Origin of the sequence: Halomonas caseinilytica, assembly GCF_001662305.1 — a bacterium.
GTDB lineage: Bacteria > Pseudomonadota > Gammaproteobacteria > Pseudomonadales > Halomonadaceae > Halomonas > Halomonas caseinilytica.
In genome coordinates this window covers 1-87,940 of record NZ_BDEP01000030.1, presented here as the reverse complement: position 1 = coordinate 87,940, position 87,940 = coordinate 1, and the positions used below count along the sequence as shown (strand labels likewise).

General features: G+C 64.9%; 83 protein-coding genes, 4 tRNA genes and 2 riboswitches. Of the genes, 29 read left to right on the top strand and 58 right to left on the bottom strand.

Annotation, left to right across the window (positions count from 1 at the left end):
• The first annotated feature begins 444 nt into the window (after positions 1–444).
• The 5 genes from A9O65_RS16565 (at position 445) to A9O65_RS16545 (ending at position 3,595) form a co-directional block, all read left to right on the top strand.
• Positions 445–918 (top strand): hypothetical protein, encoded by a 474-nt coding sequence (locus A9O65_RS16565; RefSeq protein WP_064702737.1) that lies wholly within the window; start codon positions 445–447, stop codon positions 916–918.
• A 119-nt stretch (positions 919–1,037) separates the two neighbouring features.
• Positions 1,038–1,634, top strand: coding sequence for a hypothetical protein (locus A9O65_RS16560; RefSeq protein WP_064702736.1), 597 nt, complete (start codon positions 1,038–1,040; stop codon positions 1,632–1,634).
• Positions 1,635–1,636: 2 nt separating this feature from the next.
• Positions 1,637–1,843 (top strand): hypothetical protein, encoded by a 207-nt coding sequence (locus A9O65_RS16555; protein ID WP_064702735.1) that lies wholly within the window; start codon positions 1,637–1,639, stop codon positions 1,841–1,843.
• A gap of 327 nt (positions 1,844–2,170) precedes the next feature.
• The gene (locus tag A9O65_RS16550; protein ID WP_064702734.1) at positions 2,171–2,530 is read left to right on the top strand and encodes a hypothetical protein; all 360 of its coding nucleotides are present in this window, start codon (positions 2,171–2,173) and stop codon (positions 2,528–2,530) included.
• Positions 2,531–2,653: 123 nt separating this feature from the next.
• The gene (locus A9O65_RS16545) at positions 2,654–3,595 is read left to right on the top strand and encodes an ArdC family protein (RefSeq protein ID WP_064702733.1); all 942 of its coding nucleotides are present in this window, start codon (positions 2,654–2,656) and stop codon (positions 3,593–3,595) included.
• 123 nt (positions 3,596–3,718) lie between these two features.
• On the opposite strand, the gene A9O65_RS16540 is transcribed toward A9O65_RS16545, so the two are convergent.
• The 13 genes from A9O65_RS16540 to A9O65_RS16480 all read right to left on the bottom strand — a co-directional run bounded on the left by A9O65_RS16540 (position 3,719) and on the right by A9O65_RS16480 (position 16,983).
• Positions 3,719–5,791: a HelD family protein gene (locus tag A9O65_RS16540; protein WP_082920216.1), complete on the bottom strand. Its 2,073-nt coding sequence runs from the start codon at positions 5,789–5,791 to the stop codon at positions 3,719–3,721.
• A gap of 10 nt (positions 5,792–5,801) precedes the next feature.
• Positions 5,802–7,448, bottom strand: a complete 1,647-nt coding sequence (locus tag A9O65_RS16535; protein WP_064702732.1) for a peptide chain release factor 3 — start codon at positions 7,446–7,448, stop codon at positions 5,802–5,804.
• Positions 7,449–7,510: 62 nt separating this feature from the next.
• A complete protein-coding gene (locus A9O65_RS16530) occupies positions 7,511–7,813 on the bottom strand; it encodes a hypothetical protein (protein WP_064702731.1) in 303 nt (100 codons plus the stop codon).
• Positions 7,814–7,819: 6 nt separating this feature from the next.
• On the bottom strand, positions 7,820–8,044 hold the full coding sequence (locus A9O65_RS16525) for a hypothetical protein (RefSeq protein WP_064702730.1): 225 nt from the start codon (positions 8,042–8,044) through the stop codon (positions 7,820–7,822).
• Between the two features lie 271 nt (positions 8,045–8,315).
• Positions 8,316–8,771: a hypothetical protein gene (locus A9O65_RS16520; RefSeq protein WP_064702729.1), complete on the bottom strand. Its 456-nt coding sequence runs from the start codon at positions 8,769–8,771 to the stop codon at positions 8,316–8,318.
• Between the two features lie 64 nt (positions 8,772–8,835).
• Entirely contained in the window at positions 8,836–9,177 is a 342-nt protein-coding gene (locus tag A9O65_RS16515) for a TraR/DksA family transcriptional regulator (RefSeq protein WP_064702728.1), read from the bottom strand.
• Between the two features lie 165 nt (positions 9,178–9,342).
• Entirely contained in the window at positions 9,343–9,810 is a 468-nt protein-coding gene (locus A9O65_RS16510) for an S-ribosylhomocysteine lyase (RefSeq protein ID WP_064702727.1), read from the bottom strand.
• A 66-nt stretch (positions 9,811–9,876) separates the two neighbouring features.
• Complete coding sequence (locus A9O65_RS16505; protein WP_064702726.1) at positions 9,877–10,224, bottom strand: putative quinol monooxygenase; 348 nt, start codon at positions 10,222–10,224, stop codon at positions 9,877–9,879.
• Positions 10,225–10,245: 21 nt separating this feature from the next.
• On the bottom strand, positions 10,246–11,466 hold the full coding sequence (gene metK, locus A9O65_RS16500) for a methionine adenosyltransferase (RefSeq protein ID WP_064702725.1): 1,221 nt from the start codon (positions 11,464–11,466) through the stop codon (positions 10,246–10,248).
• A 33-nt stretch (positions 11,467–11,499) separates the two neighbouring features.
• Positions 11,500–12,657 carry a cyclopropane fatty acyl phospholipid synthase gene (gene cfa / locus A9O65_RS16495; protein WP_254783128.1) on the bottom strand — a complete coding sequence of 386 codons (1,158 nt, stop codon included), beginning with the start codon at positions 12,655–12,657 and terminating at the stop codon, positions 11,500–11,502.
• Between the two features lie 202 nt (positions 12,658–12,859).
• Positions 12,860–13,714, bottom strand: a complete 855-nt coding sequence (locus A9O65_RS16490; protein ID WP_064702723.1) for a universal stress protein — start codon at positions 13,712–13,714, stop codon at positions 12,860–12,862.
• Positions 13,715–13,790: 76 nt separating this feature from the next.
• On the bottom strand, positions 13,791–15,353 hold the full coding sequence (gene nhaB / locus A9O65_RS16485) for a sodium/proton antiporter NhaB (RefSeq protein ID WP_082920215.1): 1,563 nt from the start codon (positions 15,351–15,353) through the stop codon (positions 13,791–13,793).
• 139 nt (positions 15,354–15,492) lie between these two features.
• A complete protein-coding gene (locus A9O65_RS16480; protein WP_064702722.1) occupies positions 15,493–16,983 on the bottom strand; it encodes a SulP family inorganic anion transporter in 1,491 nt (496 codons plus the stop codon).
• A 565-nt stretch (positions 16,984–17,548) separates the two neighbouring features.
• Between A9O65_RS16480 and A9O65_RS17655 the strand changes: the two genes are divergently transcribed.
• The 3 genes from A9O65_RS17655 (at position 17,549) to A9O65_RS16465 (ending at position 20,804) form a co-directional block, all read left to right on the top strand.
• Entirely contained in the window at positions 17,549–17,752 is a 204-nt protein-coding gene (locus tag A9O65_RS17655) for a hypothetical protein (RefSeq protein ID WP_437438257.1), read from the top strand.
• A gap of 231 nt (positions 17,753–17,983) precedes the next feature.
• Positions 17,984–19,828 (top strand): MobH family relaxase, encoded by a 1,845-nt coding sequence (gene mobH / locus A9O65_RS16470; RefSeq protein WP_074749328.1) that lies wholly within the window; start codon positions 17,984–17,986, stop codon positions 19,826–19,828.
• Complete coding sequence (locus tag A9O65_RS16465; RefSeq protein ID WP_175473465.1) at positions 19,821–20,804, top strand: tyrosine-type recombinase/integrase; 984 nt, start codon at positions 19,821–19,823, stop codon at positions 20,802–20,804. Before mobH ends, A9O65_RS16465 begins: the two co-directional genes overlap by 8 nt.
• A 200-nt stretch (positions 20,805–21,004) precedes the next feature.
• On the opposite strand, the gene A9O65_RS16460 is transcribed toward A9O65_RS16465, so the two are convergent.
• From A9O65_RS16460 to A9O65_RS16445, 4 genes are all read right to left on the bottom strand, one after another.
• Positions 21,005–21,080: transfer RNA gene (locus A9O65_RS16460), tRNA-Asn, on the bottom strand.
• A gap of 59 nt (positions 21,081–21,139) precedes the next feature.
• Positions 21,140–21,215: transfer RNA gene (locus A9O65_RS16455), tRNA-Asn, on the bottom strand.
• Between the two features lie 134 nt (positions 21,216–21,349).
• A tRNA-Met gene (locus A9O65_RS16450) sits at positions 21,350–21,426 on the bottom strand.
• Between the two features lie 109 nt (positions 21,427–21,535).
• The gene (locus tag A9O65_RS16445) at positions 21,536–22,480 is read right to left on the bottom strand and encodes a choline ABC transporter substrate-binding protein (RefSeq protein ID WP_064700688.1); all 945 of its coding nucleotides are present in this window, start codon (positions 22,478–22,480) and stop codon (positions 21,536–21,538) included.
• A 180-nt stretch (positions 22,481–22,660) separates the two neighbouring features.
• Here A9O65_RS16445 and betI point away from each other — a divergent pair, with 180 nt between their 5' ends.
• From betI to A9O65_RS16425, 4 genes are all read left to right on the top strand, one after another.
• Positions 22,661–23,311, top strand: a complete 651-nt coding sequence (betI, locus tag A9O65_RS16440) for a transcriptional regulator BetI (RefSeq protein ID WP_425292860.1) — start codon at positions 22,661–22,663, stop codon at positions 23,309–23,311.
• An 11-nt stretch (positions 23,312–23,322) separates the two neighbouring features.
• Entirely contained in the window at positions 23,323–24,792 is a 1,470-nt protein-coding gene (betB, locus tag A9O65_RS16435; RefSeq protein WP_064700690.1) for a betaine-aldehyde dehydrogenase, read from the top strand.
• Positions 24,793–24,967: 175 nt separating this feature from the next.
• The gene (betA, locus tag A9O65_RS16430; RefSeq protein ID WP_064702721.1) at positions 24,968–26,659 is read left to right on the top strand and encodes a choline dehydrogenase; all 1,692 of its coding nucleotides are present in this window, start codon (positions 24,968–24,970) and stop codon (positions 26,657–26,659) included.
• Between the two features lie 251 nt (positions 26,660–26,910).
• A complete protein-coding gene (locus tag A9O65_RS16425) occupies positions 26,911–29,358 on the top strand; it encodes an acyl-CoA dehydrogenase (RefSeq protein ID WP_064700692.1) in 2,448 nt (815 codons plus the stop codon).
• Between the two features lie 63 nt (positions 29,359–29,421).
• Here the strand turns inward: A9O65_RS16425 and A9O65_RS16420 are convergent, their stop codons facing one another.
• The 3 genes from A9O65_RS16420 to A9O65_RS16410 all read right to left on the bottom strand — a co-directional run bounded on the left by A9O65_RS16420 (position 29,422) and on the right by A9O65_RS16410 (position 33,267).
• Positions 29,422–31,221, bottom strand: coding sequence for an SLC13 family permease (locus A9O65_RS16420; RefSeq protein ID WP_064702720.1), 1,800 nt, complete (start codon positions 31,219–31,221; stop codon positions 29,422–29,424).
• A 134-nt stretch (positions 31,222–31,355) separates the two neighbouring features.
• Complete coding sequence (locus A9O65_RS16415; RefSeq protein ID WP_064700694.1) at positions 31,356–31,925, bottom strand: carboxymuconolactone decarboxylase family protein; 570 nt, start codon at positions 31,923–31,925, stop codon at positions 31,356–31,358.
• Between the two features lie 13 nt (positions 31,926–31,938).
• The gene (locus A9O65_RS16410; protein WP_064702719.1) at positions 31,939–33,267 is read right to left on the bottom strand and encodes an aspartate aminotransferase family protein; all 1,329 of its coding nucleotides are present in this window, start codon (positions 33,265–33,267) and stop codon (positions 31,939–31,941) included.
• A gap of 155 nt (positions 33,268–33,422) precedes the next feature.
• Here A9O65_RS16410 and A9O65_RS16405 point away from each other — a divergent pair, with 155 nt between their 5' ends.
• Positions 33,423–34,328 (top strand): MurR/RpiR family transcriptional regulator, encoded by a 906-nt coding sequence (locus A9O65_RS16405; protein ID WP_064702743.1) that lies wholly within the window; start codon positions 33,423–33,425, stop codon positions 34,326–34,328.
• Between the two features lie 42 nt (positions 34,329–34,370).
• Here A9O65_RS16405 and A9O65_RS16400 read toward each other — a convergent pair whose 3' ends face one another.
• The gene (locus tag A9O65_RS16400) at positions 34,371–35,348 is read right to left on the bottom strand and encodes an NADPH:quinone reductase (RefSeq protein ID WP_064702718.1); all 978 of its coding nucleotides are present in this window, start codon (positions 35,346–35,348) and stop codon (positions 34,371–34,373) included.
• 186 nt (positions 35,349–35,534) lie between these two features.
• Here A9O65_RS16400 and azu point away from each other — a divergent pair, with 186 nt between their 5' ends.
• Positions 35,535–36,002, top strand: a complete 468-nt coding sequence (azu, locus tag A9O65_RS16395; protein ID WP_139180681.1) for an azurin — start codon at positions 35,535–35,537, stop codon at positions 36,000–36,002.
• Between the two features lie 71 nt (positions 36,003–36,073).
• On the opposite strand, the gene A9O65_RS16390 is transcribed toward azu, so the two are convergent.
• Positions 36,074–36,646 carry a hypothetical protein gene (locus A9O65_RS16390; RefSeq protein ID WP_064700779.1) on the bottom strand — a complete coding sequence of 191 codons (573 nt, stop codon included), beginning with the start codon at positions 36,644–36,646 and terminating at the stop codon, positions 36,074–36,076.
• A gap of 327 nt (positions 36,647–36,973) precedes the next feature.
• Here A9O65_RS16390 and ugpB point away from each other — a divergent pair, with 327 nt between their 5' ends.
• From ugpB to A9O65_RS16365, 5 genes are all read left to right on the top strand, one after another.
• Positions 36,974–38,290, top strand: coding sequence for a sn-glycerol-3-phosphate ABC transporter substrate-binding protein UgpB (ugpB, locus tag A9O65_RS16385; protein ID WP_064702717.1), 1,317 nt, complete (start codon positions 36,974–36,976; stop codon positions 38,288–38,290).
• Positions 38,291–38,361: 71 nt separating this feature from the next.
• Positions 38,362–39,237: a sn-glycerol-3-phosphate ABC transporter permease UgpA gene (gene ugpA, locus A9O65_RS16380; RefSeq protein ID WP_064702716.1), complete on the top strand. Its 876-nt coding sequence runs from the start codon at positions 38,362–38,364 to the stop codon at positions 39,235–39,237.
• A gap of 18 nt (positions 39,238–39,255) precedes the next feature.
• A complete protein-coding gene (gene ugpE, locus A9O65_RS16375) occupies positions 39,256–40,101 on the top strand; it encodes a sn-glycerol-3-phosphate ABC transporter permease UgpE (protein WP_064700699.1) in 846 nt (281 codons plus the stop codon).
• Between the two features lie 29 nt (positions 40,102–40,130).
• Complete coding sequence (locus A9O65_RS16370) at positions 40,131–41,252, top strand: sn-glycerol-3-phosphate import ATP-binding protein UgpC (protein WP_064702715.1); 1,122 nt, start codon at positions 40,131–40,133, stop codon at positions 41,250–41,252.
• Positions 41,219–41,956 carry a glycerophosphoryl diester phosphodiesterase gene (locus tag A9O65_RS16365; RefSeq protein ID WP_064702714.1) on the top strand — a complete coding sequence of 246 codons (738 nt, stop codon included), beginning with the start codon at positions 41,219–41,221 and terminating at the stop codon, positions 41,954–41,956. Before A9O65_RS16370 ends, A9O65_RS16365 begins: the two co-directional genes overlap by 34 nt.
• Here the strand turns inward: A9O65_RS16365 and A9O65_RS16360 are convergent.
• The 7 genes from A9O65_RS16360 to cbiE form a co-directional block, all read right to left on the bottom strand.
• Entirely contained in the window at positions 41,928–43,397 is a 1,470-nt protein-coding gene (locus A9O65_RS16360) for a cobyric acid synthase (protein WP_064702713.1), read from the bottom strand. The genes A9O65_RS16365 and A9O65_RS16360 overlap by 29 nt on opposite strands.
• Positions 43,394–44,104 carry a 5,6-dimethylbenzimidazole synthase gene (gene bluB, locus A9O65_RS16355; protein ID WP_064702712.1) on the bottom strand — a complete coding sequence of 237 codons (711 nt, stop codon included), beginning with the start codon at positions 44,102–44,104 and terminating at the stop codon, positions 43,394–43,396. The genes A9O65_RS16360 and bluB overlap by 4 nt, the downstream gene beginning before the upstream one ends.
• A complete protein-coding gene (gene cobO / locus A9O65_RS16350) occupies positions 44,101–44,706 on the bottom strand; it encodes a cob(I)yrinic acid a,c-diamide adenosyltransferase (RefSeq protein WP_064702711.1) in 606 nt (201 codons plus the stop codon). The genes bluB and cobO overlap by 4 nt, the downstream gene beginning before the upstream one ends.
• Before the next feature lie 229 nt (positions 44,707–44,935).
• A complete protein-coding gene (cobF, locus tag A9O65_RS16345; RefSeq protein WP_064702710.1) occupies positions 44,936–45,727 on the bottom strand; it encodes a precorrin-6A synthase (deacetylating) in 792 nt (263 codons plus the stop codon).
• Entirely contained in the window at positions 45,724–46,542 is an 819-nt protein-coding gene (cobM, locus tag A9O65_RS16340; protein WP_064702709.1) for a precorrin-4 C(11)-methyltransferase, read from the bottom strand. Before cobM ends, cobF begins: the two co-directional genes overlap by 4 nt.
• The gene (locus A9O65_RS16335) at positions 46,539–46,922 is read right to left on the bottom strand and encodes a cobalamin biosynthesis protein (RefSeq protein WP_064700707.1); all 384 of its coding nucleotides are present in this window, start codon (positions 46,920–46,922) and stop codon (positions 46,539–46,541) included. Before A9O65_RS16335 ends, cobM begins: the two co-directional genes overlap by 4 nt.
• A complete protein-coding gene (gene cbiE, locus A9O65_RS16330) occupies positions 46,919–48,145 on the bottom strand; it encodes a precorrin-6y C5,15-methyltransferase (decarboxylating) subunit CbiE (RefSeq protein ID WP_082920213.1) in 1,227 nt (408 codons plus the stop codon). The genes A9O65_RS16335 and cbiE overlap by 4 nt, the downstream gene beginning before the upstream one ends.
• 173 nt (positions 48,146–48,318) lie before the next feature.
• On the opposite strand from cbiE, the gene A9O65_RS16325 reads away from it, so the two are divergent.
• Positions 48,319–49,044 carry a cobalt-precorrin-6A reductase gene (locus A9O65_RS16325; RefSeq protein WP_064702708.1) on the top strand — a complete coding sequence of 242 codons (726 nt, stop codon included), beginning with the start codon at positions 48,319–48,321 and terminating at the stop codon, positions 49,042–49,044.
• A gap of 44 nt (positions 49,045–49,088) precedes the next feature.
• On the opposite strand, the gene cobJ is transcribed toward A9O65_RS16325, so the two are convergent.
• Genes cobJ through A9O65_RS16285 form a run of 8 tightly spaced genes read right to left on the bottom strand, consistent with a single transcriptional unit; the run spans position 49,089 to position 60,558 of the window.
• Entirely contained in the window at positions 49,089–49,871 is a 783-nt protein-coding gene (gene cobJ, locus A9O65_RS16320) for a precorrin-3B C(17)-methyltransferase (RefSeq protein WP_064702707.1), read from the bottom strand.
• Positions 49,868–50,608: a precorrin-2 C(20)-methyltransferase gene (cobI, locus tag A9O65_RS16315; protein WP_254783127.1), complete on the bottom strand. Its 741-nt coding sequence runs from the start codon at positions 50,606–50,608 to the stop codon at positions 49,868–49,870. The genes cobJ and cobI overlap by 4 nt, the downstream gene beginning before the upstream one ends.
• A complete protein-coding gene (locus A9O65_RS16310; RefSeq protein WP_064702706.1) occupies positions 50,605–51,234 on the bottom strand; it encodes a precorrin-8X methylmutase in 630 nt (209 codons plus the stop codon). Before A9O65_RS16310 ends, cobI begins: the two co-directional genes overlap by 4 nt.
• 2 nt (positions 51,235–51,236) lie before the next feature.
• A complete protein-coding gene (locus tag A9O65_RS16305; RefSeq protein WP_254783126.1) occupies positions 51,237–52,382 on the bottom strand; it encodes a ferredoxin-like domain-containing protein in 1,146 nt (381 codons plus the stop codon).
• Positions 52,383–52,431: 49 nt separating this feature from the next.
• Positions 52,432–56,319 carry a cobaltochelatase subunit CobN gene (gene cobN, locus A9O65_RS16300; RefSeq protein WP_064702704.1) on the bottom strand — a complete coding sequence of 1,296 codons (3,888 nt, stop codon included), beginning with the start codon at positions 56,317–56,319 and terminating at the stop codon, positions 52,432–52,434.
• Complete coding sequence (gene cobW, locus A9O65_RS16295) at positions 56,319–57,431, bottom strand: cobalamin biosynthesis protein CobW (protein WP_064702703.1); 1,113 nt, start codon at positions 57,429–57,431, stop codon at positions 56,319–56,321. Before cobW ends, cobN begins: the two co-directional genes overlap by 1 nt.
• Positions 57,428–58,813 (bottom strand): cobyrinic acid a,c-diamide synthase CobB, encoded by a 1,386-nt coding sequence (locus A9O65_RS16290; protein WP_064702702.1) that lies wholly within the window; start codon positions 58,811–58,813, stop codon positions 57,428–57,430. The genes cobW and A9O65_RS16290 overlap by 4 nt, the downstream gene beginning before the upstream one ends.
• Positions 58,810–60,558 (bottom strand): AAA family ATPase, encoded by a 1,749-nt coding sequence (locus A9O65_RS16285; protein ID WP_064702701.1) that lies wholly within the window; start codon positions 60,556–60,558, stop codon positions 58,810–58,812. The genes A9O65_RS16290 and A9O65_RS16285 overlap by 4 nt, the downstream gene beginning before the upstream one ends.
• 120 nt (positions 60,559–60,678) lie before the next feature.
• Positions 60,679–60,889, bottom strand: a riboswitch (cobalamin riboswitch).
• 220 nt (positions 60,890–61,109) lie between these two features.
• Here A9O65_RS16285 and A9O65_RS16280 point away from each other — a divergent pair.
• From A9O65_RS16280 to A9O65_RS16260, 5 genes are read left to right on the top strand one after another with little or no spacing between them, the layout of a single operon-like run.
• Positions 61,110–62,126: an ABC transporter substrate-binding protein gene (locus A9O65_RS16280; RefSeq protein ID WP_064702700.1), complete on the top strand. Its 1,017-nt coding sequence runs from the start codon at positions 61,110–61,112 to the stop codon at positions 62,124–62,126.
• Between the two features lie 17 nt (positions 62,127–62,143).
• Entirely contained in the window at positions 62,144–63,205 is a 1,062-nt protein-coding gene (locus A9O65_RS16275) for a FecCD family ABC transporter permease (RefSeq protein ID WP_064702699.1), read from the top strand.
• Positions 63,202–63,966 carry an ABC transporter ATP-binding protein gene (locus A9O65_RS16270; protein WP_064702698.1) on the top strand — a complete coding sequence of 255 codons (765 nt, stop codon included), beginning with the start codon at positions 63,202–63,204 and terminating at the stop codon, positions 63,964–63,966. The genes A9O65_RS16275 and A9O65_RS16270 overlap by 4 nt, the downstream gene beginning before the upstream one ends.
• A 30-nt stretch (positions 63,967–63,996) precedes the next feature.
• Positions 63,997–64,359 carry a hypothetical protein gene (locus A9O65_RS16265; RefSeq protein ID WP_064702697.1) on the top strand — a complete coding sequence of 121 codons (363 nt, stop codon included), beginning with the start codon at positions 63,997–63,999 and terminating at the stop codon, positions 64,357–64,359.
• Positions 64,360–64,536, top strand: a complete 177-nt coding sequence (locus tag A9O65_RS16260; RefSeq protein ID WP_064700721.1) for a DUF1289 domain-containing protein — start codon at positions 64,360–64,362, stop codon at positions 64,534–64,536.
• Between the two features lies 1 nt (position 64,537).
• On the opposite strand, the gene A9O65_RS16255 is transcribed toward A9O65_RS16260, so the two are convergent.
• The 12 genes from A9O65_RS16255 to A9O65_RS16200 form a co-directional block, all read right to left on the bottom strand.
• Positions 64,538–65,305 (bottom strand): ABC transporter ATP-binding protein, encoded by a 768-nt coding sequence (locus A9O65_RS16255; RefSeq protein WP_064702696.1) that lies wholly within the window; start codon positions 65,303–65,305, stop codon positions 64,538–64,540.
• Positions 65,305–66,303: a FecCD family ABC transporter permease gene (locus A9O65_RS16250; protein ID WP_175473464.1), complete on the bottom strand. Its 999-nt coding sequence runs from the start codon at positions 66,301–66,303 to the stop codon at positions 65,305–65,307. Before A9O65_RS16250 ends, A9O65_RS16255 begins: the two co-directional genes overlap by 1 nt.
• Positions 66,290–67,144, bottom strand: coding sequence for a cobalamin-binding protein (locus A9O65_RS16245; protein ID WP_064700782.1), 855 nt, complete (start codon positions 67,142–67,144; stop codon positions 66,290–66,292). The genes A9O65_RS16250 and A9O65_RS16245 overlap by 14 nt, the downstream gene beginning before the upstream one ends.
• A gap of 87 nt (positions 67,145–67,231) precedes the next feature.
• On the bottom strand, positions 67,232–69,061 hold the full coding sequence (locus A9O65_RS16240) for a TonB-dependent receptor domain-containing protein (protein WP_064702695.1): 1,830 nt from the start codon (positions 69,059–69,061) through the stop codon (positions 67,232–67,234).
• A 127-nt stretch (positions 69,062–69,188) separates the two neighbouring features.
• Positions 69,189–69,419, bottom strand: a riboswitch (cobalamin riboswitch).
• Positions 69,420–69,494: 75 nt separating this feature from the next.
• Positions 69,495–69,917, bottom strand: coding sequence for a bifunctional adenosylcobinamide kinase/adenosylcobinamide-phosphate guanylyltransferase (locus A9O65_RS16235; protein WP_064702694.1), 423 nt, complete (start codon positions 69,915–69,917; stop codon positions 69,495–69,497).
• A complete protein-coding gene (locus tag A9O65_RS16230; protein ID WP_064702693.1) occupies positions 69,869–70,507 on the bottom strand; it encodes a histidine phosphatase family protein in 639 nt (212 codons plus the stop codon). The genes A9O65_RS16235 and A9O65_RS16230 overlap by 49 nt, the downstream gene beginning before the upstream one ends.
• Before the next feature lie 46 nt (positions 70,508–70,553).
• Entirely contained in the window at positions 70,554–71,303 is a 750-nt protein-coding gene (cobS, locus tag A9O65_RS16225) for an adenosylcobinamide-GDP ribazoletransferase (RefSeq protein ID WP_064702692.1), read from the bottom strand.
• The gene (locus A9O65_RS16220) at positions 71,300–71,836 is read right to left on the bottom strand and encodes a bifunctional adenosylcobinamide kinase/adenosylcobinamide-phosphate guanylyltransferase (protein ID WP_064702691.1); all 537 of its coding nucleotides are present in this window, start codon (positions 71,834–71,836) and stop codon (positions 71,300–71,302) included. Before A9O65_RS16220 ends, cobS begins: the two co-directional genes overlap by 4 nt.
• Positions 71,833–72,915 (bottom strand): threonine-phosphate decarboxylase CobD, encoded by a 1,083-nt coding sequence (gene cobD, locus A9O65_RS16215; protein ID WP_064702690.1) that lies wholly within the window; start codon positions 72,913–72,915, stop codon positions 71,833–71,835. Before cobD ends, A9O65_RS16220 begins: the two co-directional genes overlap by 4 nt.
• The gene (cbiB, locus tag A9O65_RS16210) at positions 72,912–73,892 is read right to left on the bottom strand and encodes an adenosylcobinamide-phosphate synthase CbiB (protein WP_064702689.1); all 981 of its coding nucleotides are present in this window, start codon (positions 73,890–73,892) and stop codon (positions 72,912–72,914) included. Before cbiB ends, cobD begins: the two co-directional genes overlap by 4 nt.
• Positions 73,889–74,938 (bottom strand): nicotinate-nucleotide--dimethylbenzimidazole phosphoribosyltransferase, encoded by a 1,050-nt coding sequence (cobT, locus tag A9O65_RS16205; RefSeq protein WP_082920212.1) that lies wholly within the window; start codon positions 74,936–74,938, stop codon positions 73,889–73,891. Before cobT ends, cbiB begins: the two co-directional genes overlap by 4 nt.
• Before the next feature lie 85 nt (positions 74,939–75,023).
• Complete coding sequence (locus tag A9O65_RS16200; RefSeq protein WP_064702688.1) at positions 75,024–76,628, bottom strand: OpgD/OpgG family glucan biosynthesis protein; 1,605 nt, start codon at positions 76,626–76,628, stop codon at positions 75,024–75,026.
• 154 nt (positions 76,629–76,782) lie between these two features.
• Here A9O65_RS16200 and A9O65_RS16195 point away from each other — a divergent pair, with 154 nt between their 5' ends.
• Complete coding sequence (locus A9O65_RS16195; RefSeq protein WP_064702687.1) at positions 76,783–77,859, top strand: PA0069 family radical SAM protein; 1,077 nt, start codon at positions 76,783–76,785, stop codon at positions 77,857–77,859.
• Between the two features lie 24 nt (positions 77,860–77,883).
• Here the strand turns inward: A9O65_RS16195 and A9O65_RS16190 are convergent, their stop codons facing one another.
• From A9O65_RS16190 to A9O65_RS16150, 9 genes are all read right to left on the bottom strand, one after another.
• Positions 77,884–78,777 carry a hypothetical protein gene (locus A9O65_RS16190; protein WP_064702686.1) on the bottom strand — a complete coding sequence of 298 codons (894 nt, stop codon included), beginning with the start codon at positions 78,775–78,777 and terminating at the stop codon, positions 77,884–77,886.
• 32 nt (positions 78,778–78,809) lie between these two features.
• On the bottom strand, positions 78,810–79,496 hold the full coding sequence (locus tag A9O65_RS16185) for a glutathione S-transferase family protein (protein WP_064702685.1): 687 nt from the start codon (positions 79,494–79,496) through the stop codon (positions 78,810–78,812).
• A 68-nt stretch (positions 79,497–79,564) separates the two neighbouring features.
• The gene (locus A9O65_RS16180) at positions 79,565–80,410 is read right to left on the bottom strand and encodes a DUF2797 domain-containing protein (protein WP_064702684.1); all 846 of its coding nucleotides are present in this window, start codon (positions 80,408–80,410) and stop codon (positions 79,565–79,567) included.
• Positions 80,394–80,678: a YeaC family protein gene (locus A9O65_RS16175; protein WP_064700735.1), complete on the bottom strand. Its 285-nt coding sequence runs from the start codon at positions 80,676–80,678 to the stop codon at positions 80,394–80,396. The genes A9O65_RS16180 and A9O65_RS16175 overlap by 17 nt, the downstream gene beginning before the upstream one ends.
• A gap of 87 nt (positions 80,679–80,765) precedes the next feature.
• Positions 80,766–81,608 carry a rhomboid family intramembrane serine protease gene (locus tag A9O65_RS16170; protein ID WP_064702683.1) on the bottom strand — a complete coding sequence of 281 codons (843 nt, stop codon included), beginning with the start codon at positions 81,606–81,608 and terminating at the stop codon, positions 80,766–80,768.
• 177 nt (positions 81,609–81,785) lie between these two features.
• Positions 81,786–82,790: a metallophosphoesterase gene (locus A9O65_RS16165; RefSeq protein ID WP_064702682.1), complete on the bottom strand. Its 1,005-nt coding sequence runs from the start codon at positions 82,788–82,790 to the stop codon at positions 81,786–81,788.
• A 1-nt stretch (position 82,791) separates the two neighbouring features.
• Positions 82,792–83,673, bottom strand: coding sequence for an NAD(+) kinase (locus tag A9O65_RS16160; protein ID WP_122983346.1), 882 nt, complete (start codon positions 83,671–83,673; stop codon positions 82,792–82,794).
• Between the two features lie 63 nt (positions 83,674–83,736).
• On the bottom strand, positions 83,737–84,603 hold the full coding sequence (locus A9O65_RS16155; protein ID WP_064700739.1) for a carboxylate/amino acid/amine transporter: 867 nt from the start codon (positions 84,601–84,603) through the stop codon (positions 83,737–83,739).
• 126 nt (positions 84,604–84,729) lie between these two features.
• Entirely contained in the window at positions 84,730–85,287 is a 558-nt protein-coding gene (locus tag A9O65_RS16150) for a YqaE/Pmp3 family membrane protein (protein ID WP_064700740.1), read from the bottom strand.
• Between the two features lie 237 nt (positions 85,288–85,524).
• Between A9O65_RS16150 and A9O65_RS16145 the strand changes: the two genes are divergently transcribed.
• From A9O65_RS16145 to A9O65_RS16135, 3 genes are all read left to right on the top strand, one after another.
• Complete coding sequence (locus A9O65_RS16145) at positions 85,525–85,932, top strand: CBS domain-containing protein (protein WP_064700741.1); 408 nt, start codon at positions 85,525–85,527, stop codon at positions 85,930–85,932.
• 249 nt (positions 85,933–86,181) lie between these two features.
• Positions 86,182–86,255 (top strand) — tRNA-Gly (locus tag A9O65_RS16140).
• A gap of 165 nt (positions 86,256–86,420) precedes the next feature.
• Positions 86,421–87,692 carry a tyrosine-type recombinase/integrase gene (locus A9O65_RS16135; protein ID WP_064702680.1) on the top strand — a complete coding sequence of 424 codons (1,272 nt, stop codon included), beginning with the start codon at positions 86,421–86,423 and terminating at the stop codon, positions 87,690–87,692.
• The last annotated feature ends 248 nt before the right edge of the window (positions 87,693–87,940 follow it).

Here is an 87,940-nt window from a genome sequence, read left to right as displayed (position 1 = left end):
ACATTAGATGATGACCCCCATACATCCAGTAGGCGGGTCCCAAATGAGTGATGCCGCTAAGTTTGCCATTGTCATGGCCCCATACGTCATTGGTTCTGCGCTGGTTTTGGGTGGTGGATTTTATGCAATCCACCGTGAAGAGAAGGGTCGCAGGACGTTGCGAAAGCGTTAACTGTCGATCCGACACCGCCTTGACACTCTTCTCTGCCTCACTAGCATGAGAGGGGCAAGCTCGCTGTTTTCGGACAGCCCGGTGTGTCTCACCGGCCCCAACGAGACGCCCTTACCCAAACTCGCCACGCCTCTCGCAAGCGAGTGCCGCTCCAGCGGTCGGAGGCACCCTACCAGCCAGGCCTCAACGGCCTTATTAACCCGCCATGGGAGACATCCTCCCATGACGGGCGCGGTGTATTCCCATGGCCCGTTTCACGATGGAGTTGAACCATGGGATACACGCACTATTTCACGCAGAAGCGTGCAGCTAGCGATGCCGAGTGGGCGGCCATCACGGCCGATTTCCGAAAACTCTATGAGGGTGGCCATTTGCCCTCAATACGGTTTGAGGATAACCATGCGGCCCACCCTGAAATCAGTAGCGACCTGATTCGCTTCAATGGCCCGGGTCATGATGGCCACGAGACGATGCTCTTGGCTATCGACGGCGAAGGCTTCGAGTTCTGCAAGACCGCTCAGAAGCCATATGACCTGGCGGTGGTGGCTTTGTTGATCCTCGCTCATTACCACGCCCCCGAGGTGTGGGACATCACGAGTGACGGGTACAAGGCGGACTGGCAGCCAGGCCTGGATATCATCCAACGCCAGTTGTATACGGATGCTTGTCTGCCACCGGCGATCATCCAAGATGATCCCTATGCGGAATGGCAGCCGGCGCTGGCGGTTGTCCGCGGCCAACACTAACGACGCACGACCCGCCATTTGACCACTGAGGTCAGTGGCGTCTTCATTGACTCACCCCCAGGGGAAGCGACCTTCCCCTGGGGAAGGTGTTTCCCCTTTTTTCATTCAGGAGAAGCACCATGAACACGAACTGTCTACAGGGCGTGATGTGCCCCCAGTGCGGACACACGACCGACTTTCATATCGTCATCGAGGCGTCCGTCCTCATGACGGACGAGGGCCATGACAACAACCCACATGACACGGAATGGAACGAGAACAGCGGGATAACCTGCCCCCGTTGCCGCTTCCAGGACATTGTCGACGAGTTCCGGCATCCCGGCTTCTTCGTGACCATCGAGACGGTCACGGAGGCATCGGCCGAAACGGGCGAGCATGCACGTTCCGGCTGGTGGGAGCCTGGCGGTTGGCTGCTCGAGGGGGCTGATAATAAGCCTCCGGAGCCTGCCTTCCTGTTCGATCCTGACGATGTGGATGACGACGATCACGAGGACCTCGATGAGGCGATCGTCGAATGGGCCATTGCCTTGCTCAAGCGCGAGGGGGCCATGCATCCCAACTGTGAACCGAGCGACGACGCGACATGGTGGGGCACCGAGGGCAACGAGGTGCTCGACTTCGCTACTGGCGAGACCATTCGCAAGTCGTTTCACTTTCATGGCTTCAGTATTCAGCTACGCCGTCAAGTGAATGCCTGCATGGCCAAGGAGGACTGACCATGCCGACACTTCACCTGACGGACAAGCAGTTCGGCGCCCTCAAGGTCCTCGTGGACCGGGGTGTCGAGGAGCTGGCCAGTTATCTCCAGGAGGGCGACCCTCGCATGGACGGGTACAGTGACGAGGAAGTCGCTGATCTTCGCCGTCTTGATGCGCATGATGCCAACGAGGTCCAGGCGTTGCTGGATGCCGTAGGCATGACATGACCTCTCTGGGATCCTCTCCATTCGCCCCATCATGCTGCATGGTGGGGCTTTTTACGGCCTGCTGGCTTGCGCTTGACAGCCATCGCCACCTCACTAGCATGAGAGGGGCAAGCTCGCTGTTTTCGGACAGCCCGGACGGTCTCACCGGCCCAACGAGACGCCCTTACCCAAGCTCGCCACGCCTCCCGCAAGCGAGCGCCGCTCTAGCGGTCGGAGGCTGCCTACCAAACCGGCCTGAATGGCCTTGAACCCGCCATGGGAGACACTCTCCCATGACGGGCGTGGTGTTTCTCATGGATCCCTTTCCGCATCCAGAGGAGTACCACCATGCATTCAGTCGATGTGACGCTGACGTCCCGGAAGCAAGGCTTCGGCGACCATGAAGTTCGTCTGTCCTCCCGCCTGTATCGGGACTGTGTCGCGATCAGCCCGATGCTGGCCGATCAGTGGGGGATTTACGAGCTCGATCGAGTCGACCACCTGCTCCAGGAAGCCGCCAAGGCGCTGTCAGCCTATCCCGTCGGTACGCGATCGGCGTGTTTCTCCCACTTCCGGCTACCACCGGAGATGGATGAGCAACTGCCGCTGGCCATCACCGTCGAGGCGTTCGTCATTGAACGCCGTGATGGGGATCCGTACCTGCTACTCGCCCAACGTGGCGAAGCGCACGTCGCCTACGCGGCGTAACTTGCTCCACGCCCAACGCCGTCGTCTCGACCGCGTTGGGCATTACTTTTTCCACCCAGCCGGGGAAGTCGCCTTCCCCGCCGGAGCTGTGCGCTTCCCCTTTTTGTTTCGAGGAGAAGCGACATGGCCGATATCTATCAAGCCGTGACCGACCGTATCGTGGCACAGCTGGAACAGGGCACCATCCCCTGGGTGAAGCCCTGGAACAGTTCAGGCAAACCGGAACCGGCCCTGACGCCCCGCAATGCGGTTACCGGCCGCCCCTACAACGGCATCAACGTCGTGCTGTTGTGGTCGGCCGCGGCGGAAAACGGCTATACGCAGGACCGCTGGCTCACCTTCAAGCAAGCCAAGGAGGCCGGCGGCAGCGTCAAGAAAGGCGAGACGTCGACACTCGCCTGCTTCTACAAGCCGATGAAGAAGCCCAAGCTCGATGACGACGGCAACCAGGAGCTGGACGAGGAGGGCAATCCCAAGGAGGAGCGCTTCGCTATCCTTCGTGGCTTTAACCTCTTCAACATCGACCAGTGTGAAGGGTTGCCGGACGAGATCACTGAGCCGGGGTCTTCCTCTGAGGTGGCCTTCTCGCCTCATGACGAGGCGGAGCATGTGATGGCGTCCAGTGGCGTGGCGATCGAGCATGTCGAAGGCAACAAGGCCTTCTACACGCCGGCGCTGGACCGGATTCGGCTACCAGCACGCCACCAGTTCGACCTGGCCGAGCGCTACTACAGCACGGCCCTGCACGAACTGGTGCATTCCACCGGCCACCAAAAGCGACTGGCTCGAGAGGGCATTGTCGCCTTTGATGGCTTTGGATCGCCGTCCTACGCGCGAGAGGAGCTGGTCGCGGAGCTGGGCATGGCCTATCTCTGCGGGCAACTCGGCATCGCCGGCGAGCTGCAGGACGCCAGTTACATCGCGAACTGGATCGCCGCGCTGCGCGAGGACAAGCGAGCCATCTTCAACGCCTCGGGCCATGCCCGAGAGGCGGCCGAGTTCCTCCTGGAGCGGGCGGAAGCTACTCCCCGACAGGAGGCCTCACCCGGCCGACAATGTGCGTAACGACAAGGCCTGGGGGATTCCCCAGGCCTTTTCATTGCATCGCCAGAGATCGTAAGCAGGTTTCCCCAACCACAGGGTTAGATAAAGGTCATAGGAAGCTTGAGTAAAGGGTATCCAGCCTCCTCAGTCCCCAACCAAGAATGGTGTGGGTGAACCGGTATGTGTCAGGACCAGTCGGTGCATGGCGCGGGTGCAAGCCACGTAAAGCAGGTTGCGGTCCATCTCGGTGGCATAGTGTCGTACCGTAGCGTCCGGCACGATGACGCGGTCGAACTCCAACCCCTTGGCCATATGGGCGGTGCAGACGATGATCCCTCGCCCGAAGGCGTGGCTATGCTCACCGAGCAACTGCAGCCGATCGAATTGGCCATCCAGGGCCTCGAAGACTTTCTTGGCCTGCTTTTGTGTCTTGCAGAGGATCCCCAGGGTGTTGTGCTCTCCTCCCTGGAGAAAGTCTCGGGCCATAGCGTCAATGGCCGCCATCTCTTCCTTACGGGTACGGCAACGGATGACGTCAGGCTCTTGACCGTGCCGTTCGATAGGTTCGAGATCCGGGTTGGGCGATATCCGCTGGGCGAAGCGAGTAATCTGCAGACTGGATCGATAGCTCTTGTTGAGGGTGACGCAGCGGGACTGGCGCATTACCCGCCGAATTTCATCAGCCTTCGAGGCACTGTAAGGATTCACCGACTGGAAGGCATCGCCGAGGATGGTCTTCTTGCAACTGAACAGGCGGCCGATCACGGCATATTGCACCGGGGTATAGTCCTGCATTTCATCGATCAATAGATGCTTGACGTTTCGCCAGCTGGATCGAATGCCCTCAAGGCGCATCTTCAGGTAAATCAAGGGAAAGACATCAGCGTATTCGAGCCGGCCCCGGGAAGCCGGCTTGAACAGTTCGGGTAGTTCCAGCCAGTCGTAGAAGCCCTTGTACGTCTCGCGCAGAGTGGATTGGCGCAGCATATTCTTGATGGCTTCCTTGAGTTGCTTGCGCTCCTCGGGCTCCAGATCATAGTGGTACTGGTTGCCGATCTTTTTCTCGATCTCCCAACTGACCTGCTTCAGGCGCTCGTTGGTGGGCAGGTGGCGGTGCTTGCGAAACACCTCCTCCAGCAGCCAGGCGGGCACCAGGCGCCGGGCGATCCATAGATCCTCGGCCGAGAAACGGTTTGCCTCGATATGGCCGGCATACCGATCCAGGTCGTCGAGGAATTCCGGTGAGGCCTTGTAGCGCAGGCGCGCTTTCATCGTCTCGTCATTCTTCTCCAGCAGGGTCGTCGTCTGCTCGAAGAAGGTCTCGAAGCGGTATTGGCCATCCAGCAGCTCGTCGGCCAAGTCCTCCATGCCGATCTGGTTGACCGTCTCCTCGCCCAGTTCGGGCAGCACATTGCCGATGTAATCGGAGAAGACCCGGTTGGGCGAGATGATCAGGATATCCTCGGAGCTCAGGTTGTCCTTGAAGCGGTAGAGTAGATAGGCGATGCGATGCAGAGCGATGGAGGTCTTGCCGGAACCTGCCACCCCCTGGATGATCAACGCCTGCGCCTCATCGTTACGGATGATGGCATTTTGATCGCGTTGGATGGTGGCCACGATGTTCTTCATGCCTTCATCACTGGCACGGCTCAACTCCTCCTGGAGGACGTCATCGACCACATGCACGTCGCTGTCGATCATCAGCTCGATCTCGTCCCCCTTGATGCGAAATTGTCGCTTCAGGGTGATTTCGCCGGCAACGTGCCCTTCCGGGCTCTCGTAGGAGGCCGGACCGGTCTCGACCTCGTAGAACATCGAGGCGATAGGCGCCCGCCAGTCATGCACTCGGCTTTCGCCGGCCAGGTCGTCATGGAAATGGTGGATGCCGATGTAGATCGGTTTCACGCTGCCCTGTTGGACGAAGTCGAAACGTCCGAAATAGGGAGACTGCTGTAGTTTCTCGAGTTTTTTGCGACGTGAAAGGGCATTGTCGCCTGTCATCACCGCCTGCTGGATGGATTCTCTTGCCGAGATCTTCTCGATATGATCCATCTCGTCCCGGCTTGACCACAGATATTCCTTCTGTGCCTGAATATCCTCGGAATATGCCTCGAGCCGGCGGTCCAGTTCGGCTAGGTTGGTGTCGATACGAGTGTGAATGTCATCGAGGTGTCGACGCTCGGCCTGGCGCGCGTCCATATCGTTGCTGTTTTCCATGTCGCTACGTTCACAGAGGAATTCGGGAGGAAGCGGAACTATTCGGGGCGGCGCCGACTTCACGAGTGCTGTCGAAGTCGATGTCGGGCCACTTTTCAAGGGTCAAGTCGAGCACGGAACGGTTGGGAGCCATGAAGGCCAGGGCACCCGCGGCGTCCCGGGCGAGACGGTTGGCATTGGCTTGCATGAAGCGTTTCATGGTGACGAGGTCATCACAGTGTACCCAAAGCGCCGTATGGATCGGTGCGTTATCGAAGCCGACGTCGATATGGTATTCGGTCAGCAGTCGATGAGCCACGGTCTCGAATTGCAGTTGCCCGACGGCGCCGAGGATCATGCCGGTTTTCTCCAGGGGCTCGAACACCTGGATGGTGCCTTCCTCCCCGAGCTCCTTGAGGGCCTTGTTGAGCTGCTTGGCGCGTAACGGGTCATTCAGTCGGGTTGTCTTGAAGATTTCCGGCGAGAAATGGGGGATGCCAACCAGTTCAAGCATCTCGCCCTGGGTGATGACATCGCCGATCCGTAGCCGACCATGGTTGGGGATGCCGATGATGTCGCCCGCATAGGCCGTGGACAGCTGACCTCGCTCCTGGGCCATGAAATTGATGGCATGGTCGAGCTTGATCGGCTTGTCACTCCTGACGTGCTTGGCCTTGAGGCCCGCGCGGTATTCACCGGAACAGATCCTGAGGAAGGCGATACGATCCCGGTGCTGAGGATTCATGTTGGCCTGGATCTTGAAAACGATACCGGAAAACTGTGCTTCGTCCGGCATCACCTCGCGCTGTCGCGCCATGCGGGGGCGGGGCTCCGGGGCCCAGGAAACCAGTGCCTGGAGGATGTCCTGGACCCCGAAGTTGTTGATGGCCGAACCGAAGAAGACGGGGGAAAGTTCGCCTTTGAGAAAGGCGTCGTGATCGAAGGTTGCCGCCGCCTCACGGACGATCTCGACTTCTTCCTTGAAGGTCGCATGGGCGATGGGAAAGTTGTCTACAAGGTAAGGATGATCTTCCCCATCCAGCACTTCCTGATCACTCTCGGGCCTGTCTTCTCCCGGAGTGAACTTGAGCATCCGGTTATTGCCGAGGTCGAAGACGCCGGCGAATTCCTTGCCCATGCCGACGGGCCAGGTGATCGGGGCGCAGGGTAGCCCCAGGATGTCCTCGATCTCGTCGATCAACTCCAGCGAGTCCCTGACTTCTCGATCCATCTTGTTGATGAAGGTGATGACCGGCGTCTTGCGGAGTCGGCACACTTCCAGCAACTTGATGGTTTGGGCTTCGACCCCCTTGGCGGCATCGATCACCATCAGGGCAGCATCGACCGCCGTGAGTACCCGATAGGTATCCTCCGAGAAGTCCTGATGGCCGGGCGTATCGAGGAGATTGATCACGCAACCCTGATGTTCGAACTGCATGACGGAACTGGCAACCGAGATGCCTCGTTGTTTCTCGACCTCCATCCAGTCAGAGGTGGCGAATTGCTGACTCTTCTTGGCCTTGACAGTGCCCGCCGAGCGAATGGCACCACCATACATCAACAGCTTTTCCGTCAAGGTCGTCTTGCCGGCATCAGGATGCGAAATGATGGCGAACGTGCGCCGCTTCTTCACCTCCTGTTGCAGTGATTCGCTGGCGTGTGTTCTGGAGATTGACATGCTTTACTCTGTAGAGTGAGGGGTTTTGGTATTCCGAGTGGTGGTGGAAGCAGGTATCTCGCCTAATCCTCATCGCGCGCCGTGATGGCCCCACCTACACTCGATGGAGCGTGTGGCCGCCAGTAAATCGAGGTGATTGCCGGTCCCGAGCCAACTAGCAAGGCGGCATCAATGGGGTTCAGGGCTTCATCGACCTCCAGTTGCAAGCTATTCAACTGCTTGTGGCCGGCAATCTGCTGCCCCATGAAACAAAGGTCGTAATCGATATGCTCTGACTCACGGGGGCGCCGACGTCGAATACTGATAAACCCCTGAGCCAGTAGCCGCCGGATACGACGCAAGTCCTCTTCACGGTACTGGGCCATACGCTGTCAGCCTTCCTGATAACGCCAGGCCTTGACGCCCCTCACGAGAGCGCGATTGGTACTGTTCAGGAAACGTCCTCGCACACAGCAGGCGGAGGCAACCCCGGCACCATGGATATCTTGATAAACCACCAACAGGGTGGCGCAACAATCGAGTGGCAGATGATCATGAACGCTGATCCAGCCATCATCGCTGGAAAGCTCGCCCACGTTGGGCATGAAGGCGTGCATCGTGATCCCCTTCTACATGCTCTGTAACCCCGCCTAGCACAGGATTCAGGCATTGATAAAAGCCGACGTGACAACGCATGTCGGACACGAAGGTCGAGTCAGGGGATAGCCGCCCTAGGGTGGACTGGGAAAGGTGTCGGTGAGTAACTGAACCATCGGAGTGCATCTCCAGCAGTTACCAGCGACCTCGGGAAGGTATCTGGATAGGGAATTGAGGCTATACGGTAACAAGAGGGGTCACACGGCTGCAAGGTCAGGCCTGACCGTCGCCCTACCCCTTTGTCAACAAGCCGGTGTATAGGGCAGCTTCACGCTCGGTATGGGCCAGGAGTCGAATGTGGCGTACATGATTGAGCGCTTGGCACTGCGCCAGAATGGTGCGGTGCAAGTCTTCCACATGGTCTTCTTTCAGGGGAGCCAGTCCCGCTTGTTCGGGAAGAGGCAAGGATAGTGACGTGACTTCATGGCTATCCGCGACCCGGATGGCGAAGCGATAGCCTTGTAACACCGCCCGCCATTCGCTCCAGGTACTAGTGGCTTGCGGCAGCATGAATTTTATCGTCCGGGAAGATGTGTCACTGTCTGACCATGTCATCCAGGCCTGTCCGACAGCGGCATTGCCCAGGTCGCGGCGTTGCTTGTCCGTGGCGGGCATCACGAACGCATCGGGAGCCGCTTGCCGTGCGTCCTGCGGGTGCTGGATCGCGAAGGTTACATCGTGTGGCATAGAACTCGGTATCTCTCCTTGGGCAATGGGTCAGCTGCGTTTCAATGGGCGTCCAGGCAGGGGCTTACTCTGCACAATCGATGCATTTCAGTACGGTCGGATCCCATTCCAACCGTTGGGCCGAGATCCACTCGCCGCATTCTAGGCATTCACCGAATTCGTTTCGGTCGAGGCGGGCCAGGGCAGAGTCGATCCGGAGCATCGTTTGCCGTCTTCGTCCTTCCTCCGCCTTCGCCATGGCCTGGTTCTGAAGGGCGTCCATCCGCGACAATCGACCGACGGCCGTCTGATCGAGCTCGACCGTAGCGCGGGCGTCGGTACTTTCGATGCTTTGCTCAACCAGGGCGGCACGTTGATCCTCGAGTCGCTTGCGGATTCGCTTGGCATCAATATCGGGGTGGTTCATATCGGGTCACCTCCATTATGCAAGACCGTGCCTGTGACTAGCATTGTCCTGGCAACGCGGTCGATCAGCCTCGTGGAGGCCGGGAAACGGCGAACGGCAGGCCGGGCCACGATAACCGCTTTGCCAAGAGCTGTGTAGTCGTGCAAAAGACGCCTGCACTATCTCTCAGGCGAAAACGTGGCTCCATTCGTCACGCTTGGCGAGAAAGCCGCGGGCCAGTTCCTTGGCGCCCTCAAGACTGTGGCTGGCGGCCCAGCCGCACTGCATCTCGTTGCACGCTGGTACTTCGGTGGCCTCCAGCACGTCCTGCAAAGTGCCCTCGAGGAGGTCAAGAACACCTTCGTAATCATCGTGGTTGATCATGGCCACATAGAAACCGGTCTGACAGCCCATGGGGCTGATGTCGACCACTCTGTCGGAGTGGTTGCGCGACAGCTCGGCCATCAAGTGCTCGAGTGAATGCAGCGCGGGCATTGCCATGTGATCCCGGTTGGGCTGGCTGATGCGCATGTCATATTTATGGATGGTATCGCCATGCTCGCCGGTCTTGATATCGGCCAGCCGCACATAGGGCGCCTTCACCAACGTATGGTCCAGGTTGAAGCTCTCGACGTTCATCTTCTGTTCGGTCACCGGTATTTCTCCTCTGGAAAGTGCATGCAGGCCCCGAATCGGGACCCGATTTCATGCATCAAGGTATCAGCCTTGCGGGGCGTCGTAGTCGTGGGGCTCGTCGGTATAGACGCAGACGTTGGCGTGTTCCACGTCGCCGTCGTCGGCCTCGACATGAGTGGCAAAGAAGGCCTTGATCTCTTGACGGTTGCAGTGTGCCTCGAAGGCTTCGCGGCTGGACCAGATCTCGTGGAACACAATGGGGTAGCTTGTCCCTTGGGCGTTGGGATGGTCGATGTGGCGTGTCACCGTGTATTGGAGGCAGCCGTCCTCGCGGTGGGCATTGGGCTCGAGCGCCTGCAAGGCCTGAAAGACCTGCTCCTCGCAGCCGGGCTTGGGCTTGAAGTTGGCAATGCAGTAGATCTTCTGTGACATTTCGTTTCTCCGTATCGTGAATTACAGGCCAGCGGCATCCCGCAGGACATCCACCCGGTCGAGCTTCTCCCAGGGGAAGGCGGTGAAGGTCTCGACATGTTCCTCGCCCTGGGTGTCGGTCCAGGTATAACGATGCTCGAAGGGTTCGCGACCGAAGTGGCCATAGGCTGCCGTCAGCTGGTACATCGGGTGCTGCAGGTCGAGCATGCGGGTGATGGCGTTGGGGCGCAGGTCGAAGTGCTCGCGCACCAGCTCGACGATGCGCTCATCGCTGATCCGTCCGGTGCCGAAGGTGTTGATCGACACTGAGGTCGGCTCGGCCACGCCGATGGCATAGGAGATCTGGATCTCGCAGCGCTCGGCCAGGCCGGCGGCAACCAGGTTCTTGGCCACGTAACGACCGGCGTAGGCGGCGCTGCGGTCGACCTTGGAGGGATCCTTGCCGGAGAAGGCCCCGCCGCCATGGCGTGCCATGCCACCGTAGGTATCGACGATGATCTTGCGGCCGGTCAGCCCGCAATCGCCCACCGGGCCGCCGATGACGAACTTGCCGGTGGGGTTGATGTGATATTTGGTGGTCTCGGTCAGCCATTCGGCCGGAATCACCTGCTCGATGATCTCGCGACGCACCATCTCGCGCAGCTCGTCCGGCTCGATGTCCGGGTCGTGCTGGGTGGACAGCACCACGGCATCCACGGCGCAGGGCTTGCCGTGCTCGTCGTAGCGGAAGGTCACCTGGCTCTTGGCATCGGGGCGCAACCACGGCAGCAGGCCCTGGCGACGCAGCTCCGACTGGCGCTCCACCAGACGATGCGAGTAGTGGATCGGCGCCGGCATGTAGGAGTCGGTCTCCTCGGTGGCGTAACCGAACATCAGCCCCTGGTCGCCGGCGCCCTGGTCCTCGGGCTTGGCCCGGTCGACGCCCTGGGCGATATCCACGCTCTGCTTTCCGATCAGGTTGAGGACACCGCAGGTCTCGCCGTCGAAGCCCACGTCCGAGGAGGTATAGCCGATATCCAGGATCACCCGGCGCACCAGGTCTTCCAGATCGACCCAGGCGGAGGTGGTGATTTCACCGGCCACGATGGCCACGCCGGTCTTGACCATGGTCTCGCACGCCACCCGCGCGTTCTTGTCGCGAGCGATGATGGCATCGAGCACCGCATCGGAAATCTGGTCGGCGATCTTGTCCGGATGCCCTTCGGACACGGATTCGGAGGTGAACAGGGAGTATTCGCTCATTGAATCTTCCAGTCGATGAATGGAAAGGCGGCGTCAGCTGACCCGATGGTAGCCACCGAGAACGCCCTGCTTGCTAAGTACGAACTGCCACAGCTGGATGTCCCGGGCACGGAAGGCTCCGGCGCAGCTTTGCAGGTAGTAGCGCCACATGCGATAGAAACGCTCGCCGTAGGTGTCGGCGAAACGGTGCCAGTTGGCCTCGAAGTTGGCATGCCAGGCCATGAGGGTCTTGTCGTAGTCGGCGCCGAAGTTGTGCAGGTCTTCGACCACGAAAAGCTCCTCGGCAGCATCGGTGATGTGCCCCAGGGCCGGCAGTTCGCCGTTGGGAAAGATGTACTTGTCGATCCAGGGGTCCGGCGAAGTATCGCGCATGTTCTTGCCGATGGTGTGCAGCAGGAAGAGGCCGTCGTCCTTGAGGCAGCGCTCGGCGACTTCCATGTACTCGCGATAATTCTTGCGCCCCACGTGCTCGAACATGCCGATACTGACGATACGATCGAACTGCTCGGTCTCGTCGCGGTAGTCCTTGAGGCGGAACTCCACCGGCAGCCCCTGTTTCATCAGTTGCTTGCCGTATTCGGTCTGTTCCCGGGAAATCGTCAGACCAACACATTCCACACCATAGTGCTCGGCAGCATAGGCCATGAAACTGCCCCAGCCGCAGCCGATGTCGAGCACCCGCATGCCGGGTTCCAATTCGAGCTTGCGGCAGATGAGATCCAGCTTGGCTTCCTGGGCTTCATCCAGATTGGTGGCGTTCTTCCAGTAACCGCAGGTATAGGTCATGCGCTTGTCGAGCATGGCGGCGTAGAAGTCGTTGCCCAGGTCGTAGTGAGCCTCGCCGACCTCGAAGGCACGCTTGGCGGTCTGGAGGTTGAGCATCCGCGTACGCAGGTGATGGAAGACCAGCTTACGAGGATTGATTTGGTCGGGCAGGCGGGCGCGCAGCAGGTGATGGAAAAATTCGTCGAGACGCTTGGCGTCCCAGGCGCCGTTCATGTAGCTCTCGCCAAGGCCGAGATTGCCGCGTGCCAGCGCCTCGTCGATGACGCCATGGGCGTTAAAGCGGATATCCCAGGGGCGATCGCCGTTGATGCGGATATCCGCTTTCTCCAGTAGTTCGGCGACGAACCGATGCGAAGAAGACGATTCATCGAAGAAAGCGGAATGCGCGAAGGTCGTGCTTTTCAATGCGTGGTTCCTTGTCATGCCCTTGCGGAGAAGGAAGCGTTATCGGGACCTCTTGTGGTAGTGGATGAACATCGTGGTCGCTTAGGGTGGAGCAAAGATCATGAAATAAATTCCTCTTCGAGGCGTACCTTTTCGATGTAAAAAAAACCGGCACTCACCAAGTGAAAGTGTACCCCGAACGATGGGCCGGTTTCGGAAAACGTTAGCGCAGCAGCAGAACCGGAATATCGGCCTTGCGCAGCATTTCGGTGGTGGTGCTGCCCACCAGCAGCTGGCGGATCCGTGAGTGGCCGTAAGCGCCCATCACCAGCAGATCGATGTCCTGTTCCTCCTGGTAGGCATGCAGGGTCGGCTCGACATCGCCGGCTCGAATATCACCTTCCGCCTCATGGCCGGCGTCGCGCAGCGTCTTCAGGGCCCAGTCGAGCTGCGAGCGGTTGTCGCCGGTCTCGGCGCCGACAATCACCACATGCACCGGGATGCCCTGGAACAGCGGGCTCTTCGCCAACATTTCCACGCCCTTACGGGTCGTCTTGCTGCCGTCGAAGGCGATCATCACCCGTTCGGGGCGCTTGAAGGCATCCGGTACCATCAGGATCGGCCGATGAAGGCCGCGCACCACCCGCTCCAGGCTGGAGCCCAGGTGACCGCTGTCCTGCTGGTGACCTTCGCCGCGCTTGCCCATCACCAGCAGGCGGATCTCGTCCGCCAGTTCCTCCAGGGTCTCGACGAGGGTGCCATTTCGCTGGCGACTGGCGGGCTCCGCGACGCCATCCTCGACGGCGCGTTCCTTGGCAGCTTGGAGCATCAACCGCCCCTGTTCCTGGGCGACCTTGGCGCGCTGCTCGTCCAACTCCGAGAGCTCCTCGAGTAAATGTTCCCGAGCACCCAACCCGATGTTGCCGGAAAGATCCGCCTCGGCGGTCTGGGGGTGGTTGTCCACCACATGCAGGAAGGTCAGCGGCGCCCCCAGCGCCTGGCTGGACCAGGCAGCGTAGTCGCAGACGCTTTCGGAAAACTGCGAGCCGTCGATGGCGGCCAGTACGTGATCGGTCATAGGGTTTCCTTGTCTGACGAATGATGCCGCGTGCCGACAGTATTGAATTTGGCGGCACGGGGCTCGCATTTATGGCTTAGCCTGCCCAATGGGTAACGCCCCAGAAGCCGACCAGCGACAGTACCACCGCATAGGGAAAAGCCATCACCACCATCCGCCCATAGGAGAGGCGCAGCAGCGGCGCGATCGCCGAGGTGAGCAGGAACAGGAAGGCGGCCTGACCGTTGGGCGTGGCTACGCTGGGCAGGTTAGTGCCGGCATTGACGGCAATGGCCAGCAAACGGAACTGCTCAGCGCCGATATCGCCCCTGAGCAGCGCCGCCTTGATCTCGCCGATATAGACGGTGGCGACGAAGACGTTGTCGGAGATCGCCGAGAGCAGCCCATTGGCGATGAACAGCAATCCCGCCTGCCCCTCGGCCGGTCGGGCCAGCACCATCTCGATGAAGGGCTGGAAGAGGTGCTGGCTATGGATCACCGACACCACGGTAAAGAACACCACCAGCAGGGCGGTGAACGGCAGGGCCTCCTGGAAGGCCTTGCCGATCTGGTGCTCATCGCTGACGCCGTTGGTGCTGGTCAACAGCACGATCACCGCCAGCCCGATCAGCCCTACCTCGGCCAGGTGAAGCGCCAGGGCCGCGATCAGGAAGACGGCAACCAGAGCCTGGCCGATCAGGGCGGCGCGTTCGCGATTCGTCCGCTTCACGGCCTTGTGATGATCATAGTCCTTGAGGATCTTGCGGATCGTCTTCGGCATGGCGGTGCCATAGCCGAACCATTGCAGCTTCTCGAGCAGCACGCAGGTCGCCAGGCCCGCCACCAGAACGGGCAGGCTGACCGGCAGCATGTTGAGGTAGAACTCGATAAAGCCCCAGTCCGCCTCCTTGGCGATCAGCAGGTTCTGGGGTTCGCCGACCATGGTAGCGACCCCGCCCAGGGCGGTGCCGACGACACCATGCATCAACAGCGAGCGCAGGAAAGCGCGGAAGTCTTCCAGCTCCACGCGCAACTCGGCGCGCACCGGGGCATCGTCGTGATGGTCATGGTGATGGTCGTAGCTCTTGCCCGAGGCGACCTTGTGGTAGACGGAATAGAAGCCCACGGCAATGGCGATGATCACCGCGGTGACCGTCAGGGCATCCAGGAAAGCACTGAGCACCGCCGCCATGGCGGAGAACAGCAGCGATAGCAGGTACTTCGAACGCACATGGATCAGCAACTTGGTGAAGGTGAAGAGCAGCAGGTTCTTCATGAAGTAGATGCCCGCAACCATGAACATCAGCAGCAGGATCACCTCAAGGTTGTGCTCCACCTCGCCCATGACCGCCTCGGCCGAGGTCAGCCCCAGTAGTACGGCCTGCAGGGCCAGCAGCCCCCCGGGCAGCAGCGGATAGCACTTTAGGGCCATGGCCAGAGTGAAGATGAACTCGCCCAGCAGCAGCCAGCCCAGTTGGGTGCCAGCATCCTCCAGGGTCCAGTAACAAAGCGCATTGAAGACGAGGAAAGCGAGGATAACGATCTTGTACCAGATCGGCGAGTTGCCCAGGAAGTTGCGGAAAGCCCCGCCCAGCAACAGACGGGGAGAACAAGGACGGGGAGTAACGGGGGGAGCGAAGGTCGCTTGGTCGTGGGGCATGGGGATCAACGTTGGCGTTAGAGGTGAGTCATACCCATCCAGCACTGACGATGCCGAACGGGGGTAAGGTCTCCTGTCTGGCGCCTCATGGCCCTCCGCCCCAGAGGGTTGCTCCGGGACGGGATGGGCTGCGAGGGCGTCAATGGCCGCCCATCAGTTTCTCGACCGCCTCTGGGTCATCGTGGATGGCATAGCGATCGACGATGGTGGCGCTGGCCTCGTTGAGACCGATCATCTCCACTTCGGTCCCTTCACGCCGGAACTTGATTACCGCCCGATCCAGCGCCTGGACAGCGGTGATATCCCAGAAATGGGCACGGGACAGGTCGATGGTGACTTTTTCCACGCTTTCCTTGAAATCGAAGGCCGCGGCAAAGCGCTCAGATGAGGCGAAGAACACCTGCCCGACAATCTTGTAGATTCGATGGCGGCCCGGTTCAGCTTCCTCGCTGCCGATATAGAGAATATTGCCGACCTTGTTGGCGAAGAACAGTGCGGCCAGCAGCACGCCCACAAAGACACCGATGGCCAGATTATGGGTACCCACAGTGACCGCCACGGTAACGACCATGACGATGTTGGAACTCATCGGGTGTTTCTTCAGGTCGCGGATGGAACTCCAGCTGAAGGTCCCAATGGCGACCATGATCATCACCGCCACCAGGGCAGCCATGGGAATCTGGGAGACCCAGTCGGCGAGGAAGACCACCATCATCAGCAACGCCACGCCAGCGATCAGCGTCGACATACGGCGACGGCCGCCGGATTTGATGTTGATGACCGACTGGCCGATCATCGCGCAACCCGCCATGCCGCCGAGCAAGCCAGCGCCAATGTTGGCGATCCCCTGCCCCTTGCACTCATGGTTCTTGTTGCTGCTAGTGTCGGTGAGGTCATCGATGATGGTGGCGGTCATCATCGACTCTAGCAGGCCCACCACCGTCAGCATCAGGGAGTAAGGCAGGATGATCATCAGGGTCTCGAGGTTGAGCGGCACCTCGGGCCACAGAAATACCGGCAGACTATCGGGCAGCTCCCCCATATCACCTACGCTACGAATTTCCATGCCGGTGGCCATGTAGACAATGGTCAGCACCACGATGCAGACCAATGGCGAGGGGAGCGACTTTCCAATGACCGGTATATACGGAAACCCATAAATGATGATCAGGCCCGCTGCCGTCATGGCGTAGACATGCCAGGTAACGTCCGTCAGTTCGGGAAGCTGGGCCATGAAGATCAGGATCGCCAGGGCATTGACGAATCCGGTGACCACCGAGCGCGACACGAAGCGCATCAGATCGGCCAGGCGCAGGTAGCCGGCGATGATCTGCAGCACACCGGTCAACAGAGTCGCGGCCAGCAGGTATTCAAGCCCATGCTCCTTGACCAGCGTTACCATCAGCAGTGCCATGGCACCAGTGGCGGCCGAAACCATCCCGGAGCGACCGCCGGCGAAGGCGATGATCACGCAGATAGCGAAGGAGGCGTAGAGACCGACCTTGGGATCGACCCCGGCGATGATGGAAAAGGCGATAGCCTCGGGGATCAATGCCAGTGCGACGACAATGCCTGCGAGGGCATCGCCCTTGAGGTTGGAGAACCAACTCAGTTTCATTTTTTCGTACATGCAGCTGCCTAGCCAGGTGGGAGCGGAATTGATGCCTTCTTCGCTTGATAATACGCACGCACGTAAGCTGGCCTTTCCTTCACCCAAAAATGAGGAAAAGTCGAACAATACCTGGCGTATCTGTACGCACAGGAGGCGGCTTTATAGCGACAAGGCTAAGCAGGGAGGTAACCCTTCGAAAATAGGGTTATTCCCTAAAGATAGGGGGGAGGAGAACGCTAGGGTGGAGTCATCAGCCCAGTTGGCTTGATCGTCATATCGTACTGTTCCCTTGTAGCTTGATGATTGGCAACAGTTTTCAGACTTTCGTCTGAATATCTCTGCATCGTCCGGCGCGCAGTCTATCAAATCTGATAGCCCCTTGCACCCTACCGATAGCACCCTCGCCCTCCTTGCACACTAGCTACGCTCTTTTCTACTGCTCGCCTCAACCACCTTGCTGGGCGTGGTGCTCAATGTGCTTCTGGCGTGGCTTGATTGCTGTTCTCGGCCTGAGACGGTCAAACATCCCCGCACACGGGAGTTGATCAACTTCACCAAGTCGATCTTTGATGACGAGTCGACGATGCCCAAGGAGGACGAGCTGGTCGCGATGTCTCGGTCGGAGAAGGCTAAGGGCCGCAAGATCCTGGTCTACTCCACCTATACCGGCAAGCGTGACACGACGAGCCGACTGAAGCGCATCCTTGAGCAGGCAGGATTGAAAGTGGCCGTGCTGCGCTCGAGCGTCGACACCAGCCGTCGCGAGGACTGGATTGCGGACAGGTAGAGAAAGGTATCGATGTCCTGATCACCAATCCCGAGTTGGTGAAGACGGGACTGGACCTTCTCGACACCCGCCAGGCTCTATGGAATGCCCCGGGGCAGCAGTTCTTGGGGAAAGGTCTCGCTCCCGCCCTATCGATATAGAAAACCCCCGCGCTGGACTTAACATTCTCCCTGTACCACACATCCGATATCCGCTCAGATACCGCGAGTCATCCCTATCAAGGTACTGAGAATGCTCGGCTTGTTTCGGACAGCCAGGAAAACACGGCAGCGCAGCGAGGAGGCGGACTGGCTCAGCCCTCAACCGGGTGGGCAACTGCTGCAGTCCCCCTACCGACAACAACTGATCGGGGCGCTCTGGGACATGTGCTCCATGTCCCGCCAGGTCTTTGTCGACTACGTCCAGGCACCAATCGAACGGTATGCCGAGTTGGTCCAGGAATTGCCGGCCTCCGAGTCCCACCACCATGCCTATCGTGGCGGGATGCTGGATCATGGCCTGGAGGTGGTGTGCTACGCCATGCGACTACGCCGACAGCACTTGCTGCCGCCCGGTGCGTCACCGGAAGAACAGACCGCCGTCGGCGAACTGTGGACGGTGGCCATCCTCTATGCCGCCCTGCTGCACGATGTCGCCAAGATTATCGTCGACATCGAGATCCACCTGATCAGTGGCCGGCGGTGGCACCTCTGGCATGGTCCCATCCCTGAATCCTATCGGGTCCGCTACCGAGAGGATCGTGACTACCACCTGCATGAGACCACCAACCTTCTGCTGGCCCAGCAGATCCTGTCACCGAAGACTTTGGACTGGCTCTACAGCGAGCCCCGTTTGTTCGGGACGATGATGTACGCCGTCAGTGGCGTGCCAGAACGTGGCGGCATCATCAGTGAAATAGTCGGCCAGGCCGATCGCACCAGTGTCTCGAAAGCGCTGGGCGGGGATCCGAACAAGGCCTTCGAGGCCCCGACCCAATCGCTGCAGCGCAAGTTGGCCGATGGCCTGCGGTATCTCGTCAAGGAGAAGCTGGGCATCAATCAGCCTGGCGCCCCGCTTTACCTGACCGACGACGCCCTGTGGCTGGTCTCACCTCGCGTGCCGCGAGAGTTGAAGGGCTATCTGCTGGAAAATGGGGTAGGTGGCATCCCGGGCGATGACACTCGGCTCTATGACGAGATGCAGGCGCATGGGCTGATCGAAGCCAATCCCCAGGGCCAATCAGTTTGGCCGGTAACCATCGTGAAGGAAGACTGGTCCGTCGACCTGTCGTGCCTGCGTGTCCCTCCGGCCCTGATCTGGCCATCGGCAGAGCAACGGCCCGAGTCCTGGTCGGGCACCCTGACGGTCCGAGAGAAAGCCTCGAAGAAGGGCAAGAAAGACCAGGCCGAGGCGGATGCGACTCAAGCGCCGGTCGAGACAGCTCCAACCGCTGCCGGCACGACATCGCCCTCTCCGCCTTCATCGGCCGAGTCGTCGGCAACGCCCGCGACTGACGCTTCCGAGCAGGACACGAGCACATCCGCGACGGAAGTGCCCGGGCTGGACACGGACTCCCTGATCGACCTGGTCACCGGTGGCGAGACTGCCAACGCTACGACGCCGGCGGACAATGCCCAGGCAGAAAGACCGTCTCCGGTAGCCGCCACGGCTGAGGTCGACACCACGTCACAGTCCGCACCGATAACGAAAGGCAAGACACTGGGTGAAACGTTTCTGCAATGGTTACAGGATGGGGCGAAGAGCCACCGCCTGCTAGTGAATGCCCCCAAGGCGCAAGTCCACGGTGTCGATGACACCTGGTTGATCGTCAGTCCCGGCATTTTCCGTCGCTTCTGCCACGCGCATGACGGCGCTAGTTGGACGGAGGTTCAACAACAATTCCAAAAGCTCGGCCTGCACAAAGTTAGGGACGACGGCACCAACATCCATAGCGCTCGCGTCGATGGGCAGAACAAGAAGGGACGCCTCGTCAAGGGCTACATCCTGAAACGCGCTGATGTTCTTCCGATTGAACAGCGCAACAACCCCTTTTTGTCACTCATCGCACATCACGAAAAGGATCTTCCCGATGCCTAAGCTCGATACCACGTCGCTGCCAGACCTCGACAACATCACCTTCCCTGACCTATTGACGGAATATTTCTTCGAGAAGTGGCTGAGCCCCTATACACGACGCTCATACGAAGTGCCTGTTCGACGCTTTCGGCATTTCCTGGGTGATGCAGCCCATCCCGGCGATGTATCAAGGAGGATCGTGCTCCGCTGGCGATCCGCCATACTATGTTCACCCCACAGCCCGGATGGTCTATCAACGACCAGTTGGAACAACTATGTCCGACATTTGCGAGCGCTGTACAATTTCGGTATGGAGCGCGCCTTCATCCCGCTTGACGAAAACCCCTTTCAAGGCGTTGCCGTTCGGGAAACGCATCAGCGTCCGAAGGTCCTGAAAGATGGGGATCTGCCTCGCGCACATGCAGCCCTTGATGAGTGCCGACGCATCGAAGTCGAACAACACCGCCCCAGCCACCTCCATCCCGCATGGTTCTGGCGGATCGTGGTCGAAACCTTTTACTACACGGGGATACGGCTGAACCAGCTACTCCACATTAAAAGAGGCGATATTGACTTGCACAACCGGCGGTTCATCGCATCGGCTGACGGGGCGAAAAACGGTCGGGAAAATATTCTGCCGATCATTGAGCCACTTTACCCACACTTGTACACCCTGGTGAAGGCAGCCAGCGCCATAGGGGTCCGGAATGGGGACCAGCTGTTCAATGTCAACCGCTTCTCCGAGCGCCACCGACGCCACGAGATGAACACGGATCAAGTGGAGAGATTCTTCAAGCGACTGTCCCACTACAGTGGAAGTCGCATCACGCCCCACCGCTTCCGGCATACGCTGGCAACGTCGTTGATGCGCAGCCCTGGGCGAAACCTGCACCTGACCCAGGCAGTCTGTGGCCACAGCAATATCCGCTCGACGCTGACCTATGTACATCACGATGTCGAAACGTTGCGGCAATACCTCGAGCAACGGGGGGAGTAACGCGCCGGAGGGGCAGATGCGGTATCATGGCAGCCCTTGACAGCAGGGCGTGCGTCGTCTGAAATGAACCACGTCATATATGGAGGTTGCATTGGTATTGCATCTGGTCCATAGGACTGTCGCTGCTGAGAGCGGTACTGAACCATCGGAACGTGGAATGATGCTGCACATGCCCGAAGAGGGACAAGAGGTAGGAAAGGTGGCTCCCCGAGCAGGACTCGAACCTGCGACCCAGTGATTAACAGTCACTTGCTCTACCAACTGAGCTATCGGGGAATGACCTTCAAATTGTGCTCACATTCTACACGGTGTTCGCCCTTGATAAAACAAGGTGTTGGCTCCCCGAGCAGGACTCGAACCTGCGACCCAATGATTAACAGTCATTTGCTCTACCAACTGAGCTATCGGGGAACGACCTCGAACACGGGGCGTAGTATACGGATCGGCTCGGCAACGTCAAGTCGCTCCGACGATATCCGCCCCAGCGTGGCCCCAATGCAAGACGCCCGCTCGGCATGACCGAACGGGCGTCTTCTCGATATCCCTGGTGGCTACGCCCTGACTCGAACAGGGGACCCCATCATTATGAGTGATGTGCTCTAACCAACTGAGCTACGTAGCCATTTTCACGCCGCGGGCACATGCCTCGACGACGGGGGAGGATTATGCACGGCGGCTTGCGCCAAGGCAAGTCCGACTCCCCCCCCGAACAGGGACTATTCGAGCGCGGCTTACTCCTCGATGGACAGCGCCGCTTTCACCGCCGGCAGCGCCGGTTCGCCGGCCTGGGTCGTCACGCCCTCGAGCCAGCCATCAAGCACCTGAGGATGAGCCCTGAGATACTCCGCCGCTGCCTGACGAGGATCGGCACCCTCCTCCATGATGGCCCCCATCAGCTGGTTCTCCATCTCCAGGGTGAAGCTCAGGTTGTCCAGCAGATTGCCGACATTGGGGCATTCCTCGGCATAGCCGGCCCGGGTGTTGGTATACACCGTGGCGCCGCCCAGGTTCGGGCCGAAATAGTCATCGGCGCCCTCGAGGTAGGCCATGTCGAAATTGGTGTTCATCGGGTGCGGCTCCCACCCCAGAAAGACCATCCATTTCTCGTCGGGAACCCGCGCCTTCAACTCGGCCAGCATGCCGGCCTCGCTGGAATCGACCAGTTGCCAGTCACCCAGGCCGAAGGCATCGTCGTCGATCATCTGCTGGATCATCTCGTTGCCGTCGTTCCCGGCTTCGATGCCATGCAGCTGATGAGAGAAACGCTCGGCATGCTCGTCCAGGTCGGCCACCGAGGTCACGCCGGCGTCATGAACATACTGCGGCACCGCCAGCGTGTACTTGGCTCCCTCCAGATTGGCCCCCAGGCGTTCCACTTCGCCGCGCTCCACGTACGGATCGCTGATCGAGGCCATGGACGGCATCCAGTTGCCGAGGAAGACATCGAAATCGCCGTTTTTCATGCCCGAATAGGCGATGGGCACCGAGACAGTGTCGATGCGGGTCTCATAGCCCATGGCCTCGAGCACTTCGGTGGTCAGCGCTGTGGTGGCGGTGATGTCCGTCCAGCCCACTTCGGCGAAACGCACCGGCTGGCAACTGTCGTCGGCGGCCATCACCGGCGAGGCGGAAACCGCGAGCGCGGCGGTTGCCAATCCCATGGTCATCTTGTTCATTGATCGCTCTCCCTTGAATTGGAAGGTGGATAGTCGGCGTGAATCTTCCGACAATGGGCACCACGCCCACTGGGGCGTGAGACTGCCCGTCGCCATTTTTATTAATTGAACATTCAATAAAAAAATGGCAGACTGGCTTTATCTTAATCATGCTAGACCGCATGGTTGCAAGATGGACACATGAGAGGAGTCAGCAAGGTGCCCAAGGTCGGAATGGAACCTATCCGTCGCCAACAGCTGATCAAGGCCACCATGGCCGCTATCGACGAGGTTGGCCTGGCCGATGCCACGGTGATGCGCATCGCGCGGCATGCCGGTGTTTCCGCCGGCATCATCAGTCACTATTTTGGCGGCAAGGATGGCCTGATGGAGGCGACGATGCGCCAGATCCTCAACGACCTGGGGGAAGCCGTCTCGGCGCGACGCAACGCCTTGTCGACGACCTCGCCCAGAGCGCACCTCGAAGCGATCATCGATGGCAACTTCGACCGCAGCCAGGTCACCGGCCCCGTGGCCAAGACCTGGCTGGCGTTTTGGGCCAGCAGCATGCACCAACCACAACTGCAGCGCCTGCAGAACGTCAATGACCGCCGCCTGTATGCCAATCTCTGTCACCAGTTTCGTTTCCTGATGCCACGCGAGCAGGCTCGTGATGCCGCCCGTGCCCTGGCCGCGATGATCGATGGTCTCTGGCTGCGCGGCGCCCTGACGCCCGAGGGCCTGGATACCGACCGTGCGCGACGCCTGGCCCGAGAGTATCTCGATCAATTGCTGCAGTCCCACGACGCACGGTCTTCTCGACCTTCACACGAACCTCAACCCGAGTCCTGACGGGAGCCAACATGACACAGCTCGATACTCAGACCCTCTACATCGACGGCCGCCGTGTGGACGCCACCTCCGGCGAGACTTTCCCGGTCGTGAATCCCTTCGACGGCAGCCGCCTGGCCGATATCCAGCAGGCCAGCGAAGCGGACGTCGACGCCGCCGTCGATGCCGCCCGCCGTGGCCAGCGGACCTGGGCCGCCATGACCGGCGTGGAGCGCGGCCGTATCCTGAATCGTGCCGTGGCGCTCTTGAGGGAGCGCAATGACGAGATCGCCGAACTGGAAACGCGCAACACCGGCAAGCCGATCAGCGAGACCGCCGAGGTGGACATCGTCACCGGCGCCGACGTCCTCGAGTACTACGCCGGTCTGGCCGGCGCCATCGAGGGCAGCCAGATTCCGCTTCGCGACTCCTCCTTCGTCTATACTCGTCGCGAGCCGCTGGGTGTGATCGGTGCCATCGGCGCCTGGAACTACCCCATCCAGATCGCCTGCTGGAAGTCCGCCCCGGCACTGGCAGCCGGCAACGCCGTGGTCTTCAAGCCCAGCGAGGTCACCCCGCTGACCGCCATGGTGCTCGCCGAGATCTTCACCGAGGCCGGCATGCCCGATGGCGTCTTCAACGTCATTCATGGCGATGCTCGGGTCGGTCAGTTGATCACCGGCCATGCTGGTATCGATAAGGTCTCCTTCACCGGCGAGGTCGGCACCGGCAAAAAGGTAATGTCGGCCTCAGCCGCCTCCACCCTCAAGGACGTGACCATGGAACTGGGCGGCAAGTCGCCGTTGATCGTCTTCGACGACGCCGACCTGGACCGCGCCGCCGACGCTGCCATGATGGCCAACTTCTATTCCAGCGGGCAGATCTGCACCAACGGCACCCGAGTCTTCGTCGACCGCCGCGTCAAGGAGGCCTTCGAAGCGAAGATCGCCGAGCGTGTAGCACGCATCAAGCCCGGCGATCCGCTGGATCCGTCGGTCAACTTCGGCCCGCTGGTCAGCTTCGAACACCAGGAAAAGGTGCTCTCCTACATCGCGCTGGGCAAGCAAGAAGGTGCCCGCGTGCTGGCCGGTGGCGAAGCCTGGGACCAGGGTGATTACAGCACCGGCGCCTGGGCCGCGCCCACGGTGTTCACCGACTGCGACGACAGCATGCGTATCGTCCGCGAGGAGATCTTCGGCCCGGTGATGTCGATCCTGGCCTTCGACGACGAAGAGGAAGTGATCCGTCGCGCCAACGACACCACCTACGGCCTGGCCGCCGGTGTCTTCACCGAGGGGCTCAATCGCGCCCACCGCGTGATTCATCGCCTCGAGGCCGGTATCTGCTGGGTCAACACCTGGGGCGAGTCCCCCGCCGAAATGCCGGTGGGCGGCTACAAGCAGTCCGGCGTGGGCCGTGAGAACGGCCTCGAGACCCTGGCCCACTACACGCAGACCAAGTCGGTTCAGGTCGAGATGGGGCCCTTCGAGTCGGTGTTCTGATCGCTACTTGGCGCTATTCGCGAGATGAGCGCCGGAGATAAGGCGACGCGAGGGTCATCCGCCATGCATGGCGGATGACCCCCCAGGAATGGGGTGACAGCACCCTCGCGCAGGCTTTTCGCCGGTAAAGCCCATCTTTCACCGAGCTCTTTTTGTCATTGCCCAGGGAGGCTCCATGTCCCAGATCCGTGAATTCGACTACGTCATCATCGGTGCCGGCTCCGCCGGCAATGTCCTGGCCACTCGACTGACCGAGGACCCGGACGTCAAGGTCCTGCTGCTCGAGGCCGGCGGCCCCGACTATCGCTTCGACTTCCGTACCCAGATGCCGGCGGCGCTGGCCTACCCGCTGCAGGGCAAGCGTTACAATTGGGCCTTCGAGACCGATCCCGAGCCGTACATGAACGGTCGACGCATGGAGTGCGGTCGCGGCAAGGGTCTCGGCGGCTCCTCGCTGATCAACGGCATGTGCTACATCCGCGGCAACGCCCTGGACTACGACAACTGGGCCAAGCGCGGCGGCCTGGAGGACTGGACCTACGCCGACTGCCTGCCCTACTTCCGCAAGGCCGAGACGCGCGACATCGGCCCCAACGACTATCACGGCGGCGATGGCCCGGTCAGCGTCACCACGCCGAAGGAAGGGAACAACCCGCTCTATCACGCCTTCATCGAGGCTGGCCAGCAGGCCGGCTATCCGGCGACGGAAGACGTCAACGGCTACCAGCAGGAAGGCTTCGGCCCGATGGATCGGTTCGTCACGCCGAACGGTCGCCGTGCCTCCACGGCACGCGGCTATCTCGACCAGGCCAAGTCGCGCTCGAACCTGACCATCGAGACCCACGCCACCACCGACGTCATCACCTTCGAGGGCAAGCGCGCCACGGGAGTTCGTTACGCGCGCAAGGGGCAGCCCCAGGAAGTGCGTGCACGCCGCGAAGTGCTGCTGTGCGCCGGCGCCATCGCCTCGCCGCAGATCCTTCAACGCTCCGGCGTGGGACCGCAGGACGTGCTCGATGAATTCGGCATCGAGCCGGTCCAGGTCAACGAGAACGTCGGTGCCCACCTGCAGGATCACCTGGAGATGTACATCCAGTACGAATGCACTCAGCCGATCTCGCTGTACCCGGCCCTGAAATGGTGGAACCAGCCAAAGATCGGTGCCGAGTGGCTCTTCATGGGTAGCGGCGTGGGTGCCAGCAACCAGTTCGAGGCGGCCGGCTTCATCCGTACCCGCGACGAGGAAGAATGGCCCAACCTGCAGTACCACTTCCTGCCCATCGCCATCAGCTATAACGGCAAGAGCGCGGTCCAGGCCCATGGCTTCCAGGCCCACGTCGGTTCGATGCGCTCCGAGAGCGAAGGACGGGTACGCCTGACGTCCCGCGATCCCGCGGCGGCGCCCAGCATCCTGTTCAACTACATGTCCACCGACAAGGACTGGCAGGAGTTCCGTGACGCCATTCGCCTGACCCGAGAGATCATCGCGCAACCAGCCTTCGATGCCTATCGTGGCCGCGAGATCTCCCCTGGCCCGAACGTGCAGTCCGACGACGAGCTCGACGCCTTCGTCCGCGAGCACGCCGAGACTGCCTACCACCCCTGTGGCAGTTGCCGCATGGGCGAAGGCGATGACGCTGTGGTCGACGGCGCCGGACGTGTCCACGGGCTCGAGGGCCTGAGGGTGGTCGATGCGTCGCTGTTCCCGGTGATTCCCACCGGCAACCTCAACGCCCCGACGATCATGCTGGCCGAGAAGATGGCCGACAAGATCCGGGGACACGAACCGCTGCCGAGGAGCGAGGCCCCCTATTATGTCGCCAATGGCGCCCCGGCTCGTCAGACGCCCATGCGCCGACTCGACTGAGTCCGTCCCGCTCCGTGCCATGACGCCCCGCCTGCCCCGCAGCGCGGGGCGCTTCTTTGTGGCGTCGACGCACGCCAGCAAGGAGTATCGGATCGCCTCGCAGAACGTCGCGAACGTATCGGTGGATCAGCCCTCACGAGAATGCTGGGACAACATTCAATCCGCTGGCCGCTTGCAGCGAACTGAGCTATTCTGCAAGAATTCAAACAGATGTTCGAATCCTTGCCAATGATAACGAACCGGAGACTCTCATGCTGACCCTGATCCTGCTCGTGCTGGCCATAATCGGCCTGCTCATCGTGATGCGCCGCGAGGCCGGGGCCTTGCCGGCACTGGCGGTCACCGGCGTCACCGGCCTGATCGGTGTACTGGCCGGCGCACCGGTGATCGGCGTATTGCTGCTGATCGCCACCGCCGGTATCGCCGCCTGCGGCCTGCCGGGGCTGCGACGCGCCTGGCTGACGCCGCGGCTGTTCGCGATGTTCAAGAAGGTCGCCCCCAAGGTCTCGGATACTGAACGCACCGCTCTGGAAGCCGGCAGCGTGGCCTGGGACGGCCAGCTTTTCTCCGGTCGCCCTGACTGGCAACGCTTGCTGGCCTTCCGCGACGATGGCCTGACCGATGAGGAACGCGCCTTCGTCGATCACCAGTGCAGCGTCGCCGCCGGCATGTGCAATGCCTGGGACATCGCCCGCGAGCGTGCCGACCTGCCCCAGGAGCTCTGGGACTACCTCAAGCGCGAGCGCTTCTTCGGCATGATCATCCCCAAGGAGTACGGCGGCCTGGGCTTCTCCGCCAAGGCGCAGTCGACAGTCCTGCAGAAGCTGGCGATCAACGAGACCCTGATGGTCACCGTGGGCGTGCCCAACTCCCTCGGCCCGGGCGAGCTGCTGCTCAAGTACGGCACTCAGGAGCAGAAGGATCACTACCTGCCGCGCCTGGCCGACGGCCGCGAGATCCCCTGCTTCGGGCTGACCGGGCCGCGCGCGGGCAGCGATGCCACCTCGCTGCCGGACACCGGCATCGTGGTCAAGCGCAGCATCGACGGCGAGGAAGTGCTCGGCCTGGAGCTGACCTTCGAGAAACGCTGGATCACCCTGGCCCCCATCGCCAGTGTGGTCGGCCTGGCCTTCCGCCTGTTCGACCCCGATCACCTGCTCGGCGATGACGAGGATCGCGGCATCACCCTGGCGTTGATTCCCCGCGACACCGAAGGCATGCAGATCGGCCGTCGCCACCACCCCATCGGCAGCCCCTTCCTCAATGGCCCGATCAAGGGCGACAAGGTCTTCGTGCCGCTCTCGACCATCATCGGCGGTGAGGAAATGATCGGCCAGGGCTGGCGCATGCTGGTCGAGTGCCTGTCCGTCGGCCGCTGCATCACCCTGCCCTCCGGCGCCACCGGCACCGCCCGTTACGCCATCGGCTGGAGCGGCGGCTTTGCCCGCATTCGCCGCCAGTTCAACGTGCCGGTGGCCGAGATGGAAGGCGTCCAGGAACCCCTGGCTCGCATGAGCGCACTGGCCTACATCGCCCAGGCGGCCGTCTATCAGACCGCCAATACCATCGACCACGGCGAGAAGCCGGCCGTGCCCTCGGCGATTCTCAAGAGCCAGTTGACCGAGTTCCAGCGCGTCATCCTCGCCGATGCCATGGATATCCATGGCGGCAAGGCCGTGACGCTCGGGCCGCGCAACTATCTCGGCATCGGCTACAGCGCCAACCCGGTGGCCATCACCGTCGAGGGCGCCAACATCATGACGCGCAACCTGATGATCTTCGGCCAGGGCGCAATCCGCTGCCATCCCTACGTCCTCGAGGAACTGGCCGCCAAGGATGCCGACGATCCCAAGGCCTTCGACCAGGCCTTCTTCAACCACGCCGGCCTGATCCTCGGCAACGCCGCCCGCGCCCTGACCCAGGGGCTGGGCATCGGCAAGCCCAGCGTTCCCTTCGACGATGTCGCCGCGCCCTACGCCCGCGACATCGCACGCCTGTCCGCCGGCTTCGGCCTCGCCGCCGACGCCGCCATGGCCAGCCTCGGCTCGAAGCTCAAGCAGCGCGAGATGCTTTCCGCCCGGCTCGGCGACGTGCTCTCCAACCTCTATCTGGCCAGCATGCTGCTCAAGCAATGGCACGAAGGCGACCGCGTCGAGGGCGAGGACACCCTGCTGCACTATGCCGCCCGTCTGCTGCTGGGACGCGCCGAGCAGGCCTTCGTCGAGCTGTTCGAGAACCTGCCCAACCGCGCCCTCGGCCGCACACTGCGCCTGATCATCATGCCGCTCGGCCGGCGCTGGTCACGCCCGCAGGATGACCTGTCGCGAGCCATCGCCCAGTCCGTCTCCCGCGACAGCGCCCTGCGCCACAAGCTCATCAGCAATACCTGGGACACCGACGACGGCCCTCAGGACAATCCCCTGGCACGCTACAATGCCCTGCTGGCCACGCAGGAACGTGCCGAGGCCCTGTATCGCACGGTCGGCAAGGCACACGCCAAGGGCGAGATCCCGGCCGAGGCCCTGCATCCCGAACAGCAGGTGGAAGCCGCTCTCGCCGCCGGGCTGATCAGCGACGAGGACGCTACCTTCATGCGCCAGCGCGAGGCCGAGGTGCTGGACATGCTGACCGTGGATGACTTCGACTACGACGCCTTCGTCATCGACAAGTCCAAGGTGCTGCGTCACCACCCCGCCTGATCCACGCTTCTCACCGTCACTCGATGCCCCGGCCCTGCGCCGGGGCTTTTGCGATATTGGGCGCTACACGGGCCAGACCAGTAATACCATCGGCACGGTCACGACCATCACGACCAGCGACAGCGGCAGCCCCAGCCACCAGTAATCGCCGAAACGATAGCCGCCGGGTCCCATCACCAAGGTGTTGGATTGATGTCCGATAGGGGTCAGGAAAGCACAGGAGGCACTGACCGCCACCACCATCAGAAAGGGATCCAGGGAGGCATCGAATCCCTTGGCCAGGCTCGCCGCGATGGGCGCCATCAGCAAGGCCGCGGCGGCGTTGTTGACCACATTGGACAACAGGGTGCTCAACAGGAAGAGTCCCGCCAGGGTCACCACGACCGGCCACTCGCTGCCCAGCGCCAGCATCCCCTCGGCGATCAAGGCAGCACCGCCACTGGTTTCCAGCGTCTGGCCCACCGGAATCATCGCCCCCAGCAAGACGATCACCGGCCCGTCGATGGCCTGATATCCGTCGCGCAGCGGCAGCACGCCCACCAGCAGTGACACCAGCGCCGCCCCGGCCAGCGCCACCGAGGCTGGCAGCAGGTCCAGCACCATGGCCAGGATGGCGGCAGCGAAGATGGCCACCGACACTAGCAGCAGGCGCGGCTGACCAAGGCTCAAATCGCGCTTGGCCAGCGGCAGGCAGCCCAGGGTCGTCAGGCTGTCGGTAAGTTCATTCTCGCCTCCTTGCAGCAACAGCACGTCACCGGCCCGGAAGCGGATGTCCCGCAGCCGCTGATTGAGCCGGCCACCGTCACGGGCCACCGCCACCAGATGCAGGCCATACTGGTTGTGCAGGCGCAACTGGGCCACGGTACGGTTGATCATCATGGAGTCGTTTCTGACCACCGCCTCCACCAGATGCAGTCCCTCGGGATCGAAGGCCTCGCCTTCCTCGCGCTCTTCTTCCGACGCCGGCTCGTCGCCGGGTTCCGGCCCCATCTCCAGGCCCGCCTTGTCCTCGAGCAGCTTCATTTCCTCGGGGCCGGCCTCCACCAGCAGGATATCGCCCTCGCGCAACACGCCGTGAAACCTGTGCCCGGCGTGACGACGTTCGTCGCGAACCACCGCCAGTACCGGGATGTCCTCGTCGACGGCCTGGCGCAGATCAAGCAGGGTCCAGCCTTCCGCCTTGGCCTTTTCCGGCACGCGCAGCTCCACCAGGTAATGGGCGGTATCGAACATCGCCTCGGTGGACGCACTACCGGCACGCTTGGGCACCAGGCGCCAGCCCAGCAGCACGATGAAGGCGAGCCCGACCAGGGCGACCGTCGCCCCGACAGGAAAAAACGAGAACATGCCGAAGTTGTCGGCCCCAAGGGAGCCGCGATAACTGGAAATGATGATGTTGGGCGGCGTGCCGATCAGGGTGGTCAGGCCACCCAGCAGTGAACCGAAGGCCAGCGGCATCAGCAACAGTGACGGCGGCGTGCCGTGCTCCCGGGCCATGCGAATCGCGACCGGCAGCATCAACGCCAGGGCCCCGACATTGTTCATCACCCCGGAAAGCACCAGCACTGCACCAACCAGCACCAGTAGCTGCAGCAACAGGCGGTCACCGACCTTGAGCGCCTGCTCGGCGATCAGGTCGACCAGGCCGGAGCGTTCGAATCCACGACTGAGGACCAGCACCGCCGCCACCGTGATCACCGCCGGATGACCAAAGCCGAGAAATGCCTCCTCCGCCGGCACCAGACCCAGCAGTACCGCCGCCAGCAATGCGGCCAGGGCAACCAGGTCATAGCGAAATCGCCCCCAGATGAAGGCGGTCAGCGTCAAACCAAGAAGCGCAAAGACCAGGGTGCTATCATCCATGGCGTTCAGTCATCCATGACAAAGGAGATACCGCCAGCATAGCCGCATCGAACGCTTGAGGGACACTGTCGATGCAACCCGGCCGCCCGCCAACCGCTCAGTGCCTCAATGAAGGAACGGCATGCCACGGGGCGTCACGAGCCAGGCGGCTCGGCAAACGGCAGCGGGCCATCGCCGCGGCGCACCTCGAAGACGTTGAGCGTCATGGCCACCAGGGCGTAGTAGCCGAACACGCCCACCAGCTCGACCATCGCCGGCTCGCCGAAGACCGCCACGGCCTCGGCGTAGAGCGCCTCGTCGACGCGGCGGCTGGTATAGAGCGACTCACCCAGGCGCACCACCAACGCCTCGTCGTCGCGTTCGAAGGTCGGCTCGCGACCTTCGCGCAGGGCCTCGATCACCGCCTCGGCGACGCCGGCCTCACGGGCAATGGGTTCATGGATCTGCCACTCCGCCTGGGACTGCCACCAGGCAGCGGTGAACAGGATCGCCAGCTCGGTCAGCCGCAACTCCAGGCGCGTGCCGTAGCGGCAGAAGGCCCCCAGGCGCTGGGCGTGATCGGCCAGTTCCGGGCTGTGGATCCAGGCCAGAAAGGGGCCGTCCAGATTGCCGCGTGGGCCGCTGAGAATGGTGTCCAGAACACGGCGCTGCTCGGGGGCCATGTGCGCCTCGTTCAGCGGCGAGAGACGGGATTCGATCGACATCGGTCATGCTCCTTCAATGAGGGTCGATAACGCGCTTCAGGGTCGCATCGAGCTTGTCGACGATTTCATCCAGATGGGATTCCTCGAGAATGAACGGCGGTGCCAGCAGGATATGGTCACCTCGTTGGCCATCGAGGGTGCCGCCCATCGGATAGCACATCAGCCCCTCGTCCATGGCCGTGCGCTTGATGGCGGCATGCAGCTTGCAGGCCGGATCGAACGGCGTCTTGTCGCCGCGATCGGCCACCAGCTCGAGGCCGCGGAACAGCCCGCGCCCGCGAATATCGCCGACATGGGGATGATCGCCGAAACGCGCCTCGAGTCGCTGCTGCAGCCCGTCACCCAACCAGCGCACGCGGGCCATCAAATCGCGCGATTCGATGGCGCGTTGCACCGCCAACGCCGCGGCACAGGCAGTGGCGTGGCCAATGTAGGTATGGCCATGCTGAAAGAAGCCCGAGCCCTCGGCGATGGCCTCGCGGATGCGTTCGCTCACCAGGGTCGCGCCGATCGGCTGGTAACCGGCTCCCAATCCCTTGGCAATGGTTGTCAGGTCCGGTGCCACGCCCTCCTGTTCGGCGGCGAAGAGGCTGCCGGTACGCCCCATGCCGCACATCACCTCGTCGAGGATCAGCAGGATGCCGTGGCGATCGCAGATCTCGCGTACCCGCTTGAAGTAGCCCGGTACTGCCGGCACCGCGCCAAGCGTCGCGCCCACCACGGGCTCGGCCACGAAGGCCATCACCGTCTCCGGCCCCAGGCGCTGGATCTCGTCTCCGAGCTCCGCGGCCAGGCGCTCGCCATAGGCCTCCGGCGTCTCACCCGCGGCCTGGCCACGATAGGCATAACACGGGCTGACATGGCCGACCTCCACCAGCAGCGGCTCGAACGGACGCCGCCGCCAGGCGTTGCCGCCGGTGGCCAGCGCGCCCAGGGTGTTGCCGTGATAACTCTGCCGCCGCGCGATCAGGTGCCTGCGCTCGGGCTCGCCACGCTCTAGGAAATACTGGCGCGCCATTTTCAGCGCCGCCTCCACCGCCTCGGAGCCCCCCGAAACGAAATAGACCGATGACAACCCTTCCGGTGCCCGCTCGACCAGGAAATCGGCCAGCGCCTCCATCGGCTCGCTGGTGAAAAAGGAGGTATGCGCATAGGCGAGTCGACCGACCTGCTCGCGAACCGCCTCGATCACCTCGCCATCGCTGTGGCCCAGGCATGAGACGGCGGCGCCACCGCAGGCATCCAGGTAACGACGCCCCTCGGCGTCGATCAGATAAGGGCCCTCGCCACCCACGGCGGTGGGATAGCGCTGTTTCAGATGACGATGAAAGACGTGACTCATGCTGCCCTCCCGGGCTCTATAAGCAATAATATTTCTTATACTGTCAATAAGGAAATATATTTGCAAATATGAGCCCTGCCTCACTGACGCCACCTTCCCCGGACGCTACAATGCTCGTCCGTTCGCCAACCGCTCAGGATACCCCGGAATTCACCATGACGCCATCCGCCTCACCCCGCCCCGAAACGCTCGGAGACCTCGAGCGCCTGCTCGCCGATATCGAGGGCGGCGAGGGTTCGGTACGCCTGGGCAAGCGCTCGCGCCATGTGCTGACCGCGCTGGTCACCGCTCCCCAGCAAGCCGCGGTGTCCTCGATCAGCGAGCTGGCCGAACGCCTGAGCGTCAGCCCCTCCACGCTATCTCGCCTGGCCCAGCGCCTGGGGTTCGATGGCTTCGCCGGCCTGCAGGGCGTCTTTCGTCGCAACGTCACCGAAGGCAAGAGCTTCTACAGCGATCAGGTCTCCCGCCTGCTGGACGGTGATGGCAACGACGGCAGTCATGCCCGGTTGTCCCGCCTGGGACGCCAGGAGAGCGCCAATATCGGCGATATGGTGGCGGAAATCGATGAAGTGAGCTTCGTGGAGGCCGCCGGGCTGCTGGCCGAGGCGCGTCGCGTGAGGGTGCACGGCATGCGCCAGTTCGCCTCGCTGGCATCGTTCATGGCCTATGGCCTGGGCATGCTGCGTCCGGACGTGGCACCGCTCGATGCCGCGCGACATGGCGTCGCGGATGCCTTGGCCCAGCTCGGTGAGGGCGATGTGCTGGTGGTGGCAAGCTGCTTTCCCTATACCCCCAGTGTGCTGACGACCGCCGAGGTGGCGGCCCGCCAGGGTATCCGGGTCATTGCCCTGACGGACTCCACGGCCTCTCCGCTCGCCAAGGTTGCGCGATACAGCTTCCCGGTGCCCAACCACAGTCTGTTCTTCAGCAATAGCATGTGCGCCTTCATGCTGCTGGTGGAAGGACTGTTGAGCGAGGCGGCGAACCAGCTCGGCGAGACCGGCCTCACCGCACTGAAGCGGCGCGAGCGCTTGATCGGCGAACTCGACGCCTCGCTGTGACATTCCCCGTGCCCAGGCGGCTCGGAGCAGGGCAACAGGGCATCAGGGCACCAGGATAGTGGAGCCGGTCGTCAGGCGTCCGGCCAGCGCCTCCTGGGCCTTGCCCGCCTCGGCGAGCGGAAAGCGCTGGGCGATGTCGATCTTCACCTGGCCGCTCTCCAGCATCGCGAACAGATCAGCGCACATGCTCTCCAGGCGCTCACGCGTATCGGCATAGCCATTGAGGCTCGGCCGCGTTACGTAGAGCGCTCCCTTCTGGTTGAGAATACCGATGTTGACGCCCTCGACCGGCCCTGAGGCGTTGCCGAAGCTGACCATCAGGCCGCGCTTTTTCAGGCAATCCAGCGAGGTCTCCCAGGTATCCTTGCCGACCGAGTCGTAGACCACGTCGCACATCGCCCCGTCGGTCAGTTCGCGCACCCGCTCGACGACATCCTCGCGGGTATAGTCGATGGTCGCCCAGGCCCCATTTTCCCGGGCCAGCGCTGCCTTCTCGGGAGAGCTGACCGTGCCGATCAGCTTCACGCCGAGTGCCCGAGCCCACTGACAGGCAATCGAGCCCACCCCACCGGCAGCCGCATGAAAGAGAATGGTCTCGCTGCCCTCGAGCCGATAGGTCTGACGCAGCAGATACTGTACGGTCAGCCCCTTGAGCATCGACGCAGCCGCCGTCTCGCCATCGACCCCGTCAGGCAGTGCCACGACCTTATCGGCCGGTACGACGTGCTGCTCGGCATAGGCGCCCAGGGGGCCCTGGGCATAGGCGACCCGGTCTCCCACTGCCAGGTGCTCGACGCCATCGCCCACCGCCTCGACGACACCTGCTCCCTCGGTGCCCAGTCCGGAGGGCAAGGAAGGCACGGGATAGAGACCGGTTCTAAAATAGATATCGATGAAGTTCAGACCGACGGCCTGATGTCGAATCCGCACCTCACCGGCTTGCGGCTCGACCAGCGGAGCATCGACGAACTCGAGCACTTCCGGGCCACCAGTGCGGGAAAACTCGATACGCTTGACCATGGGGGCATTCCTTAATTCGCTAATGAACTGGAGAACCAGTCAAGCGTTATGCTGGCAGCGGGTCAAGTCGAGCATTGGGGCATCACCGCCGAAGTCGCTTGACAGATCCAAATGGCTACAAAAGAATGAGTATTGTGTATACAGAAATACAATCTCATTGACGACACACTCAACAGGAGCGTCATCATGAAAATCACCTGGATGTTGACCGCCGTCGGCCTCGCGGCCGCCCTGACCAGCGCCCCGACCTTTGCCGCCGACGACGAGGCCTGCAAGCTGACCGTCGAAAGCAACGATCAGATGCAGTTCGACACCGACTCGCTGAGCGTACCCGCCAGCTGCGAGACCGTCACGCTGACGCTGGAACACACCGGCTCGATGGATGCCAACGTGATGGGCCACAACTGGGTACTCTCCGCCACCGAGGATGCCCAGGCCTTGTCCCAGGAAGGCATGAAGGCCGGTCTGGAAAGCGACTACCTGCCGGCCGACGATGACCGCGTCATCGCCGCTACCGAGATCATCGGCGGTGGCGAAAGCACCAGCATCGAGTTCTCCACCGAGGACCTGGCAGGCCGAGACCTGACCTTCTTCTGCTCCTTCCCCGGCCACTTCGCTTCCATGCAGGGGACCTTCACGGTCACCGAGGAGTAAATCACTCCCCTTGCAACGACGCCTGGCACGCCGGGCGTCGTCTTCGGCGCGGCCATCACAGAGCACGGCCATCACAGAGATAGCGGAAACGACTCCAACCCGCGAATAAAGCGGCGCTTGTAGTCCTCGAAGGCCTCACGGTCGCGCTTGAAGGATTGCGCCACGGCGTTTTCATCCACTGTCAGCGTGCGCGGCAGGTCATCGAGTCCCGAAGCGGGATGCTTGGGCCCAAGCCCGATACGCACGCCGCTCTTGCCGTCGAACCAGCGCTTGATACCGGCAGCCTCGAAGCGTTGCTGTTGTGCCTCGTTCATGGCATCCACCCGCAAGGGCGCGCGCAAGGCCAGTTCGGCCACCAGGCGTCCAGCCGGATCGGCCACCTTGCTGTCGGTCAGCGAGGCCAGTTGCATGACATTCATGCCCTCACCCGCCTCGTCCAGCGCCAGCAGCGCCAATGCGACCGGCTGCGCATCGTCATCGACCAGTGCCAGCACGCGGGCCGCTTCCTGCTTGACCAGCACCCCCAGCACACCGGCGAAGGTTGCCAGCGGCGCGATACCGGCCTGGTGACCGTAGACCTCGGCACACAACCGTGCCAGGCACGCCTCGCGCTGGTCCTCGTTCTTGACATGCACCACTCTCATCGATTCTTCCTCGTCCATCACACGCCTCGATATGAGCCGCGCAGCCTATCATATTCCCCCACCGGGCTCTCTCTCCGCACAACATCGATAGTGATATCTGCCCGAGGCTGATCCGTCGACAGATGCAACCGAGATAACCCGGCATAGCGGTTCTTCCTTCTTATCTCTTCCTCCTTCGCCCCCGCAGCATGGCGGTCCCCGAGGGCATGATCTAGCTTTCATGGAGTTGTCATCGTCATGACCTAATGTGCCGGGGCCTGACTGCCCAGGCCGTCGCATGGCTCGGGCTTTCCGATGCAAGACCCGACAAGAGACAAGGAGACACCGATGTCGCGTATCCACGCTGGAGCACTGACCCTGGGGCTGGCCGCCGCCGGCCTGTCGCTTTCCGCCCAAGGCGCTACCGAGATCGCCTGGTGGCATGCCATGGGAGGCGAACTGGGCAACAAGGTCGATGAGATCGCCGCGAACTTCAACGACACCCAGGACGACTATGTCGTCAAGCCATCGTTTCGCGGCAACTACTCCGAAACCATGACCAGCGCCATCGCAGCCTTCCGTGCCAATGAAGCACCGGCCATCGTGCAGATCTACGAGGTCGGCACCGCCACCATGATGAATGCCGAGGGGGCCATCGTGCCGGTGCACGAACTGATGGCCGACTCGGGCCTCGACTTCGACCCGGATGCCTTCCTGCCTGCCGTGACCGGCTACTACACCAACGGCGACGGCCAGATGCTATCCATGCCCTTCAACTCCTCGACGCCGGTGGTCTACGTCAATCGCGACATCCTCGCCGAAGCCGGCGTGGATGAGGTCCCGGCCACCTGGGAAGGGCTCGGCGAGGCTCTCGGCCAGATCGTCGACTCCGGCGCCGCCGAATGCGGCATGACCACCACTTGGCCTTCCTGGATCCAGCTCGAGAACTTCTCCGCCCGCCACGACCTGCCCTTCGCCACCGAAGAGAACGGTTTCGGTGGCCTGGATGCACGCCTGACCATCAACGACACCGCCGTCGTCGACCACATCCAGCGCCTGACCGACTGGCAGCAGGACGGCCGCTTCGACTACGGCGGGCGCTTCGACGAGGCTGCACCGGCCTTCTACACCGGTCGATGCGCCATGCTGATGGCCTCCTCCGCTTCGCTGGCAGGCGTGCGCGCCAACGCCGAGGACTTCGAGTTCTCCGTGGCACCGTTGCCCTATTCGAGCGAGCTGATCGACACGCCGCAGAACAGCATCATCGGCGGCGCCTCGCTGTGGGTTCTGGCAGGGCAGAGCGATGAGGTCTACCAGGGTGTCGCCGAATTCTTCGACTACCTCTCCTCCGCCGAGGTCCAGGCCGACTGGCACCAGTTCTCCGGCTACCTGCCGATCACCGAGGCCGCCTACGAACTCGGCCAGGAACAAGGCTTCTACGAAGACAATCCCGGCAGTGCCGTGGCCATCGAGCAGATGACCGGCGTCACGCCAACGGCCAACTCCAAGGGGCTGCGTCTGGGCAACATGCCGCAGATCCGTGACGTGATCGAGGAACAACTGGAGAAGATCTTCAATGGTGACATCGGCGTCCAGGAAGGCATGGACGAGGCCGTGAGCCGCAGCAACGAGCTGCTGGAACGCTTCCAGCAAGCCAACGACTGAGCCATCGGCACGCCTGCACCGGAACGCCTCGTGGCGTTCCGGCCTCTCCTGAACAGCTATGACGGATCACCATGGCGACTTTTCAACGTCACCGCCTCACGCCCTGGCTGCTGCTGGCCCCTCAGTTGGTCATCGTCGCGGTCTTTTTCTTCTGGCCGGCCGCCCAAGCCGTCCTCCAGGCCTTCTATGTCGAGGACCCCTTCGGTCTCGGCCGCACCTTCGTCGCCTTCGAGAACTTCGCCCGCGTGCTGGCCTCGGCAGAGTATTATCGGGCGCTCGGTATCACCGTTGCCTTCAGCATCGGCGTGGCGCTCGGCGCCATGGCGTTGGCACTGCTGCTGGCGGTGCTCGCCGACCGTGTGATCAAGGGCGCCCACGGCTACAAGACGCTGTTGATCTGGCCCTATGCCGTGGCACCGGCAGTGGCCGGCGTGTTGTGGATGTTCATGCTCGACCCCGAGCTCGGCCTGATCAGTGCCTGGCTCGGTGCACTCGGCATCGACTGGAACCATCAGCTCAATGGCGGCCAGGCCATGGCGCTGGTGGTGATGGCCTCGATCTGGAAGCAGATGAGCTACAACTTCGTGTTCTTCCTGGCCGGGTTGCAGGCCATTCCGAGGAGCTTGCTGGAGGCCGCGGCCATCGATAACGCGGGTCCCTGGCGACGCTTCTGGACCATCACCTTTCCCCTGCTGTCGCCGACCAGCTTCTTTCTGCTGGTGATGAACAGCGTCTACGCCTTCTTCGAGATCTTCGGCACCATCGACGCCACGACCGCCGGCGGCCCTGGCGGCGCCACGCGAACGCTGGTCTACAAGGTCTACGAGGATGGCTTCATCGGCTACGACCTGGGCTCCAGCGCGGCGCAGTCGGTGCTGCTGATGCTGCTGGTGGGGCTGCTGACCCTGCTGCAGTTCCGCTATCTCGAACGCAAGGTACAGTACTGACCCCGGAGAACGACCACGATGCGCTACCGCCGCCCCGGCCTCGACATCGCCAGTCACGCCCTGCTGATCCTGGCCCTGCTCGCCTTCTGCCTGCCGGTCTGGCTGGCCATCACCGCCGCCACCCACGACCAGGCCTCGCTGTACACCGGCACCGCACCGCTGTGGTTCGGCGAGCAGGGACTCGGCAACTTCCACGCCGTGCTCAGCGAACCGGTGGCCCGCCTCGGCACCGACGTGGCCAGGCTGCTGTTCAACTCCACGGTCATGGCGCTGGGCATCGCCTGCGGCAAGATCTTCATCGCCATCCTCGCCGCCTATGCCATCGTCTTCTTCCGCTTTCCGCTGCGTCGGCTGTGCTTCTGGCTGATCTTCATCACCCTGATGCTGCCGGTGGAGGTGCGCATCATGCCCACCTACAAGATTGCGGCCGACCTCAACCTGCTGAACTCCTATGCCGGGCTGATCCTGCCGCTGATCGCCAGCGCCACCGCCACCTTCCTCTTCCGCCAGTTCTACCTCACCGTGCCGCCGGAGCTGCTCGAGGCGGCTCGGGTCGACGGTGCCGGCCCCTGGCGCTTTCTCAAGGACATCCTGCTGCCACTGTCGAAGACCAATATCGCCGCCCTGTTCGTGATCATGTTCCTCTATGGCTGGAACCAGTATCTCTGGCCGCTGCTGATCACCACCGAGTCGGATTACATGACGATCGTGGTCAGCCTCAAGCGCCTGCTTTCCTCGGCCGACAACCTGGTGCCCTGGCAAGCCGTCATGGCCACCGCCCTGCTGGCCATGCTGCCGCCGGTCGCGGTGATCGTGCTGATGCAGCGCTACTTCGTGAAGGGACTGGTCGACGCCGAGAAATGACCGAATCACTGCATGGACAAGATACCGCTATGGCAACCCTGAGTTTGAACGCCCTGCGCAAGACCTACCCCAATGGTTTCACCGCCCTGCACGGCATCGATCTGTCGATCGACGACGGTGAGCTTATCGTGGTGGTCGGTCCCTCGGGCTGCGGCAAGTCCACCCTGCTGCGCATGCTCGCCGGCCTGGAATCGATCAGCGACGGGGAACTCGCCATCGATGGCCGGCGCGTCAACGATCTGGAGCCGGCCGAACGCGACATCGCCATGGTGTTCCAGAACTATGCCCTCTACCCCCACATGAGCGTGGCCGACAACATGGGCTATGCCCTGAAGAACCGCGGCGTGCCCAAGGCCGAACGCCGCCGCAAGGTCGAGGAGACCGCACGGCTGATCGGCCTCGAGGACCTGCTCGAACGCCGTCCTCGCCAGCTCTCCGGCGGCCAGCGCCAGCGCGTGGCCATGGGGCGGGCCATCGTGCGCGAACCCAAGGTCTTTCTGTTCGACGAGCCGCTCTCCAACCTCGATGCCAAGCTGCGCGTGCAGATGCGCATCGAGATCCGTCGCCTGCAGAAACGCCTCGGCGTCACCGCCGTCTACGTCACTCACGACCAGGTCGAAGCCATGACACTGGCCGACCGCCTGGTGGTGATGAACGGCGGACACATCGAGCAGGTCGGCACGCCGATGCATCTCTACGAGTGTCCCGCCAGCCGCTTCGTGGCGGGTTTCATCGGCTCTCCCGCGATGAACTTCCTGGATGCCCGCCAGACGCATGGCACCCTCACGCTACCCTGTGACACCCGCATCGCCGCCCCATCGGCGCGCGATGCCATCGACACGCCGGTGTGCCTGGGCATTCGCCCGGAGCACCTGTTGCCGGTTGACGAGCCCGATGACACCACCCTGACCACCCGGGTCGAGCTGGTCGAGCCGCTTGGCGCCGACACCCTCGCGCACGTCCGCCTCGAGGGGCAGGACGAGCCCCTGGTGGCTCGACTCGATGGTGTCCACGCCGTGGCCGAAGGCGATACGCTGTATCTGCGCCCCGACGCCGACCGCCTGCACCTCTTCGATCACGAGACCGGCCGACGCCTCGACGACAAGGACATCCACTCATGCCCCAGCAGCCCCTCGTCCCACCTCGCCTGATCGCTCATCGCGGCCTTTCCGCCCGGGCGCCGGAAAACACCCTGGCCGCCGTTCGAGCCGCCCACGAAGCCGGCTGCCGCTGGGTCGAGCTGGACGTGCAACTGCTCGGCGACGGCACCCCGGTGATCTGGCATGACCGGGATATCAATCGCTGCAGCAACGGACGCGGCCGACTGGCCGACCTGGACATCGACCAGGCCAGACGACTCGATGCCGGTAGCTGGTTCGATGCCGCCTTCGCTGGCGAATCCATGGCCACCCTGGAACAGATGTTGACCTTGATCGACGAACTGGCGCTGGGCCTCAACCTGGAACTCAAGGTCAACCGCGGTCGTGACCCCAAGGCCCTGGTCGAGCGCGTCCTGCCGACCCTGCTCGACGCCCTGCCCGCCGAGCGCTTGATCGTCTCCTCCTTCGACGCCACTGCCCTGACGCAGGCGCGACGCCAGGCACCGGCCGAGCGTCTCCCCCTGGGCGCGCTGTTCGAACGGATCCCCCGCGACTGGGCCACCCGCTGCGAGGCTATCGACGCCTACAGCGTGCACGCCGACTGGCGTCGTCTGCGCGCCTCCCGTGCCCGTGACATCGTCCAGGCCGGCCATGCACTGCTGTGCTACACGGCCAACGACCCGGCGGCCTTCGCCACACGCTGGGAGTGGGGGGTCCACGGCGTGATCAGCGACGACCCCACGCACTTTCGCTGAGCAGCATCTCGATGGTCCCCGAAGCGAGATTCGCCTCCAGCGTGTCGGCCAACCGGTCGAGCTGGCGCTCGCGATGGGCGGCCAGGTCGACGGCGGCGCCCTCACCCGTCAGTCCCAGCATCGCCAGCAGCGCGGCGGCCGCCGGCGCCTCGTCGAACAGCCCGTGCACATAGGTGCCGAGCACCTGGCCGTCCGCGCTGACCGCGCCATCCGGCCGGCCCTCGAGGTCGAGCAACGGTCGATCCAGCGCCGGACCTTCGCTGACGCCATTGTGGATTTCGTAGCCGCTCACCATCACGTCGTCATCGGCGAGGGTTCCCCGAACGGTGCGCAACTGCTTGCCGGCCACCATACGGGTGCGCATCGGCAGCAGCCCCAGCCCCGGCGTCGTGCCGGCCTCACCCTCGACGCCCTGCGAATCCTCGATCTCTTCACCGAGCATCTGGAAGCCTCCGCAGATGCCCAGCACCCGGCCGCCATAGCGCAGATGGTGACGTATCTGCGCCTCCCAGCCCTCGCGGCGCAGCCAGGCCAGGTCGCTTGCGGTGCTCTTGCTGCCGGGCAGCAGGATGACGTCGGCCGGCGGAATGGCCCGCCCCGGCCCCACCAGCGTCAACTCGACTCGCGGATGCAGGCGCAGCGCGTCCAGGTCGGTATGATTGCTGATCCGCGGCAACGCCGGCACCACCACCCTGAGCCCCGGCGCCTCGGCGGCGCTCTCGGTGAGTCCCAGACCATCCTCGGCGTCCAGCAGCAACCCATTCAGATGAGGCAACACGCCGAATACCGGCTTGCCGGTGTGGCCGGTGAGCCAATCGAGCCCCGGCTCGAGCAGCGCGAGATCGCCGCGAAAACGATTGATGACAAAGCCCTGGGTCCGGGCCCGTTCGCTGTCGCTGAGCAACTCGAGCGTACCCACCAGTTGGGCAAAGACCCCGCCGCGGTCGATGTCGGCGACCAGCCACACCGGGCAGTCCACCGCCTCGGCAAACCCCATGTTGGCGATGTCGTTCTGGCGCAGGTTGATCTCGGCGGGGCTGCCGGCGCCCTCCGCAATCACCAGGTCGTGGCAGCTCGTCAGTCGCTCCCAGGCCGAGAGCACCGTCTCGCGGGCCTGTCGCTTGAAGGCGTGGTAATCCAGCGCGTCCATATGCCCGTGGACCCGGCCATCGAGAATAACCTGGGCACCGCGATCGGTTTCGGGCTTGAGCAGCACCGGATTCATGTCGGTATGAGGCGCCAGACCCGACGCCAGCGCCTGCAAGGCCGTGGAGCGACCGATCTCGCCGCCCTCCGGCGTCACGGCGCTGTTGAGTGCCATGTTCTGGGGCTTGAAGGGCGCCACCGACACGCCGCGCCGGGCCAGCAGCCGACACAGCCCTGCCACCACCGTGCTCTTGCCGGCATCCGAGGTGGTGCCCTGGATCATCAGCGTGCTCATCGCGAGCGCTCCCGCACCGCCAGTGCGTCGAACAGCGACGGTGCGCCCAGCGCCTCGCCCCAGCCGTTGCCGTGCACTCGCTCGACCAGAGGCAGACGCTGGCGCCAGCCGACCTGGGCCAGCTCAGGGCTGTCGAGGAAGTCGTCGACGTAGCCCAGGCACAGGTAGGCGAGCGGATAGACGTTCTCCGGCAGGCCCAGCACCTCGGCCAGTTCCTGCTGGTCGAGGATGCTGACCCAGCCCACGCCAATGCCCTCGGCGCGGGCCGCCAGCCACAGGTTCTGGACCGCCAGGCAGGTGCTGAACAGGTCCGTCTCGACGATGCTCTGGCGACCCAGCACGTGCTCGCCGCCGCGGCTGCGGTCGCAGGTGATGCACAGGTTGAGCGGACTCTCGAGGATGCCCTCCAGCTTGAGACGGCGATACAGCTCGCCGCGCTCGCCGGTGTGGGCCTCGGCCGCCCTGGCGTTCTCGCGCTCGAAGATGGCGTGCACGCGCTCGCGCACCGCACGGCTGTCGATCACCAGGAAGTCCCAGGGCTGCATGAAGCCCACCGAAGGCGCATGGTGAGCGGCCTGGAGCAAGCGTGCCAGCACCTCGGGCGGAATCGGGTCCGGGCGAAACTGGGCACGCACATCGCGGCGCTCGAAGATGGCGCGGTAGACGCCCTCACGCTGCGCCTCGGGAAAGGCATGATCGGACTTCATAGCTCGACGCCTTTCTGGGCCTTTATCCCTTGGTCTTTAAAAGCGTGCTTGACCACCTTCATCTCGGTCACGGTGTCGGCTAGCTCGACCAGCGCCTCGGGGGCGTGGCGACCGGTGACCACTGCATGCTGCATGGGCGGACGGGCCTGGAGGTCGTCGAGTACCCGATCGAGCTCCAGATAGCCGTGCCGAAGGGCAATGTTGAGCTCATCGAACAGCACCAGCGCGTAGTCCGGGTCGGCGAGCATGCGGCTGGCCTCGGCCCAGGCCGCCTCGGCGGCGCGCACGTCACGCTCGCGATCCTGAGTATCCCAAGTGTAGCCCTCGCCCATGACGTGGTAGTCCACACCCGGCAGGTTGCGAAAGAAGGCCTCTTCGCCGGTCTGGAACTTGCCCTTGATGAACTGCACCACGCCGACCCTCATGCCGTGGCCCAGGGCCCGGGCGAGCATGCCGAAGCCAGAACTGCTCTTGCCCTTGCCGGGGCCGGTCAGCACCAGCAGCACACCCTGTTCCTTGTCGGCGGCGGCAATGCGCTCGTTCATGATCTTCTGCTTGTGGGCCATGCGCGCCGCATGGCGCTCGGGGTCGACGTGCTTCATTGGGATCTCCAACAGTCGAAGGAATAACGTGATAATTCTGGTGCCATACCGGGGACAAGCCGCAGCGGAGCTCCTACGCCAGGGGTGAGGAGCATCGCTCCGAACGGGCTGGCCAAGGATGGCCAGCACCGGACCTGCAAGCGAAGCGGGACGCGAGAGCGCCGCAGGGCGTCGGGAGCTACAAGGAAGTATTCATCGCGTCTCCGCGCAGGCTTGTCCCCGGTGTTTGTCATTCGACCGGCCGTGACAACAGCGGCGTGCGTGCCAGCAGATAAACGTCCATGATCCAGCCGTGCCGCTCGCGCAACTCGACACGCCGCTCGACGATGGCCGGCCCCACCTCGGCCAGCGGGCCCTCGATCAGGCACTGCTTGTCCATGCCCAGATAAGCGCCCCACCAGATATGCAGTCCCTCCGGGGCCAGCGCCTGGAAGGCGCCACCGCTGTCGAGCATGACAGCGACACTGGCAGCATCATCGGGCCAGCCGCGCTCGCGCAGGCGTCGCCCGGTGGTGATCTGCACCGGCTCGGCCAGAACATTGAGGGGAATCCGGTGCTCGGCGGTCAGCACCTGCAGGCTGGTGATACCCGGCACGACGCTCACCGCCGGCGACGCCTCTCCGTCCTGTCCCAAGCCCTTCAGGCGACCGGCGATGCGCAGGCTGCTGTCGTAGAGCGAAGGGTCGCCCCAGATCATCATGGCGACCCGTCCGCCCCGCGGCAGGTGGCGCGTCATCTGCTCACGCCACACCTCGGCAATCGCCGCATGCCAGTCGTCCACTGCGCCCAGGTAATCGTCACGCCTCTCGCGGTGCGGCAGGTCGAACTCCACGACCCGCGATTGCGCGGCCTCGTCGAGCAGGTTGCGGCACAGCAAACGGCGCAGATCGACCAGATCCGACTTGGCTTTTCCCTTGCGCGGCAGCAGGATCAGATCGGCCTCCCGGAGCGCGCGCACGCCGGCCAGGGTCACGTGGTCGGGGTTGCCGGTGCCGACACCGATCAACGCGAGCTGGATCATGCCTCGCCCCGTCCTTCGCTCACCGGATCGTCCGCATCATTCTCGGCGAAGGGCGAATCCGCCGATTGCGGCCGGAAGCGGCGGTCATAGCCGATCGCGTAGAGACAACTGTCGTCGAAGTTCTCGCTTGCCAGCGCCGGGCCGACCAGGATCAGCGCGGTGCGGTTCATGGCCGGATCGAGCCGTGAGGTGACGGTCTCCAACTGCCCACGGACCACCTTCTGATCGGGCCAGCTGGCCCGCCAGACGATGGCCACCGGACAGTCCCCGCCGTAGAAAGGCGCCAGCTCCGCCACCACATGCTCGAGGTTATGGATGGACAGATGGATCGCCAGAGTCGCCCCGGTGCGCGCGAAGTTGGCCAGGGTCTCGCCGTCCGGCATGGCGCTGGCCCGACCCGGCGTGCGCGTCAGCACCACGGACTGCGACACGCCCGGCAGCGTCAGCTCCTGGCCGAGGGTGGCGGCCGCCGCGGCAAAGGCGGGCACTCCGGGCGTGATGGCGTAGGGGATGCCCCGTTCGCGCAGCCGACGCAACTGCTCGCCCATGGCCGACCATACCGAGAGATCCCCGGAGTGCAGCCGAGCCACGTCCTGCCCCGCAGCGTCGGCGCGGGCCATCTCGTCGATGATCTCGTCGAGCGACAATGGGGCGGTGTTGACGACCCGGGCACCTGCCGGGCAATGCGCAAGGATCGCCTCGGGCACCAGCGAGCCGGCGTAGAGACACACCGGGCAGGCCGCGATGAGATCCCTTCCCCGCAGCGTCAGCAGATCCGGCGCGCCGGGGCCGGCACCGATGAAATGAATGGTCATGTCGTATCTCCTGTCGTCGCCTCGCGCACCACCGCCACCGCAGCGGTCGCCCGTCGATCCGTCGAAATCAGTCGAGGGCCGAGCAATCTCGCCCCGGGCCCCGCCGCCAGCAGCGCTACGGCCTCGGCAACGCTGCCCGTACCGCGGGACTGACGGCTGTGTCGGGAATCGGTGAGGGTGGCGACCGAGGTCAAGTCGAGATCGGCCACGCTCCGCGTCACCAGGCCCCGCGCCTCCCCCAAGGCCTGCACCAGCGGGCGCATGGACGCGGCCACCGCCAGCCGGTCGACCGGGCCATGGCACGTCTCGAGCCGGTCCAGCGCCTCGGCCAGCGAGGCGAGCGTCGCCGAGCGGCGAAAACCGAACCCCGCCACCTTCATCGCACCACCCGCCACTGCACGATGGGATAGGCGGCCTTCCAGCCGCGTCGGGTGCCGAGAGCAGCCGCCGACGACAGCTCCAGCCGCACCAGCTCGCCGCCGACGTGACTTTGCCAGTGGCTCAGCAAGGCTTCCGACTCCAGGGTCACCGCATTGGCCACCAGCCGCGTGCCAGACCGCAAACGCAGCCACAGTGCGGTCAGCAGCGCCTCGGAGAGCCCGCCGCCGATAAAGACCGCATCGGGCAACGGCAAGTCCTCCGGCGTCTTCCCGTTCAGCATTTCCAGGGCATCGCCCTCCACCACCTCGAACCAGTCGACACCGAGTTCCCCAGCGTTGTGGCGCGCCCGAGCCGCCCTTTCCGCATTGCGCTCGAGACCCAGGGCACGGTTGTCCGGATGCGCCAGCAGCCACTCGATGGCGACCGACCCCGAGCCGGTGCCGATGTCCCACAACCGCTCGCCCGGGGTCGGCGCCAGGGCGGCCAGCGTGGCGGCGCGGACCACCTGCCGAGTGATCTGACCGTCGTGCTCGAACCAGTCATCCGAGCGTCCTGGCATCAGCGGCAGTGCCGGTCCATCGCCGTCGACCTCGAGCCCCACCGCCACCGGGTGGGAGATGTCGTCGGGCAACTCGGCATCGGCGCGCACGCTGCGCACGCGCTCCTCGATGCCGCCCAACGCTTCCATCACGTGAAGCCGGCTGGCGCCGAAGCCGACATGCGCAAGCCAGCCGGCGAGCTCATTCACCGCCGCACCGTCGCGCAGCAGCACCAGCAGCCGGCGTCCACGATGCAAATACGGGCGCAGGCGCGTCAGCGGCCGGGCGTGCAGGCCCAGGCAGGTCACGCCCTCCAGCGCCCAGCCGAGCCGGGAGGCCGCCAGGCTGAAGGTCGAGGGCGACGGCAGCGCGCGCCACTCGCCGGGCGCGAGGTGTCGTGCCAGGGTCGCGCCAGCGCCGAACCAGAAGGGATCGCCGGAGGCCAGCATCACCACCCGCCGGCCACGCTCGGCCAGCAACACGGGAATGCCGTCGGCAAAGGGCACCGGCCATTCGCGCACCTCGGCGGAAAGCGCCGGCAGCAGGCGCAGATGACGTCGCGCGCCGAACACCACCTCGGCGGTCTCCAGCGCCTCGCGGCTTGCCGGCGTCAGCCCTGCCGTGCCACTCTCGCCCCAGCCCAGCACCGTCAGCCAGGGAGCGTCGTCCGCGTCAGTCATCATCCGAGTCCCGCTAAAAGAGATGAGCTGTTCCAGTGCCAAGCCTCCGCGAGGGCGCTGTAAACCCTTTCCTGGGCGCTACTTTTGCCATCCATGGCAAAAGACCCTCGCTGCGCCTTGTCCCCGGCGCTCATCTTGCCAACTGCTTGAAAGGTAAAAGAGCTCAAGAAGCCTCTATGAAAGTCCTTATCCTGGGCGGTACCACTGAAGCCAGCGCGCTGGCCCGTGCACTCGCCGAGCGCGAGATCCCCGCGCTGTTCAGCTACGCCGGCCGCGTCAGCGCGCCCAAGCCGCAGCCGCTGCCCACCCGCATCGGCGGCTTCGGCGGCGTGGAAGGGCTGGCCGCCTTTCTCGAGGCAGAGCGCATTACCCACCTGGTCGACGCCACCCATCCCTTCGCCGAGCAAATGAGCCGCCACGCCGTGGTGGCAGCCGAACGCAGCGGCGTCGAGCTGCTGGCCCTGACCCGGCCGCCTTGGGTGCCGCAGGCCGGCGATCGCTGGCAGCGGGTCGCCGGCCTCGAGGACGCGTTGGCGGCGCTCACCGGGCCGATGCAACGGGTGCTGCTGGCGATCGGTCGCATGCATCTGGCCGACTTCGCGGCCCAGCCCCAGCATCATTACCTGCTGCGGCTGGTCGACCGGCCCGATAGTCCGCCGCCCCTGCCGTACCACACCGTCACCGTCGACCGCGGTCCCTTCACCCTGGAAGGCGACCTGGCACTGCTGCGCGAGCACGGCATCGAACGCCTGGTGTGCAAGAACGCCGGCGGTACGGGGGCGGCGACCAAGCTCGTCGCCGCCCGGAAGCTGGGCCTGCCGGTGGTGATGATCGACCGCCCGGCGCTGCCGCCGCGCCGCGAGGCACATACCATCCAGGAAACGCTCCACTGGCTGGTTTAAAGGGCATCCACAAATTACGGTGCTCGGCCATGTGGCGTTGAAAGTCATCGAGTCGCCTCTGATGACGGCGCTGATCGCGGCGTATAGACCCACTCGCCCTCGCCTTCCCTTCCGGCGGGAAACCGCCGCGTCAGGCTCGAGCCCACCATCACCAGGGTGCGCATGTCGGCCATCTCTGGCGTCGCCTCGCCCAGGCTGGTGATCCGCACGCTTTCCTGTGGCGTGGAGATGGCACGGGCGAACATGATCGGACGCGCCTCACCGCAGGCCTCGCGTAGCACCGCCAGGGCGCGGGCGAAGCCCTCGGGTCGCGAGCGGGAACGCGGATTGTAGAAGGCCATGGCGAAGTCCGCCTCGGCGGCCAGTCGCAGGCGCTTCTCGATCAAGGCCCAGGGCTTGAGGTTGTCCGAGAGGTTGAGACAGCAGAAGTCATGGCCCAGGGGCGCGCCCAGCCGCGCACTGGCGGCCAGCATGGCGGAGACGCCCGGCAGCACCTGGATATCCAGCGCCCGCCACTCGGGGCGCCCCGCCTCCAGCGCCTCGAACACCGCCGCGCCCATGGCGAACACCCCGGGATCGCCCGAGGAGACGACCACCACCCGGCGGCCCTCGGCGGCCATCGTGAGCGCCTGTTCGGCCCGGCGAATTTCCTCGCGGTTGTCCGAGCCGTGGCGGGTCAGGCCCGGCCGCGGCGCCAGGCGCTCGACGTAGGGCACATACCCCACCGCATCGGTGGCCTCGCCCAGTGCACTCGAGGCCTCCGGGGTGATCAACTCCTCGCTGCCGGGCCCTAACCCGATGATTTTCAACCACCCTTCCGCGCTCATGGGCGCCTCCCGTTACCGTGAATCACCAGGATCGAGAAATAGGGCACACGTTCACCGACCTCGGCGAGCGGCACCACCCGCTGCTGCGCCATGGAGGCATATTCGATCATCCAGGCATCCTCCTCGCGCCCGGCGCTCGCCAGTGCGCGGCGCAGCTTGTCGAGGTGGCGGCCGATCTTCATGACCACCAGGGCATCGGTGCGCGCGATGCGCTCGGCCAGCATCGCCTCCGGCTGGGTCGCGGTCAGCACGGTCAGGACATCGTCGCCCCAGGTGATGGGCTGCCCCGTTGCCGTCCAGGCGGCGGACATGCCAGTGATGCCCGGCACCACCTCGACCGGGACGCGGTCCATAAGCCGCGTATACAAATGCATGAAGGAGCCATAGAAGAAAGGGTCGCCCTCGCAGAGCACCACCACGTCGTGACCCGTCCCGGCGATCTCGTCGAGCTGAGCGACCTGGCGCTCATAGAAGGCCGCCAGCCATTCGTTGTAGCGCGGGTCGTCGAAGGGGATCTCGGTGGTGACCGGATATTCCATGGGCAGCTCGACGGCATCGGCGGCCAGCATGCCCTCGACGATGCGGCGGGCGTGGCCGGTACGCCCCTTCTTGCGGAAGTAGGCGACGTGAGAGGCGCCGCGAATCAGGCGATCCGCGCGCACGCTCATCAGATCCTGGCTGCCGGGACCGAGGCCGACGCCGAAGATGGTGCCGGAGCGGGGGTCGCGCCTCATCATTCGCGGCGATCCGCCATGGCGTTGACGGCGGCCACCGTTACCGCGCTGCCGCCGAGCCGACCCTCGACGATGGCGCAGGGCGCCGCGGCACTCTCCCACAACGCCTGCTTGGATTCCGCCGCACCGACGAAGCCCACCGGGCAGCCGATGATGGCGGCCGGCCGCGGACAGTCCGGCGACTCCAGCATGTTCAGCAGGTGAAAGAGCGCCGTCGGTGCATTGCCGATCGCCACCACCGCTCCGTCCAGATAGGGACGCCACAGCTCCAGCGCTGCCGCCGAGCGGGTGTTGGCCATCTCTCGGGCCAGACCGGGCACTCGCTCGTCATGCAGGGTGCAGAGAATGGCGTTGTTCGCCGGCAGGCGCTGTCGCGTGATGCCCTCGGCGACCATGCGTGCGTCGCAGAGGATCGGTGCACCGGCCTCCAGTGCCCGGCGAGTGCGATTCACCACATCGCCACGAAAGTGGACATGTTCAGCCAACGCGACCAGGCCGGCGGCATGGATCATGCGCACGGCCACCGGCTCTGCCTCCGGCGAGAAGCGTGAAAGCGCCGCCTCGCGCCGAATGGTGGCAAAGGATTCCCGGTAGATCGCCGGCCCATCGGTTTCATAGACGTAAGGCATCCCTATTTCTTCTCCTTCTTCAACGCCGCCAGTACCTCGGCTTCGCTCAGGCCAGTCGCGACCGGGGCGTCGTCGGCGCACCCGCCCAGAATCAGATCGAAGCGACCGTCGCGTCCCGTCAGGCAGATATCGGCCGGTCGACCGCGGGCGCAGCCCTTGGCACAGCCGGACACATGCACGCGCTCCGCGTCCCGAGCGCCCCGGCGCTCGGCGATCGCCTGCGCCAACTCTCGGGTCGCCACACTGGCCCGTTCGCAGTGAGGCGCGCCCGGACAGGCATCCATGGCCAGCCGCGGGTCGCGCTCGTCATGAATCAACCCCGGCACCGCCTCGGCGTCATCCAGGTTTCCGCCCTCGCCTTCTATCAACAGGCGGCGCCAAGGCGTCGCCCGCACCCCCGTGATGTTCTCGGACGCGAGCGCAGCACGCAGTGTCGAGGCCGACGCCCGGCCGAAGGGCAAGCCGACCACCCGACCTCGGGGATGCTCGCCCAGCGCCAGGCTTGCGGTGGATTCGGAAAGCCCGGCGGGCGCCATCGTGGCCGGTGCCCAGGCAGGCAAGGGCACGGTGAGGCGATGCATGCGCCCGGTGCCACCGTTCTCGACGAACCAGTGCGCCAGACGCCGCAATAGCTCGATGGCCGCCTCGACCGAGTCCACCGGGGTACCCAGGCTTCGGCCATCAGCGCGCACCAGCAGCCTGCCGTCGGCCGCGCGCTCGAGGCGAAGATCCGCGGAGGCCTCCGTCAGCACCGGCGCCGGACCGGCATCGATGGCCAGCCCCCACTTGGCCGGCAGCCTCGGCCATGCGTCACGAGGGACGCCATGACGCCCCTCGAACCATTCCTGCAACCGACGAGCCGCGTCATGGGTGACATCGCCAGGCTGCCAGTCCGGGGCCACCAGCAACGCCGGCTGACGCTCGACCTCAGCGTCCGCCGCGACCAGCTCCCACTCGACGAGACACGCCATCAGTGCGGGCCATTCGGCCTCACTCACGCCACGAAGTTGCAGATTGCCGCGACGCGTGAGTTCGACCAGCCCGCTGCCCCAGGTCTCGGCGGCATCGCACAGTGCCAGCATCTGCGCCCGGGTGAGACGTCCCAGGCGCGGGCGCACGCGCACCAGCAGGCCATCACCGGTGGCCATGGGCCGCCAGGCTCCGGGACACCAGCCCCTGACGCGGGGCACGATTGGCCTACCCGCCATGGGGCACTGCCTCCCGACGCTCGTCGAACTCGAGCAGCAGGTCCCGCAGGGCCTCGCCCCGCTCACCGGCGTCTTGCCACAGGCCGCGCTGGACCGCTTCCACCAGTCGCTCCGTCATTTCTTCCAGCGCCGCACCATTGTGCTCACGCAGGAAGCGCTGGTTGGTCTCGTCCAGCACCAGGGCATCGGTCACCTGGGCGTACTGATAGTCAGCCACCAGGTCGGTCGTGGCGTCGTAGGCAACCAGGTAATCCACCGTGGCGGCCATCTCGAAGGCCCCCTTGTAGCCATGCTCGCGCATGGCTTCGAGCCACTTGGGGTTGAGCACCCGGGAACGCATCACGCGCGCCAGTTCCTCCTTCAGAGTGCGGATTCTCGGCCGAGCCGGGTTGGCGTGGTCGCCATGATAGATGGCCGGCGCCTGGCCGCCGAGGGCACGGCTGGCATTGGCCATGCCGCCCTGGAAGGCGTAGTAGCCGTGGGAGTCGAGGATGTCGTGCTCGCGGTTGTCCTGGTTGTGCATCACCGCCTGCAGGCCTTCGAGCTGTCGTTCAAAGGCCTCCCGGGCAACGGTGCCGGATTCCGGGAACTGGCCGTAGGCGTAGGCGCCGGCAGCGAGATAGGCGTCAGCCAGCTCATCGGCATTCTCCCAGGTACGGGCATCGATCCGCCGATCCAGGCCGGTGCCGTACTCGCCGGGCCGACTGCCGAACACGCGATAACCGGCTTCACGCTCGGCGGCCTCGGATGCGATGCCGCGGGCCTCTAGCTCACGACGGCGCGCCTCGACCGCCGCACGGATGGTGTTGGCGTCACCCGGCTCCTCGTAGGCCGCCACGGCGCGCACAGCGGCATCGAACAGGCGGATGACGTGGGGAAAGGCGTCACGGAAGAAGCCGGACACCCGCAGGGTGACATCCACCCGAGGCCGTCCCAGCAGCATGCCGGGGATCACCTCCACGTCGACCACTCGCTGCGAACCCAGCGACCAGATCGGCCGCACCCCCATCAGGGCAAGGGCCTGAGCGATATCGTCGCCGCCGGTACGCATGGTGGCGGTGCCCCAGATGGACAGCCCCAGCCGACGCGGATAATCGCCGTGATCCTGCAGGTAACGCTCGACGAAGGCCTGGGCCGAGGCCTCGCCCAGCGACCAGGCAGCGGGCGATGGCACGGAACGGTTATCGACGCCGAAGAAGTTGCGCCCCGTGGGCAAGACATCGAGCCGGCCTCGGCTGGGGGCACCGCTCGGCCCGGGCGGCACACAGCGTCCGTCGAGCCCATCGAGCAGCGCACCGATCTCCCGTTCGGCGCCATGGCGCATGGCGGCCCAGAGTCCGTCGCGGGCGTAGCGACACAGCGCCGCCGTCGCCGGATACTCCCTGGCCAGCTCGTCCAGGCGACCCGGCTCGAGCACGTACTCGGCCACCAGCCGCTCGGCGAGCCATTCGAGGCGCTCGCGGGTGTCGGCGGCGCTGCGCCAGGGAGCCTCACTGCCATCGGCCAGCACCCGTGGCTTGGGTCCTTGCCAGGGCTCGGCGCCGGCCGCCAGGGGATCGAAGCGAGTACCGGCCTGATCCGGTTCGCGCAGCCCCAGATCGTCGGCCAAGGCATGCAGCAGTCCTCGCCGCTGAGGTTCCTCGCCCCGCGGCAGCCGCAGAATGGCGACCAGGGTCGCCGCCCGCTTGTCCGCCGGTGGCAAGGTTCCCAGCACGTGCAGGCCGTGGCGGATCTGCGACTCCTTGATATCGCACAGGTAGGTGTCGAGCTCGTTGAGCAGCCGCTCATCGTCACCCTCGCTTCCTTCACCGACGGCGCCTGCCGCCTGGCCCAGTTCCCGGTCGATGCCGGTGCGCCTGAGGTGCTCGAGGATCCGCTCGCGCAACAGCGCCTCGCGTTTCGGGTCCATGCCCAGCGCCTGGTAATACTCGTCGGTCAGCGTCTCCAGCTCGGCCATGTCACCGTAGAGCTCGGCCCTGGCCAGCGGGGGCATCAGGTGGTCGATGATCACTGCCTGGCTGCGGCGCTTGGCCTGAGCCCCCTCGCCGGGATCGTTGACGATGAACGGATAGAAGTGCGGCAGCGCCCCCAGGACAATGTCCGGCCAGCACTCGGCGGACAGCGCGGTGCTCTTGCCAGGCAGCCACTCCAGGTTGCCGTGCTTGCCGACGTGGACCACCGCGTCCACCCGGTAGTGGTCGCGCAGCCACAGATAGAACGCCAGGTAGCTGTGGGGCGGCACCAGCTCGGTGTCGTGGTAGCTCCTGGTCGGATCGGCGTCCGGGCCGTCATCGATATCCCGTGCCGGCTGGATGCCGACGAAGGTCTCGCCGAGACGGATGCCGGCAATCAACAGCCGGCCCTGGCGATGCTTCGGATCGTCCTCGGGTGCTCCCCAGCGCTGCCAGACTGCCTCCTGGAGGTGGGTCGGAAGGGTGCGAAACCAGGCCAGGTAGTCGTCGATGCCGAGGCTCTGCCAGCTCCCCCGCCAGGCCAGCGATTGCGGATCATTGGTCACGCTGTCCTGCAGCCGGCGGACCAATGCCCCACCGTCCTCGGGCAGCTCCGCCACCGGGTAGCCTGCGTCCGCCAACGCCCGCAGCAGCTTGACTGTGGAGGCCGGGGTATCCAGGCCGACACCGTTGCCGATGCGGCCGTCGCGGTTGGGATAGTTGGCCAGCACCAGCGCCAGGCGCTTCACGGCATTCGGGGTGGTGCGCAGACGACAGAAACGCCACGCCAGTTCGGCGACGAAGGCCGCGCGCTCGGGTTGCAACCGATGGCGGGTCACCGACAGCTGGCAGCGCTCGTCGTAGTGAGCCTCAGCCTTGAAGCCCACCGTGCGGGTGATGAGACGCCCATCCATCTCCGGCAGTGCGACCTGCATGGCCAGGTCGCGACTGTGCAGGCCGGCGGCCTTGTCGCGCCAGTCTTCCTCGGTACTGCTGGCGAGAATCGCCTGCAGGACCACCGGCCGGCCGACGAACGGCCCCTCGTCGAACTCACCGCCCGAGGCATCCGCGTCATCCGGCTCGCGGTTGACGGAAAAGCCGGTGGTGTTGACCACCAGGGCCGCACCGGTCCGCTCGATGAGATGATTGACGAAGGCCACGCAGGCGTCGTCCTTGAGCGAGGCCACCGCTACCGCCAGAGGCTCGAGCCCGCGGCCTCGCAGTATCTCGATCAGGCCATCGATCACCGCGGTATTGGCACCCTGCAGATGGCTGCGATAGAACAGCAGCAGGCACACCGGCCGCCCGGAGTCGCGCCGTGACTGCCACTCGCCGAGCGTCGCATCCTGCCGTCTCGTTGCACGGGGATCGTAGAGCAGCGCCGAGGGAATCGCCCTGGGCTCGCGCCAGGCCAGATCCCGGCCTAGGCACTCGGCAGCGACAAAGCGCAGCAGTTGCTCGGCGTTGTCGGCACCACCTTCGCGGAGATAGCGCCACACCCGATGAGCCGCGGCAACGGGCACGCTGGAGGCGTCCAGCAGGGCCTCATCGGGCTCGTCGCTGCCTGGCACCAGAATCAGTTGCCGATCGGCATCCGCCGCCGCCCAGGCCTGCAGGCGATCGACGCCATAGCGCCAGTAGGCGCTGCCGCCGAGCAGCGAGACGATCACCAGGCGGGTACGCTCCAGCACGCGGTCCTCGTAGAGATCGAAGGCAGCGGGCTTGACCAGATTCATCCAGTTGGCAAGCCGCACCGATGGCACCGTGTCGCCGCCTGTCGAGACCAGGCGTTCGACCGCCTGGGCCAGGGCCGACAGGCTGCTGTCGGCGGCCGAGAGGATCACGACCTCGGCGGGGCTCTGTTGCAGGTCGACGATCCCCTCGTCGTCGACAAAGCCCCCGGGCTTGGCGGCGAACAGGTGCATCAGGCGGGTGTCGCAGTCTCGGCAGTCGTCAGGGTCGCGTGCAGCGCCTCACGATCCAGCGAGCGGCCGATGATGACCAGTTCGGTATGGCGCGGCTCGTCCTGCGCCCAGAGCCGATCATAGTAACCGTCCAGGCGCTCACCGACGGCCTGGATCACCCGGCGCATGGGCTTGCCGGGAATCGCCGCGAATCCCTTGGCGCGATAGATCTCGTGGGCCTTCAAGAGCTCGGCGAGGCGTGCTTCCAGCGCCTCGGCATCGACCTCGTCCAGGCGGATCACGACACCATCGAAGTGGTCGTGGGCATGGTCATGGTGGGCCCCCTCGGCATGATGGCGGTCGTGATGGTTGTCGATGCGGTCGATGCCCTCTTCGCTGGCCGCGCCGATGCCCATCAGCGCCTCCAGGCGAGCGGGATCGTCGGCCAGGCTCGGATCGATGAAGAGCGTCTTCACGGACTCGGGGACCTTGTCGGCGACCAGTGCCTCGACCCGCTGCCTCTCGTCCGCCGAGAGCAGGTCACTCTTGCTGACCAGCACCAGATCGGCGGCGCTCAACTGGTCGTCGAGCAGCTCGCGCAGGCTGGGGTCGTGATCCAGGCTATCGTCGGCGCGGCGCTGAGCCTCCACCTGGTCGACGTCGCTGGCATAGCGGCCTGCCGCCACGGCAGGGCCGTCGACCACGGTGATGATGGCGTCGACGGTGCAGTGCTGACGCACCTCCGGCCAGTTGAAGGCCTGGACCAGCGGCTTGGGCAGCGCCAGGCCGCTGGTCTCGATCAGGATATGGTCGATATCGTCGCGACGGGCCACCAGCTTCTTCATCACCGGCAGGAATTCCTCCTCCACGGTGCAGCAGATGCAGCCGTTGGCCAGCTCGAAGATCCCGCCGTCCTCGTCGAAGGCGCTCGCGCGCGCTTCCTCACTGCCCTCGTCACACCCCAGGGCACAGCCGCGCAGCAGGCTGGAGTCGATATCCTGCTCGCCGAACTCGTTGACGATGACGGCGATGCGCTTGCCGGTGATCTGGCGCAGGATGCCGGCCATCAGGGTCGTCTTGCCGCTGCCCAGAAAGCCGGTCACCACCGTGGCGGGAATCTTGTCGAGTTTCATGCTTGGCATTCCTTTATCGAATCGGCCTCGACCGCGTCCGCGCCGAACAGGCGAGCCACGGCGACGGGATTGTCGGGGAAGAACAGGTGCAGATAGGTCGCCGTCAGGCGTCGCGCCCGGTAAATCGCCTCGCCCGGCGCAGGATGGCGCTGGCGCCGACCGAAGCCGATGGGCTCGGGCGTGCCACTGGCCTGGGAGCGGTGATGAGCGTGGCCGCGCACCGGGCCTTCGGGCAACTCGGCAGTCTGCATGCCCTGGCAGCCGCGTCGCCCGCGCATCGCACCCGCCCCGGGCAGCAGGCCCAGCATGGCGTGGATCTCGCCCTGCTGATCGGTCAGGGTGTCGAGGGCATAGAGCAGCCCTCCGCATTCGGCCAGGATCGGCAGGTCTGCGGCGAAGGCGCGACGAATGTCGTCATGCAGGTCGGCATTGGCCGCCAACCGCGCGCCATGCAACTCGGGATAGCCCCCCGGCAACCAGAGGGCATCGCAGGCCGGCAGAGCGGGATCCTCAAGCGGCGAGAAGAAGCGCAGGCTCGCGCCCATGCGCTCGAGCAGATCCAGATTGGCCTGGTAGAGAAAGCTGAAGGCCGCATCCCGCGCCACGCCGATGGTGCGACCAGCCAGCCACCGAGGGGGTGCCGCTGCCTCGGCTGGCGCCGCGGTGAAGGTCACCGGCGCCATGCCCAGCAGGGCCTCGGCCAGCCCTTCACCCGCGAGCGCCTCGGCGCCGGCCTCGAAGCGTGCTTCCAGGTCATCGCGGATCTCCTCGGCCTGAACCAGCCCCAGGTGGCGCTCGGGCAGGGCCAGGGAGGCATCGCGGGGCATCGCGGCCAGCAGCGGCACGCTTTCCGGCAACGCCGCCTCGATCAGTTCGCGATGGCGCGCCGAGCCACAGGCGTTGGCGATCAGGCCGGCAATGCAGATATCGTCGCGAAAGCCCACCAGGCCACTCACCAGCGCCGCCGCGGTCTGGGCCATGCCCTTGACGTCCATGACGATGACCATCGGCAGGCCGAACAGCGCCGCCAGGTCGGCACTGGAGGGCTCGCCATCGAACAGCCCCATGGCGCCCTCCACCAGGATGAGATCGGCCTCTTGCGCGGCCTCGAACAGGCGCCGGCGGCAATAGGTCTCGCCGGCCATCCACAGGTCGAGCGGGTCGACCGATCGGCCCGAGGCCTGGGCCAGCACCCGAGGATCCAGATAATCCGGGCCGGTCTTGAAGACCCTCACCACCTTGCTCCGACGACGCAGCATCCGCGCCAGGGCGGCGGTCACCGTGGTCTTGCCCTGGCCCGAGGCCGGCGCTGCGATGAAGACCGCGGGACAGCTGGCGCTCGTCTCGCGGTGACTTTCTCGACGATCCCGGAAGTCACTCATGGCGCCTCCAGGCCAGTCAGCGGTCGATAAGCCGCACCCAGCTGACGGGCGAGATCGCGGCCTCGACCGCGCTTCACGGCAGCGCTCTCGGTATCCACGACCACACAGTCGCCGAGCGACGGCAGACCGGCCAGCGGTTGGCGGGTACGGCCGTCAGTGATCAGGTAGGTGCACACCTGCAGCCCAGCATCCTGGCGTCGCCATTGGCGGATCAGCCGTGCCGCCCGCTGCACGGCCTCGCGAAGCGGCGTGCCGCCACCGCCGGGCGTGGCGTCGAGCCGTTCGAGCAGAGTCCGGGGCGCACGTCGTCGTGGCTGGATGGTGGCGACGCCATCATTGCCGAAGCCCAGCACCGCGATCTGCTCGCGGGCGGCATAGGCCTGACGCGACAGGCGGTCGACCAGTCCCTTGGCCTGTCCCAGCAGGCGCCGGCCGAGAGTGGATGCGGACGTATCCAGCAGGATGAGGTGAAGCATTGGCTGCCCGGTACGCGCCCGGCGATAGCGCAGGTGCCGCCAGGGCCATTGCCCGCGGTTCTCGACCAGGGTGGCGAACCAGTCCGGACGTGCCTCATCACGCACATCGCGACGGTCGTGGCGCGAGCGCCATTGGCCTACCTGGCGGCCGGAACGTCGACTCGACGACGCAAATGCGCGGCAGGCCGCCCCGGCCCTCGGGGACGCAACGGCGCTCTCCAGCAGCGCTGGCTGAGACGCCTCGACGCTCGGCTGCATCACCGGCGGCATGGCGCCCCACTGCCCCTGGGGAGCCGGATCGGACGCCTGATCACGGGATGAGGAACCGGCGCCCGGCGTATTTCCGCCCGAGCCATTGCCGGACGGCGGCGTACCGCCCTGCTCGGGCGGTGTCTCGGGTGCGGTAGTGCGGCGGTGGGCCAGCACCCAGGGTTCGACGGCGTCCAGATCCGCCTGGCGGACCGCCGCCGCGCCGTGCCAGGCGGCATGGGCCCGAGCGGCGCGATGCCAGGTGACATCGGCACGCAGTCCCTCGACGCCAGCGGCCTGGCTACGGGTGGCGATATGCTCGTAGACCCAAGGCTCGGCCACGATCCCGGCCAGCCGCTCGCGAGCCTCGGCCAACCGGCGGGTGAGTGCCTCCTGCGCGTGTCGGTGGGCATCGACGAAGGCCTGCGGATCGTGATCGAAGGCCTCTCGCTGGCGCATGATGGCGACCCGCTCGTCCACGTCGGGTGTGGCCACCTGCTCGACGCAGAGGCCGAAGCGGTCGAGCAACTGGGGGCGCAGCTCGCCCTCGTCGGGGTTCATGGTGCCGATCAGGCCGAAACGCGCGGGATGGGAATGGCTGATGCCATCGCGCTCGACGACGTTCACGCCACTGGCCGCCACATCGAGCAGCAGATCGACCAGCGAGTCAGGCAGCAGGTTGACCTCGTCGACGTACAACAGGCCACCGTGGGCCCGGGCCAGCAGCCCTTCCTGGAAGCTCGCCTCGCGTTCGGCCAGCACCCGCTGCAGGTCCAGGCTTCCGGTCAGGCGCTCCTCGCTGGCCCCCAGTGGCAGGGTGACCAGCGGTGGACGACGACCTTCGGCATCGTCCGGCAGGATCGCCGCCAGCGCCCGGGCCAGGGTCGACTTGGCGCTGCCCTTGGGGCCGCTGATCAGCACGCCGCCGATGCGGGGGTCGACGACGTTGAGCAGCAACGCGGTCTTCAAGGCCCGCTGGCCGACGACAGCAACGAAGGGAAACTCGGGCACGCCGCTCATGACGCCGCCGATCGAGAACGGACGGACGCAAGGTGCACAGCACGGCGGAGTCTCCGCCGGGAGGGGAAATCGAAAATCGCAGGCATGTTGATCCTCTCGGTGCCCACCGCACCGCTACGGGATGACACGACACGACAGGCCGGTCTCCGGGCTCGAAGGGACATGCGCCAGGGCGCCATGTCATGACCTGCACCTTCCCGGCGAACGCCAGTGGTCTTCGCAGATCGCGCTTCATTACCGTTGCGGGGGCAGCGATGGAATCGGCTCAGGCCTCACCATACTTCCCGATTATCCCCTGACCATCAGGGGCACCTGTCATCGAACGGGTATCCTAAAGGACCGGCAGCACACCGCGCAATCGGCGTGACACGCCGTGGCTCTCGCTTGCCAGCCGAAATAGTTATGTTATAACATAACTAAACAATACTGCTCCGACACCGCCATGTCCGCGCGGAGGAAATCGAGAATCGGGAGTGGAAAACGCATCGAAACTCATGGCAACCTCCAGGCGTCGTTTGGCCCTATCACCTATCCTACCTGGACACCACCGCATGGATATCGCTCGCACGGCTCTGGCAATACTCTCGTTGATTCCGGCCACATCGGCCCTGGCCAACGCTACCGAATATCCGCTGTCGATGATGAATTGCGGTCGGGAAATCCATGTTTCTTCGGCACCGGAACGCACGGTGACCATCGGTCAATCAGCTACCGAAATCCTCTACGCTCTCGGAGTGGAAGACCGGGTCGTCGGTACCTCAGTGTGGTTCAATCCTGTATTGCCGAAATTCCGCGATATCAACGCGAATATCGAGCGAATCGCCGACAATGATCCGAGCTTCGAGGCCGTGGTGAACAAGAAGCCAGAACTCGTCGCCGCCCAGTACGAATGGCACGTCGGTCCCACCGGTAGCGTGGCGACTCGCGACCAGTTTCATGACCTGGGTATCGCCACCTACATCATGCCGGCCGACTGCGATACCAAGAACAATGCCACCGGTGGCGATGGCACACGCACTGCGGCCTTTTCCACCGATTCGATCTACAAGGGTATCCATGAGCTAGCCACAATTTTCGATGTACAACAGGCCGGAAAGGCTCTGGTGGATGACCTGGAATCTCGCGAAAAGAAAGCCATTTCCACGGCCAGAAGCCTGAATCTTCCGGACGATGTTTCAGCAGTCTTCTGGTTTTCTTCCCCCGATGGATCCTCGGATCCCTATGTTGCCGGACGTCTTGGGGCACCAGGCTACATGATGGACAAGCTCGGCATTCGCAACGTGATTCAGTCCGATGAGGAATGGCCGACCGTCGGCTGGGAATCGATCGCCCAGGCCGATCCCGACATCATCGTGGTGGCGCGCATGGATCGTCGTCGCTACGCAGCGGACAGCCTCGAGGCCAAGCTCGACTTCCTGCACAACGACCCTGTGGCCAGTCAGATGTCGGCCGTGCAGCACGACCGCATCATCGAGATGGATGCCCATGCAATGAGTGCCACGATGCGCACTATCTTCGGCCTCGAGACGCTGGCCGATGCCCTGTCGTCCCTGTCCTTCGCGCAATGACGAGAGCACTGCTCGCCATGACGCTGGCCGTGGCTGCTCCGACTCGCTCGGCGTGGCACTGGACCTGGCTGACGCCGATCATGCTGCTTCTCGCCGTGATGGCAGGGACCATGATCGGTGAGACACCGATCCCGGCCGATACCATTCTCAAGGTACTGGCCAATCGACTGTGGGGAACGGAATTTCCAGTGGACCGGATCGATGCCGGCATCATCTGGAGCTACCGGCTCAGCCGGGCCATCCTGGCGGCCTGCTGCGGCGCCGGGCTGGCCCTGGCCGGGGTCGTGCTCCAGGCTTTGCTGCGCAACCCGCTGGCCGACCCCTTTCTGATGGGGATCTCCGCTGGCGCCTCGACGGGGGCCGTGACGGTCGCCATCATCGGCCTCGGCGCCGGCACCCTGAGCCTCTCGCTCGGTGCCTTCGCCGGGGCAGGCCTAGCCTTCACCCTGGTCGTGGCACTCGCCCATGCCGCCGGCAGCGGCACCGGAGGCGGCCGCGCGACCCAGGCCGCGGGGGCCATCATCCTTGCCGGTATTGCCGGCTCGCAGCTCTTCAATGCCCTGACCGCGCTCATCATCGCCAAGTCGGCGAGCGCCGAACAGGCGCGCGGCATCATGTTCTGGCTGATGGGCAACCTGTCCGGCGTGCGCTGGGACGACGTCGCCCTGGGGCTGCCTGCCGCCCTCGCCGGCCTGGCGATCTGCCTGTGGTACCGGCGCGCCCTGGATGCCTTCACCTTCGGCGCCGACAGCGCCGCCTCCCTGGGCATTCCGGTGCGTCGCGTACGGGGTGCGCTGATCACCGCCATGGCGCTGGTCACCGCCGTCATGGTCTCCATGGTCGGCACCATCGGTTTCGTGGGGCTGGTGATTCCCCACGCCATGCGCTTCATCGTCGGCAGCCGTCACACTCGCCTGGTGCCAGCCTCGGCACTGGCCGGCGCTATCTTCCTGATCGGCGCGGACATCCTGTCACGCACCCTGGTGCCGGGCCAGGTGCTGCCGATCGGGGTGGTCACCGCCTTGATCGGCGCGCCGGCCTTCGCTTTGATCCTGATACGCGGCGCGAGGTCACGATGAGACTGCGTGCCGAACACATCGAATGGCGGGTCCATGGGCACCGGCTACTCGATGACGTCAGCCTCACGGTGGAACCGGGCGAGACCTTCGGCCTGGTCGGCCCCAACGGTTCGGGCAAGACCACCCTGCTGCGCGTCCTGGCCGGACTGCGCCGACCGAAGGTCGGCCGCGTGTTGGCGAACGAACGGCCGATGCGCGCCATGCGGCGCCACGAGGTCGCCCGCACCATCGCCTTCGTCGAACAGCAAGCGGATACCCTCGACCGTCTCGAGGCCCGGCAGGCAGTGGCACTAGGACGCACGCCCTTCCTGTCTCCGCTGCGCCCCTGGTCCGCGCAGGATGATGCCATCGTCGACCGGGCCCTGGCGGACGTCGGCATGCAGGCGATGGCGGATCGCCTCTGGCACACGCTGTCCGGCGGCGAGCGACAGCGCGTGCACATTGCCCGGGCCCTGGCCCAGCAACCGAGCGCCCTGCTGCTCGACGAGCCGACCAATCACCTGGACATCCGCCACCAGCTGTCGATCCTGACGCTGGTCAAGCAACTGCCGGTGACGGTGATCATCGCCCTGCACGACCTCGACCAGGCCATGGACTGCGACCGCATCGGCGTGATGGACGGTGGACGCCTGGTCGCGACCGGCCCGCCCCGGGACGTACTGACCCTCGAGCGGCTGCGGCGCACCTTCGGCGTGCACGCCACCCTGCTCGACGACCCCGACGAGGATCGTCCCATCCTGCGCTTTCGCCATGCGCTGTAACGCTCAGCCACACGACCGGAGAGGTACGCCATGCTCGACAAGAAAGCCCGCGCCCGGATGGAGCGCCGACTGACCCGGGCCCTGACCGAAGCCTGCGAGACGGCCAAGCCGATGCTGCCCGGCTTCTGTTGGCTGACCCATCTGGTGGACTACCGCCACTTCCCCGAGAGCCTGAGGGTGGTCTGGGTATTCGAGACCCAGGACGACCTGGCCCGAGCCCTCAAGGGGGAGGGTCGCCAGCGCATGCGTGAACTCACCGAGGCCGCCTTCTTCGAAGTGGGGCTCAAGGTCGACAGCATCGACGCCCACCTGGACGCCGACAGCGAAGAAGAGTGTCGCCGCGTGCACGGTAGCGACTGGGAACGTCGTCTTTCGCTGCTGGAGCGGCATTGAATGGCCAAGCGTATCGACAGTCCCTGTGTCTCAATCTGCCGGCTGAAGGGTGGACTCTGCGTGGGCTGCGGCCGCACCACCGAGGAGATCACCCGCTGGCCGTCGATGAAACGCCCGGAGCGCATGAAGACTCACCAGCGCGCGGCGCAGCGGCTGAAGAAGCTGAAAAAGGACTGAGTCAGCGGGTCGGGATGAAGACCGGCGCCCCGTCGGCTTCGACACACATCAGTTTCTGGCCATAGAGCCGTTCAAGGGCCTCGACCTCCAGCATGTCGGGTGCCGGCCCCCAGCAGGCTTCGCCATCGGAATAGAGCAACAACAGGTGACTGCACCAGCGGGCCGCCAGGTTGAGGTCATGCAGACACATCACCACACCGCATCCCGCTCGGGCCTGCGCCTCGAGCAGCGTCATGGTGGCCATCTGGTGGTGAAGATCGAGATGGTTGGTCGGCTCGTCGACGAGCCACCAGAGCGGTGACTGGGCCAGCACCGTGGCCAGGCTGACCCGTTGCCGTTCGCCCCCGGAAAGCGTCGATACCAGGCGTGGCGCCAGATGCTCGAGATCGAGACGCCGAAGTGCCTCACGGGCATGCGCGATATCCGTTTCGCCTTCCCGCTGCCAGGGCGACAGATAGGGATGACGGCCGATCAGCGCGGTTTCCATCACGGTGGCGGGAAACTCGTCGTGGCGCTCCTGAAACACCACGCCCAGCCGCTGCGCCACCTCCCGGCGGCGCCAGCGTGGCAGGTCGCGCCCCTCGAGCCGTACCAGACCGGCGCGCGGGGCCCGCAGGCCGGCCAGGGTATGCAGCAAGGTGGTCTTGCCGGCGCCGTTGGGCCCCAGCACGCCCCAGCACTCTCCCGGCGCCATGCACAGGTCGAGCGCTCGGCCCGGCGGGCGCCCGGGTACGTCGACGATCAAGCCGCGCGTCTCGAGGCTCGCCATCAGCGACTCCGATAGAGCAGATAAAGAAAACTCGGCACACCCAGCAGCGCGGTGATCACCCCCACCGGCAATTGCTGCGGGGCGATCAAGGTGCGCGCCAGGGTATCGGCGAGTGTCAGCAGGGTTCCGCCGGCCAGCAGGCTGGCCGGCAGAATCAGACGCTGGTCGTTGCCCAGACGCAGGCGCAGCATGTGCGGCACCATCAACCCCACGAAACCGATGCTGCCGGCGGTAGTCACCGCCACGGCAGTGAGCAGGCTGGCCACCAGATACAGGGTCCACTCCACGGGACGCACCGCCACGCCGAGGGCGGCGGCCTGCATGCCGCCCCGGGCCAGCACGTTGAGGGTACGCCCCAGCGGCACCATCACCACCAGGGCGAGCGCGGCCAGGGCCAGCACCAGCCAGGGCGACCCCGCATAGGCCAGATCCCCCATCAGCCAGTAGAGCATGCCGGGAAGCCGTTCGGCCGGGCTCACCGCCAGCAAAAAACTGATCAGCGCACCCCAGCCGGCGGCCATCACCACCCCGGTGAGCAGCATGCGAGTCGGCGTCCAACTACCCGTGCCATGCGCCAGACCGAAGACGATCAGCATCGAGGCCAGGGCGCCGCCGAAGGCCGCCCCCGCGACCAATGACGCGCCCAGGCCGGCCAGCATGGCCAGCAACGCGCAGACCGAGGCGCCGCCGGAAAGCCCCAGCACATAAGGGTCGGCCAGCGGATTGCGCAACAGCACCTGCATCAAGGCGCCGGCCAGCGCCAGCAGGGCGCCGGTACCGAAGGCCGCCAGCGCACGAGGTAGGCGAAGATCGAGTACCAGGGTACGGTGCAACGGCTCGCCGCCGCCGCCAAGCACGGCGAGCAGCGCATCCGGCGACAGTGCAACGCTACCCAGCGCCAGCGCCAGCGCCTGGGACAGAAGTGCCGCCAAGGCCAGCCATGTCAGCGGTCCGGCAAGTGACGAGCCTCCTCGGCGACGTGCCTCAGCGTCGCTCACGCGCCACCTCCAGGTGATGGCAGATCTGGCGAGTTCCCTCCAGCAGCCGGGGAGTGGCGCGCTGCACCAGATCCGGGTCGACGAAGAAGAGGTTGTCGCGCTGCACGGCCGTCATGTCCGGATAGTCGTGCCAGGCGTCGAGCCAAGAGGCATCGGACTTGCCCATGCCGCCGGTGATGATCGCTTCCGGGTCCCGAGCCAGTACCGCCTCGACGGCGATGCGCGGCACCAGCGACGACTGCCGGGCGAAAAGATTGACGCCACCGCACAGGGCCAGCGCCTGGCTGATCCAGTGCTCGCCATTGATCGTCATCAACGGCGACGCCCAGACCTGATAGAAGACCTTCACCGGTTCGGCCTCGGCGTGACGCGCCCGCAGGTCGGCGACCTCCTCACGCAACCGTTCGGCGACTCGCCGGCCTTGGGCCTCGCTGCCGGCGAGGACGGCCAGACGCTCCAGATTCGACGCTATAGAGGCAAAATCGTCGGCATCGGAGAAGAACACCGGCATGTCAAGCGCCGACAGGCGCTCGAGCTGCTGCTCGGGGTTGCCGCCTGACCAGGCCACCACCAGATTCGGCGACAGGGCCAGCAGTGCCTCGAGATCGAGGCGATCATAGCTACCCACCCGAGGCAGGTCGGCGGCCTCGGGTGGATAGTCGCTGAAGCTGACCGCACCCACCACGCTCCCGCCGGCGCCGGCGGCGTAGAGCAGCTCGGTGACACCTGGCGAGAGCGCCACGATGCGCTCGGCCGGCGCATCCAGGCAGACCTCGCGCCCCCGGTCGTCGGTAACACAGGGAGCCGCCTGCGCGGAGCCGGCCAGCGCCAGCAGCCCCATGCCATACAGCAGGTATTTCAAGCGCACCACGTCTCCTCGAACATGCGGATCATGCCCGGCGGCAAGCCTCCGCTGAGCGTTGTATTCTTATTGCGCGCCGAAGCTCACGCTCAGGAAGGCAGCGCGGCCGGCGTCGATGTAATCGCGGCCCTGATAATCCCGGGCAGTGGCGTACTCGCGATCAAAGACGTTCTCCAGCGTCAGGCGCGCCGACCAATGCGGCGCGAAACGCCATCCGGCCCGCAGGTTGACGATGCCATAACCCGACAGCCGTTGGTCGTTGTCGGCGTCGCCGTAGCGATGGTTCTGAGCGATGATCGACCCACCGAAGGTCCAGTCGCCCAGTTCACGGTCGGCATCGAAACGCAGGCTCCGCGTGGCCCGATGCGCCAGCCGGTTACCGGTCTCCTGGTCTTCGGGGTCGGTATAGGTCAGGGCGGCACGCAGGCTCCAGTCCAGCACTTCCGCGCCGGTGGAGAGCTCCACGCCGCGAATGCGGGCTTCATCGACATTGTAGGGCGTGCTGACGCCATCGAAGGCGACATTGGCGATCATGTCCTCGACATCGGTCTGATAGAGCGCCAGGTCCCAGAAGCCGCGTTCGAACTGACCGCGCATCCCAAGCTCGACACTCGCGGAGCGTTCCGGATCGAGATCGGCATTGCCGTAACCGGGATAATAGAGTTCGTTGAAGGTCGGCGCGCGGAAGGCCGTGCCGTAACTGGCGCGCAGGGTGTGGTGGTCATCCAGCGCATAGCCAAGCGCCAGATTGCCGGTGACCTCCTCATCGAAGGCATCGTTGTCATCGTAGCGCAGCCCAGCCTGGACCGAGATCGGCGAGAAATCGAGCAGCGCCTGGGTGAAGACCGCAACGTTGTCGCGGCTATCTTCCTCGTAGTCGGTGGTGCCCGAGACCTCGTCGCGACTGGCTTCGGCACCGGCGATCCACTCATGCGGCCCCACAGCCACGGTGTTTTCCCAGCGAGCGGTGCGCGTGCGGGTATCGATCACCGAATCGCCGAAGTCATCGTGATTGTCGCTTTCGTCACGCGACTCGCTCAGCGTCAGTCGGCTGCGCCAGGCCTCGGTGACGGGCAGTTCACCGTAGACGCCGGCCACTTGCTGGACATAGTCGGTGTCGCCGCCGACAAACTCGGTATTGCCCCGAGCGCGCAGGGCCAGCAGGCCGACCTCGGCGCCGCTGTGGAAAGTGTGCGACAACCGGGCGAAACCGGTGGTGTTGTCGTAGCCCTTGTCGCCCTCGCCTTCGACGACCTCGGCGCCTTCGGTGCCGAAATGGCTGGCCGAGACGGCATAGCGAGTGCCGTCGTCACCACCGGTCACGCTCGCGGTGACACGACGACTGTCATGCGAGCCGCCTCCCAGGGTAACGCTGGGCTCGGGATCACCAAGCTCGCCCTGCGGCGTGAAAAGCTGCACGACGCCGCCCACGGCATCGGCGCCATAGAGGCTGCCGCGCGGGCCGCGCACGACCTCGACGCGCTCGAACATGCGTGGATCGAGGAACTGCCAGGCCGGGCTGCCCAGGGTGGCGGAACGCAGCCGGATGCCATCGATCAGCAGTGGCGTGGACTCGCTGCCGGTGCCGCGCAGGTAGACGCTGGTGGTCTTGCCGAAAGCGCCGTTGGAGGAAACGTCGACGCCGGGCTGGGCGCGCAACACATCGGTGATATCGGTGGGATCCTGGCGGCGCAGCGACGCCTCGTCGATCACCGAGACCGAGGACAGCGACTGACTGGCCGTACGTGGCGCCAGGGTAGCCGACACCACCAGCGGATCGAGCCGTTGCTCGACATCGGTCTCGGTATCGGCCGCGCTCGGGGCGGCATGAAGGAGTGGCGACGCCCCCAGGCAAAGGGAGGCCAGGCCCCAACGGAAAGAGAGAGAAGTTGTCATGATATTCGTCCCGGAGCCGCACACCCCCGTGCGGCAGTGAACCCTTGGAAGGCCGGACGCGGGGCGAGGAAGGGAAGATCGACATGATATCGGCGAGTCCGCCCTGCCCGAGGTTCGCCTTCCGCGTCCTGGCAAGCACTCACAGGCCGGTCTCCGGGCTGACGAGCGAGGCACACCGGCCTCGTCACCGCCGCCTTCCCGTGCGTGGCACAGTGGCGTGAGGCGGTGCTTGACTCGATCACCGTTGCGGGGGCAGCGTCGGATTGACCCGCTGAGCTGACAAGCGAGCATCACCGACTTCCCGTTTCAACCCGGCCCATCTGGGCAGGCCTGGGTCACCTGAGAGTGGGCGTAAGCTAGCAACCACCCACCGGGGCGTCAACGTGCTCGGGCCTTCATGGGCAACGAGGCTGGCCGCCGGCATCGCCCTTTCTCACAATCGGCGTGCCAGGCCATGGCGAACGTACCAGACCGCCGCGGCACGGGCGGCGGCATCCTGGGCCAGCCAGCCGGACAGATCGCGCAGGCGGCGATCCGCGGCATCCACGGGCACGATGCCACGCCCCATCTCGGGCAGAATCAGCACGACCTCTCCGTCGCTCCCCGCCTCCACCTCGACCAGCGTCTCGAGCATCGCGGCCAGCCGCGCGCGCAGCCGGTCGTCATCGGAGTCATCCTCCAACGCGCCTTCCAGCCAGCTCGCCCAGCCGGTCAGCACCAGAGGCGCGCCCGGAACGAGCGCATCCCGCCAGCTCTCAGGAGCGTCCGGGTCCAACCGATGCCAGACGGCATCCGGGAACCGTGCCGCTACGAGGTCGCGCTTGCCGGCGCAGGCACCGCCGATGAACAGCTGCATCGCCAGTTTCCTTCATCATGGATGAGAACAAAGCGCCGCCCCTGGGCCTGACCGACCACACCGTCCCAGAATTCGGCCCCCTCCAGGCGTCGCCGAAGTTCGCGGATGACCCCGCCGTGGCTCACCGCCAGTACCCGGCGCTGGCCCGTCGCCAGCGCTTGCGCCTGTACCTCCGCCAGCCAGTCTTCCAGGCGTGACCACAGGGCTGCGGCCGACTCGCCGTTCGGCGGCGCCACGGCCCCGGCGCTGTCGACCCAGGCACGATAGCCGGGATCGTCCTTGAGGTGCGCGTAGGTGCACCCTTCGTAGTCGCCGAAATCCAGCTCGCGCAGGCGGGCATCGAACCACGCCTCGGGGGTCGGCAGAGTCTCGCGTACCGCCGCCAGGGTCTGTCGGCAGCGTGTCAGGTCACTGCAGTGAACGGCGTCGAAGCGTTCCTCGGCCAGGTCATCGCGCAGTCGCTCGATATCGGCCATCGCCTCGGGCATCAGCAAGGGGACATCACGGTGCCCCTGGTAGCGACGCTCCAGGTTCCAGGCCGTCACACCATGTCGCACCACGGTCAGTTCCAGGCTTGGCGACTCGGTCATCGACCTCTCTCCTTTGCTCCCATCGTTTCCTTCTCTGCCCTGCCGGTCAGGCCGCGCACGACACCCACACCATCAGCAGCAGCCACAGCTCGCTTCCTTCGATGGCGGCACCGACGATATCGCCGTTGATGCCGCCGAAAGCCCGGCGCACCGCCAGGCCATAGAGCGCCACGAACACGACCAGCGCCGGGATCAACCCGACTGCCCCTGGCATCAGCGCCAGCAGCACCAACACCGGCGCCACGGCCCAGACTAGATCGCCCCGCCCCAGGCTCCGCTGCCAGGCATGAGCCAGCCCTTCGGCCCGGGCGGCGGGCACCGAGATCAACAGGCCGACCGCGGCCAGACGCCCCAGCGCGATCACCGGCACCAGCCACCAAGGGCTCGCCCCGGCGGCCAGCAGGGTCCACAGCAGTGCCGCCTTCCAGGCCAGGAGAAACACCAGCGCCAGCACTGCGAAGCTGCCTACCTGGGGGTCCTTCATGATCGCCCAGCGCTTCTCGGGTGGTGCGTTGCTGCCCAGAGCATCGGCCAGATCCATCAGGCCATCGAGGTGCAACCCGCCGGTCAGCGCCACCCACAGGCTGAGCAGGGCCAAGGTCAACAGCGGCAACGGTAGAGCCGCCTCGAGCAAGGTGCCAACGGCAGCCACGAGCGAGCCGATCAGCATGCCCACCAACGGGTAGACCCGTGCCGCCCAGCGCCGGGTGCCGGGCGTCCACGGGCAGGCCAGCGGCACCGGCAGCCGGGTCAGGAACTGGATGGCCAGCAGCACGCCGAATCCCGCTTCCTTCATGCGGACTCTCCTTTCCAGTCGATGCCCCGGCCGGCCACCACCTCGATGACCCTGTCCGCCTCGGCGGCCAGATCGCAGTGCAACGCCTGCAGGAAGGCCAGGTAATGCCACACCTGTGCATCACGCGGCGGCAGGTCTTCGTTGAGGTCGTTGGAGACCACCACCAGGGCCAGTTCTCGGCGACGCGCCTCGACGAGCCCATGCGCCAGCATCGCCCGGCCTTCGGAGGCCGCCAGTTCGGCTTCGAACATCACTCGGCTGGCCCACAGGGTCAGGCAGTCGAGCAGTACGGCACTGCCCTGGGGGATCGTCGACAAGGCCTCGGCCAGCGCCAGTGGTGGTTCCAGGGTCACCCAGTCGTCGCCGCGGCGGTGACGATGCCGGGCGATCCGCGCGGCCATCTCGTCGTCGCGGCCCTGCGCCGTGGCCAGGTAATAGCGCGCACCGCCGCACCGCGCCCGCTGCTCGCTCACCAGGGCTTCGGCCACGTCGCTCTTGCCCGAGCGCGCTCCGCCGGCAACGAAGGCGATCATGGCCGCCTCCAGGCCGTCAGTGCCTCGAGCAGTCGAGCGTTGTCCTCCGCTTCACGCAGTGCCAGCCGCAGCCAGGCTCCCTCGAGGCCGGGGAACCCATGAGTGTGACGGGCCAGCAACCCGCGCTCCAGCAGGAAGGCGAACAGTGCCCGGCTCTCGTCGGCATCGTGTCCACCACGCAGCAGGAAGAAGTTGGCCTGGGTATCCGGCACCGTGAAACCGAGCTCGCGCACCGCTCCGGGCAGGCCGCGCTCGGCCGACAGCCAGGCGCGGGTACGCGCGAGATATTCATGGTCGGCGAGCAACGGTGGCACCAGCCCTCGAGCCAGGGCGTTGACGCTCCACGGCATCTGCTGGGTGGCGAGGCGATTCACCGTCTCCGGGGCGCCGAGCAGGTAGCCGAGCCGCAGTCCCGGCACGTCGAAGCGCTTGGTCAAGGAACGCAACAGCAGCAGGTTCGGTGCCTGATCGAGCAGCGTCGTGAGCCGTTCGTCATTCTCGGTGAAGTCGACGAAGGCTTCGTCCACCACCAGAGTGGTACCGCTCCGATGCGCCCGAGCCAGCAAGCGTTCGACATCGGCACGCGGCATCAGCGTCCCAGTGGGGTTGTTGGGTCGACACAGGAAGACGACATCGATACCGGCCAGGGCCGCCTCGGCGGCGTCGAGGTCGAGCCGGAACGTCGGTGCCTCCAGCGCCAGCCGGTCGACCGTCAGGCCGTGCCGGCGACAGGCCAGGGCGTACTCGCTGAAGGTGGGTTCGATCACCAGGGCGCGGCCGCCGGCGTGCAGCGCCGCGGCCAGATAGATCGCCTCGATGCCGCCGTTGGTCACGAGCACTCGCTCCGGGGCCACATCGTCGTGTTCGGCAAGCGCCCGGCGAGCCCGGTCGTCGTCCGGGTCCGGGTAGCGGGCCAGCGCGTCGCCGGCACCGGACAGCCACGCCGGCAACCAGGATGGCGGCCCCAACGGGTTGAGATTGGCGCTGAAATCGATCACCGGATGATCAGCAGGCAAGCCGAAGCGCGCCAGCAGCGGAGCCACTCTTCCACCATGCGCCGGCCAGGCAGTAAGGGTCATGACAGCCACTCCCTGAGCAGTACCAGGGGCACCAGCAACAGCAACACACCCAGCCAGCCGCCGTGCATGTAGCGGATGGCACGCTCGATGTGGCCGACGACCAGCGGCTCCCGCGGCTGGCCAAGCGTGGCGCGATGAGAGGGGTGCCCGTCGTAGTGATTGAGTCCGCCCAGCCTCACGCCCAGCAAGTGGGCCACCATCGCCTCCGGCCAGCCGGCGTTGGGACTCGGATGGCGCGGCGCTTCGCGGCATGTGGCAGCCAGAGCGCCGGCCGTCCGGCTCTCGGCGATGAAACGCGCCGCAAGCCACATGGCCAGGGCCGTGAGCCGGGCCGGCAGCCAGTTGACGGCATCGTCGAGTCGCGCCGAGGCGCGGCCGAAGTCCGCATAGCGCGGGCTGCGATAGCCGACCATGGAATCCAGGGTATTCACCGCCTTGTAAGCCAGTGCCAGGGGAGCTCCCCCGAGCAGCGCCCAGCAGAGCGGCGCGGTGATGCCGTCCACGGTGTTTTCGGCGACGGTCTCGACCGCCCCGCGGGTCAGGCCGGCCTCGTCGAGCGCCTCGGTATCGCGCCCGACGATGCGCCCCAAAGCCAGCCGGGCCGCCGGCAGGTCGCCGCACCGCAGGGGCTCGGCCACCGCTCGGGCCGCATCGGCCAGCCCTCGAGTGGCGAACGCCATGGCCAGCAGCACGAGTTCAGCCACCAGCGCGAGCCCGGGCGACACCCAGGCCAGCACCGTCAGCGCACTCCAGGCTAGCGTCCAGGTGCCGACCACTACCACGCACGCCAACCAGACGCCACGCCGCTGGCGAGCCACCGCTGAGCCATGGTTCCAGGCGCGTTCGAGCCAGGCAATCACCCGACCGATCCCGACCACCGGATGAGGCAACCAAGGCGGATCGCCAAGCGCCAGGTCGATGACCAGCGCCACACCGACCAGCGCCAGCAACTCGAACGAAAGCGGCGCGACGCTCACGTTTTGCCCTCGGTAGCGACGCCGGCGGCATCGAATGTGGCCATCTCGGCGAGCATCGCGCTGGCCGCCTCGAGCAACGGAAACGCCAGGGCCGCACCACTGCCCTCCCCCAGCCGCAGCGACATATCCAGCAGCGGTTCGGCGTCCAGCGCCGCCAGGGCATGGTCATGGCCAGGCTCGTGGGAACGATGCCCGAAGATCAGATAGGGACGCAGCGCCGGCTCAAGCCGGCAGGCGGTGAGTGCGGCCACCGTGGCGATGAAGCCGTCGACCAGCACGGGCATGCGCCTTGCCGCCGCCTCCAGGTAGGCCCCGACCATGGCGGCGATCTCCAGCCCGCCCAGCTTGGCGAGTACGTCCAGGGGCTCGGCGGGGTCCGGCGCGCGCGCGACCAGGGCCGACTCGATGATCGCCTGCTTGCGCGCCAGGGCGGCACCGGCCACCCCCGTTCCCGGACCGACCAGCCCGGCCACGGGAGCGCCGGTCAGCACGGCCAGCATGGCACTGCTGGCCGTGGTATTGGCAATGCCCATCTCGCCGACGATCAGGCAGCGGCAGCCGGCCACTGCGGCTCGCTCGGCGGCACGCCGGCCGGCGGCGATGGCCGCCAGCGCCTCGTCACGCTGCATGGCCGCCTCGCGAGCCAGGTTGGCGGTGCCCGGGCGCACCCGGTCATGAACGACGCCCTCGGCGGGCAATGCATTGGCCACGCCCACATCGACCACTTCGAGATGCGCACAGATGCGTCGGGCAAAAACATTGATGGCCGCTCCACCGGTGACGAAGTTGGCCACCATCTGGGCGGTCACGGCCTGGGGAAAGGCCGAAACGCCCTCCGCCGCCACCCCGTGGTCGGCGGCAAACACCACCACAGCCGGCGGGGAGACCCTGGGAAAGGCCTCACCGGTGATGCCCGCCAGGCTTACCGCCAAGGCTTCCAGTCGGCCCAGGCTGCCCGGCGGCTTGGTCAGGGTATCGAGGTGACGACTCGCCCGTTCGGCACAGGCGGTGTCGACATCGGCTATGAACGGCAGGGCATCGTTCACGGGGCTTCTCCAGGCAGGCTCGGCGAGCCGACCATCCTACCAGAGGGCTGGCGATGACGGAGGTCATCTTGCCTGGCACTGCGATCTATAGATGGCCGGGATTGCGCAGCTCGCGCTCCTCCGCGGGCGGTGGCATCCACTCATAGAGCCAGGTTTCGGTGAGGGGCCGATCGCCGCTTTTCAGGTACAGCCGCAGGGTGATGGGGTCAGTGCCGTCATCGGGAGGCACCACGTCGAACATGGCGCGGTAGCCCTCGATGGCCTCCTGGGGGCGTGCCGAGGTGATCTCGACCCGGCCGGCAGAGGCTTCGATGACGGGTTCGACCTCGACATCCTCGCCCAGCGGCATGGGGCCACCAGCGAAGTCGACCACGAAGCGCCAGCTGAAATATTCCCGTCGTTGCCCGACCACGCCACCGAGCCCGGTGCGCGTCGCCACGCAGCGCGCCAGCGAGGGCTGCGCCGGGGAGGTATCGCACCAGTAGAGACGATAGCCGAACAGCATCTCTTCGCCGGGCCGGGTGGGCTCGGCGGGATTCCAGAAGGCGACGATATTGTCGAAGGTCTCGTCCAGGGTGGGCAGCTCGACCAGTTGCACCGAGCCTTCGCCCCAGTCGTTCTTCGGCTCGACCCAGACACCGGGGCGACGGTCGTAGAAGACGCCATCGTCCTGGTAATGATCGAAGTCGCGATCGCGCTGCAGCAGGCCAAAACCGCGCGGCGCACGCTCGCCGAAGGCATTGAAGCGCAAGTGCTTCGGATTGGTCAGCGGGCGCCAGATCCATTCACCGCTGTCGGCGTGGATCGACAGGCCGTCGGAGTCATGGATTTCCGGCCGCCAGTCCCAGTTCGCATCGCGGTCGTTCTCGCCGACCATGTACATGCTGGTCAGCGGTGCCACGCCGAGCCGCTCGATGGCACGGCGTGGATAGAGGGCCGCATCGACGTCCATGACGACACCTTCACGATCCCTGATGACGAAGCGGTACGCCCCGGTGACACTGGCGGACTCGAGCAAGGCATAGACGATGACGCTCTCCTCGTCACCTTCGGGTCGCTCCAGCCAGAAGCGGGTGAAGTCCGGAAACTCCTCTTCGCGCGACGCCGACGCGGTGTCGACCGCCAGCCCCCGGGCTGACATGCCGTACTGCATGGAATCGCTCACCGCGCGGAAGTAACTGGCGCCAAGAAAGGCCGCGACATCCCGCTTCCAGTCATCCCGGTGGTGGAGCCGGAAACCGGCGTATCCCAGGTCCTCGGGCAGGCGCTCCCCCTCGACGCCCGATTCGCCGAAGTCGAACCGGGAAGGATCATAGGCCAGTTCATGGGCACGCCCATCGACGACTTCATGGATGCGCACCGGCGTTTTGTAGTGCAGCCCCAGGTGGAACAACTGGGCACGGAATGCCGAACCGGGATCATCGGCCCACAAGGCACTGTCGGCTCGATACTGGATCGCCTGGTAGGCATCCCAGTCGAGGTTCCTGATCGGCGCGGGCAGCTCGATGGCGTGCCCGCGTGGCTCCTGGGTCGACAACTGCCGGGCCAGCCCCTTGAGCCAGGCATAGTCGAAGGGCTCGCCGGCGCCGCTGGGTTCGACCCTTGCCGTGGCGGCCAGCAGGGGAGAAATCGGCAGCAGGCCGCTGCCGCCAAGTGCCCCGGCCATCTTCAGGAAGTCGCGTCGCTTCATGTCGGGTTCCTTCTCGCATGGCATTCCCGTGAGGCGCCGGGCCATCCCGGTGCCGTATCGTTCCTGTGGAACGCCGGACGACCATTCGAGTTCCGCGGTTGCCCTCATGGCATGACGCTCTATACTGTATATAAATACAGAAAGAGGCTTGAGCATGGCCACTCGAGTGCCCACGACCCCAGGGGCGCGCCGGGGACGCGGCGCGACCTTCGATCCTCACAATCGCTTCGCGCCGACCCGCAGCGAGGCCATCGACGACGGCTGGTGGCAGGACGCCGTGCCAGAGCGCCTGGCCACCCGAGTCACGACCGAAGCCTCACGCAGCGCCCTGTCCTGGAACCGCTCGCCGGACCTGCCCTTCGATCGCTCCCTCAACCCGTATCGAGGCTGCGAGCACGGCTGCATCTACTGTTATGCCCGCCCCAGCCATGCCTACTGGGATCTCTCACCGGGCCTCGACTTCGAGACCCGGCTGATCGCCCGCAGCGGCCTGGTGGAGCGTCTCGAGGAGGAACTGGCCAAGCCGGGCTACGTCTGTCGGCCGATCAACCTTTCCGGCAATACCGACAGCTACCAACCCCTGGAAGCCGAACGAGGAACGACACGTCGCGTGCTGGAGACCCTGCTGAAGCATCGCCATCCGGTGACGCTGGTGACCAAGAGCGCGCTGATCCTGAGGGACCTCGACGTGCTGACAGCGCTGGCCGAGCACCGCCTGGTGCGAGTGATGATCAGCCTGACCAGCCTGGATCGTGAACTGAAGCGCACTCTGGAACCTCGGACGGCCTCGCCCGAGGCACGGCTCAAGGTCATCCGCACCCTGGCCGGGGCCGGTGTGCCGGTCGGGACGCTGATCTCGCCGGTGATTCCCGGCCTCACCGATCACGAACTGGAACGGCTGCTGGAAGCGGCCCGCGACGCCGGCGCCAGCAGTGCCTCCTGGATGCTGCTGCGCCTGCCCCGCGAAGTCGCCCCGCTGTTCGAAGACTGGCTGAGCACCCACTATCCGCAGCGTGCCGACAAGGTGATGAGCCTGATGCGTCAGTGCCGTGGCGGCGTCGACTACGACGCCCGCTTCGGCCACCGCATGCGCGGCGAGGGCGTGTTTGCCGAACTGCTCGCCCAGCGCTTTGACAGGTGCCACCGGCGCCTGGGCTTTCCAGGCAACGTTACCCTGGATACCTCGGCCTTTCAGCCACCCGGCGCGCAGGGCGACCTGTTCACGCCTTGAGTCCCGGTTCCGGCTGGCAGGGCCTCAGCGCGCTTCCACCACGAAGGCAACCGCGGTGGCATCGTCCTGCAGCTTGAGCCGGGGATGGGCACGCGCTTCCGGGTCGTCCGCCTCGGCGGCACGCAGGCGCGAGAGGATGTGGTCCAGTCCGCTGTCGAAGGCGGCCGCGAAGAGCTGCTCGTGGCTGAAGAGATGGTAGGTGTCGACGGCCCGATAGAAGCCATCGCTCATGGCGAGCAATCGGCGCCCCGGGCGCGCGGGCATCAGCACCCGCTCCAGCTCGATGGCAAGATCGCCGATGGGCTCGACGACATCGTAGCCGAAACGCCGGTTGCGCTGGGCCTGATTGTCGAGGATATGCGGGACGGTCGCACGAAGGGCCGCGTCGTGGCTCGCCCCGGTGCGCGCCTTGACCTCGAGCAACGTGGCCACTGCCTGCTGCTCGAGCGAGCTGACCGCACTGTGGCCGAAACAGGCCAGATCTCCGGCATCGGTTTCGTAGAGCAGCACGCAGTCCCCTGCCCCGGTGATCTCCAGGGTATCGTCGACCAAGCGTGCCGCCCCGAAACAGGCGAAGGGCAGATCCAACCGCCCGACAGCGTCGGTCGGCGCCAGGGCATCATACTCCGCCGCCAGGCGTGCCTGGATGTCGCTGACCAGTTCCCGCGTCTGCCGCGCCGGGTCGACACTGGCCAGGAAATGCGCCACGAAGCGTCGCACCAGCCAGGCCGCATCGCTGGGGTAGCCACTACGCGTCTGCCCGGCATTGACCGGTGCGGCGCCATCCATCCACAGCACGCACTCCTCGGCGACGCCGAGCCAATCGGCATTCGCGTCGCCTTCGGGGTCCGTCAGCCGATCGACGACCCGGAAACCGACCCGGCCCGTGTCTCGCTCCTTGAGATTCGATACCGTCATCCGAGCTTCTCCCTGTGCGTCTCGTGCCGTTGTCAGCCGTTCTCGCGACGATCCTCCAGCAGGGTCCCGCGAGCCAGCAAGTCATCCTCGTGGCCAGGCTCCCGCCAGGGTTCGGCCACGGCATCGGCGTCCCACTGCCGCATCGCCGGCAGTGCGAGGAGTGTGTCGACATAACGCCGCGAGGCCTCGCCGAGCTCGAGGTCGAAGCTGCGCACGCGAAATGCCACGGGAGCGAAGAAGGCATCCACCGCGCTGAAATCCGAACCGGCCAGGAAAGGCCCGCCAAAACGGGACAAGCCTTCCTGCCAGAGCTCGTCGAGTCGCGCCAGATCATTGCCCAATGCCGCCGAAGGCGACGACAGGCGCACCCGCGCGCCACAGTTCATCGGGCACTCGTCACGCAGGGCACCGAAGCCGGCATGCATCTCGGCACTGGCCGAACGTGCCCAGGCCCTCGCGGCCTCGTCACGCGGCCAGACACCCTCGTGCCGCTCGGCCAGGTACTCGATGATCGCCAGCGACTCCCAGACGGCACGCTCGCCATCCTCCAGGCAGGGCACCTTGCCGGTGGGCGAAAAGGCGCGAAAACTGCGCCAGCTCGAGCCGGTCTCGAAAGGCGTGAGCCTTTCCTCGAAGGGAATCTCCAGATGGTGCATGATCACCCAAGGGCGCAGCGACCAGGAAGAATAGTTCTTGTTGGCGATATGCAATCGGTACATCCGCTCACCCTCCTTGTGATGTGACATTCAGTCCTTACGGCATGAACCTGTAACGCTGACACAAGCCGTCACGAGACGCCATGGCTCACCACGATCTCGTAGCCGGTGAACTTGCGCAGGTTGATCACGCCGCTGTCCAGCATCAGGTACTGCCCCTTGATCCCCATCAGGCGCCCCGCCACCTCGGCACGCTTGTCGAAGTTGTGCGACACCACCTTGGTGGGGTATTCCAGCACCGGGTACGTGAACGTGCGCGGGGCGGCCTCCACAGGACGAATGGTCGACTCACCGAAGCGCTCGCGCAGCGCATCGAGCCCGCTCGCCAGTTGCGCAAATAATCGGTCGCGCTCGGCCGCCAGATCCAGCTCCGGTGTCTCGCCCTTGAGCATGGCGCGCCAGTTGGTGCGATCCGAGACCTCGCCCTTGAAGAGCATCTCGACGAAACCGGACTGCTGGCGGGAATCCACCTCGAGGATCGGCAGGGCCTGGACCGCGCCCTGGTCGAGCCAGCGGGTCGGCACCTGGGTGGCGCGGGTAATCCCGACCTTGAGGCCGGAGGCATTGGCCAGGTAGACGATGTGGGGCTGAAAGCAGTGGCTCTCGCCCCACTCCGGCTCACGGCAAGTGCCCTGAAAATAGTGGCACAGCTCCGGCTTCATGATGCAGGTATCGCAGCGCGCGAGTCGCTTGAAGCAAGGATAGCAATGGCCCTGTCCGAAGCTCTTGCGAGTCGCTCGACCGCAGTTCGTGCAGGCGATGGCCCCGCTCCAGGCAAGACGCAGCGGCTCGCCCAGCAGCGAATCGAGGGGCAGGCGGTCATCGCCGGCTCGCAAGGTGTAGCGAGCGGGGTCGCCGGGCTCGACGGCCATCTTGGTCAGACAGCCGTGTGCCAGGGTCTCAGTCACGACCGACATCCTGACCCAGGCCCGCCATCTCCGGGGACACGTTTCCGCCACCGCTGTCGGCACCACAGGTACGACGCTCGAGATAGCCGACCCGCTGCTCCTCGGGAACACCGTTCTCTACCTCGTAACGCATCACGGCCTCGAGGCATAGCTCGGTCTGCTCGGAGGTGAGAAAGCGACCGTCCGGCCATTTGCGCAGCGCCACCGCCTGCTTGAGGCTCTCGTAGATGGCCGGCGTCATCTGCTGGATCATGCGCTCGAAGGTCATATCGCTCATGGCGGAATCTCTCGGAAGAAATGGATCGGAGCGGGGAGAATCACTGGCTCGCGGAGCCACCAGGCTCGCCATAGTCGGCAAGCAGCATTACCTGGCCCGCCGCGAATGATACCAGCCCAGCGCCAGCCCCACGACCAGCCCTCCGAGGTGTGCCTCGTTGGCCACATTGCCGAAACCGAACAGGGTGGCGATATCGGTCATGGTGAAGACCATCCAGGCCAGCATGAAGATCACCAGCATCTGGGGCACGAAGAAACCGCTACCGGGACGTCGCCGCGACATCAGCCAGACATAGCCCAGCAGCGCAAAATCGACCCCGGACATGCCGCCGAACAGCACCGTGCCGGTCGCATACTGCGCCAGGTTGCCGCCGATGCCCGACAGCAGCAGCAGCGTCAGCATGCGCCGCCCCCCATGGAGCGCCTCGACCTGGCGGCCGAAAAACCACAGCCAGAGCATGTTGAAGATCAGGTGCATCCAGCCGAAGTGCAAAAAGATCGGTGACAGAAGGCGCCATACCTGGCCGCTGGCCAGCCCCTCCCCGAGGCTGCCAGGCACGGGTTGTCCGTCGACGATGCCCACCGGCGCGATGGTCATCGCGGCGATCACCAGATCGCCGAGCAGCCAGGTGGCGGCGAACACCAGCAAGCACAGGCCCAGCGTCAGGGAAGTGACCGGGACGCGTCGCAGCGGCGCCAGCCACTGGGCGCCACCGCCACGCCGCGCCGCCCTGCCTTCGGGCATCAAAGGCTCGCCGCGCTGCCATTGCGCGAGCAGCTCGCGCAGCGCCTCTTGCTGGGAAGGGTCGACCAGCCACAGGACCTGGCCGTCGTCTTCCTCGGTGATGCGATGCCCGATGCGATGGGCCCAGAGCGCCCGACGCAACTCATCCAGGTCGGCATCGCGAGGCAACAGGATTACCCGATACATGCAGCCTCCGAGGCAGGACATTCCGTGTTGCAGGCACGCGACAGACGCGCAAAAAGAAAAGTCCGGTGGAGGGAACCACCGGACAAGAGCAAGGGATCATTCAAGGGAACACTTACTCTGATCGGCGATGTGGATGCGAGTTCAGTCATGGGGCACATTTTTGTGTAACGGTTTGTATCAATCGAAATCGATCTCCTGGGGCGTCACCCGGGCCCGCTCTTCCTGGGGAACGTCGACCCACACGAAATGATCGGCATCGAGGCTCGTCTCGCCACTCCAGCGGTAGGCCACCAGGCGGCCGAACTTGACGGCGCTGTAGTCCAGGCAGGCGATGTTGGGAGCCGGCAGCGCCGGGATGCCCTCGCACCAGTAATGGCCGATGAACAGGGGGGGCTGGTCCGGGCCGTAATAGCTCAGCCGCGAGCGCTCCTCATCGCTCAGCTCACGGGACTCCAGGTCATCCGGCAGGCTGTCCGGCTGAAAGACCACATCCCCCCAGGTACGTGGTTGCCTGGCCCAGAAGTGAGCGCGAAAGCTGCGCCGGGTGAAGCCGTCCCCGGAACGAATATGCATGCCTTCCGGCAGGGAGAGGTGGCTCCCCCGGGTCAGGCGATCGAGAATGCGGGATGCACGCGTGCCGGAACGCTCGGCCTCGGCGAGGAAATCCAGATCGATGCGGGCATCGGGACGCTGACGGCGCAACTCGTCGATCAACGCCTGATCCCAGCAAGCATGCACTACCCTCAGCCCGTCGAACTCCAGACACAAAGGGATCGTCAGGAACCATTCGAGCGTCTGCTGCCACTCTTGGGGATGATCGCGGTACTGCGCCAAGGTTTCCCTGACGATGCGATTGTGGCGCGGCGTATGCTCGCGAAGCCAGGTCCGCCCCGCTTCCGCAGGCGCCCGATGGCAATAGGCGAGCGCGTTGACTTCATGGTTGCCGAGCACGATCGACGCCTCGCCCGCCTCGACCATGCGCCGCGCGATGGAGACCGCCAGACGGATACGTGGCCCCCGGTCGATGAGATCCCCGAGGAAGATCACCCTGCGACGCGGATGACGGTAAACACCGTCCTGCTGGTGATAGCCAAGCCGCTCGAGCAGCACGGCCAGGGTGGCGCCGCATCCATGCACGTCACCGATCAGGTCGTAGCCCTCGGGGGTGCCTCGTTCGCTCACCTCAGTCTCCCAGGCGATTGCTCCAGCCCAGCTTGCTGCGCAGGACTTCATAGAAATTATGCCCCAGCGGATGCACCAGCTGGACCCGTTGCGGCTTGCGCCGGATCACCAGCACATCGTCGGGCTTGGCCACGGCACGCGTCTGGCCATCGCAACTGATGTGCGGATAGGTCTGATTGGTCTCGCCGATATGAATACGGATCTCACTGGCCGCGTCGATGACGATCGGCCGGCTCGACAGGGTATGGGGAAACATCGGCACCAGGGTGATCACATCCAGCTTGGGGTGCATGATCGGGCCGCCACCGGACAAGGCGTAGGCCGTCGACCCCGTGGGCGTGGCGATGATCAGGCCGTCGCTGCGCTGGCTGTGCACGAACTGCCCATCGATGAACAGCTCGAACTCGATCATGCGCACGGCCTTGCCGGGGTGCAGGACCACCTCGTTGAGGGCGTCGCCATTCCCCATCAGGGTGTCGTCGCGATAGAGCTCGGCATCGAGCAGGAAACGCTCCTCGACCTCAAAGCGCCCCTCGAGCACTTCGCCCACGCGAGCCTCGAGCTCATCGGGCGAGATGTCGGTGAGAAATCCCAGGCGACCGCGATTCACGCCGAGCACCAAGGTACCGCTATGGCACAGGGTACGGGCGGCACCCAGCAGGCTGCCGTCGCCACCGACCACGATCACCAGGTCGCACAGCTCGCCGAGCAGGCGACGGCTGGCCTCCGGGTGGCCATGGTCGAGCAGTACCGTGGCGGTGCGGTCCTCGATGATGACGTGATAGCCGGCGGCGTCGAGAAAGCGACTCAGGCGCTTCAGGGTCTCGACCACCTTGGCGCTGCCCAGCCGACCGATCAGGCCGATGTTCTTGAAGGCTTGCATGCGCGGGTCCCTCGCTTCGCGACGAACCATTATGGCGACACTGCCGATGGGGGGCAAACCGCCTCAGGCAGCTCGCGGTGCCCGCTTTTGCCACCAATCATTGAGTGCCAGGGAGGCGATGATGATCGCGCCGCCCAGTATCAGACGCGCCAGATCGGCGTCGCGGTTCCAGATCAGCAGGTTGACCAGCAAGCCAGCCGGCACCAGGGCATTGTTCATGATCGCCAGCGCGCCGGCATCGACCCGCACGGCCCCAAGGTTCCAGAGAAAATACCCCACCCCGGAGGCCACCAGGCCCAGCCAGGCCAGCACGCCCCACTGCAGGCCCGTGGTCGGTAATGCCGTCGTATCACCCAACACCAGGAAGGCCGGCACCGCCACGGCCACGGCGCCCAGGTAGAACCAGCCGAATACCGATAGCCTAGGCAGAGCATCGGGCAGGCCCGCCGACAGTCGGCGATACCCAACTTGGCCGAGAGCGAAACAGAGGTTGGCACCCTGCACGACCAGGAATCCCAGCCAGTAATCGTCGGTGAGCCCCTTGTAGCGGATCACCGCGGCCCCCAGCACCGCCAAGGCCGCGGTCAGTAGATGGAAGGGCGTGAAGCGCCGGAACAGGGCATCGTCCAGCAGCGCAATGTAGAGCGGCGTGAGGACAGTGAACAGCAGCACTTCGGGAACCGACAGCAACAGAAAGGACTGGTAGAAGAAGATGTACATCACACCGAGCTGCACCGCCCCCAGAGCCATCAGCGCCAACCGCTGCCGCCCCTGCAGCAGGCGCGGACGCAGCACTGGCAAGAAGACCAAGGCCGCCAGTACGATGCGGATCATCACCGCAAAGTAGCTGTCCACCTGCCCGGCCAGGTAAACACCAATCAACGAGAACGAGAAGGCCCACAGAATGGTGACGCCAACGAGATAGCCCAACGGTCAACTCCTGCTTACATCAAGGGTTGACGATGATTATACGCGCGTCCTGCCCGCTGCCAAGCGGGTTCCGCCCTGTCGGTCGGTACTCGTCGATATCACGAACGAGAGGTCGAGGACGAGCCCTCAACGCCGCAGGAGCCAGACAACCGCGTAGAGCGACCCCGGCAACCAACCGAGCAGCATCAGTACCAACGACACCACAACCCGACGAACGCCGGCACCGGCCAGGGCCATCGCCAGGGGCGGCATCAGCACGGCCAGGGTCACAATGGCGGCAAAGGGTTCGGGCCGCGACGTCGAGTCCGCATGCCGGCTCGCCTCGCCCCGCGGCTCGGCATCCCCGGCGGCGCCAACCGCCGCGGAGGACGGTGGCGTGAAATGCTCCACGCCACGGCTCGGGCGCTCGCCTTCACTCGCATCGTCTCCCGCCTGCGGTCGCTCATGCTCCAGGGCCCGCTGATGCGCCTCATGGTCGATCTTCTGTTCCAGGGCGTCGGCGCCTTCGGCCAGCGTCTCGTGATAGCGCTCCCAGTCTTCCCAGTCATGAGGCGTCCCCGCTCTGGGACGGTGGTCCCCGGCCTCACGGGCACGGTACCAGGCCTTTTCCTCCAGAGTGTTGGGGCGCTCCTTGTCACGTTCTCCATCCAGCCCCTTGCGGGCCAGGTATTCGCGGGCATCCATGGGGCATCTCCAACAGTGATCGGCATCACGAACGATTCATGTCGGCATTGTGCCATATTGGAGTGGGCCGGCCCGACCTGGGTTCCTGCCTCGGGAGCCTCATCGCGTGCCAGTCGACTATGCTGAAATCGAGGCAGCCCCAAGGGCACCCGGATCACCCGACGCTCCGGTGCATGCCGGACCATCGGATATCAGCCCGGGCGAGGCTCATCACCATTCGGCACAAGGAGAATCGCCATGCCCAAGAAGGCCCCAACCATCGTGCGCGAGATCATGTCCCGCGACTGCTACCGGGTCTCCGGCAAGACCTCGGTGTCCACCCTGGCCGAAGGATTGTCACTGCATCGCCTGCCCGGGGCGCCCGTGGTCGATGAGCACGATCGCCTGATCGGCTTCATCTCCGAACAGGATGTCCTCGGCAAGGTACTGGAAAGCGCCTACCTCAATGATGAGCCACCTCTGGTCAGGGAGCTGATGCGCCACGAGGTGCTGTCCGTCACGCCCAACAAGAGCATCATCGACCTGGCTCAGGAAATGCTGGGTGCCAAGCCCAAGATCTATCCGGTCACCGAACAGGCCCGCCTGGTCGGCATCGTGACCCGTCGCGATGTGCTCAACGCGATCCTGCGCATGCGCCACAGCTGAGCCCGATGGACGAACCAAAAAAAACCGCCCCAGGGACGGGGCGGAAGGGATCGATTATGCAAGCCAGAACAACATTGCTAGCGACTGCCATCGCGATGATGATGTTGCCTGTGCTTGGTGAGACAACGCTGACGAAAAAAGTTCGCCGCTTTCGCGATTTTTTTCTCCCACCTGGCCACCAGCCCACGCCAGGGAGACTCGCCGAACGGGGTTGTAATCCTTAACCCTCTGGATATACTGGGAAACCTCGCGGGTGTAGCTCAATGGTAGAGCAGAAGCTTCCCAAGCTTAAGACGAGGGTTCGATTCCCTTCACCCGCTCCAACGCCTCATCCTATCATGTCCAGACACACCCCTCACTACCCCACAACCTCCCGATTCCACAGCACTTTTTGGTCCAGAGCCGTCCAGACATTACCGGGCATAGCACAGCATGCCGTGTATGGCCTATTGTATGGCTGGATTTTCACCATACATGGACCGTCCCAAATGAAGCGCGAAAACATCAAACGTCGCCCCTTGGCGGACACCGTGCTATCCACGCTCGAGCCCGAGGCAAAGGAGTATCGCGAGAGCTACGGCGTGGATCGCCTCTACTTCGTCGTCTCCCCCTCCGGCCGCAAACGTTGGGAGGTCCGCTACAAGAAACCCGCCACAGGGCGCTGGGCCTGGATGGGAGTCGGCAGCTATCCGGACACCTCTGCCAAGCGGGCCCGGCAAGATGCTCAGCAGACTGCCGAACTGGTGGCCGCAGGCATCGATCCTGTTGAACACCGTCAGGGAATAATCGAGCACCCTTTCCGTGAGGCCGCCGAAACCTGGTACCAGGACAAGGTCGACAGAGGTCGAGCAGAGAAGACGCTCAAGAGCATTCGCTACTGGCTGGACAATGACGCCCTACCCGCCTTGGGAAACACCGCCATCAACCGAATCACACGACGTGACTGTGCCCAGGTGCAAGAAAGCATCGAGGGACGTGGAGCTTTCAACACGGCTGAGAAGTCGCGCACCTGGCTGAACCAGATCTTCGGTCGGGCTATTGCCCTGGGCCACACCGAGAACAACCCGGCCTCCAATCTGGCGGACATTGCCGCCCAGCCCCCGAAGGAAAACCGCTACCCTCATCTCCTCGAGCCCGAACTACCGGAGTTCCTTCGCGCTCTCCGCGCCTCCCCCAGCAAGACGATCGTGAAAGCGGCTGCCTGGATGGTGGTGCGCACCGCATCGAGGCCCGGGATGGTCCGATGGGCCGAATGGGATGAACTGGACGGAGACCTCTGGCGTGTGCCTGCCGAGAAGATGAAGATGCGACGTGACCACGTCGTGCCGCTTACGCGCCAGGTGCAGGAAACGATCGAAGCCCTGCGGCCGCTGACCGGCCGGTCGCGGTACTTATTCCCTGGAGAGGGCGAGAAAACGCCGGTGATCTCCGACATGGCCATCAACACCTGCTTCTCACGGATGGGCTACAAGGGCCGGATGACCGGGCACGGCTCCCGTCACACGGCCAAGACTCTGTTATCCGAGCATGGCTGGCCAGCGGATTGGACCGAGGCCATGCTGGCCCACACGAAGAAGGGGCTGGAGGGGATCTACAACCAGGCGGAGTACCTGCGACACCGCAAGGAGATGATGCAGTGGTACTGCGACTACCTAGATGCACTGGAGCGCAGCATCACTGACGAGGATAAGGCCGCATGCAAGAAGCGGGTCGAGAAAGGCGACGACGAGGGGGGGGGGGGGGGTAGCACACCCCGATGATGGCCTAATATGTAGGTTCATCCAGTGACGTCACGGCGAATACCCCGCCGTTGACAGTTCTATGCCGGGCCTTCCGGGTAACCGCACCAGCACCAAATGGCATGGAATGGCGTCCGGTTTGCCCCATATATGTCCCATGTGCTCAGTGTTATACTGAGTTCAGGAGACTTTCGGGTCTTCGACGACAGTCTCCTGAATCCGGCAGGAGCCTGCAGATGAACACCCTAGGGCAGAAAAACGACCTCACC

Bases quoted from the DNA above. Each gene is read 5' to 3' on its own strand.
- A9O65_RS16150 (WP_064700740.1), bottom strand. From the start codon at position 85,287: ATGGATGCCCGCGAATACCTGGCCCGCAAGGGGCTGGATGGAGAACGT.
- metK (WP_064702725.1), bottom strand. From the start codon at position 11,466: ATGAGCGAATACTCCCTGTTCACCTCCGAATCCGTGTCCGAAGGGCAT.
- A9O65_RS16565 (WP_064702737.1), top strand. From the start codon at position 445: ATGGGATACACGCACTATTTCACGCAGAAGCGTGCAGCTAGCGATGCC.
- A9O65_RS16335 (WP_064700707.1), bottom strand. From the start codon at position 46,922: ATGAAGGTGGCGGGGTTCGGTTTTCGCCGCTCGGCGACGCTCGCCTCG.
- A9O65_RS16245 (WP_064700782.1), bottom strand. From the start codon at position 67,144: ATGGGGCTGCTGGCGCTGGCCGGCTCCGCGCAGGCGGCTCCCTGTGTT.
- A9O65_RS16255 (WP_064702696.1), bottom strand. From the start codon at position 65,305: ATGGCGAGCCTCGAGACGCGCGGCTTGATCGTCGACGTACCCGGGCGC.
- azu (WP_139180681.1), top strand. From the start codon at position 35,535: ATGAAAATCACCTGGATGTTGACCGCCGTCGGCCTCGCGGCCGCCCTG.
- A9O65_RS16445 (WP_064700688.1), bottom strand. From the start codon at position 22,480: ATGAACAAGATGACCATGGGATTGGCAACCGCCGCGCTCGCGGTTTCC.
- A9O65_RS16545 (WP_064702733.1), top strand. From the start codon at position 2,654: ATGGCCGATATCTATCAAGCCGTGACCGACCGTATCGTGGCACAGCTG.
- cobO (WP_064702711.1), bottom strand. From the start codon at position 44,706: ATGAAGCACGTCGACCCCGAGCGCCATGCGGCGCGCATGGCCCACAAG.
- A9O65_RS16520 (WP_064702729.1), bottom strand. From the start codon at position 8,771: ATGCCACACGATGTAACCTTCGCGATCCAGCACCCGCAGGACGCACGG.
- A9O65_RS16290 (WP_064702702.1), bottom strand. From the start codon at position 58,813: ATGAGTGACTTCCGGGATCGTCGAGAAAGTCACCGCGAGACGAGCGCC.
- A9O65_RS16530 (WP_064702731.1), bottom strand. From the start codon at position 7,813: ATGGCCCAGTACCGTGAAGAGGACTTGCGTCGTATCCGGCGGCTACTG.
- cobN (WP_064702704.1), bottom strand. From the start codon at position 56,319: ATGCACCTGTTCGCCGCCAAGCCCGGGGGCTTTGTCGACGACGAGGGG.
- A9O65_RS16425 (WP_064700692.1), top strand. From the start codon at position 26,911: ATGCTGACCCTGATCCTGCTCGTGCTGGCCATAATCGGCCTGCTCATC.
- A9O65_RS16420 (WP_064702720.1), bottom strand. From the start codon at position 31,221: ATGGATGATAGCACCCTGGTCTTTGCGCTTCTTGGTTTGACGCTGACC.
- cobW (WP_064702703.1), bottom strand. From the start codon at position 57,431: ATGAAACTCGACAAGATTCCCGCCACGGTGGTGACCGGCTTTCTGGGC.
- A9O65_RS16370 (WP_064702715.1), top strand. From the start codon at position 40,131: ATGGCAACCCTGAGTTTGAACGCCCTGCGCAAGACCTACCCCAATGGT.
- A9O65_RS16505 (WP_064702726.1), bottom strand. From the start codon at position 10,224: ATGTCACAGAAGATCTACTGCATTGCCAACTTCAAGCCCAAGCCCGGC.
- nhaB (WP_082920215.1), bottom strand. From the start codon at position 15,353: ATGCCCCACGACCAAGCGACCTTCGCTCCCCCCGTTACTCCCCGTCCT.
- A9O65_RS16275 (WP_064702699.1), top strand. From the start codon at position 62,144: ATGACGCTGGCCGTGGCTGCTCCGACTCGCTCGGCGTGGCACTGGACC.
- A9O65_RS16195 (WP_064702687.1), top strand. From the start codon at position 76,783: ATGGCCACTCGAGTGCCCACGACCCCAGGGGCGCGCCGGGGACGCGGC.
- A9O65_RS17655 (WP_437438257.1), top strand. From the start codon at position 17,549: ATGCCCAAGGAGGACGAGCTGGTCGCGATGTCTCGGTCGGAGAAGGCT.
- A9O65_RS16175 (WP_064700735.1), bottom strand. From the start codon at position 80,678: ATGAGCGATATGACCTTCGAGCGCATGATCCAGCAGATGACGCCGGCC.
- A9O65_RS16490 (WP_064702723.1), bottom strand. From the start codon at position 13,714: ATGACCGATCACGTACTGGCCGCCATCGACGGCTCGCAGTTTTCCGAA.
- A9O65_RS16160 (WP_122983346.1), bottom strand. From the start codon at position 83,673: ATGCAAGCCTTCAAGAACATCGGCCTGATCGGTCGGCTGGGCAGCGCC.
- A9O65_RS16515 (WP_064702728.1), bottom strand. From the start codon at position 9,177: ATGAACCACCCCGATATTGATGCCAAGCGAATCCGCAAGCGACTCGAG.
- A9O65_RS16260 (WP_064700721.1), top strand. From the start codon at position 64,360: ATGGCCAAGCGTATCGACAGTCCCTGTGTCTCAATCTGCCGGCTGAAG.
- A9O65_RS16390 (WP_064700779.1), bottom strand. From the start codon at position 36,646: ATGAGAGTGGTGCATGTCAAGAACGAGGACCAGCGCGAGGCGTGCCTG.
- cobS (WP_064702692.1), bottom strand. From the start codon at position 71,303: ATGAAGGAAGCGGGATTCGGCGTGCTGCTGGCCATCCAGTTCCTGACC.
- A9O65_RS16135 (WP_064702680.1), top strand. From the start codon at position 86,421: ATGAAGCGCGAAAACATCAAACGTCGCCCCTTGGCGGACACCGTGCTA.
- ugpB (WP_064702717.1), top strand. From the start codon at position 36,974: ATGTCGCGTATCCACGCTGGAGCACTGACCCTGGGGCTGGCCGCCGCC.
- A9O65_RS16415 (WP_064700694.1), bottom strand. From the start codon at position 31,925: ATGTCGATCGAATCCCGTCTCTCGCCGCTGAACGAGGCGCACATGGCC.
- betI (WP_425292860.1), top strand. From the start codon at position 22,661: ATGAGAGGAGTCAGCAAGGTGCCCAAGGTCGGAATGGAACCTATCCGT.
- A9O65_RS16365 (WP_064702714.1), top strand. From the start codon at position 41,219: ATGCCCCAGCAGCCCCTCGTCCCACCTCGCCTGATCGCTCATCGCGGC.
- A9O65_RS16400 (WP_064702718.1), bottom strand. From the start codon at position 35,348: ATGGTCAAGCGTATCGAGTTTTCCCGCACTGGTGGCCCGGAAGTGCTC.
- A9O65_RS16410 (WP_064702719.1), bottom strand. From the start codon at position 33,267: ATGAGTCACGTCTTTCATCGTCATCTGAAACAGCGCTATCCCACCGCC.
- A9O65_RS16550 (WP_064702734.1), top strand. From the start codon at position 2,171: ATGCATTCAGTCGATGTGACGCTGACGTCCCGGAAGCAAGGCTTCGGC.
- cobF (WP_064702710.1), bottom strand. From the start codon at position 45,727: ATGATCCAGCTCGCGTTGATCGGTGTCGGCACCGGCAACCCCGACCAC.
- A9O65_RS16280 (WP_064702700.1), top strand. From the start codon at position 61,110: ATGGATATCGCTCGCACGGCTCTGGCAATACTCTCGTTGATTCCGGCC.
- A9O65_RS16270 (WP_064702698.1), top strand. From the start codon at position 63,202: ATGAGACTGCGTGCCGAACACATCGAATGGCGGGTCCATGGGCACCGG.
- cobJ (WP_064702707.1), bottom strand. From the start codon at position 49,871: ATGAGCGCGGAAGGGTGGTTGAAAATCATCGGGTTAGGGCCCGGCAGC.
- A9O65_RS16325 (WP_064702708.1), top strand. From the start codon at position 48,319: ATGAAAGTCCTTATCCTGGGCGGTACCACTGAAGCCAGCGCGCTGGCC.
- betB (WP_064700690.1), top strand. From the start codon at position 23,323: ATGACACAGCTCGATACTCAGACCCTCTACATCGACGGCCGCCGTGTG.
- A9O65_RS16190 (WP_064702686.1), bottom strand. From the start codon at position 78,777: ATGACGGTATCGAATCTCAAGGAGCGAGACACGGGCCGGGTCGGTTTC.
- cbiE (WP_082920213.1), bottom strand. From the start codon at position 48,145: ATGATGACTGACGCGGACGACGCTCCCTGGCTGACGGTGCTGGGCTGG.
- cobM (WP_064702709.1), bottom strand. From the start codon at position 46,542: ATGACCATTCATTTCATCGGTGCCGGCCCCGGCGCGCCGGATCTGCTG.
- ugpE (WP_064700699.1), top strand. From the start codon at position 39,256: ATGCGCTACCGCCGCCCCGGCCTCGACATCGCCAGTCACGCCCTGCTG.
- betA (WP_064702721.1), top strand. From the start codon at position 24,968: ATGTCCCAGATCCGTGAATTCGACTACGTCATCATCGGTGCCGGCTCC.
- cobI (WP_254783127.1), bottom strand. From the start codon at position 50,608: ATGATGAGGCGCGACCCCCGCTCCGGCACCATCTTCGGCGTCGGCCTC.
- A9O65_RS16480 (WP_064702722.1), bottom strand. From the start codon at position 16,983: ATGTACGAAAAAATGAAACTGAGTTGGTTCTCCAACCTCAAGGGCGAT.
- ugpA (WP_064702716.1), top strand. From the start codon at position 38,362: ATGGCGACTTTTCAACGTCACCGCCTCACGCCCTGGCTGCTGCTGGCC.
- A9O65_RS16535 (WP_064702732.1), bottom strand. From the start codon at position 7,448: ATGTCAATCTCCAGAACACACGCCAGCGAATCACTGCAACAGGAGGTG.
- A9O65_RS16465 (WP_175473465.1), top strand. From the start codon at position 19,821: ATGCCTAAGCTCGATACCACGTCGCTGCCAGACCTCGACAACATCACC.
- A9O65_RS16230 (WP_064702693.1), bottom strand. From the start codon at position 70,507: ATGACCGAGTCGCCAAGCCTGGAACTGACCGTGGTGCGACATGGTGTG.
- A9O65_RS16240 (WP_064702695.1), bottom strand. From the start codon at position 69,061: ATGACAACTTCTCTCTCTTTCCGTTGGGGCCTGGCCTCCCTTTGCCTG.
- A9O65_RS16180 (WP_064702684.1), bottom strand. From the start codon at position 80,410: ATGTCGGTCGTGACTGAGACCCTGGCACACGGCTGTCTGACCAAGATG.
- A9O65_RS16220 (WP_064702691.1), bottom strand. From the start codon at position 71,836: ATGATCGCCTTCGTTGCCGGCGGAGCGCGCTCGGGCAAGAGCGACGTG.
- A9O65_RS16285 (WP_064702701.1), bottom strand. From the start codon at position 60,558: ATGAGCGGCGTGCCCGAGTTTCCCTTCGTTGCTGTCGTCGGCCAGCGG.
- A9O65_RS16540 (WP_082920216.1), bottom strand. From the start codon at position 5,791: ATGGAAAACAGCAACGATATGGACGCGCGCCAGGCCGAGCGTCGACAC.
- A9O65_RS16360 (WP_064702713.1), bottom strand. From the start codon at position 43,397: ATGAGCACGCTGATGATCCAGGGCACCACCTCGGATGCCGGCAAGAGC.
- A9O65_RS16170 (WP_064702683.1), bottom strand. From the start codon at position 81,608: ATGTATCGGGTAATCCTGTTGCCTCGCGATGCCGACCTGGATGAGTTG.
- A9O65_RS16145 (WP_064700741.1), top strand. From the start codon at position 85,525: ATGCCCAAGAAGGCCCCAACCATCGTGCGCGAGATCATGTCCCGCGAC.
- A9O65_RS16525 (WP_064702730.1), bottom strand. From the start codon at position 8,044: ATGCACGCCTTCATGCCCAACGTGGGCGAGCTTTCCAGCGATGATGGC.
- A9O65_RS16560 (WP_064702736.1), top strand. From the start codon at position 1,038: ATGAACACGAACTGTCTACAGGGCGTGATGTGCCCCCAGTGCGGACAC.
- A9O65_RS16305 (WP_254783126.1), bottom strand. From the start codon at position 52,382: ATGGCCACCGGTGATGGCCTGCTGGTGCGCGTGCGCCCGCGCCTGGGA.
- A9O65_RS16555 (WP_064702735.1), top strand. From the start codon at position 1,637: ATGCCGACACTTCACCTGACGGACAAGCAGTTCGGCGCCCTCAAGGTC.
- A9O65_RS16405 (WP_064702743.1), top strand. From the start codon at position 33,423: ATGACGCCATCCGCCTCACCCCGCCCCGAAACGCTCGGAGACCTCGAG.
- cobD (WP_064702690.1), bottom strand. From the start codon at position 72,915: ATGACCCTTACTGCCTGGCCGGCGCATGGTGGAAGAGTGGCTCCGCTG.
- A9O65_RS16265 (WP_064702697.1), top strand. From the start codon at position 63,997: ATGCTCGACAAGAAAGCCCGCGCCCGGATGGAGCGCCGACTGACCCGG.
- bluB (WP_064702712.1), bottom strand. From the start codon at position 44,104: ATGAAGTCCGATCATGCCTTTCCCGAGGCGCAGCGTGAGGGCGTCTAC.
- A9O65_RS16185 (WP_064702685.1), bottom strand. From the start codon at position 79,496: ATGTACCGATTGCATATCGCCAACAAGAACTATTCTTCCTGGTCGCTG.
- A9O65_RS16310 (WP_064702706.1), bottom strand. From the start codon at position 51,234: ATGCCTTACGTCTATGAAACCGATGGGCCGGCGATCTACCGGGAATCC.
- mobH (WP_074749328.1), top strand. From the start codon at position 17,984: ATGCTCGGCTTGTTTCGGACAGCCAGGAAAACACGGCAGCGCAGCGAG.
- A9O65_RS16235 (WP_064702694.1), bottom strand. From the start codon at position 69,917: ATGCAGCTGTTCATCGGCGGTGCCTGCGCCGGCAAGCGCGACCTCGTA.
- A9O65_RS16200 (WP_064702688.1), bottom strand. From the start codon at position 76,628: ATGAAGCGACGCGACTTCCTGAAGATGGCCGGGGCACTTGGCGGCAGC.